119 protein-coding genes, 1 pseudogene and 1 riboswitch are annotated in these 113462 nt (G+C 52.1%); of the genes and pseudogenes, 47 read left to right on the top strand and 73 right to left on the bottom strand.

The window, feature by feature from the left end:
• Positions 1 to 177 precede the first annotated feature (177 nt).
• Both EH198_RS24810 and EH198_RS25380 read right to left on the bottom strand, forming a co-directional pair.
• Complete coding sequence (locus tag EH198_RS24810) at positions 178 to 315, bottom strand: hypothetical protein (protein ID WP_185702992.1); 138 nt, start codon at positions 313 to 315, stop codon at positions 178 to 180.
• A 203-nt stretch (positions 316 to 518) separates the two neighbouring features.
• Positions 519 to 647 carry a hypothetical protein gene (locus EH198_RS25380; RefSeq protein WP_281278025.1) on the bottom strand — a complete coding sequence of 43 codons (129 nt, stop codon included), beginning with the start codon at positions 645 to 647 and terminating at the stop codon, positions 519 to 521.
• Between the two features lie 166 nt (positions 648 to 813).
• Between EH198_RS25380 and EH198_RS20250 the strand changes: the two genes are divergently transcribed.
• Positions 814 to 1896 (top strand): WG repeat-containing protein, encoded by a 1083-nt coding sequence (locus tag EH198_RS20250; protein WP_246014475.1) that lies wholly within the window; start codon positions 814 to 816, stop codon positions 1894 to 1896.
• A gap of 123 nt (positions 1897 to 2019) precedes the next feature.
• On the opposite strand, the gene EH198_RS20245 is transcribed toward EH198_RS20250, so the two are convergent.
• A complete protein-coding gene (locus EH198_RS20245; protein WP_124697337.1) occupies positions 2020 to 2916 on the bottom strand; it encodes a DMT family transporter in 897 nt (298 codons plus the stop codon).
• Positions 2913 to 4151: a multidrug effflux MFS transporter gene (locus EH198_RS20240; protein WP_124697336.1), complete on the bottom strand. Its 1239-nt coding sequence runs from the start codon at positions 4149 to 4151 to the stop codon at positions 2913 to 2915. Before EH198_RS20240 ends, EH198_RS20245 begins: the two co-directional genes overlap by 4 nt.
• Before the next feature lie 205 nt (positions 4152 to 4356).
• Here EH198_RS20240 and EH198_RS20235 point away from each other — a divergent pair, with 205 nt between their 5' ends.
• A complete protein-coding gene (locus EH198_RS20235; RefSeq protein WP_124697335.1) occupies positions 4357 to 6102 on the top strand; it encodes a dolichyl pyrophosphate Man9GlcNAc2 alpha-1,3-glucosyltransferase in 1746 nt (581 codons plus the stop codon).
• 165 nt (positions 6103 to 6267) lie between these two features.
• Here EH198_RS20235 and EH198_RS20230 read toward each other — a convergent pair whose 3' ends face one another.
• The 7 genes from EH198_RS20230 to EH198_RS20200 all read right to left on the bottom strand — a co-directional run bounded on the left by EH198_RS20230 (position 6268) and on the right by EH198_RS20200 (position 11664).
• Positions 6268 to 7011, bottom strand: a complete 744-nt coding sequence (locus tag EH198_RS20230) for an SDR family oxidoreductase (RefSeq protein ID WP_124697334.1) — start codon at positions 7009 to 7011, stop codon at positions 6268 to 6270.
• A 63-nt stretch (positions 7012 to 7074) separates the two neighbouring features.
• Positions 7075 to 7980 carry an SDR family oxidoreductase gene (locus EH198_RS20225; protein WP_124697333.1) on the bottom strand — a complete coding sequence of 302 codons (906 nt, stop codon included), beginning with the start codon at positions 7978 to 7980 and terminating at the stop codon, positions 7075 to 7077.
• 275 nt (positions 7981 to 8255) lie between these two features.
• A complete protein-coding gene (locus tag EH198_RS20220) occupies positions 8256 to 8843 on the bottom strand; it encodes a TetR/AcrR family transcriptional regulator (RefSeq protein ID WP_124697349.1) in 588 nt (195 codons plus the stop codon).
• Positions 8844 to 9105: 262 nt separating this feature from the next.
• Positions 9106 to 9714 (bottom strand): alpha/beta hydrolase, encoded by a 609-nt coding sequence (locus tag EH198_RS20215; RefSeq protein WP_185702991.1) that lies wholly within the window; start codon positions 9712 to 9714, stop codon positions 9106 to 9108.
• A complete protein-coding gene (locus EH198_RS20210; protein ID WP_124697331.1) occupies positions 9711 to 10661 on the bottom strand; it encodes a ring-cleaving dioxygenase in 951 nt (316 codons plus the stop codon). The genes EH198_RS20215 and EH198_RS20210 overlap by 4 nt, the downstream gene beginning before the upstream one ends.
• 46 nt (positions 10662 to 10707) lie before the next feature.
• Positions 10708 to 11103: a DoxX family protein gene (locus EH198_RS20205; protein ID WP_124697330.1), complete on the bottom strand. Its 396-nt coding sequence runs from the start codon at positions 11101 to 11103 to the stop codon at positions 10708 to 10710.
• A gap of 87 nt (positions 11104 to 11190) precedes the next feature.
• Positions 11191 to 11664 (bottom strand): MarR family winged helix-turn-helix transcriptional regulator, encoded by a 474-nt coding sequence (locus EH198_RS20200; RefSeq protein WP_124697329.1) that lies wholly within the window; start codon positions 11662 to 11664, stop codon positions 11191 to 11193.
• A 287-nt stretch (positions 11665 to 11951) separates the two neighbouring features.
• On the opposite strand from EH198_RS20200, the gene EH198_RS20195 reads away from it, so the two are divergent.
• Positions 11952 to 12659: a futalosine hydrolase gene (locus tag EH198_RS20195; RefSeq protein WP_124697328.1), complete on the top strand. Its 708-nt coding sequence runs from the start codon at positions 11952 to 11954 to the stop codon at positions 12657 to 12659.
• Positions 12660 to 12667: 8 nt separating this feature from the next.
• Complete coding sequence (locus EH198_RS20190) at positions 12668 to 13507, top strand: 1,4-dihydroxy-6-naphtoate synthase (protein WP_124697348.1); 840 nt, start codon at positions 12668 to 12670, stop codon at positions 13505 to 13507.
• A gap of 25 nt (positions 13508 to 13532) precedes the next feature.
• On the opposite strand, the gene EH198_RS20185 is transcribed toward EH198_RS20190, so the two are convergent.
• Complete coding sequence (locus EH198_RS20185; RefSeq protein ID WP_185702990.1) at positions 13533 to 13928, bottom strand: putative immunity protein; 396 nt, start codon at positions 13926 to 13928, stop codon at positions 13533 to 13535.
• 727 nt (positions 13929 to 14655) lie between these two features.
• Here EH198_RS20185 and EH198_RS20180 point away from each other — a divergent pair.
• Both EH198_RS20180 and EH198_RS20175 read left to right on the top strand, forming a co-directional pair.
• The gene (locus EH198_RS20180) at positions 14656 to 15477 is read left to right on the top strand and encodes a class I SAM-dependent methyltransferase (RefSeq protein WP_124697327.1); all 822 of its coding nucleotides are present in this window, start codon (positions 14656 to 14658) and stop codon (positions 15475 to 15477) included.
• Positions 15478 to 15685: 208 nt separating this feature from the next.
• Positions 15686 to 16783, top strand: a complete 1098-nt coding sequence (locus EH198_RS20175) for an FUSC family protein (protein ID WP_124697326.1) — start codon at positions 15686 to 15688, stop codon at positions 16781 to 16783.
• Between the two features lie 42 nt (positions 16784 to 16825).
• Here EH198_RS20175 and EH198_RS20170 read toward each other — a convergent pair whose 3' ends face one another.
• Positions 16826 to 17431, bottom strand: a complete 606-nt coding sequence (locus EH198_RS20170) for a flavin reductase family protein (protein WP_124697325.1) — start codon at positions 17429 to 17431, stop codon at positions 16826 to 16828.
• Positions 17421 to 18347: a DMT family transporter gene (locus tag EH198_RS20165; RefSeq protein ID WP_124697324.1), complete on the bottom strand. Its 927-nt coding sequence runs from the start codon at positions 18345 to 18347 to the stop codon at positions 17421 to 17423. The genes EH198_RS20170 and EH198_RS20165 overlap by 11 nt, the downstream gene beginning before the upstream one ends.
• Positions 18348 to 18444: 97 nt before the next feature.
• Here EH198_RS20165 and EH198_RS20160 point away from each other — a divergent pair, with 97 nt between their 5' ends.
• Positions 18445 to 19353, top strand: coding sequence for a LysR family transcriptional regulator (locus EH198_RS20160; protein WP_124697323.1), 909 nt, complete (start codon positions 18445 to 18447; stop codon positions 19351 to 19353).
• Positions 19354 to 19439: 86 nt separating this feature from the next.
• Entirely contained in the window at positions 19440 to 20417 is a 978-nt protein-coding gene (locus tag EH198_RS20155) for an aldo/keto reductase (RefSeq protein WP_124697322.1), read from the top strand.
• A 102-nt stretch (positions 20418 to 20519) separates the two neighbouring features.
• Here the strand turns inward: EH198_RS20155 and hcp are convergent, their stop codons facing one another.
• Positions 20520 to 22175, bottom strand: a complete 1656-nt coding sequence (gene hcp / locus EH198_RS20150) for a hydroxylamine reductase (protein WP_124697321.1) — start codon at positions 22173 to 22175, stop codon at positions 20520 to 20522.
• A gap of 146 nt (positions 22176 to 22321) precedes the next feature.
• On the opposite strand from hcp, the gene EH198_RS20145 reads away from it, so the two are divergent.
• A complete protein-coding gene (locus tag EH198_RS20145) occupies positions 22322 to 23008 on the top strand; it encodes a Crp/Fnr family transcriptional regulator (RefSeq protein ID WP_124697320.1) in 687 nt (228 codons plus the stop codon).
• Positions 23009 to 23077: 69 nt separating this feature from the next.
• Here EH198_RS20145 and EH198_RS20140 read toward each other — a convergent pair whose 3' ends face one another.
• From EH198_RS20140 to EH198_RS20130, 3 genes are all read right to left on the bottom strand, one after another.
• Positions 23078 to 23893, bottom strand: a complete 816-nt coding sequence (locus tag EH198_RS20140; RefSeq protein WP_185702989.1) for an HD domain-containing phosphohydrolase — start codon at positions 23891 to 23893, stop codon at positions 23078 to 23080.
• 120 nt (positions 23894 to 24013) lie between these two features.
• A complete protein-coding gene (locus EH198_RS20135) occupies positions 24014 to 24619 on the bottom strand; it encodes a hypothetical protein (protein WP_124697318.1) in 606 nt (201 codons plus the stop codon).
• A gap of 118 nt (positions 24620 to 24737) precedes the next feature.
• Positions 24738 to 27722, bottom strand: coding sequence for an ABC transporter substrate binding protein (locus EH198_RS20130; RefSeq protein WP_124697317.1), 2985 nt, complete (start codon positions 27720 to 27722; stop codon positions 24738 to 24740).
• A gap of 253 nt (positions 27723 to 27975) precedes the next feature.
• On the opposite strand from EH198_RS20130, the gene gtfA reads away from it, so the two are divergent.
• From gtfA to pepT, 4 genes are all read left to right on the top strand, one after another.
• A complete protein-coding gene (gtfA, locus tag EH198_RS20125) occupies positions 27976 to 29430 on the top strand; it encodes a sucrose phosphorylase (RefSeq protein WP_124697316.1) in 1455 nt (484 codons plus the stop codon).
• A 199-nt stretch (positions 29431 to 29629) separates the two neighbouring features.
• Positions 29630 to 30607: a LacI family DNA-binding transcriptional regulator gene (locus EH198_RS20120; RefSeq protein ID WP_124697315.1), complete on the top strand. Its 978-nt coding sequence runs from the start codon at positions 29630 to 29632 to the stop codon at positions 30605 to 30607.
• 232 nt (positions 30608 to 30839) lie between these two features.
• Positions 30840 to 31850, top strand: coding sequence for an LLM class flavin-dependent oxidoreductase (locus tag EH198_RS20115; RefSeq protein ID WP_124697314.1), 1011 nt, complete (start codon positions 30840 to 30842; stop codon positions 31848 to 31850).
• Between the two features lie 167 nt (positions 31851 to 32017).
• Entirely contained in the window at positions 32018 to 33250 is a 1233-nt protein-coding gene (gene pepT, locus EH198_RS20110) for a peptidase T (RefSeq protein WP_124697313.1), read from the top strand.
• A gap of 111 nt (positions 33251 to 33361) precedes the next feature.
• Here the strand turns inward: pepT and EH198_RS20105 are convergent, their stop codons facing one another.
• The 3 genes from EH198_RS20105 to hxlA all read right to left on the bottom strand — a co-directional run bounded on the left by EH198_RS20105 (position 33362) and on the right by hxlA (position 35099).
• Positions 33362 to 33763 carry a winged helix-turn-helix transcriptional regulator gene (locus tag EH198_RS20105; RefSeq protein WP_124697312.1) on the bottom strand — a complete coding sequence of 134 codons (402 nt, stop codon included), beginning with the start codon at positions 33761 to 33763 and terminating at the stop codon, positions 33362 to 33364.
• Positions 33764 to 33901: 138 nt separating this feature from the next.
• Positions 33902 to 34459, bottom strand: a complete 558-nt coding sequence (hxlB, locus tag EH198_RS20100; protein WP_124697311.1) for a 6-phospho-3-hexuloisomerase — start codon at positions 34457 to 34459, stop codon at positions 33902 to 33904.
• 7 nt (positions 34460 to 34466) lie between these two features.
• Positions 34467 to 35099 (bottom strand): 3-hexulose-6-phosphate synthase, encoded by a 633-nt coding sequence (gene hxlA, locus EH198_RS20095; RefSeq protein ID WP_124697310.1) that lies wholly within the window; start codon positions 35097 to 35099, stop codon positions 34467 to 34469.
• Positions 35100 to 35356: 257 nt separating this feature from the next.
• Between hxlA and EH198_RS20090 the strand changes: the two genes are divergently transcribed.
• Complete coding sequence (locus tag EH198_RS20090) at positions 35357 to 36766, top strand: MATE family efflux transporter (RefSeq protein ID WP_124697309.1); 1410 nt, start codon at positions 35357 to 35359, stop codon at positions 36764 to 36766.
• A 194-nt stretch (positions 36767 to 36960) separates the two neighbouring features.
• Here EH198_RS20090 and EH198_RS20085 read toward each other — a convergent pair whose 3' ends face one another.
• Positions 36961 to 37239, bottom strand: a complete 279-nt coding sequence (locus EH198_RS20085; RefSeq protein ID WP_124697308.1) for a hypothetical protein — start codon at positions 37237 to 37239, stop codon at positions 36961 to 36963.
• Between the two features lie 551 nt (positions 37240 to 37790).
• Here EH198_RS20085 and EH198_RS20080 point away from each other — a divergent pair.
• Both EH198_RS20080 and EH198_RS20075 read left to right on the top strand, forming a co-directional pair.
• The gene (locus tag EH198_RS20080) at positions 37791 to 38747 is read left to right on the top strand and encodes an ATP-binding protein (protein ID WP_124697347.1); all 957 of its coding nucleotides are present in this window, start codon (positions 37791 to 37793) and stop codon (positions 38745 to 38747) included.
• A gap of 16 nt (positions 38748 to 38763) precedes the next feature.
• A complete protein-coding gene (locus EH198_RS20075; protein WP_185702988.1) occupies positions 38764 to 39645 on the top strand; it encodes a tetratricopeptide repeat protein in 882 nt (293 codons plus the stop codon).
• A gap of 89 nt (positions 39646 to 39734) precedes the next feature.
• Here the strand turns inward: EH198_RS20075 and EH198_RS20070 are convergent, their stop codons facing one another.
• From EH198_RS20070 to EH198_RS20035, 8 genes are all read right to left on the bottom strand, one after another.
• Positions 39735 to 39983, bottom strand: coding sequence for a type B 50S ribosomal protein L31 (locus tag EH198_RS20070; RefSeq protein ID WP_124697306.1), 249 nt, complete (start codon positions 39981 to 39983; stop codon positions 39735 to 39737).
• 88 nt (positions 39984 to 40071) lie between these two features.
• The gene (locus tag EH198_RS20065; RefSeq protein WP_185702987.1) at positions 40072 to 40965 is read right to left on the bottom strand and encodes a GNAT family N-acetyltransferase; all 894 of its coding nucleotides are present in this window, start codon (positions 40963 to 40965) and stop codon (positions 40072 to 40074) included.
• Between the two features lie 34 nt (positions 40966 to 40999).
• The gene (locus tag EH198_RS20060; RefSeq protein ID WP_342772044.1) at positions 41000 to 42031 is read right to left on the bottom strand and encodes a potassium channel family protein; all 1032 of its coding nucleotides are present in this window, start codon (positions 42029 to 42031) and stop codon (positions 41000 to 41002) included.
• Between the two features lie 75 nt (positions 42032 to 42106).
• Entirely contained in the window at positions 42107 to 42499 is a 393-nt protein-coding gene (locus EH198_RS20055; protein ID WP_124697304.1) for a DUF350 domain-containing protein, read from the bottom strand.
• Entirely contained in the window at positions 42496 to 43176 is a 681-nt protein-coding gene (locus EH198_RS20050) for a signal peptide protein (RefSeq protein ID WP_379311064.1), read from the bottom strand. The genes EH198_RS20055 and EH198_RS20050 overlap by 4 nt, the downstream gene beginning before the upstream one ends.
• A 1-nt stretch (position 43177) precedes the next feature.
• Entirely contained in the window at positions 43178 to 44374 is a 1197-nt protein-coding gene (locus EH198_RS20045; protein ID WP_124697303.1) for a glutathionylspermidine synthase family protein, read from the bottom strand.
• Positions 44371 to 45090 (bottom strand): hypothetical protein, encoded by a 720-nt coding sequence (locus EH198_RS20040; RefSeq protein ID WP_185702986.1) that lies wholly within the window; start codon positions 45088 to 45090, stop codon positions 44371 to 44373. The genes EH198_RS20045 and EH198_RS20040 overlap by 4 nt, the downstream gene beginning before the upstream one ends.
• A 32-nt stretch (positions 45091 to 45122) precedes the next feature.
• Positions 45123 to 45326 carry a hypothetical protein gene (locus tag EH198_RS20035; RefSeq protein WP_246014473.1) on the bottom strand — a complete coding sequence of 68 codons (204 nt, stop codon included), beginning with the start codon at positions 45324 to 45326 and terminating at the stop codon, positions 45123 to 45125.
• A gap of 276 nt (positions 45327 to 45602) precedes the next feature.
• Here EH198_RS20035 and EH198_RS20030 point away from each other — a divergent pair, with 276 nt between their 5' ends.
• A complete protein-coding gene (locus EH198_RS20030; RefSeq protein WP_246014471.1) occupies positions 45603 to 46238 on the top strand; it encodes an NAD(P)-dependent oxidoreductase in 636 nt (211 codons plus the stop codon).
• Between the two features lie 144 nt (positions 46239 to 46382).
• Here EH198_RS20030 and EH198_RS20025 read toward each other — a convergent pair whose 3' ends face one another.
• The 3 genes from EH198_RS20025 to EH198_RS20015 form a co-directional block, all read right to left on the bottom strand.
• Positions 46383 to 47519 carry a copper amine oxidase N-terminal domain-containing protein gene (locus EH198_RS20025; protein WP_124697300.1) on the bottom strand — a complete coding sequence of 379 codons (1137 nt, stop codon included), beginning with the start codon at positions 47517 to 47519 and terminating at the stop codon, positions 46383 to 46385.
• A 278-nt stretch (positions 47520 to 47797) separates the two neighbouring features.
• Positions 47798 to 49111: a nucleobase:cation symporter-2 family protein gene (locus EH198_RS20020; protein ID WP_124697299.1), complete on the bottom strand. Its 1314-nt coding sequence runs from the start codon at positions 49109 to 49111 to the stop codon at positions 47798 to 47800.
• Positions 49105 to 49710, bottom strand: a complete 606-nt coding sequence (locus EH198_RS20015) for a xanthine phosphoribosyltransferase (RefSeq protein WP_124697298.1) — start codon at positions 49708 to 49710, stop codon at positions 49105 to 49107. Before EH198_RS20015 ends, EH198_RS20020 begins: the two co-directional genes overlap by 7 nt.
• Positions 49711 to 50021: 311 nt before the next feature.
• A riboswitch (purine riboswitch) is annotated at positions 50022 to 50125 on the bottom strand.
• Positions 50126 to 50359: 234 nt separating this feature from the next.
• On the opposite strand from EH198_RS20015, the gene EH198_RS20010 reads away from it, so the two are divergent.
• Positions 50360 to 51325 (top strand): Gfo/Idh/MocA family protein, encoded by a 966-nt coding sequence (locus tag EH198_RS20010; protein WP_124697297.1) that lies wholly within the window; start codon positions 50360 to 50362, stop codon positions 51323 to 51325.
• Between the two features lie 76 nt (positions 51326 to 51401).
• Here EH198_RS20010 and EH198_RS20005 read toward each other — a convergent pair whose 3' ends face one another.
• The 7 genes from EH198_RS20005 to EH198_RS19975 form a co-directional block, all read right to left on the bottom strand.
• A complete protein-coding gene (locus EH198_RS20005) occupies positions 51402 to 51722 on the bottom strand; it encodes an ArsR/SmtB family transcription factor (protein ID WP_124697296.1) in 321 nt (106 codons plus the stop codon).
• A 1-nt stretch (position 51723) separates the two neighbouring features.
• Entirely contained in the window at positions 51724 to 52158 is a 435-nt protein-coding gene (locus EH198_RS20000) for an SRPBCC family protein (RefSeq protein ID WP_124697295.1), read from the bottom strand.
• 130 nt (positions 52159 to 52288) lie between these two features.
• Complete coding sequence (locus tag EH198_RS19995) at positions 52289 to 53215, bottom strand: AEC family transporter (RefSeq protein WP_124697294.1); 927 nt, start codon at positions 53213 to 53215, stop codon at positions 52289 to 52291.
• Positions 53216 to 53360: 145 nt separating this feature from the next.
• The gene (locus EH198_RS19990; protein WP_124697293.1) at positions 53361 to 53651 is read right to left on the bottom strand and encodes a DUF6509 family protein; all 291 of its coding nucleotides are present in this window, start codon (positions 53649 to 53651) and stop codon (positions 53361 to 53363) included.
• A 333-nt stretch (positions 53652 to 53984) separates the two neighbouring features.
• Entirely contained in the window at positions 53985 to 55400 is a 1416-nt protein-coding gene (locus EH198_RS19985) for a hypothetical protein (RefSeq protein ID WP_124697292.1), read from the bottom strand.
• Between the two features lie 76 nt (positions 55401 to 55476).
• Complete coding sequence (locus tag EH198_RS19980; RefSeq protein ID WP_124697291.1) at positions 55477 to 56334, bottom strand: EcsC family protein; 858 nt, start codon at positions 56332 to 56334, stop codon at positions 55477 to 55479.
• 177 nt (positions 56335 to 56511) lie between these two features.
• On the bottom strand, positions 56512 to 56781 hold the full coding sequence (locus tag EH198_RS19975; protein WP_124697290.1) for a hypothetical protein: 270 nt from the start codon (positions 56779 to 56781) through the stop codon (positions 56512 to 56514).
• A gap of 206 nt (positions 56782 to 56987) precedes the next feature.
• On the opposite strand from EH198_RS19975, the gene EH198_RS19970 reads away from it, so the two are divergent.
• Positions 56988 to 57368 carry a hypothetical protein gene (locus EH198_RS19970; protein WP_124697289.1) on the top strand — a complete coding sequence of 127 codons (381 nt, stop codon included), beginning with the start codon at positions 56988 to 56990 and terminating at the stop codon, positions 57366 to 57368.
• A gap of 152 nt (positions 57369 to 57520) precedes the next feature.
• Positions 57521 to 57721: a hypothetical protein gene (locus EH198_RS19965; RefSeq protein ID WP_124697288.1), complete on the top strand. Its 201-nt coding sequence runs from the start codon at positions 57521 to 57523 to the stop codon at positions 57719 to 57721.
• A 166-nt stretch (positions 57722 to 57887) separates the two neighbouring features.
• On the opposite strand, the gene EH198_RS19960 is transcribed toward EH198_RS19965, so the two are convergent.
• The 5 genes from EH198_RS19960 to EH198_RS19940 form a co-directional block, all read right to left on the bottom strand.
• On the bottom strand, positions 57888 to 58406 hold the full coding sequence (locus EH198_RS19960; protein WP_124697287.1) for a DJ-1/PfpI family protein: 519 nt from the start codon (positions 58404 to 58406) through the stop codon (positions 57888 to 57890).
• Between the two features lie 143 nt (positions 58407 to 58549).
• A complete protein-coding gene (locus EH198_RS19955; RefSeq protein ID WP_124697286.1) occupies positions 58550 to 58978 on the bottom strand; it encodes a winged helix-turn-helix transcriptional regulator in 429 nt (142 codons plus the stop codon).
• A gap of 762 nt (positions 58979 to 59740) precedes the next feature.
• Complete coding sequence (locus EH198_RS19950; RefSeq protein ID WP_124697285.1) at positions 59741 to 61168, bottom strand: radical SAM protein; 1428 nt, start codon at positions 61166 to 61168, stop codon at positions 59741 to 59743.
• An 81-nt stretch (positions 61169 to 61249) separates the two neighbouring features.
• Complete coding sequence (locus tag EH198_RS19945) at positions 61250 to 62053, bottom strand: prolipoprotein diacylglyceryl transferase (RefSeq protein WP_124697284.1); 804 nt, start codon at positions 62051 to 62053, stop codon at positions 61250 to 61252.
• A gap of 23 nt (positions 62054 to 62076) precedes the next feature.
• The gene (locus EH198_RS19940) at positions 62077 to 62316 is read right to left on the bottom strand and encodes a hypothetical protein (RefSeq protein WP_246014469.1); all 240 of its coding nucleotides are present in this window, start codon (positions 62314 to 62316) and stop codon (positions 62077 to 62079) included.
• A 132-nt stretch (positions 62317 to 62448) separates the two neighbouring features.
• Between EH198_RS19940 and EH198_RS19935 the strand changes: the two genes are divergently transcribed.
• The 3 genes from EH198_RS19935 (at position 62449) to EH198_RS19925 (ending at position 66054) form a co-directional block, all read left to right on the top strand.
• The gene (locus EH198_RS19935; protein ID WP_124697282.1) at positions 62449 to 64464 is read left to right on the top strand and encodes a glycoside hydrolase family 97 protein; all 2016 of its coding nucleotides are present in this window, start codon (positions 62449 to 62451) and stop codon (positions 64462 to 64464) included.
• 140 nt (positions 64465 to 64604) lie between these two features.
• Positions 64605 to 64802 (top strand): hypothetical protein, encoded by a 198-nt coding sequence (locus tag EH198_RS19930; protein WP_124697281.1) that lies wholly within the window; start codon positions 64605 to 64607, stop codon positions 64800 to 64802.
• 178 nt (positions 64803 to 64980) lie between these two features.
• On the top strand, positions 64981 to 66054 hold the full coding sequence (locus EH198_RS19925) for an SDR family oxidoreductase (protein ID WP_124697280.1): 1074 nt from the start codon (positions 64981 to 64983) through the stop codon (positions 66052 to 66054).
• Between the two features lie 28 nt (positions 66055 to 66082).
• Here EH198_RS19925 and EH198_RS19920 read toward each other — a convergent pair whose 3' ends face one another.
• A complete protein-coding gene (locus EH198_RS19920) occupies positions 66083 to 66463 on the bottom strand; it encodes a winged helix-turn-helix transcriptional regulator (protein ID WP_124697279.1) in 381 nt (126 codons plus the stop codon).
• A gap of 19 nt (positions 66464 to 66482) precedes the next feature.
• The gene (locus EH198_RS19915; protein ID WP_124697278.1) at positions 66483 to 67187 is read right to left on the bottom strand and encodes a FadR/GntR family transcriptional regulator; all 705 of its coding nucleotides are present in this window, start codon (positions 67185 to 67187) and stop codon (positions 66483 to 66485) included.
• Between the two features lie 320 nt (positions 67188 to 67507).
• On the opposite strand from EH198_RS19915, the gene dgoD reads away from it, so the two are divergent.
• The 8 genes from dgoD (at position 67508) to EH198_RS19875 (ending at position 75217) form a co-directional block, all read left to right on the top strand.
• The gene (gene dgoD, locus EH198_RS19910) at positions 67508 to 68656 is read left to right on the top strand and encodes a galactonate dehydratase (RefSeq protein ID WP_124697277.1); all 1149 of its coding nucleotides are present in this window, start codon (positions 67508 to 67510) and stop codon (positions 68654 to 68656) included.
• A gap of 35 nt (positions 68657 to 68691) precedes the next feature.
• Positions 68692 to 69282, top strand: a complete 591-nt coding sequence (locus tag EH198_RS19905) for a fumarylacetoacetate hydrolase family protein (protein ID WP_124697276.1) — start codon at positions 68692 to 68694, stop codon at positions 69280 to 69282.
• Between the two features lie 35 nt (positions 69283 to 69317).
• Complete coding sequence (locus tag EH198_RS19900; RefSeq protein WP_124697275.1) at positions 69318 to 70322, top strand: 2-hydroxyacid dehydrogenase; 1005 nt, start codon at positions 69318 to 69320, stop codon at positions 70320 to 70322.
• Between the two features lie 144 nt (positions 70323 to 70466).
• Positions 70467 to 71477 carry a 2-dehydro-3-deoxygalactonokinase gene (locus tag EH198_RS19895; protein WP_124697274.1) on the top strand — a complete coding sequence of 337 codons (1011 nt, stop codon included), beginning with the start codon at positions 70467 to 70469 and terminating at the stop codon, positions 71475 to 71477.
• A gap of 27 nt (positions 71478 to 71504) precedes the next feature.
• Entirely contained in the window at positions 71505 to 72812 is a 1308-nt protein-coding gene (locus EH198_RS19890; RefSeq protein ID WP_425464157.1) for an MFS transporter, read from the top strand.
• Between the two features lie 28 nt (positions 72813 to 72840).
• Positions 72841 to 73488, top strand: a complete 648-nt coding sequence (locus EH198_RS19885) for a bifunctional 4-hydroxy-2-oxoglutarate aldolase/2-dehydro-3-deoxy-phosphogluconate aldolase (RefSeq protein ID WP_124697273.1) — start codon at positions 72841 to 72843, stop codon at positions 73486 to 73488.
• Between the two features lie 142 nt (positions 73489 to 73630).
• The gene (nudC, locus tag EH198_RS19880; RefSeq protein ID WP_124697272.1) at positions 73631 to 74473 is read left to right on the top strand and encodes an NAD(+) diphosphatase; all 843 of its coding nucleotides are present in this window, start codon (positions 73631 to 73633) and stop codon (positions 74471 to 74473) included.
• Between the two features lie 66 nt (positions 74474 to 74539).
• Complete coding sequence (locus EH198_RS19875; RefSeq protein WP_124697271.1) at positions 74540 to 75217, top strand: cupin domain-containing protein; 678 nt, start codon at positions 74540 to 74542, stop codon at positions 75215 to 75217.
• Between the two features lie 53 nt (positions 75218 to 75270).
• On the opposite strand, the gene EH198_RS19870 is transcribed toward EH198_RS19875, so the two are convergent.
• A complete protein-coding gene (locus tag EH198_RS19870) occupies positions 75271 to 76269 on the bottom strand; it encodes a DUF1835 domain-containing protein (protein ID WP_124697270.1) in 999 nt (332 codons plus the stop codon).
• Between the two features lie 237 nt (positions 76270 to 76506).
• Between EH198_RS19870 and EH198_RS19865 the strand changes: the two genes are divergently transcribed.
• Together EH198_RS19865 and EH198_RS19860 are read left to right on the top strand one after the other, a co-directional pair.
• On the top strand, positions 76507 to 77028 hold the full coding sequence (locus EH198_RS19865; protein WP_124697269.1) for a TetR/AcrR family transcriptional regulator: 522 nt from the start codon (positions 76507 to 76509) through the stop codon (positions 77026 to 77028).
• Positions 77029 to 77174: 146 nt separating this feature from the next.
• A complete protein-coding gene (locus EH198_RS19860) occupies positions 77175 to 78131 on the top strand; it encodes an NAD-dependent epimerase/dehydratase family protein (RefSeq protein ID WP_124697268.1) in 957 nt (318 codons plus the stop codon).
• Between the two features lie 113 nt (positions 78132 to 78244).
• Here EH198_RS19860 and EH198_RS19855 read toward each other — a convergent pair whose 3' ends face one another.
• The 3 genes from EH198_RS19855 to EH198_RS19845 form a co-directional block, all read right to left on the bottom strand.
• On the bottom strand, positions 78245 to 78754 hold the full coding sequence (locus EH198_RS19855) for an SRPBCC domain-containing protein (RefSeq protein WP_124697267.1): 510 nt from the start codon (positions 78752 to 78754) through the stop codon (positions 78245 to 78247).
• A 19-nt stretch (positions 78755 to 78773) separates the two neighbouring features.
• Complete coding sequence (locus EH198_RS19850; RefSeq protein WP_124697266.1) at positions 78774 to 79130, bottom strand: ArsR/SmtB family transcription factor; 357 nt, start codon at positions 79128 to 79130, stop codon at positions 78774 to 78776.
• Between the two features lie 161 nt (positions 79131 to 79291).
• The gene (locus EH198_RS19845; protein WP_124697265.1) at positions 79292 to 80353 is read right to left on the bottom strand and encodes an LLM class flavin-dependent oxidoreductase; all 1062 of its coding nucleotides are present in this window, start codon (positions 80351 to 80353) and stop codon (positions 79292 to 79294) included.
• 239 nt (positions 80354 to 80592) lie between these two features.
• On the opposite strand from EH198_RS19845, the gene EH198_RS19840 reads away from it, so the two are divergent.
• The 3 genes from EH198_RS19840 (at position 80593) to EH198_RS19830 (ending at position 84521) form a co-directional block, all read left to right on the top strand.
• A complete protein-coding gene (locus EH198_RS19840; protein WP_124697264.1) occupies positions 80593 to 81393 on the top strand; it encodes a MurR/RpiR family transcriptional regulator in 801 nt (266 codons plus the stop codon).
• Between the two features lie 160 nt (positions 81394 to 81553).
• Positions 81554 to 83164 (top strand): PTS transporter subunit EIIC, encoded by a 1611-nt coding sequence (locus tag EH198_RS19835; RefSeq protein WP_124697263.1) that lies wholly within the window; start codon positions 81554 to 81556, stop codon positions 83162 to 83164.
• A gap of 1 nt (position 83165) precedes the next feature.
• Positions 83166 to 84521 (top strand): 6-phospho-alpha-glucosidase, encoded by a 1356-nt coding sequence (locus EH198_RS19830; RefSeq protein WP_124697262.1) that lies wholly within the window; start codon positions 83166 to 83168, stop codon positions 84519 to 84521.
• 105 nt (positions 84522 to 84626) lie between these two features.
• On the opposite strand, the gene EH198_RS19825 is transcribed toward EH198_RS19830, so the two are convergent.
• From EH198_RS19825 to EH198_RS19805, 5 genes are all read right to left on the bottom strand, one after another.
• Positions 84627 to 85196, bottom strand: a complete 570-nt coding sequence (locus tag EH198_RS19825) for a dihydrofolate reductase family protein (protein ID WP_124697261.1) — start codon at positions 85194 to 85196, stop codon at positions 84627 to 84629.
• 226 nt (positions 85197 to 85422) lie between these two features.
• Positions 85423 to 85647: a hypothetical protein gene (locus EH198_RS19820; RefSeq protein WP_124697260.1), complete on the bottom strand. Its 225-nt coding sequence runs from the start codon at positions 85645 to 85647 to the stop codon at positions 85423 to 85425.
• 2 nt (positions 85648 to 85649) lie between these two features.
• Positions 85650 to 86855, bottom strand: coding sequence for a Ger(x)C family spore germination protein (locus EH198_RS19815; protein WP_185702984.1), 1206 nt, complete (start codon positions 86853 to 86855; stop codon positions 85650 to 85652).
• 25 nt (positions 86856 to 86880) lie between these two features.
• Positions 86881 to 88416, bottom strand: coding sequence for a spore germination protein (locus EH198_RS19810; RefSeq protein WP_124697258.1), 1536 nt, complete (start codon positions 88414 to 88416; stop codon positions 86881 to 86883).
• 72 nt (positions 88417 to 88488) lie between these two features.
• Positions 88489 to 89595 carry a GerAB/ArcD/ProY family transporter gene (locus EH198_RS19805; protein ID WP_124697257.1) on the bottom strand — a complete coding sequence of 369 codons (1107 nt, stop codon included), beginning with the start codon at positions 89593 to 89595 and terminating at the stop codon, positions 88489 to 88491.
• A gap of 135 nt (positions 89596 to 89730) precedes the next feature.
• Here EH198_RS19805 and EH198_RS19800 point away from each other — a divergent pair, with 135 nt between their 5' ends.
• Positions 89731 to 90825 carry a GerAB/ArcD/ProY family transporter gene (locus EH198_RS19800; RefSeq protein WP_124697256.1) on the top strand — a complete coding sequence of 365 codons (1095 nt, stop codon included), beginning with the start codon at positions 89731 to 89733 and terminating at the stop codon, positions 90823 to 90825.
• 120 nt (positions 90826 to 90945) lie between these two features.
• On the opposite strand, the gene EH198_RS19795 is transcribed toward EH198_RS19800, so the two are convergent.
• A complete protein-coding gene (locus EH198_RS19795) occupies positions 90946 to 91848 on the bottom strand; it encodes an aldo/keto reductase (RefSeq protein ID WP_124697255.1) in 903 nt (300 codons plus the stop codon).
• Between the two features lie 263 nt (positions 91849 to 92111).
• Between EH198_RS19795 and EH198_RS19790 the strand changes: the two genes are divergently transcribed.
• The 3 genes from EH198_RS19790 (at position 92112) to EH198_RS19780 (ending at position 94500) form a co-directional block, all read left to right on the top strand.
• Positions 92112 to 92834: a response regulator transcription factor gene (locus EH198_RS19790; RefSeq protein WP_124697254.1), complete on the top strand. Its 723-nt coding sequence runs from the start codon at positions 92112 to 92114 to the stop codon at positions 92832 to 92834.
• Positions 92831 to 93889 (top strand): sensor histidine kinase, encoded by a 1059-nt coding sequence (locus EH198_RS19785; protein ID WP_124697253.1) that lies wholly within the window; start codon positions 92831 to 92833, stop codon positions 93887 to 93889. The genes EH198_RS19790 and EH198_RS19785 overlap by 4 nt, the downstream gene beginning before the upstream one ends.
• Positions 93890 to 93987: 98 nt before the next feature.
• Entirely contained in the window at positions 93988 to 94500 is a 513-nt protein-coding gene (locus EH198_RS19780) for a copper amine oxidase N-terminal domain-containing protein (protein ID WP_124697252.1), read from the top strand.
• A 43-nt stretch (positions 94501 to 94543) separates the two neighbouring features.
• Here EH198_RS19780 and EH198_RS19775 read toward each other — a convergent pair whose 3' ends face one another.
• The 3 genes from EH198_RS19775 to EH198_RS19765 all read right to left on the bottom strand — a co-directional run bounded on the left by EH198_RS19775 (position 94544) and on the right by EH198_RS19765 (position 96841).
• Entirely contained in the window at positions 94544 to 95719 is a 1176-nt protein-coding gene (locus EH198_RS19775; RefSeq protein ID WP_124697251.1) for an MDR family MFS transporter, read from the bottom strand.
• The gene (locus EH198_RS19770; RefSeq protein ID WP_124697250.1) at positions 95716 to 96108 is read right to left on the bottom strand and encodes a MerR family transcriptional regulator; all 393 of its coding nucleotides are present in this window, start codon (positions 96106 to 96108) and stop codon (positions 95716 to 95718) included. The genes EH198_RS19775 and EH198_RS19770 overlap by 4 nt, the downstream gene beginning before the upstream one ends.
• Positions 96109 to 96325: 217 nt before the next feature.
• Complete coding sequence (locus EH198_RS19765; RefSeq protein WP_124697249.1) at positions 96326 to 96841, bottom strand: hypothetical protein; 516 nt, start codon at positions 96839 to 96841, stop codon at positions 96326 to 96328.
• Positions 96842 to 96992: 151 nt separating this feature from the next.
• Between EH198_RS19765 and EH198_RS25515 the strand changes: the two are divergent.
• Together EH198_RS25515 and EH198_RS19760 are read left to right on the top strand one after the other, a co-directional pair.
• A pseudogene (locus EH198_RS25515) lies at positions 96993 to 97184 on the top strand (transposase); the annotation flags it as partial.
• Positions 97112 to 98146 carry an IS3 family transposase gene (locus tag EH198_RS19760; RefSeq protein ID WP_379311087.1) on the top strand — a complete coding sequence of 345 codons (1035 nt, stop codon included), beginning with the start codon at positions 97112 to 97114 and terminating at the stop codon, positions 98144 to 98146. The pseudogene EH198_RS25515 and the gene EH198_RS19760, both read left to right, overlap by 73 nt.
• 19 nt (positions 98147 to 98165) lie before the next feature.
• On the opposite strand, the gene EH198_RS19755 is transcribed toward EH198_RS19760, so the two are convergent.
• Positions 98166 to 98660, bottom strand: coding sequence for a hypothetical protein (locus EH198_RS19755; RefSeq protein WP_124697248.1), 495 nt, complete (start codon positions 98658 to 98660; stop codon positions 98166 to 98168).
• A 591-nt stretch (positions 98661 to 99251) separates the two neighbouring features.
• Here EH198_RS19755 and EH198_RS19750 point away from each other — a divergent pair.
• Positions 99252 to 100394: a Fic family protein gene (locus EH198_RS19750; RefSeq protein WP_124697247.1), complete on the top strand. Its 1143-nt coding sequence runs from the start codon at positions 99252 to 99254 to the stop codon at positions 100392 to 100394.
• Positions 100395 to 100580: 186 nt separating this feature from the next.
• Here EH198_RS19750 and EH198_RS19745 read toward each other — a convergent pair whose 3' ends face one another.
• Positions 100581 to 101174 carry a histidine phosphatase family protein gene (locus EH198_RS19745; protein WP_246014465.1) on the bottom strand — a complete coding sequence of 198 codons (594 nt, stop codon included), beginning with the start codon at positions 101172 to 101174 and terminating at the stop codon, positions 100581 to 100583.
• Between the two features lie 164 nt (positions 101175 to 101338).
• Positions 101339 to 102553, bottom strand: a complete 1215-nt coding sequence (locus EH198_RS19740) for a chromate transporter (protein ID WP_124697246.1) — start codon at positions 102551 to 102553, stop codon at positions 101339 to 101341.
• Positions 102554 to 102755: 202 nt separating this feature from the next.
• Between EH198_RS19740 and EH198_RS19735 the strand changes: the two genes are divergently transcribed.
• On the top strand, positions 102756 to 103190 hold the full coding sequence (locus EH198_RS19735; protein WP_124697245.1) for a MarR family winged helix-turn-helix transcriptional regulator: 435 nt from the start codon (positions 102756 to 102758) through the stop codon (positions 103188 to 103190).
• Positions 103191 to 103245: 55 nt separating this feature from the next.
• Positions 103246 to 103770 (top strand): NAD(P)H-dependent oxidoreductase, encoded by a 525-nt coding sequence (locus EH198_RS19730; protein ID WP_124697244.1) that lies wholly within the window; start codon positions 103246 to 103248, stop codon positions 103768 to 103770.
• Positions 103771 to 103889: 119 nt separating this feature from the next.
• Here the strand turns inward: EH198_RS19730 and EH198_RS19725 are convergent, their stop codons facing one another.
• Complete coding sequence (locus tag EH198_RS19725) at positions 103890 to 105599, bottom strand: amidase family protein (protein WP_185702982.1); 1710 nt, start codon at positions 105597 to 105599, stop codon at positions 103890 to 103892.
• 322 nt (positions 105600 to 105921) lie between these two features.
• Positions 105922 to 107031: an NAD(P)/FAD-dependent oxidoreductase gene (locus EH198_RS19720; protein ID WP_124697242.1), complete on the bottom strand. Its 1110-nt coding sequence runs from the start codon at positions 107029 to 107031 to the stop codon at positions 105922 to 105924.
• A 115-nt stretch (positions 107032 to 107146) separates the two neighbouring features.
• Here EH198_RS19720 and EH198_RS19715 point away from each other — a divergent pair, with 115 nt between their 5' ends.
• Positions 107147 to 107791 carry a diacylglycerol/lipid kinase family protein gene (locus EH198_RS19715; RefSeq protein ID WP_281278024.1) on the top strand — a complete coding sequence of 215 codons (645 nt, stop codon included), beginning with the start codon at positions 107147 to 107149 and terminating at the stop codon, positions 107789 to 107791.
• Between the two features lie 4 nt (positions 107792 to 107795).
• Here EH198_RS19715 and EH198_RS19710 read toward each other — a convergent pair whose 3' ends face one another.
• From EH198_RS19710 to EH198_RS19685, 6 genes are all read right to left on the bottom strand, one after another.
• Positions 107796 to 108206: a VOC family protein gene (locus EH198_RS19710; protein WP_124697240.1), complete on the bottom strand. Its 411-nt coding sequence runs from the start codon at positions 108204 to 108206 to the stop codon at positions 107796 to 107798.
• Positions 108207 to 108256: 50 nt separating this feature from the next.
• Positions 108257 to 108562 (bottom strand): VOC family protein, encoded by a 306-nt coding sequence (locus tag EH198_RS19705; protein WP_246014463.1) that lies wholly within the window; start codon positions 108560 to 108562, stop codon positions 108257 to 108259.
• Between the two features lie 135 nt (positions 108563 to 108697).
• Entirely contained in the window at positions 108698 to 109405 is a 708-nt protein-coding gene (locus EH198_RS19700; RefSeq protein WP_124697239.1) for a DUF421 domain-containing protein, read from the bottom strand.
• A 150-nt stretch (positions 109406 to 109555) separates the two neighbouring features.
• Positions 109556 to 109996 (bottom strand): DUF6526 family protein, encoded by a 441-nt coding sequence (locus EH198_RS19695; protein ID WP_124697238.1) that lies wholly within the window; start codon positions 109994 to 109996, stop codon positions 109556 to 109558.
• Positions 109997 to 110009: 13 nt separating this feature from the next.
• Positions 110010 to 110351: a zinc ribbon domain-containing protein YjdM gene (locus EH198_RS19690; protein ID WP_124697237.1), complete on the bottom strand. Its 342-nt coding sequence runs from the start codon at positions 110349 to 110351 to the stop codon at positions 110010 to 110012.
• 38 nt (positions 110352 to 110389) lie between these two features.
• The gene (locus EH198_RS19685) at positions 110390 to 111628 is read right to left on the bottom strand and encodes an ATP-binding protein (protein WP_124697236.1); all 1239 of its coding nucleotides are present in this window, start codon (positions 111626 to 111628) and stop codon (positions 110390 to 110392) included.
• Between the two features lie 214 nt (positions 111629 to 111842).
• Between EH198_RS19685 and infC the strand changes: the two genes are divergently transcribed.
• A complete protein-coding gene (infC, locus tag EH198_RS19680; RefSeq protein WP_124697235.1) occupies positions 111843 to 112358 on the top strand; it encodes a translation initiation factor IF-3 in 516 nt (171 codons plus the stop codon).
• Positions 112359 to 112395: 37 nt separating this feature from the next.
• Here the strand turns inward: infC and EH198_RS19675 are convergent, their stop codons facing one another.
• Together EH198_RS19675 and EH198_RS19670 are read right to left on the bottom strand one after the other, a co-directional pair.
• A complete protein-coding gene (locus tag EH198_RS19675; RefSeq protein ID WP_124697234.1) occupies positions 112396 to 112680 on the bottom strand; it encodes an alpha/beta-type small acid-soluble spore protein in 285 nt (94 codons plus the stop codon).
• Positions 112681 to 112819: 139 nt separating this feature from the next.
• Complete coding sequence (locus EH198_RS19670; RefSeq protein ID WP_124697233.1) at positions 112820 to 113155, bottom strand: GNAT family N-acetyltransferase; 336 nt, start codon at positions 113153 to 113155, stop codon at positions 112820 to 112822.
• Between the last annotated feature and the right edge of the window lie 307 nt (positions 113156 to 113462).

Below are 113462 nucleotides of genomic sequence, written 5' to 3'. Positions count from 1 at the left end.
GCCCCTTATGCAACTAACAGTGAAGAATTCCTGTCAAAACACCGCCCCGGCCCTTTTTTGTACCGTTCAATCCTTGTTATAAGGCCCGCCCCTTGTACCATTGCCCGTCATAAGAAAGGTTCAGCGCCTGTCCGAGCACAGTGCCGAATTGTATAAATTCTCTTCCGCTTGCGGTGATCAGATTTCCGTCCCGGACCACAGATTCCTCAGAATAATTCTCCCGTTCAAAAACGCCCGTCTTCTGCCGATTTTGAATGCGACAGTCAGTTCATACTCGCTAAATTGCGGATACAATAATACCGCCGTTTTTTTCATAGACTTCCCCACCCGCCTCGATATAAATTTCAGTAATTATATGGTAAATCAGACTTGTTCAAGTGTATCACATGCCGCCTTCACTGAAACAGAAATCCTCGCCCTCTCACAATCTCTTCAAACGGCATTAAGGCTTTGGACACAAAAATAAAAGCCTCTCGCTTCCCGCCTGTTTAGGGGGATGAAGGGCTTAGCGAAACGAATTATATCCGGACGTCGAACCGTCCTTCGCTGTCCGTCGTTGCCATACTGGCCGCGGCGGCATCAAGCACCGGACCCGCGGCGGCCGCATCGCTGGAAGTTCCGCCGGAACTGGTCGCGGATGTGTACAATGTGCTGGTGGCGCCGGATACAATGTTTCCTGAAAGTAAGCGCCCCGGATAAACATTTATGCCAGACTGCGCGAAACTTTATTTACCGTTCACTCGTCATTATTACTGGATTCATTTTCCATAACAAGGAGTGGTGAGTATGACGAGAACGCGGGCTTTGGGATTAATGGTTCTATGTACTGCAATTCTCATTTCGAGTCCAGGGTTGGCGGCTTCATCTGTTAAGCGGATCGAGTTATCCAAAACGCCAATCGATTATAGCCCAGTGCGGCCCGCTAGTGACGGGCAATTCCATGATGGCTTGCTGTTCGCCGAACAATCGGATGGCACTCTCACCTACTACAACACAAGAGGGCAAGAAGCTTTTACTTTACCTGATGGCATCAAACCATTGAGCGATTTCTTCGAGCAGCGGGCACTGGTGATAAATAAGACAACCAAGCGGATCGGATACATTAACACCAAAGGCGTACTGGCGATTCCTTGCACGTATACGGAAGGAGGATATTTTTCGGAGGGCGTGGCTCATGTGTCCATTCCCGATTCGGATAAACAGCTTATAATCGACCGGTCGGGGAAAATAGTGCATGTGTTCCTAAATAAATACGCCTCCGATTTTTATTTCACCGACGGCTTGGCCGTGGCCTACGCGCCGGAAGGCGGCAAAATGGGCTTTGTCAATACATCCGGTGAGTTGACCATTCCTTATCTGTACACTCATGAACGCGGATTTTCCGAAGGATTAGCCGTTGTTCAAAACAGTAAAGGCAAGTATGGGTATATTGATGCAGCGGGTAAAACGGTCATTCCTTTTCAATACCGGGACGGGGGCGACTTCTCTGAAGGGCTGGCGGCTGTGAAAAACTCCAAGGGGAAATGGGGATATATCAATACGAGCGGGAAGACTGTTATTCCTTTTAAATATAAAGGTGCCGGTAATTTCAGTGAGGGATTAGCCATAGCGTATAATTCGAGTGGAAAGGCCGGTTTTATCGATAAAAATGGCAAATTGATTATTGCTTATCAGCAATACAATAGAGCATTTAATTTCAAAGAAGGCGTCGCTTTGGTCGGAATTGAATCGAGCTCTGGTTCGGACGGCAAATTCGGCTATATGGATCGGCAAGGTCAATTGCTTACCGCTCTTGAATATCGGGTGGAATCATCTTCTTTCCATAACGGAGCCGCGGTCGCCTTTAAGACTTTGGGCAAAGGTTTTATCCTAACCAAGAGTTCAAATCGAAAGTAGAATCTTTACCCGGTTAAACAGAATTAGCTGATTTATAAAAATAGCCGCGGCATAATGCCGCGGCTAAACGCGTTTCATGAACTTCAGCTCTCTATAACCCCGCAATCTTGCTTGTGTATTTCACTAAATTTCAAGCTTAGATCCCCTTTTGTTCCCGGCTCTCCTTGCCCGTCCACTAATCAGCGTGATGCTCAGAAGAATGATTGCCAAACCGGCCACCGTATTCAGATAGACCGATTCATGCAGAAAAATCACTCCCCACAGCAACCCGAACACCGGGACGAGAAAGGTTACGCTCACTGTTTTGACCGCGCCCACGCTGGCGATCAGCCGAAAATAAAGCAGGTAGGCAAAGGCGGTGCATATCAGCGAAAGGCCGAGCACCGACAGCACCGCCGCCATAGTGGGCCGCTCCGGCGGCGGAAATACCGCGGCGAGCGGCAGCAGCAAGACTGCCGCGCCGAGTTGCTGGCCGATGGCGAGCGTCAGCGGCGGCACTCCCTTGCCGACCCGGGCGGCGTACAATCCCCCGAATCCATAAGCTAGGGCGGCCCCAAGCGAGAATAATACGGAGTACAGCATCGTCTTGTCCAGCGGCTCCGGACTCCAGCCGACCAGAATTCCGACGCCGCCCAGCCCCAGAATAAGTCCCGCCGCCCGGGTCAAGCCAGGCCTCTCCCCACCGGTGCCCCAAGCCGCCAGGACTGCAAAGATCGGCGTGGTCGCATTCAGAATGGCGGCCAGGGAAGCGCTCAGATGCAGCTCCGCCGCGCAGATGAGCGAGAACGGCAGCGCGGCGTTCAGCCCGCCCAGCAGGAGAAACGGCTTCCAGTGTCTGCGGAGCCCGATTGTGCTGCGCGTAAGTGCGGCGTACAGCAGCAGGGCGCCGGCCGCGACGGCGACTCTAAGCTCGGTCGTAACGACCGGGCCGAAGATCGGCGAGGCGATGCGCATAAACAGAAAAGAGGCTCCCCAGACGAGGGCCAGAAGCACCAGCGCGGATAAATCTTTTCTGTTCACTCCAAGCGCCCCTTTCTTCTCACCAGCAGGCTGTACGATAGAACGGAGCAGATGCCTGCGCCCGCGATCACCATTCCCATCGGCAGCGCCGTTTCTCCGCCTCCCAAGCCGACAAGCGGGGACACCAGCCCGCCCATCAGCAGCGGAAGCAGTCCAAGCATCGCGGAGGCGCTCCCCGCATTCTCTCCCTGATCCTGCATCGCCAGCGAAAAGGTGGTCGTCCCCACGAGTCCCACGCTGGATACGACAGCGAACAGCGCAATCAGCAGCAGCGCAAGCCCGCCTTCGGTCAATATCGAATACAGCAGGAGCAAGCCGCCCAATGAGCTCTGAAGGAGCCCCCATACAAGCACGCCTCTCTCCCCCAGCTGGCCCGATAAACGTCCGGCGACTTGCCCGGCAATGACGATGCCGAGGCCGTTGACGGCAAAGATCAGACTGTACATTTGCGGAGATACGCCGAAAATATTTTGCAGTACGAAAGATGATCCCGAAATATAGGCGAACATCGCCCCGAAGACAAAGCTTTGCGACAGGACATAACCCATAAACCCAGGATTGCGCAGAAGCTTCCCAAAGGTCGTCAGCGTTTCCTTAAGTCCTCCCTTGGAACGGCGCTCCGGCGGCAGGGTCTCCGGCAGACGCAGCCAGATGGTCAGGCAAAAAATGACGCCCGCTGCGAACAGCACGAAAAAAACGCCCTGCCAAGTCGTAAACCGCAGCAGTTGGCCGCCGATCACCGGCGCCGCGATCGGCCCGAGGCCGTTGACGATCATTAATAGGGCAAAAAAACGGGTCAGCTCGGAACCCGAATAGAGATCACGGACGGCGGCGCGCGAAATGACGACTCCCACCGAGCCGGACAGACCCTGGATCAGGCGCATCACCACCAAAAAGCCGATGGATGGGCTGAATGCGCAGAGCAGCGAGGACAGAGCGTATACGGACATGCCGATCATCAGCGGGGGGCGGCGTCCGTACACATCGCTCAGCGGCCCCGCGAACAGCTGCCCGAGCGCCAGTCCGATCAGGAAGCAGCTCAGGCTGAGCTGAACGAGCGCGGGCGAAGTGTTGAACGATCTTCCCAGCCCGGGAAGTGCGGGCAGATACATGTCAATCGACAGCGGGCCGATGGTGGCGACAGCGCCCAGAATAACGGCCAGCTGAAGTCTCAGCTTCCGTGAAGACCGGATGTCGGCCAGTTCAAGCCTGCTTGCTTTAGAGGTTATATCCATTTTTCTACCTTTCCGTTGCAACCACATGCTGCTGTTTTTTTGTGTCTCTTCATACTAAACGAAGGGGGCCCAAAAGTTCAATGCCAAGTATCATGCCTAAAGCCTGGGCCGCTTCGCATCCGCCGAGATGATCCCCGGCCATTCAGCATATCTTAAGGTCCTGCTTTTATAATGAGTCCAGCATTCGAATGAGAGGAGAGAAGCAATGAATTTGCTCAAAAATCATAAATGGATCGCCGGCCTGACCCTGGCGCTGCTGATATCTCTGGGCGTTTGCATATATTCTCTGGCAAAAGTGAGCGGCAGCGGAGCCTCCGCCGATACCGGCTTTGGCATGCAGTGGCGCGGCGGCGAAGGAGCCTCATTCCGCAGCGGCGAGAGAGGCGCGTTCCCGGGGAGCCGGAACGGATCGCAGGCCGCGGGGCAGCAGAGCGCCACGGACGGAAGCAGCGGGGCCAGTGCGGCCTCCGGCTCCGGGAACGGCCGCCGGAGCGATACGGCGGGCGAGGCACAGAGCGCCGCCGAAGGAAGCGCCCCCGGCTCCGGCCAAGGAGCGGCTGCCGGCTCCGGATTCGCGCGTCCTGCCGGAATGAACGGCGGGGGCCGTTTCAGCGGAGGCGGATTCGGAAGCGACGGCCAGTACGGAACGGCGCTGGCCGTATACGCTGCGATGTTCGCCGGGCTGCTGGCGGCGGCCTTCTATTATGCGAAGGCCGGCAAGCTGCGCATTAACGAGAGCCGCAGAAGGCTCGTCGTCGGCCTGCTGCTTGCCGCGGGCCTGTGCCTGAAGCTTGCCGCCGCCCCCTGGATTTCCGGGTATCGGGGCGACATCCACTTTTTTACAACCTGGGCGCAGGCCGCGGCAAAAAGCCTCGGCACTTTTTACGACACCAGCTCCAGCGATTATCCGCCGCTGTATATGTACATCCTGTACGCCACCGGCAAAATCGTGACGCTGCCGCAGATCGCGCCCTATTTCCTGACGCTGATCAAGCTTCCTTCCATTATCGCGGATGCGGTTACCGCCGGTCTGCTGTATAAGGCGGCAAGCCGCTATCTCCGATTCGAGACGGCCTTCTTGATTGCCGGGTTTTACATGTTCAACCCGGCAGTGCTCATCAACGCCACGTTCTGGGGGCAGGTCGATTCCTTCTTCACGATGATCGTAATCGCGTCCGTGTTGGCGATGACCCGGCAGAAGCTCGGCTGGGCGGCCTTTTTCCTGACCCTCTCGATTCTGATGAAGCCGCAGGGCATCATCTATACGCCGGTGCTGCTGTTCGCGCTTCTCCGGACGGGCAAGCCGTGGCCTTGGCTGAAAGCGGCGGCGATTGCCGCCGTGACAACCATTATTGCCGCGCTGCCCTTCTCTTCAGGCAAGAGTCCGCTGTGGCTCTATCAGCTGTACAGCGGCACGGTGAATGAGTACCCTTACGCTTCGGTGAACGCCTTTAATCTGTTCGGGCTGCTGGGAGCCAATTACGAGGACTCTTCATCCACGTTCCTGCTCTTCAGCTACCATGTTTGGGGCTTAATCTTTATCGTTGCCGCCACGCTCCTGTCGGGCTGGTGCTACTTGCGCAGCCGCAGCGCGGCGTTCGCCTCGCTGTCTGCCCTGCTGCTGATATCGGGCGTATTCACCTTCTCGTCAAGCATGCATGAGCGCTATTTATTCCCGGCGGCGGCGCTGGCGCTGCTTGCCTACGCTTATTTCAAAGACAAGCGTCTCCTGTGGATGGCCTTCGGCTACAGCGCCACAATCTTCCTCAATACGTATGCCGTCTACTTCGGCTACACGAGCCGCGACGGCCATGTCGGCTTCCTGCTGTTCTTCTCGGCGCTGCTTAACATTGCCCTATGCATTATGCTCGTTAAGGTGATGCTAGACCGGTCGCGGCAGCACAATGATGTCCCAAATCTCGAGGCGGCTCTCCTACCGGAGCGGTTGTAACCTTACTTGCAGCAGATCCCACTAACGGAACGCAGCGGCGCCCCCAGGACATTGTTTCACGTCCGGGAGCTGCCGCTGCTTTTTTCTTCCCATTCCATGCTGAATATAAGACCCCGGAATAATTCCTCTCATCCATCCCGCTGGGCGGCCTTAACTTGTTACTGTTTAAATAAATCCGCCATTAACACGAACGGTCTGCCCCGTCACCCACTGGGATTCCGGACTGGCCAGAAACAGGACTACACTCGAAATGTCTTCCGGCTCGGCCAAGCGCCCGAACGAATTAGTACTGCCCACCGCTTTGATCTGCTCCTCCGTCTTTCCTACAGTAAAGAGCTCCGTGTTCACCGGACCGGGCGCAACCGCATTAATGGTAATCCCTTTCGGTCCGAGCTCTTTAGCGAGCTGACGGGTGAACTGCTCCACGGCTCCCTTCGTTCCGGCATAGGAACTGTAAGCCGGGAACATCTGGCCCGTCACCGATGTAGAGAAGTTAATAATGCGTCCATTCTCCTTCATGTGCAGCGCCGCCTGCTGGATAGCAAAGAACGTCCCTTTAACATTAATCGCAAACTGCTTGTCGAAGTCTTCCTCCGTAGTACTCAAGAGAGGTTTGGTAATCATGATGCCCGCGTTGTTAACGAGGATGTCCACCTGCCCGTAGACGTCCAGCGTCTTCTTGAACAAGCTCTCGACCTCGGCAACCTTGCTGATATCGGCTTGAATCGCCACCGCTTCTCCGCCATTACGCTTGATGCCGGCTACCACATCCTCCGCTTTTGCCGGGCTGCTCGCGTAATTGACAACAACCTTCGCGCCGTGCGAAGCCAGCTCCTCCGCGATTTTTTGCCCCATTCCTCTTGATGCACCCGTTACCAAAGCGACTTTGCCTGCAAGATTCTTTTCCATTGTATATCCCATCCTTTTTTTGTTTTGTTTATTGATTTCTCACTTCATTTAAAAAGCAATTGATTACTGCAAAACCGCCGGTTTCAACAGCTCCTCCAAACCAATGCGATGCAAGAATTCAATGCGCAGCTTCTCCGACAGCTCCGTCACTTCGGCCGCGCCGTCATTCACAAAATCGATGACCGAACGTGCCGGACGGCTTCCAGCCGGCAGGCCGACGATTCGGGCCACTTCGTCCGCGACCGCTTGCGGGTCCGCTTCAGGGGGAGTCAAGGCGCTCAAGCGGTCCCCTACCTCGTCAAGCAGGTAGTTAATGCGGTCATACGCTGCCGAGGTCTTCTCGTCCTGAGGATGGCCCGCGCTTGGAAAATGGGACGTCCCTTGCGTAAAAGCGCCGGGTACGACAAATGACGTTTCGATGCCGAACTTAGCAACTTCGTAAGCCATGGTCTGGGCCAGGGAGTCCATAGCGGCTTTGGCGGCTACATAAGGTCCAAGGAACGGCGGGAAGCCGCCGCGTACGGTCGTGCTGCTGATCCAGAGCAGCAGGCCGGATTGCTGCGCCCTCATGTACGGCAGCGCCGCCCGGTTAACCCTCTGCGTACCCAGGACATTCGTATCGAACACCTTGACCATTTCTTCCGGCGAGAACGCTTCGACAACCCCGACGACCAAGTGGCCGGCATTGTGCATCACAACGTCCAGTTGTCCCTGCTCCTTAATGATCGTCTGCACCGCGCGATCCGCGGATTCCTGCGAAAGCACGTCCAGCTCCACGGCCTTAATCTTGTAGCCGTTCACTGCGGCGTATTCCTGAAGGGCTTTCGCTTTCGACGCATTGCGCCCCTCTACGTCGCGCATGCTGGCGTATACAGTATGTCCGGCAGCGGCGAGCGTACGAGCAGATAAATTTCCGATTCCGGTACCTGCGCCCGTTACGAGCACAATGCTCTTTTTGCTTTGATTCATGTTTAACATCTCCTTTTTTTGGGGGGTGGCTTGGGCTGTGCCTTATCGTCCAAAATCTCGTTTGCGTCTTCTTATTGTTCTTGATGACTTGATTATAGAATGACACAAAACAAATGTCAACTAACAAAATCGTTTTTTTGTCATTTATTTATTTGAACGACGTCCGAAGCTCGTCATCCGCTGCCGAATGCCTTTTGCGCGTCCTCACTGACGAAAAAAATACGCCTCTTAGAAACAAACATCAGGAAACCTGACCTGTTTCTAAAAGGCGCATTCTACTTAATCCCGGAAAGAAGCAATTGCCATACCGTATTAAAGTCTTCGTCGATTCTCTCCGATGCCCACTCATGGGCATGGGAAGGATGATGGAATATCAATGTTGCCAGAAACACAGCCCTTGCAATGGCATCAGCCGAGCCCGGCTTGAACTCGCCCATCCGCATGCCGCGTTCGATGATTAATGCAATCTGCTTCATCAGACGATTGATATGCATCGTGATCATGTCGCCTGATGCCAGCGTAACATCTCCATACATGACAAACATTTCGGCATCATCTACCGCATACATCCGCTTTTTCTTTATGAGCGTCTCCAGCCACAATCGCAATTGCTCCTCAGCGCTCCCTTCGGATGTGTTGGCAACCTCCTCCAAAGGCTCGGCAATGCTCTTGTCCAGCCATCTCTCCGTAACGCTCTCCCGCAGAGCGGCTTTGCTCGCGAAATGCCGATACAGCGTCCCGTGACTGACTTGGAGAAATTTGGCTATATCCGTAACGGAGGTTTTATCCGGTCCATACCGACGCAGCACCTGCTCAGCGGCATCCAAAATCATGTCTTTCGTCAATGGCAAATCATTTGTCATAGTGTTTAAAAAGAGCAATCGTTCCTCGTATTCTTTGTTCACTCATTGTTCGACCGCTCATTGTACTCCCCCTTCTATTGCAACATCATAACATAAGGAATAAATAAAACAAATATCAATATCATTATTTTGTCATTAATATCACAAAAGAACGCAGGCCCGGCATTTTAGCCCATGATCCTGCGTTCCTCTATATTATTAACGGGACGGAGCGGCGCCGGATACGTCCCGGAGTTGTCTAGAGCAATTGCCCGGCGCATCCTTAAAAGCTTTGGCGGTCCAGCCAATCCTTCGCCGCTTCCGCTTCGGCGGCGCTCAGCCGGTGTCCCTGGTTGCTCCATTTCACGGTCACATCCGCGCCCGCGCCGGACAGCAGTTCCTCAAGCTCCTCGGTCTCCGCTTTCGAAATGAGCGGATCGTTAACCCCTGCACCGATGAAGACGGAAACGCCTTTTAAGGACGGCGGGGTTAGCCCTCGCAGCGGAACCATCGGATGCAGCAGCGCCGCTGAAGAAAAGACGTTCCCATAATGCAGCAGCAGACTTCCCGCGATATTGGCGCCGTTGGAATAGCCGACGGCTACAAGGCGGGCGGGATCGAAGCCGTATTCTGCCGCCGCCTCATCCAGAAAGGCTTTCACTTCATGCGTACGGGCAATCAGATCGGCTTCGTCGAACACGCCCTCCGACAGGCGGCGGAAGAAACGGGGCATCCCGTTCTCCAGCACGTTGCCACGTATTCCGAGCAGGGAAGAGCCCGGTGAGAGCATTTCGGCGAGCGGCAGCAGATCATGCTCGTCGCCGCCCGTCCCGTGAAACAGTACCAGCGTCGGCTTGTTCGGGTCGGAACCTTGCCGGAAGATATGATTCATTTCGATTTCACCTCAATTTCCCGTACCTGAAATGGAGCCAGATTGCGCTCAATCTCCGCCCGGTGCGGCTCATACCATGCCGGGAGCATCAGCTTTTCGCCCAGATGTTCCGCATCCTCGTCGTTCGCAAAGCCTGGAGGATCAGTCGCAATCTCGAACAGAATGCCGCCCTCTTCACGGAAGTAAATTGCGTTGAAATAATTCCGGTCCTGCACCGGCGTCGGATAGAAGCCCTGGCTTTGGACAAAGTCTTTCCATTCCAGCTGCTCCGCGTCGTCCTTGGCGCGCCAGGCGATATGATGCACCGTACCGCTTCCCCCTGCGCCAAGAGGCAGCGGGTCGGTCTTGATATCGATAATGTTGCCGTACGGGCCCTCCGCTCTAAGGCGTACATAACCGTCTCCTTCAGCTATTCTGTCAAATCCGAGCGTATGGATCAGCGTATTTTCCGTGCTCGCCGGATTTGCGCTGTACAGCACCGCTCCGCCGAATCCCTTAATGGCATGCTCTACCGGAATTCCTCCGAAAGACCAAGCGCTTAAAGGCCCTTCTTCACGCTCCACCAGTTCGACCCGCAGGCCGTCGTAATCAGCCAGGGAAAGATAGGTCTCCCCGATGCGATGAACGGTGGTATAGGAGATGCCGTAGGTGTTCAGCCGTTCTTCCCAGAATCCGAGCGAACCGGCAGGCACGGCATAGGTCGTCACGCCGACTTGGCCGCTGCCAATTCTACCTTTCCGCCCTATAGGCGAAGGAAAGAATGTGATGATCGTTCCCGGCGTGCCGCTTTCGTTGCCAAAGTACAGGTGATAGACCTCTGGGGCGTCGAAATTGATTGTTTTTTTCACGAGCCGCAATCCAAGAATGCCTGCATAAAAGTCCGCGTTCCGCTGAGCGTCCTGAACAAACGCTGTAATATGATGAATACCTGCAGTTTGAAGTGTCATAATAATCATTCTCCTCTCGGTATTAGAAATTAGAAGGTCAATCAGATTAGAACAACAGATGATCCAGCGAAATGGAGCCGGGACCCGCAAACGCTACGCCCGCAGCCACGATAAGCAACGTCAATGGATATTCATAACCGTTTGCGGTGGCCCAGAAACCATTGGACAAATGCACTTTCATCGCTCCGGCCATAGCCAATATCAGCATCACGGCTCCAACCGGCGTGAACAGGCCCGCCGCGAACAGCAATCCGCCTCCAAGTTCAAGAATTCCGGCCAACACCGCCATTGCCACGCCCGGCTTAATGCCGACCGACTCCATCCAGCCGCCCGTTCCCTTCGGGCCGTAGCCTCCGAACCAACCGAACAGCTTCTGCGCTCCATGACCGATAAAAGCAACACCGATAAACAAACGAATCAACAATAATCCTACACTAATCATTTTTAATCCTCTCCACTCTCTTATGTTTAATAATCTTAACCTTAAGATATTAGGCAAAAAAATTGCGGGCCTTCCCGGCAAATCATGCTAGGAACCAGCCCCTTTCCCCAGCAGCTTCAACCATTCGGTCGCCTGCTCCTTCTCCTCCGTGCTCAGTCCGCCCATCATCCCGTGCAGCATGGATACATGCTTAGGAAAAATTTCGTCGAACAGCTTCCGGCCGTCTTCGGTAATCTCCGCGTACGTCACGCGCCGGTCCTCGCTGCAGGGAACGCGCTTCAGCAGCCCCTTCTTCTCCAGCTTGTCGATGTTATAGGTGATGCTCCCGCTCGTGACCAGAATCTTCTCTCCGATCTGCTGCAGCGGAATGCGGGTTCTGTGATAGAGCACCTCAAGCACCATAAACTCGGCGGATGACAGCCCGTAGTTCTTCATATCCTTGACCGCCCGGTCCATCAGACTCCGGTAAGCTTTGGACAGGACTACGAATAACTTCAGCGATGCCGCTTCATCCTTCTCACATGTTGCACCGGTTACAGCTTCCTTTTGCAGTCCGCTCATTTCAATCACCTCCATCTTTGTCAACGTATCTTTAAGTTAATTATCTTTAAGTTAAGATAAATATACATCTTTATTTTTAGTTTGTCAACACTTCTGCAAAAATAAACCTGCGGCATTTTATGCGCTCGCCCTGTGGAAATTGACCTGATCTGCAAAAGGGCGTATCCTGTTCTTTGCAATATAAGAATGTACACGCCGCGGACAAGCCCATTAAGCAAGACATAGCCGTTTCTTCTTGCGAAAAAGTCGTACTTAAAAAAATCTTTATATATAAGGAGGGCTGCGCTATGACTTCCCGCTTGGACCCCGGCAATGCCGAAGATGAATTTCATAAGGAGCAGAAACAGGCATCCCTTGGCGTCCTGATCGTCACGGCCGTGGACGCCGAGGCGGAAGCCGTCCGGCGCGGCCTCGGCGGCGCGGCCGGCTTCACCGTCATTGCCGCGGGCGCGGGCCCGGCGGCGGCAGCGGCCGGCACCGCCGCGGCGCTTGCAGCCGGCTCCTACGGCTGCGTCGTCAGCGCCGGGATCGGCGGCGGCTTCCCCGGCAGGGCGGCGCTCGGCTCGCTGGTCGTTGCCAGCGAGCTGATCTTCGCCGACCTCGGGGCCGAGACGCCGGAGGGCTTCCGCAGCGCGGCCGAGCTCGGCTTCGGCCGCGTCGAATACCCGGCTGACTCAGGCCGGGTACAGCGGCTCGCCGCCGGGCTTGCGGCGGCGGGGCTTGCCGTGAGCACGGGACCGGTGCTCACGGTTTCGACGGCGACCGGCTCCGCGGTGACGGCCGCCGCCCTTGCGGCGCGCGTGCCCGGCGCGGCCGCAGAGGCCATGGAAGGCTGCGGGGTCGCCGCAGCCGCGGTGGCGCGGAATCTCCCGGTGCTGGAGATTCGCGCGATCTCGAACCCGGTCGGTCCCCGCGACCGGGCGGCCTGGCGCATCGGCGAGGCGCTGGAAGCGCTCGCCGCCGCCGGGCCCATACTATCGGAGGTGCTGGAATGACCGCAGAACTGAACATTGCTTATTCACCTTGCCCCAACGATACGTTTGTCTTTCATGCCTGGGCGCATGACCTTATACCCGGCGCCCCGAAGCTGAATGTCACCTACGCCGACATTGACGTTACGAATGGTCTCGCCGCCGAAGGGACAGGCCCCGAAATCCTCAAAATCTCCTACGCCGCCCTACCCTGGGTGCTGGACCGGTACGCACTGCTGCCCTGCGGCGGCGCGCTTGGCCGCGGCTGTGGACCGCTCCTGCTGACCAAGGGGGGGCCGCAGGATGCGAAGAACCCGGCGGCGCTGTCCGGCCGCCGGGTCGCCGTTCCGAGCGAGCGCTCCACCGCCTATCTGCTGTTCCGGTTGTGGGCGGCGAACCATGTCCCCGGAGGCGTCGGCGAAATCGTCGTCATGCCTTTCAACGAAATTATGCCCGCGGTGCAGGCCGGGAAGATCGACGCCGGACTCGTCATCCATGAGGCCCGGTTCACCTACACTTCATATGGGCTGCATATGCTGGTCGACCTCGGGAACTGGTGGGAGGGCGACACGGGACTTCCTATTCCGCTCGGGGCGATCATCGCCCGCCGCGATCTTAACACGGAAGCCATCAGCGGCTGGATTCGCGGCTCGCTCCGCCATGCCTGGGACAACCCGGAGGCTTCGCGGGAATATGTTCTCGGGCATGCCCAGGAGCTGTCGCCGCAGGTGGCCAAATCGCACATCGATCTCTACGTGAACGACTTTACTATGGACCTGGGCGGCAGCGGCTATGCAGCCATTTCTTCCCTGCTTGACAGGGCGGCGGCCGAAGGCCTCGTTCCCCCGACAGATCCCGCGCAGCTGCGTTAATTGTTGCTGCAGCCTTAAACCTAAGTCAATCCCCGGGAATGCTTCCTGTTCGGAGCGCTCCCGGGGATTTTTTGCACAAAATTCTGTAAGAATGACCGGCAACATGGGCGGTTGCTGCAGCGTGACCGGCGGCACGGGCGGCGGCGCAAGCGGCAGCTTCATTGGTATCCCGAGCAGCGGCATGAGCGGCAAATGCGGCAGCCCGAGCCTCGCTCATCGCGATCTCACCACGCACCCAGGCACGCCCCGCCTGGATCCCTTTTTTAGGCCGGCTGTCCTCAGGGTACTTCTCCTCAAAATAGTTGAGTGCATGCTCGGCGCAGTCAGCAGCCCAGCGCACCAAGGTTCTTTGATCCCGCTTGGCCAGAAGCTCTGCTATCGACTTACTTATACTTGCATCCACAAATTTTGCCGGTTCCATTTTCAAGCCTCCATCATGCCTGCTTCGGTAACCATGGTGCCGCAAAGAGCTGTACCACGGCCATTCAATGATATACTTTAAGCGATTATCAACCAATTGGCTTTAGCAATGTTCCAATCTACATTATAAATGATCTGAAAATGTACTAATATTTTTAAAATTAAAAAATTCAATTTATCACAATTCATTTTTCCCGAACTTTCTTTATTTTGTTTTTTTCAATAATAAGAAGCAGAGCAGATACATAAGGTTTGTAACGCCGAACAACAAAAAAATACCAGGGGTTAGCAGCATATACCAACTGTAAGGAAGGCTCCAGATAAAAGATATTAGCAAAATAGCACCGTTTAATAGAAATAGGCAGATCATAAATAGAACTGCCGGCATGGCCAACATCGTCAAGGAAATTAACAAACTTACTTGATTCATTCCATCAAAATATGGATTCATCCATATTAAAATAACCCAGAGCGCAATCGTTACCGTGCTCGCCACATATCCCATTCCTTTTATGAAATTGATGGGAAGGTTCCTCCTCCATTTTTTATTCGGGGTATTTCAGATAACGTTCTCACTTATACTCTGATTTTACGGACTTCTTGAACATCCCGCCAGCCTCCCCCGCAAGGCATGGGTTGCAGTCGCAAAGACCGGTTCACTTACTGCGGACTCCGGCATAAACTGGTATAATATCCATCAAAATACTTGGGAAACGGAGAGTGAACCCATGATTCCCGAAGGAAACCGCCTATCCAATATTGTACGCTTTACGGGCTTTCAGAACGAGTACGACCGTTACCGTCCCGAAGCGCCCAAGCTCGTGACCGAACTGCTTACGGGCTATTTAAAGCGCAGGCCCTCCCTTGTGGTGGATCTCGGCTGCGGCACCGGACTGTCTACCTTTTTGTGGCGGACGGCCGCCAATGCCGTCATCGGTATTGAGCCGGGCGATGATATGCGCGGGAAGGCGCTGGAGAAGTGGGAAGCTCTCGGCAGTCCGGACAGCATTTCGTTCATCCCGGGTTATTCCAATGCGCTTGGTCTGCCGCCCGGGAGCGCCGACATCGTGACCTGCTCTCAGTCGTTCCACTGGATGGAGCCTTCAAGCACGCTGAAGGAAGCTTCGCGGGTGCTGAGACCGGGCGGGATCTTCGCCGCCTACGACTGCGACTGGCCGCCGGTGCTCGAACCGTCGATTGAAACCCGCTACCACGAACTGATCGAACAGTCCGAAGCGATTATCGAGCACCGGATACCGGACGGGGAGCGGGCTGTCAAATGGAACAAGGATGAGCATCTTCGCCGAATTAAGGAAAGCGGGGAATTTGCCTTCGCCCGCGAAATTGTCTTCCATAACATCGAGCGCTGCGACGCAGAGCGGTACGTTGGACTTACGCTCAGCCAAGGTGGCGTCCAGACCGTGCTCAGGCTCGGCGGAGGCGAGCTCGATGAAAAAATTGCTGTCTACCGGGAAGAGGTAGAGCGTTATTTTAACGGCCGCACATTGGAGACGCTATTCTGCTACCGCATGAAACTCGGGATCAAGTAAGAACTTAAGTTGTAGACATAAAGCCTCCAAAACGCGCCATCTGTGTTCCGGAGGCTTTGCTGTGCACACAAGTCGTTATTTCCAGCTGCGTTCATGTTCGTAATGTTGTAAAAACTGCCTCGCTCCCCTCTGTCTCCAAGGTGTTATAATGAAAATATCTGAAAACCTTATATTTTTTCTAAAATTTTTCGAAAAGAGATGACAAAACATGAACGAGGGGCTGCAGGAGCGCCTTGAAAAATACGGTTTTTCGCTTTATATGATACGGGTTACGCTCGCAGCCTCGCTTTCCTGGATGGCTGTTCACGCCATGTATGGCAACGAGTTTTCGTATTTCGCGCCGCTGGCTGCCATTCTGATTACCCAGGGCAGTGTCAAGGCTTCGCTGGAGAAGGGGTTGTGCCGGCTGCTCGGCATTGTTCTTGGCGGAACGGTCAGTCTGATGATCGGCCACTTTTTCAATGTCGGCCCGCTGTCCATCCTGCTGATTCTGCTGATCGGCCTCGGCGTGGCTACCGCCTGCCGGATCAACTTTCAGGCCATTACACAGGTAGGCGTCACTTCGGTACTGGCGCTGACCTTTATCCAGGATCATTATGTCATGTTTAGAGCCACCGAGACGCTGATTGGCGTGGCCTTCGCGCTGCTCTTCAATATGATTATTGTGCCGCCCAAGGGCTTCGTCAACGTTAAGGGTACAGCCTTCGCCGGCACCCTGCTGCTTGCCGACGGACTGAGCGGGCTCGCGCCGGGACGGGATGAGAAAGGCCAGGCCGAAGCTTTGAAGCGGGCCGGACAGCTGCTTAAGGAGAGCGCGCAGAAGCAAAGCGAGCTGCTCTATACTCTGTCCCATGTTCCCTGCCGGAATGATTTGTCCGTAATGAAGCAGTCGATCGCCCATTTACAAACCATGCATCGCTATGTGAAAGAAATCGCAACCGAGCTGCGGCTTCTGCCGCCGCATTACGCCTCCGCCGATTGGATGAAGCAGACGCTGACCGCCACGTCCGACTGCATCGCCATCTTCGGGGCCAAGGCTTTGTCGGATACGGAATGCCACAGCTCGCTTCCTGAAACCCTGCGCCGCGCTCGTGAGCTTCAGCTCGCCAGCTTCGCCGAACTTCAGGGGAGCTGCCCATTGACAGCCATCCGCGATCTCGGCGCCGTCTTCTCGCACCTGAACCGGCTGCTGGATGAAGTGGAGCGAGCCGACCACGCCGTCTGCTCCGCCGCTCCGCAGCGTGCACGGGCTCATGCAAGCCGCGCCGTGCGCTTAGTGAAAAAGGGACTCTCCCACAAGCTTTAAGCTTGGGAGCGTCCCTTTTTCACACCCTGTATACTTCGCCATTCATTGCCCCTCGTAAACCGGCCGCTCCAGGTCGAAGATCCGTCCAACCGCACTGTACGACGATCCGGCCAGGCGGCTGACCGGCTTCAGCTTGCCGATATCAATCCGGCCGTTCTGGATCAGATCATCCCGTACATAGAAGCTTAGCACCTCACCGATAATGACATCAAATTTTCCCAGTTCCACATACTGCGCAAGGCGGCATTCCATCGCAACCGGACATTCCTGCACCCGCGGCACCGCCACCGTGCTGCCGGGAACGGCAGTCAGTCCCGTAAGCTCCAGCTCACTGATATGCGCGGGCGCACTGATGGACGTGTGATTGATCGCCTCAATGTTATCCTCGTCCGTGATATGGACGACAAACTCCTGATTCGCCAGAATATTGCGCGCCGTATCCTTCAGCGTGCCGTCCGAATGCCGTCCGCAGGAGAACATGAGCATCGGCGGATCATTGTTCACAATGTTGAAATAGCTGAATGGAGCCGCGTTGACGACCCCCTCTGCACCCACCGAGGTAACAAACGCAATGGGTCTTGGCACCACGCTGCCGATCAGCAGCTTGTAATTGTCATGGGCCGTCTGTTCGTTCATTTTAAAAATCATATTCTCCCTCCTCCAAGGCTTTGATTTCTGCCACTACAGACGCCGGGCTTCGCCGGAACCGGACATTGACCAGCACAATGCTGATGACGACCAGAATCAGGCCTATCACCAGATTAACCGTAATCTCCTCATTTAAAAAGAGGACGCTCGAACCGATGGACACAAGCGGGACCAGAAAAGTATAAGAACCGACCTTCCCGGCATCCCCCTCGTTGATCAGCTTGAAATAAACAAGCCAGCCTAGCGCAATCACAAAGACAGAAATGAACAGCGTGACGGCAACAAAAGCGGCGTTCCAACTGATGGCTTTCCACGGCTCGGCCGCGCTGCCGGCTGCAAGCAGGATCAACCCGCCGAGCGTGATCTGCATGGCCGTCATCCACAGCATATCCACCCGCTCCGCGTTTCGCTTCATATATACCGTCCCAAGTGCCCAGCACAGGGCGGTAGCCAGTGCGAGAAGGATACCTAACAGCGAAATGCTGCCAGTCAGGCCGCCTGCACTCAAGCAGGCTACGCCTAGGAAGCCGAGCGCGAGCCCCGCCATTTTTTGCCCGTGCATTGCTTCCCCAAGCCACATCCAGGAGAAAATACCGAGCAGCACCGGCTGCAGAAATACGATCGCTGAGAACAGTCCCGCCGGTACGTACTGCAGCCCAATCGTTTGTACGCCGTAATACAGCGCTATGCTTAACAGGGCGGAGCTCACATATACCGGCCACAGCGTCTTAAACCGGAGCAGCCGGGCTTTGGGCAGTGCGATCAGGATCAGCAGCACACCTCCGATTATGGTACGGATACCCGAGAATAGCAGCGGCGGGGCGTAAGCCAGCGCGATTTTGGATAAAGGCCAATTAATGCCCCAGACGAGGACGAGAAAAACTAATAATAGAACAGTAGATTTTTGCCGTGTCATATGGTACTCCCCTTGTTTTTAATTCTTTCCTGATGATACAATACTTTCATGCATTAATAAAATGAATTATTCTTATAAGGAGCATACCAGATTTGTTATGAACAAGGTGCAGATTGAGCTGTTCGTCAAAATTGCGGAAAGCGGCAGTTTCACGCGGGCCGGACAGGAAATGAATATGACCCAGCCTGCGGTCAGCCGGGCGATTTCTACGCTTGAAGCTGAGCTGGATGTGCAGCTGCTGGTTCGGGACCGGCGCGGCATTGCGCTGACGGAGGTAGGCAAGCGGATTCTCGTTGCCTTTCGCGACATTCTCAAGGGGTTCGGCAAGGTGGAGCAGGAAATTGCGGCGGAAAAAGGGCTCGAAAAGGGCCTCATTTCAATCGGCGCTTTTCCCGCGGCCTCGTCCTATTTCATTCCGAAGATTATCGGCGCCATTAACCGACAATATCCCCAGCTTGAATTCCGTCTCCATGAGGGCACGATTGCCGAAGTGAAGGAATGGCTGGAGACGGGGGTGATCGATGTCGGTATATTGATACCGCCCACCGACGAATTCGATTCGTTTCCTTTGTTCCGCGAGAAGCTGTACGCGGTTCTTCATGCCGGGCATCCGCTTGCGGAGAAGTCTGTTGTCAAGGTACGGGATTTCGAGAGGGAATCGATGCTGATCTGCAAATCGGGCTACGAGCCTCCCGTCGTCGAGTTGTTCCAGAGAACGGGAGTGAATCTGAACGTGAAATACGTGATCAACAGCTATCACACCGCCCTGAATATGGTGCGGGAGGGACTGGCCTCCGCCGTTATGTCCCGCCTGTCCCTGCTGTCCCCGCCGGACGGCGTAGCCATCCGGGAGCTTGAGCCTGCGGCATACCGGGACATCCGCCTTGCGGTGAACTCAGCCGAAAGCTGTTCCATTGCGGTCAGGCTCTTTATCGACACGGCGCTGAAGCTGTTTGCCGGGACGGAAACGGAAGGCTTAAACCGGGACGGGCATAGACCGGATTGATCGCGGTGCTGGCCTATTCAGAGCGAATCATCATTTACGCCGCGCTGCACAGCGCGGCAATATTAATATTTGAGGAGGATTGAAGCATGAAATATGAACGTCTTGGAGGAAGCGGGCTTCAAGTATCGCAGCTGGGGCTGGGCACTAACGCTTTCGGCAAGCGGGCGGATCAGGCCGCTTCCACGGCGGTGCTGCATACGGCCCTGGACAACGGGATTAACTTCATCGACACCGCCAATATCTACGCCGGAACGGAGTCGGAGCGGATCATTGGAGAGGCGCTCACGGGCAGAAGGCATGAAGCTGTACTGGCCACTAAGGCAGGGCTGGTAAGAAGCCCTGGTCCCGGGGGCAGCGGTTCGTCCAGATTTCATATCATGCGGGAGCTGGAGGAAAGCCTCCGGCGTCTGAAGACGGATTATGTGGATCTGTACCAGATTCACACCTTCGATCCCCATACGCCGCTGGAGGAAACGCTGCGCACGCTGGATGACATGGTATCCTCCGGCAAGGTGCGCTACATCGGCGCCTCGAATTATGCCGCATGGGAGCTGGTGAAGGCGCTCGGCATCAGCGAACGGATGGGCTATGAGCGCTATGTATCGCTCCAGTGCAGCTATTCGCTGGCCGACCGCACGCCGGAACGGGAACTGGTTCCGGCCTGCCTGGACCAGGGCGTCGGCATTATCCCGTACTTCCCGCTTGCCGGCGGCATCCTGACCGGCAAATACAGCGCGGGGAAGGAAGCCCCCACAGGCTCCAGAGCGGACACCGATCCGAACTTCGCCCGGTTCCTGACCGGTGAACGGATTGCGCTGGGGCATGAGACAGCGGCGGTCGCGGCGGAGCTTGAAACATCGCCTGTCGCTCTGTCCCTGGCCTGGCTCATGAGCCGTCCGGCGGTGTCCACCGTTATCGTCGGCGCCACCCGGGCGGAGCAGCTTGAAGAGAGCCTGAAGGGCGTCTCCCTTGATCTGAGTGCCGAGACGCTCGACAATCTCAACGCCGTAAGCCGTTCTTTCATCCACTGCGAGCCATTTGCGGTGTACCGTCTGCCGGAGTAAACGGCGGCGGTGGAAAGGCAGATTATTTCCTCGGATTCCTCCGCAAAGAGGCCTGCCGGAAGCTTCCGGCAGGCCTCTTATTTATGGATTGGCGGGCTAATCTTACACAGCGGACAGGAAACGCTCCATGTCTTCATTCACGGTCGTGATTCCGCCGATGCCGAACGTCTCGACCAGAACCTTCGCCACATTCGGGGACAGGAAGGCCGGCAGCGTCGGGCCGAGGTGAATGTTTTTGACGCCCAGGTACAGCAGCGCCAGCAGCACGATTACCGCTTTTTGCTCATACCAGGCAATGTTGTAGGAAATCGGCAGATCGTTGATGTCGTCCAGGCCGAATACTTCCTTCAGCTTCAGCGCGATTACGGCCAGCGAGTAGGAATCATTGCATTGCCCCGCGTCCAGTACGCGCGGAATGCCGCCGATGTCGCCAAGGTCGAGCTTGTTGTACTTATACTTGGCACAGCCAGCCGTCAGGATTACCGTATCGCTAGGCAGCGCCTCGGCAAAATCGGTATAGTAGTTCCGGCTCTTCATCCGTCCGTCGCAGCCGGCCATTACGAAGAAGCGCTTGATCGCACCGGTCTTCACGGCATCTACCACCTGATCGGCAACCCCCATCACCGCCGCATGGGCAAAGCCGCCGACAATCTCCCCGCTCTCGATTTCGACCGGAGGCGCGCAGGTCTTGGCCTGCTCGATGATGGCGGAGAAGTCTTTCGGAGCGCCGTCTTTATCGTCCCCGATATGCTTGATGCCGGGATAGCCCGTGTTGCCTGTCGTGTACAACCGGTCCTTATAGCTGTCCTTCGGCGGCACCACGCAGTTGGTTGTCATCAGGATTGGACCGTTGAAGCTATCGAATTCCTCATTTTGCTTCCACCAGGCATTGCCGTAGTTGCCGACAAAATGACTGTATTTTTTGAAAGCCGGGTAGTAGTGGGCAGGCAGCATTTCGCTGTGCGTGTACACGTCGACGCCTGTTCCCTCCGTCTGCTTGAGCAGCTCTTCCATGTCCTTCAGGTCGTGGCCGCTGATGAGAATGCCCGGGCGGTCGCCGACGCCGATGTTCACCTTCGTAATTTCCGGGCTGCCGTACGTCTCCGTATTGGCACGGTCCAGCAGCGCCATCACGTCAACACCGTACTTGCCGCATTCCATAACGAGACCGACCAGTTCGTCCGCGGTCAGCTCATCGTTTAACGTAGCGGCAAGGCCGCGCTCAAGGAAAGCCTGCGAGCCTGCTTCATGGTAGCCGAGCACCGCGGCATGCTCCAAATAAGCGGCCATGCCCTTCAGGCCGTAGGTGAGCAGCTCGCGCAGGGAGCGGACGTCCTCATGCTCGGTTGCAAGCACGCCGACAGCCGCCGCTTTGGCTTCCAGCTCTTCATCCGTACCGGGCGTCCAGAGCGCGGCGTCATGGCCTCCGAGCAGAACGGACGCAAGAGAGCCATCCAGCCGTTTTTTCCAGCCATCACGAATGACAATCCCTTCTCTGACTCTCGCAATAAATCCGTCACGGTCAAAATTGGCGTTGGTAATGGTAGCGAACAGGCTCTTGATTATAAACTGCTCCGATGCGATGTCGGTCACTCCGAGTTCCCGGCCCTTTACCGCATAAATGGAGATGCCCTTCACCGTGTACAGCAGAAGATCCTGCAGATTGGCGACATCGCTCGTCTTGCCGCAGACCCCCTGAATCGTGCACCCCGTTCCTTTGGCCGCCTCCTGGCACTGAAAACAAAACATACTGCTCATTGAATAATCGCTCCTTTTATTCATTTTCATCCGTCTGCCGTCTGTGTCTTTACTTGTTACTATTGATTGTAGTAGACTGACGTCGAACAATCGGTAACGGATGTTACCGATTATCTAAAATTATTGTCAAAAATCGGAGGAATTCCATGAAGCCGGAACCCGGTGTGCTGCAGACCTGTCTGTTTTTCCGCGGGAAGAGTGTAGAGGAGCTTGACGCCATCCTGGAGACGATGCGCTACACCGTCCGGGACTGCCGCAAGTCGGAAATGATTATCAGCGAAGGAGAGACCGCCGACCGGTTGGGGATTGTCCTCTCCGGAGTGGTCGAGGTTCACAAGATTCATCCCGGCGGAGGCGGCGTAACCATCGCCAGGCTGGGAAAGGGGCAGACCTTTGGGGAAGCGGTGCTGTTCCGGAGGGAGAATATATATCCGGCCACCATTATTTCTAAGGGGCCCAGCACCGTAATGTTCATCGGCAAGCAGGAGCTGCTGCGCCTGTTCGCCGCAGATACCGACCTGCTGTCCAGGTACATGGAGAATCTGTCCGAGCGGCTCGTCATGGTCAACCGCAAAATTGAAATTCTGTCGGCCGGTTCGCTGCGCCGCCGGGTGGTGCATTACTTGCTGCATCAAGCGGACAGGCAGGGCACGGATATTATCCGGCTGCCTCTCAGCCGCAAGGAATGGTCCGAGCATCTGAATGCCGCCCGTCCTTCGCTGTCCCGGGAAATGGGCCAGCTGCGTGACAACGGCTGGATAGCGTTCAAAGGAAATACGGTTACGCTGCTGGACCGGAAGAAGCTGGAGGGGATGATGGAGCGGGAGGAATAAGGCTGCAGCCCCAGGAGTTTGCCGAGTATGCAATAGAGATGAAAAAAATGACCTTCCTTATATGGAAGGTCATTTCTCTTCGGGCTTCAGAAGCCCGTCAGCAATTAACGCTTGTTCAAACAACCGGACCAGTTCGCCGTCATAATGGATTCCCGACAGCCGCTTGAGTTCGTCCATCGCGACTTCCGGTGGAAGTCCCTTCCGGTAAGGCCGGTCGGAGGTCATCGCGTCAAAGGTATCGGCAATACCGATAATTTTGGCCTCGAACAGAATCTCTTCCTCCTTGATCCCGTAAGGGTAGCCGGAACCGTCCAACCGCTCATGATGCTGCAGGATGATGATGCAAATATTGTTGTAATATAAATCCTTAACCATAACATAGCCGTCATAAGAATGACGTTTCACAATCTCGAATTCCTCTGCCGTCAATCGCCCCGGATTGTTCAGAATTTCTTCCGGCGTATGGATTTTACCAACATCGTGAAATGCGGCCGCAAAATATAAATCTTCCAGCTTGTCCTTAGGCATTCTTAACATTCTGGCCATCATCAGGCAGTATTTTTGTACTCGGCCGCTGTGCTGGTACGTATAGTTATCTTTTTCTTCTACCTGTTTAAGAACATTCTGCAGCTTTCTAATCCGATGGCTGATGAGATGAAACGCCGGCTTGGTGGTGTACCACAGCAGCTTCATCTCTGTCAGACTGCTGAAATACACCGCTTCCTGCAGATAATGGGTGTAGAAATAATCGCCTTGACCCAGGATGACATTCCCATTATCGCCTTTATAGCTGCACTCGCCTTCCAGTATGTAGAAGAACTCCATCGTATCGGCTTCTTCGCCGGGATAAATATAGAATTGCTTATCTTGCTTAATCGTCTGCAAAATTACTTCAGAGCCGTCACCTCTTGCCAGTAGCAAATGGTCAGTGGATAACTGATGTTCTTGCGCAATGCTGTCTCCTTCCCTTCCCAAGTTCAGGCCCTTCATAATTTCAACCCTTTCTTATAACTCTATAGCGATAGGATCGATCCAAACCTCGCGATCCGCTATTTTCACAAGCTTCCAGAAACGTTCGGCAACCACGCCCAGTTCGGCCGCTTGAGCGATGGCTGTGTCGGCAATTTGCAAGGTTTCGTTGTATAGATCCGTAACCAGCTTGTCCAGGGCGCTGGTGTAAATTTTGGTGCGTTCAGCGATCAAGGTGCCTTCCGAAGATACTTTTTCATTCAATTCGGCAATTTGAACCTGCACGGCCTCCGAGTCGGCTCCTCCGGGGGTGAACAACTGGTCGACCAGCTCATCGGAAGCCGTCTTCACTTCCGCTACATCCGCCGAGATTTGGGCACTATCCGGATTCAGCTCCGCCGCGGCCTGAAGCTGCTTGATCACCTGAATATCTCTCAAGTAATCCTCTTGTAGTTTATCGGCTTCTGCGACAGCTTTTTCAATCTTTTCGTCAATTTCTTTGTTGGCCTTTTCAATAATTGTGAGTGCGTTCTGCTGATCTTGGGTGAGGTTGTCCGCCGCCGGCGATGCAAAGACCGCGCCGCTGACCAGAAACAGCGCCAGCATAAAGATCGAGCCGCTTGCCAATAGCTTCTTTAACATGTCCACTATCCTTCCGCGAATGGGTTGAATTTCAGTTTAATTATAGTATCGAAGATTGCCGTTTGCCAGTTTTATCCGTTAAAAAGTGAGCGGAATCGACAGATTATTAGGCATTTTTTTAACACTTTTCAACATTGATCATTTGGCGGGCATACTGTCGGGTCCAGGCCAGCACCTGACCCTCGGCAATCGGACGGCTGATGAAGTAGCCCTGTACCTTGTCGCAGTTTACCCGTCTCAGGAAATCGAGCTGTTCCTCCGTTTCGACGCCCTCCGCGGTAACGTTCAGCCCCATATCGTGACCGATGGCGACAATGGAGCCGGCCAGCGGCATGCTGCTCCCTTCGCCCGGAAGGCCGTCAATAAACGATTTGTCGATCTTCAGCGTCGTAATCGGCAGCTGTTTTAGATAGCTGAGGGAAGAATAGCCTGTCCCGAAATCATCCAAAGCGATGCCGATGCCCCGCTGCTTCAAATACTCCAACTTGATGCTGATCTCTTCAAAAGACTCCATAATGATGGACTCTGTTATCTCCAGCTCCAGGTACCGGGGGTTCAATTCCGTTTCACGCAAAATCCTCAGCACCGTATCTGTGAAATCGTCCAGCAGCAATTGAATTACCGAAATATTGACTGAAATATGATACGGTCCCAGCCCCTGACGGTGAAGTCCGGCAAGAAAAAGACAAGCCTTGCGCAGCACCCATTCCCCTATTGGGATAATCAGGCGGCAGTCTTCCGCAATCCCTATGAAGGATAAAGGCGAGACAAACCCCAGAACCGGGCTGTTCCAGCGAATCAGCGCCTCGAACCCCCACAGCTCTCCGGTGCGAAGAGTCACCTTTGGCTGGTATTGCAAGGACAACTCGTTGTTATCGATCGCTTCCCGCAAATGCTTCTCTATAATCACCCGTTCGTCAAAATGCTGCTGCATATTTTGTCCATATAGGATGTACGTTCCCTTACCTGCCTGCTTGGCCCTGTACATGGCAATATCGGCGTTCTTGAGCAGCGCCTCGGCGCTATTGCCGTCACGGGGGTACTGGGCGATGCCAATGCTTATAGAGACATGAACGGTGCTGTCGCCCAGCTGAAACGGCTCATTGAAGCTTTGAATCAGCGCCTCGGCGTAAAAAACCGTCTGCTCCGGCTTCTCCGTGTCCTTCAACAGGATAACGAATTCGTCACCGCCGAAACGGTAGTGTCTGCTGCTGCCATTGGCCAGCGCCAGCAACCGCTCTCCAGCCTGCGTAAGCAGCTGATCGCCGAAAGTATGGCCCATCGTATCGTTAATATATTTGAAATTGTCGATATCCAGGAAGAACAATGCCGCCTGGCCGCTCTCATTCTCCTCGATGAACGCCTTTAGTTCTTCCGTCAGCGACAACCGGTTCGGCAGCCCGCTGAGTTCGTCATTGAAAGCAAGAACCCGGTATTTCTCCTCACTGGCCTGAAGCAGCGCCTGGTTCTCGACCACCTTGTTATACTGCTCAAGCAGTTCATCCTGCAGGGCGGTCAGTTCCTCATACGTCGATTCCAACTCCTGATAGCTCATCTGAAGCTTGCTCTCATAACCTTTGCGGTCCGTGATGTCCGTCATCGAGCCGGCAAACCGGACATAGCCGCCCTCCTCGTTCCGCTGCACCTTTCCTCTGGCCTGAAACCACTTGTATTCCCCGGATTTGGCGCGTATCCGGTATTCGCTGTAATAGTATACCGTCCGTCCTGACAGGTGTTCCTTCCGCTGCCGCTCCTCCTGTTCAAGGTCGTCGGGATGAATAATATTGCTCCAGCCGATGTAGTGCTCGTCAATCTCCCCGATTTCATAACCGAGAAGCTCGTACCATCTGTCCGAGAAGTAATAGATCATCGTCGTCATGTCGAGGTCCCAGATGACCGCATCGGCGCCGAACGCCGCCAGGCTGAATCTCTCGTTGCTCTCCATCAGCTGTTTGCGGATTCTTCTGACCACCCCGGCATGGAACAGCAGAACAAAAATAAAGATAAGCAGCACGGCAAACGCCGCGATAAGGGTGATTACAAGGCTTCTGTACGTTTCATAAAAGGAAAACGGCTTATTGACCAATTCGCTGCCTGAGGGAAGATCCTTTAGAGCAATCCCAAAATGATTCAGCTCATTGAAGTCGAATACTTTGCGGCTTGTGCCGGCGTAAGAGACGGGGATTCGGTTCGGACTTTCTCCCCGGAGCACGCGCAGCGCCAAATTCGCCGCCTTCTCCCCCTGCAGTTTCCCGCTGAGCAGGCTTCCGCCGAACGCGCCGTGATTTAGCCCGAAATCATACGTATGATAGACCGGAACGGCGCTGACGGCCGCAAGCTCGCTTGAGAGACGGTCAAATTCGGTAATTCGGCCCGTAGAATCGCTGTAATAGGTCGTCATCAGCAAAATGCTGTCCGGTTTAAGCGATGCCGCCGTCTGTTCCATTTCTTCTTTGGACATCCGGTTCATCGGAAAGATCCGCAGTCCTAGACCAAGCGACTCCAGCTTGTTCATGACCAGTTGGCCGGTGGACAGGCCGCTTTCCGAATTGTCGTAAATGACATAGACGTTGCGGATGGAGGGATTGAGGTAAAGCGCCATTTTCATCGTTTCGGAAGGATCGATATTCTCGATGATGCCGGTCATGTTCCGCCGGTCCTTGATCCGATCGAAACCGACCTGATTCACGCCGCTGAAAATAATGGGGGCGTCGTTTAACAGTTCTTTCCGGTGACGTATGGCAAAATCAAGCGCGATATCGTCCGTCGCCAAGATGGCGTCAAAATGTTTGTCCGCATATTTTCCCTTGATCATCTCGTAGAAACGCTGCAAATTGTCCTCTTCTGGATATCGCTTCCAGTCCAGATACTCCGTATAAATGACGGGCGGCGCCATCGCATTCTTCAGCCGGTCCACAATGCCGTCATTCTGATCATCGGTCCAGGCGAAGCCTTTATGGTAGGAATGGAGAATCAGGACATTTTGCTGGGGAGGTTCCGCTGCTCCTTCGGCCAATGGCGGATAGAGCCCCATCAAGAACAGAACGAGCAGTAATAACCACCCTATCCGCTGCTTTGTTGCATAAGCCATTCCTGATCCCATATGCTCACCCCACTCCTCAATGCCTGTATCCAGCTATCCAAAAGCTGCCGGTAAATTTCGACAATATATTAATTCGGGGCCTAATTCTCCCTTCCTTCTATTGTCGGAAGAAGCCTCGGAAATATTTATAAAAAGGACCGAAATCAGTATATGCTAACCGGTTGACATATATACTTCCCGACTCTTATACTGAATGTATCTTCATTGTCTTACCGATCTGCCCACCATTCCAATTGAACAGGAGCCGATTGAATTGACCATCAAAAATGAGATTATGCTGATTACGTACGCCGACAGCCTAGGCAAGAATTTGCAGGAGACTGCCGAACTGCTCTCCCGGCATTTTAACGGTATTGTGGGAGGCGTGCATATTCTGCCCTTTTACCCCTCCTCGGCCGACCGCGGATTCGCTCCGCTCACTTACGAGGAAGTAGATCCCGAGTTCGGCACATGGGATGACGTCGCCAAAATAGAAAGCGGTTTCTACTTAATGTACGACTTCATGATCAACCATATCTCGCGCAGCTCCGCCTACTTCAAAGATTTTCAGCAGAACAAGGATGCCTCTCCCTACCGCGACCTGTTTATCCGCTACAAAGACTTCTGGCCGGGCGGCGAGCCTACGCAGGAAGATGTGGACGCTATCTACAAGCGCAAGCCGCGCGCGCCTTATATCGATGTAACCTTCGCGGATGGAACAACCGAAAAAATCTGGTGCACGTTCGACGAGGAGCAGATCGACCTCAATTTGTATACGGAAACGACCAAACAGTTCGTGAAGGAACAGCTTCGGGGATTGGCCGAACGGGGCGCTTCGATTATCCGTCTGGACGCTTTTGCATACGCTACCAAAAAGGCGGGCACCAGCTGCTTCTTTATCGAACCGGACACTTGGGAAATGCTTGATGAAGTTAAAGCCATTCTGGAGCCGTACGGAACCGAGCTTCTCCCGGAAATACACGAGCATTACAGCATTCAGCTGAAGCTTGCGGACAAGGGCTATTGGGTATATGACTTCGCGCTGCCGATGCTAGTGCTGCATGCGCTGTACAGCGGAAAGGCGGAACGGCTGACACACTGGCTGAACATTTGCCCGCGCAAGCAGTTCACCACGCTGGACACGCATGACGGCATTGGCGTTGTCGACGCCGCCGATCTGATGACTCCCGAGGAAATCGAGGAAACGAAAAACAATTTGTTCTCCCAGGGCGCCAATGTGAAACGGGTCTACAACACGATGGCTTACAACAATCTGGACATCTACCAGCTCAACTGCACGTACTATTCGGCCCTGGGCGACGATGACGACGCCTATGTGCTGGCCCGCGCCATCCAGTTCTTCGCGCCAGGCATTCCGCAGGTCTATTACGTCGGGCTGCTGGCCGGCAAAAACGACATCGAGCTGCTGGAAGAAACCAAAGTCGGCCGCAACATCAACCGCCATTATTATACGAAGGAAGAAGTCGAAGAGAATCTGGAGCGTCCCGTGCTGAAACGGCTGTTCGCGCTGATGAAGTTCCGCAACAGCTGCCGCGCTTTTGACGGCGATTTGACCGTAATGGACACAGGCGAGGCGTCTACGTTAGAATTGATTTGGACGAACGGCCCGCTTCGGGCTGCGCTGCGCGCCGACCTTGCGGCACGGACATTCACCGTGCATTACACGGATGAGCATACCGGCGAAGAAACGCTGCTTGCCGGCGTATAAACTTTTTAGGCAAGAAGAAACGCCTGATGGCGTCCTTAAGGACGCAAGTACGTTTCTCGTAGAAATATAAGGCCATTTATAAGCGTGTAACTTATAAATTCTTATATTTTAATAAAAAACCAAGTTCCTGCGGGGCGCGTTTCATCTTAAGGGGTGAAGCGCGTCCCTTTCCTAGGAGCCTGCAGGCAGGAGCGATTGCATGCCCACCATTAAAGATGTGGCTTTAAAGGCCGGGGTTTCCGTTACCACCGTATCCCGGGTGCTGAATAACAGGGGATATTTGAGCGAAGAGCTGAAGAAAAAAGTTTACGGCGCCATGGAGGAGTTGAACTATCGGCCCAATGAGCTGGCCCGTTCGCTGAGCCGCTCCAAGTCGAATATTATCGGACTGATTATTCCGCATGCGGCGCATCCTTTCTTCGGAGAATTGGTCAGCCACATCGAGGAGCATGCCTACCTGCACGGGTACAGGCTGCTGCTGTGCAACTCCCATCTGGACAGGCAGAAGGAAGCGGAATACATCGATATGCTGCGCTCCAGCCGCGTCGACGGCATTATTCTGGGCAGCCACACGCTGGAGGTCGAAGACTACCGCCAGATTCATCTGCCCGTGGTCACGTTCGACCGGCGGATCAGCACCGACATCCCCTATATTTGCTCCGATAACTACCGGGGCGGGGAACTGGCAACGGCGCTGCTGGCCGACAAGGGCTGCCGCAAAATCGCTCATATCGGCGGCCATCCCCATCCCGATCTGCTGGCGCTGAAAAGACTTGACGCCTTTAAGGAGATTGCTAAGCAGCGCGGCCTGCAGCATGTCGAGATGCATACCGATTGGGATGGGTTTAATTTCGAGGGTTATGAGCGTCTGGTCAACCGGCTGCTGGAGGAGCATCCCGACGTGGATGGCATTTTTGCCAGCAGCGATGTGATTGCCGCCTATGCGCTTAAAGCTTGCCTGGCCAGGGAACGACGGGTGCCCAAGGATATCAAAATTGTCGGCTACGACGGCATTTCGCTCCGAGGGTTGCTCTCTCCCGTTCTCACAACCGTTGCCCAGCCGATTGCCGGGATGGGCCAAAAGGCGGTCGATCTCATCATGGAGCAGGTGAAGGGCAACACGGTGCCGGTAGAGAATATACTGCCGGTGCATCTGATTGAAGGAGAGACAACATAGGAGAATGATCCCTCAAGTTTATCATTGAGGGATTTTTTATGTTCTATCGCAGATGCCACTCATTTCCGTTAATGTTGAAGACCCACCAAACAGCCTATTCCGGGACAATATCCATCCTTACTTTAAGTATGTAAATGATGTTTCGTTATGGTATAATTCCTGTACTGCGCTGGTTTGCAGCTGTAAATACTGCTTTATGATATATAAACCGTGTTGTATAGGAGGCTCGTACATGAACAAGCTCCAAGATATACCCTTTTCCGTGCTTGATCTGGCTCCGATTGCGGAAGGCCGCACGGCGGCGGACTCATTACGAAATCCGCTGGATCTGGCGCAGCATGCCGAGCGATGGGGATACCGCCGCTATTGGCTGGCGGAGCATCATAATATGCCCGGCATCGCCAGCTCGGCCACCTCGGTCGTGATCGGGCATGTAGCGGCCGGGACAAAGAGCATCCGTGTCGGCTCGGGAGGCATTATGCTGCCCAACCATGCCCCGCTGATGATCGCCGAGCAGTTCGGCACGCTGGAATCCCTGTTCCCGGGCCGCATCGATCTCGGCCTGGGCCGCGCGCCCGGTTCGGACCAGCCGGCTTCCCGGGCGATCCGGCGCGGATTCGGCAGCGACGGAAGCGACTTTCCGGAGCAGCTGGCCGAGCTGCGCGCCTATTTCGATCCCGAAGCGGCGGACTCGCGCCCTCCGGGCGTACGGGCCATTCCCGGCGAGGGCCTGAACGTGCCGATCTGGCTGCTCGGTTCCAGCGGCTTCAGCGCAAGGCTTGCCGGCCAGCTCGGTCTGCCCTTCGCCTTTGCCAGCCATTTCGCGCCCGACTATCTGCTGCCCGCGCTTCACCTGTACCGCAGCAGCTTCCAGCCCTCCGGGGTGTTGGACAAGCCGTATGCCATGGTCGGCCTCAGCGCTGTAGCTGCGGACTCGTCCGAGGAAGCCCGGCGGCTCGCGACTTCCTCACAGCAGCAGGCGCTGAGCCTTATCCGAGGCCGTCCCGGCAAGCTGAAGCCTCCGGTTGACAGCATGGAAGAGCTGTGGAGTCCGCAGGAGCGGGCCCTTGTCCTCGGCAGACAGCAGTATGCCGTTGTCGGCGACAAAGCCGCCGTGCTGGAGCGGATGCAGCAGATTCTGGAGGAGACCGAGGCCGACGAATGGATCATCGCCTCGCAAATTTACGATCATGCCGCCCGTCTGCGCTCCTATGAAATTCTCGCCGAGGTCCTTCAGAAGTAAAGACCGGGCAGCGTTATTACCCCGGCTTAGCCGGTCGAGAACGATTCGGATCAAAGCCACATTTCCACTTCGAAGTTCCTCCTGACGGAAATCGCCGGAAATAGGGTTTGCCTTCCGAACATGATAAAATAAAAGGCAGCTATGAAGATGCAGAGGAGATGAAGAGGTTGAAGCACGAGGTTATAGAGCGTTTTATTTCGTATGCCCGTATGGATACGCAATCCGATGAAGGCAGCGAGACCTGTCCTTCGACGCCGGGACAGCTGGTTCTGGCTCGGAAGCTTGCGGAGGAGCTTGCCGAAATTGGCTTGGAGGAAATTACGGTCGATCAGCATGGATATGTGTTCGCCTCGCTTCCGTCCAACAGCGGCAAAGACGTTCCCGTCATCGGCTTTCTCGCCCATTTGGACACCGCTACCGAGATCACGGGCGCAGGCGTTCAGCCGCAGATTGTGGAAGCCTATGAAGGCGGCGATATCGTGCTGAACAAGGCGCTGAACGTCGTACTTTCGCCTGCCCGCTTTCCGGAGCTTGGCGGATATGTCGGGCAGACGCTGATTACGACCGACGGCACCACTCTGCTCGGCGCGGACGACAAGGCCGGAATCGCCGAAATTATGACGGCCATGCATTACTTAAAGCAGCACCCGGAAATCAAGCACGGCAAAATCCGGGTCGCCTTTACGCCGGACGAGGAAATCGGCCGCGGCGCCCACAAATTCGATGTCGAAGCCTTCGGCGCAAAGTACGCGTACACACTGGACGGAGGGCCGCTGGGAGAGCTGGAGTACGAAAGCTTCAACGCGGCAGCGGCGAAGATTGTTTTCCACGGCGTCAACGTCCACCCCGGCACGGCCAAGGGTAAAATGATCAACTCCGCCAAAATCGCCATGGCTTTCCATGAGCGGCTGCCCGCCGGAGAAGCGCCAGAGTTCACGGAAGGCAAGGAAGGCTTCTATCATCTGAATTCGTTCCAGGGGACCGTAGAGATCAGCCGGCTGAACTATATTATCCGCGACTTTGACCGCGGGCGGTTCGAGGAACGCAAGGCGTACATCCAGGCCCTGGCCGACGAATTCAGACAGACGTACGGAGAGCACAGCGTCGTGCTGGAGCTGAAGGACCAATATTACAATATGCGTGAAAAAATCGAGCCCGTCAGCCACATCGTCGATATCGCCCATACGGCCATGACGAATCTCGGCATTACGCCGATTGTCCGTCCGATTCGCGGAGGCACCGACGGTTCGCAGCTGTCCTATATGGGACTGCCGACGCCGAATATTTTTGCCGGCGGGGAGAACTTCCACGGCAAATTCGAATATATCTCGGCGGATACGATGGTCAAAGCGACCGAAGTGATTATCGAAATTGCGCAGTTGTTCGAGCGGCGGGCCTGATCTCCCGAGCAGCTTATCCCTGCTTTATACAAAAGCCTCCGAAGCCTGGCGTGGATTGCCAAGCCCGGAGGCTTCTTTATGCGTAATGGAGGGTTACTCAGACGGTTTCATTTATAATCTTGCCGAACTGAGCGGTCCTTCATCCTCAGCCGGTCGTCCGTCTTTCCAAATAACATTTTCCCCGTAGTTTTTGCCCCAGTCGTACATCATGCGGAGGACGGGCATCAAACTTTGGCCATATTCCGTCAAAGAATATTCCACTCTCGGAGGGACCTCCGCATACACTTTACGCAGAACAAGCTGATCCTCCTCCAACTCCCGGAGCTGGTTCGTCAGCATCTTTTGCGTGATATGGGGAATGAGCTTTTTCAGCTCGCTGAACCGTTTCGTGCCGTCCAGGCCGAGATGCCATAGAATAATTAGCTTCCACTTTCCGCCGATGACGGCTAGAGTCAGCTCTTTTTCACAGTTAATTTCCATAAGATTGATCCGGTCCTTGATCTCCGTTGCCATGCTTGCAGCCTCCTTTTGTTGATATCATACTACAAAAAAGAAACGCATGCCGCCCCGGACAGGACGGCATGCGTTTCCCATAGAAATGGAAGAGCAAGGCATTTCTTTTCAATGAAAATCAGGCGGCAGTCCGCGCCGCTACTCCAGATTGGCATGCTTGCCGAACATTTGGGTCGTCGTTTGCCCCGTTTTATCCATTAGCCGCAATATAACGGCATCATAGAACAGGAGGAGCGTCTGCTCAAACAACGAGGCCATCGGCTGAATCGTCGATCCGCTTCCTGCAGCCTGATCTTTCGGCGCTCCGGGGAGCTTCACCGTATCATCGGCCAGACGTCCAATCGTCGACTCCGGGTTGATCGTAACCACGGCTACGCCCGCGCCCAATGCCTTGGCTTTATTCGCCATCGCAATCAAGCTCTGCGTCTCTCCCGAGCCGGAGCCGAGGATAAGCAAATCTCCCTCGGCGATACCGGGAGTCACCGTTTCCCCGACTACATAAGCGTCCTTGCCCGCATGCATCAGCCGCATGGCGAACGCCCGTCCCATTAGACCGGATCTGCCGGCTCCCGCCAGAAATATCCGCTTTGCCCGAAGAACCCGCTCGGCGAGTTCCTCCGCTTCCCGTACGGGAAGCCGGGAAACGGAACGCTTCAGTTCGTTGATAATTTCCTCTGCGTATTGTACGGTGTTCATCGGCCGCTTAAGACTGACTGACAAGACGCTTCATTTCAGCAGCAACTGCCTTTTTGTCAACTTGTCCGGTAATGCCTCCGCCTACGATGACAAGGTCCGGTTTCGCCTCGATCACTTCAGGCAGCGTGTCCAGCTTGATGCCGCCCGCGATGGCCGTCTTGGCCTGCTTGACCACACTCTTGATCGCTTGCAGATCCTCAAAGGAGTTCTTGCCTTCGGCCTGATGATCGTAGCCGGAATGCACGCAGATGTAGTCGACGCCAAGAGCGTCCACTTCCGCCGCTCTGCCTTTGATGTCCTTGACGTTAATCAGGTCGACGAGAACTTCCTTCCCGCTCTTCTTGGCTTCTTCAACCGCGCCTCTGATCGTGGAGTCGTCGGAAACGCCGAGTACGGTAATAATATCCGCGCCCGCTTCAGAGGCTTTCATCACTTCGTAACCCCCCGCGTCCATAATCTTCAGGTCGGCTAATACCGTAAGCTGCGGAAAAGCGTCCTTGATCGCTTTTACAGCGTGCAGTCCTTCATTAATCACGATCGGAGTTCCAATTTCAACAATATCTATATAGTCGGCAACTTCCGCCACCACTTCTTTCGCTCCAGGGATGTCTACCAAATCAAGCGCCAATTGCAATTTCACGGGGTCATGTCTCCTTCATAGTTATATAATTTATTGCTACGCCTATTGTAGACAGTACATTTCCATTTAGGAAGTAGGCACTTTGCCGTGGTGTAGTCACCTGGAGGATACTATTGTTCCGTGCCGGGATTTTTCAGGAAAATCATAATCTTTGGGTTACACGGGAAAAAGGGGTGATTTTATCCGGAAGCTGTGCTAATATGGTCCTTTGAAAATCCATTGAAAGAACCTGACTTTATACAAAGAGGGTGACATGTATGGCTGCGGAAATCGCCGCCGGGAACAAGCCGGGTACCAACCCCCAACAAAAAATAAGTCTCGTCAAGCTGACTTGGCCGATCTTTCTCGAGCTGTTCCTGTTCATGCTGATGGGCACGGTTGACACGTTCATGATCAGCTCCGTTTCGGACGACGCCGTATCCGGTGTAGGAGCGGCGAACCAAATTATCCAAATCGGCATTCTCGTGCTCAGCGTGGTCGGAAACGGTGCAGCCGTCGTCGTCTCCCAATATCTCGGCTCCAGAAAGCCGCTCGAAGCGGCGGAGGTGACCGCCAATTCCATTACGCTCAGTATGGCTATAGGCGTGCTGATGAGCTTGATTCTGCTGGTATTCGGGGGAAGCCTGCTGTCGCTGCTTCATGTTCAGGGCGACATTCTTGCCTACGGCCGGGCGTATATGCATATTGTCGGCAGCTTTATTTTTTTTCAGGCGCTGATTAATGCCCTTGCGGCCGCAATCCGCACCTATGGCTTCACCGTACAAACGATGCTGCTGTCGCTGCTGATGAACATCCTGCATGTCGTCGGCAACTATATTTTGATCTTCGGCCACTTCGGCTTCCCGGCGCTCGGCGTGCAGGGTGCAGCCATTTCGACCGTTGTCAGCCGCCTGATCTGCGTGTTCCTGTTCTTCCTGCTGATGTACCGGATTATGGAGATCCGTGTAAAGTGGTCTTATTACATTTCTCTTAGCAAAAACTATGTGCTGAAAATACTGAAAATCGGTATCCCTTCCGCTTTCGAATCGATCATTTATCAGGCCTGCCAATTGGTGTTCACGCTGTATATCACTTATTTGGGTGCGGAAGCGATGGCAACCCGCCAATATGCGCTTAACATTTCGACCTATATTTACCTGTTCAGCATGGCGGTGGCAATGGGCACCTCCATTATCGTCGGCCATCTGGTTGGAGGGCGGAATCCGCAGGAGGCATACAAGCGGGTGTTCCAAAGCGTCAAATGGGCGCTGCTCGCCACGGTAATCATTGACGTGCTCGCCATCATGTTCCGCGTTCCGCTCTTCGGGCTGTTCACGGACAACGAGAACATTATTGTTATGGGCGCTCAGGTCATGCTGCTCAGCTTCTTCCTCGAAACGGGGCGGACCACCAACCTGATCATCATCAATGCCCTGCGGGCCTCGGGGGACGCCAAGTTCCCGGTGTACATGGGGCTGATCTCCATGGTATGCATGAGTCTGCCTTTGGCTTATGTGCTCGTCTTCCAGTTTCATCTCGGGCTTGCCGGGGTCTGGCTGGCGAACGCCGCCGACGAATGGACCCGGGCGGTCATTATGTATTTCCGCTGGCGCAGCCGTGCCTGGGAGAAATACGCCCTGGTCGAGCAGGGCCCTGCCGAGGGCGAAGCGAAGTCCGTGCTGACTTGATAACACCCCGATACCCGGCGGTTTCCCCGGCAAGTGCCGCTTCTTCGTTCCCGGCTGAAACAGAAATAAGGCAGACAATCAAACAAGCGGGACCGGGAAAGGATAACTCCTTCCCCGGTCCCGCTCTTTTCATTGCCACAGCTCATGGGAACGGCGACCCCCACCGGGACAAGGCCTGAAGACTCGCCTCCCGGTTAATCCAGATAACCGGCCAATCCTTTATCCATCAGGTAGTCCATCTCCGCATCCAGGATGCGTTCAACCGTCAGCTCGTCCAGCTTAACGTCGCTGCGGCTGAGCACATAATCAACCAGATCGTCGCTGTCGATGTCGACCTCTCCCTTGGCGTTGGCCTTGGCGCTGTTAATAAACGCCTGTTCATGCTTCAGAATGAGCGTAATCGCTTTAGGGTCGGCTTTCGTTTGGCCTGCGATGAATGCGATCATTTCCTGTTCGTTTATGGCTTGATTCATATATGTTCATCCTTCCCGCTTGGACCTGCAAACCCATTGTAGCATAAGCCCCCGGCTTGCATACAGCGAAGCATTAAGGAATTCCGGACGGAAGAGGATGAAACGAACATTGTCTGTAAAGGCAGCGGTTCGGTACCGCCGGTTTCTATTTCTGCCGCAGGCACAGGATCATCACCGTAAGGTACGCGATATTTACCAGCAAAAACAGCATTAGCGTTTGATTAGACATATCCTCCAATAGAATCCACATTTCCTCACCTTTCGTAAATACCATAATTTTCTTTCTTGTGGAAAATTATACCTCTATAATTAGGAGGGAACAAAGCTTTTTTTTGCAAAAATACGTGGAAAAACCAGGTCTTCCCATTACGCATGAGAAACTCATGGGCATCTTGGAGTTCCGGCATGGATGGCTTAAGACGTAAATTGCGTCTCCTTTTTTGATTGCTTATAATACTAGATAAGCTGCGTCTCCTATACTGTCCCTTGTCCTTAATGGGAGCTTTTCAGTATCAAGAAGAGACGCTTTTTGGTGAAAGGGCGTGAATGCCGTGCCTCATGACGAGCAGGATAAGAACCGGATCAGACCGAAGCTCAAGGTCATTTCGTTCAACGGGGACGAGAGCAGCCTTGTCGAAACAGAGAAATCGCAAGTCACCTTTCAGGATGTCGGCGGGATGGAAGAATTGAAGAAAAAAATCCGCCTGAACTTTATTCTGCCGCTTCAGCAGCCGGAAATGTTCCAGGCCTTCGGGAAGTCGGCTGGAGGCAGTCTGCTGCTGTACGGCCCTCCGGGCTGCGGCAAGACGTTTCTCGCCCGGGCGATTGCCGGAGAGATCAACGCCAACTTCCTGCATGTCGAGCTGCAGGCTATTCTCTCCATGTACATCGGGGAAAGCGAGCATAATCTACATGATTTCTTTGAAAAAGCGCGCCAGGAAAAGCCCTGCGTCATGTTCATCGACGAGCTCGACGCGCTTGGCGGAAGCCGCCACCACATGCAGCAGCATCATAACCGCATGCTGGTCAATCAGCTGCTGATCGAACTGGATGGCCTGCAGTCCTTCAACCATGAGGTGCTCGTCGTCGGCGCGACGAATACCCCCTGGTACCTCGATTCGGCGCTGCGGCGGCCGGGGCGGTTCAACCATCTGTTCTTTGTGCCGCCGCCCGAACCGGCGGAAAGAGAGCTAATCCTCGGCCTGAAGCTTCAAGGCAAGCCGCAGGACGGGCTGCACCTGAAACGCTGGGCCGAGATGACGACGCATTTCTCGGGCGCTGATCTGGAGCAAATCGTAAGGGATGCGGTGGAGCGGGCCATCGAGCGTTCTCTCGAGAGCGGCAGCATCCAGCCGATCACGGACAAAGATATGAAGGCGAGCATCGAGGGACGCAAGCCGACGACGCTGGATTGGTTCTCCACAGCCAAGAACTACGCTACCTTCAGCGATATCAACAAAGATTACGAGCAGGTGCTTGAATACGTGAAGACCCACCGAATCAAATGAACAGGCGGTGATGCCCGTGAGCTTGCGTGGCCCTGATGCCTTCCACTATGAGCGGGCGTTTCAGCTGATGAACTGGCGGCGCTTTGCGGAGGCGATAGAGGAAACCGAGAAGTGGATACTGGAAGATCCGGAGAATGCCGATGCGTACGGAATGCTGGCGCAAATTCATATGAAAGCCGGCAGTTATGACCATGCGATGCATTGGTCGGCCGAGGCGCTAAGATGCGATCCGGAGAACGCGCTTGCCTGGTTCGTGCGGGCCGTGTCGCTGTACTCGCAGGGCAATGAGGCGCTGTTTCTGGAAGCGGCGGCGGAAGGGCAGCGGATTGATCCGCTGGAAAGCTATTATCCTTTTCTCAAATTCAATATTTATCATAAAAAAGGGGATTTCCAAGCAGCCCGGGAGGAAATGGACCGGGCGCTCCGGCTTGCGCCGGACCGCTCCCTGTTCCTCGCGGCGGACAGCTATCTGCGGGCCAACTCGCGGGATTTCGAAGGCTCGCTCTCTTCGGAGAGCATGGCGCTGTTTCACGATCCCGAGGACGACCAGACCTATCTGTACCTCGCCTGGGCGGCGGACAGACGGGGCGATTACGGCAAAGAGATCGAGTTCATGAAGAACGCCATCCGGATCGACCCCACGGACGAGCAAATCCGCAGCGAGTATTTGAACAGCCTGCAAAAGAAATACTGGTTCTATCGCGTGCTGCTCCTGCCGTTTATAGCGAAGAAGCGGCTTGGCAAGTGGCAGTTTTTTCTCGTCTGGGTGGTGCTCTGGATCGTATTCCGCCCCTTCGTGCTGCTGTTTCTCCTTCTGTACGTACTGGCGTACTGGCTGAGCAAGCTGCTCGTCCGGGTGCAGGTGTTCGGCTGGAGATCGCTGTTTCGCAAAATATAAATAAAGATGAACAATACGAGAAAAAGGACCCATTGCAGAAGGCCGAAGCCCGCCGCGATGGGTCCTTTTTGGCGATACGATACGTTGCGTTATTTCTTGTAGTTCAGACGCTGATTGAAGCGGTCGATACGTCCGCCCGTGTCGATATTCTTCTGTCTGCCCGTATAGAAAGGATGGGAAGCCGAGCTGGAATCGACCCGGATGACCGGGTACGTATTGCCGTCCTCCCACTCCATCGTCTCTCCCGAAGACTTGGTGGAAGCGCTCAGGAATTTAAAATCTGCGCTGGCATCATAGAAAATGACTGGCTGGTATTTCGGATGAATGCCTTCTCTCATCGTTAATCCCTCTTTCTGAATAAAATAGACATCTTGTATTAACTTACCCTACTTTCGGGTAAAGCTTTCACCACAATGAACATTTTATTCAAAAAGCTTCCGTCAAAGTCAGCTCCATATACAGCAGCTCATGTGTGGGGACAAGACCGGCCCGCTCCAATGAAGCTGTAAAGAAGCCGCCTGTGGCCGGAATATGAACGGCTCTTACTCCTACGCCTTCCGGGATGCCGGAGAGCAGCCGGGATAACAGCGTATCCGCGATTGCCTCCGCGTCCAAGCGGCCGCCAATAACGCTGCCTGGATAAATCAGCAGCGCGGACAGCTCACCGGTCCCGGAATAAATCCGCCGGAACGGAAGATACCCGGCAGCTTGGCCTTCCTGCCCGGCAATCAGGCAGCGGCCGCCCTTCAGGCTCAGCCAGTGGGTCTGCCACGGCCTGCGGTGGCGATAGAAGGGAAGGGCCGCCGCCTTAGCCACATCGGCCTCCTGAACCTCAATCGCGGGGGCCGCTTCAAGAACAGCGTTCCCTGGCGGCTGAGTTCCGGCGGGCCGCTCGTAAAACCGCGTCATGCCTTTGTTCACATAGCCGCACCGCTCATATAGCGCAATGGCCGGGGTGTTCTGCACGAACACCTCCAGAGTCGCCAGATCGACGCCTTCCTCCCGGTAGCGCCGGATACTCTCCTCCAGCAACAGCCGGCCGCCCCCCTTGCCCCGGTAAAAAGGGGCAACGGCGGTGCCGCCGTTCCAGGCCACCTTGCATCCGTTAACCATACGTATGCCGTTCAGCGTGAGGCCCGCCGGCCGCTCACCGTCAAAGAGCACGATGGACTGGTCCGGCAGCAGATCCTCATTGTACATCCGGGCGATAAATGCCGGTTCTTTCATGAATAAATCGACATAATAGTCCTCAAATCCCGTATTCCATGCTTCCAGCGCCGTCTTAAGCGGTAACTCGTTCAGCGGTTTGATACTGGCCATAACGCTCCTTTCCACAGCAGGATTACCTATCCGGTTATCCCATTTTGCCCGCGATCTTCCGGTAGGTTGTCTCATCGGAGACGATATACAGCCTTGCTTCCGCAGGGATAGGATCATCCAGCCTGCGGTTGATGCCCAGATCGTGGCGGTCGGCGATCAGGGTGGCGCCTTGGCGCAGCAGGCCCTGGAAAGCATCCCCGTAGGTCTTCCATGACCGGTCGACCGGTACCTCGTAAATATCGTCGCCGTGGGAGCGGCTGATAAGCTGCGTAATGACTTCCGGATTTCCCTCCTGCAGCGCGGCTCTTACCGCCAGCCGGGAAACGGCGTCATGCGACAGGACGAAGTCGTTGACCCGGACATGCCGGAAGTTCTGCACGTTCTTCTCCTGCATGATTTCCACTGTTGTATGTACATCCGGCGCGATCCGCTCGATGCTTGAGGCGATCAGCAGCGATTTGCCGTCCACCAGTGCGGCCTCGTCGATCCGTATATCGCCGAAGATAATGGCCGCCCTCGCTTTGGCGAGACCTGCCTTCACCAGAATATCGTCGGAGGAAGGGTCCCCGCTGATGAAATGAACCTGTTTCATCTGCTCCAGCGGATGCTGACCCGATTCGTCGATAATGATGATCTGACAGTCCGGCGTATAGCTGAGGATTTCACCCACCGCCGCCTGCGCCTTTTTGCTCCAGTTGATGAGAATAACATGATTCTCTCCGAAAAATGGCAACTTTCCCGCCCTCCTCTGCCTTCCGATTTCGGCAATGGCATCGATAATCTTTCCGATGACCAAGCTAAGCAGCCCGATGCCGAAAATGTATAGAAAAATCGTAAATATTTTGCCGATGACGGTCTTCGCAAAAAAATCGCCGTATCCGACCGTCGCCATGGTCGTCATGACCCAGTAGAACGAGTTGAACCAGCTGCCGAACGTATCCGGCTCAAGGATGTAGGCGACCGTCGCACTGAGCGTGACAAACAGGAGAATACTCAGACCGATCGTTCTTTTCTTGATATGGTTCATCATGGCCGACAGCTTTAACAAAAAGTGAATGGCAGTCACCCCCCTCGGATGTCCCGCAAAGGCCCGCAAAGCCGCCCGCCGCTTCGAGGACAGCCCTGCGGGCCTTCGAGATAGTTAAATGATCAGACTGCTGACCGCAAACGCCGTTCCGACAAAGACAAAGCACAGCAGCGTCCCCACCGCGACATTGCCCTGCTTAAGATGGTCGGAGATTTTAAAGCCGATCGTGACCAGCTCGAAAATCCAGTACGCCGCCACCAGACAGACATAGCCGACAGCGAACCAGAGCGCCATAAACCAGATCGAGGAATTCGTATAGGCCGCCACACCGAGAATAATCGCCGTCGCCAGAAATTTCCCGCCGAGCGCCAGACCTACGGCGACATTGCCGTTCTTCAGCTCCTCCATATCCTTGAACGGAGTCATCCAGCTGAAGATCAGCATGCCCAGCAATTGAAGCACGATAATGAAAATTACACTAACCAGAATATTGATAACGACCGTCAATTCGCCCACCCCCGAAATTTTGCATAAGCCAAATCGTAATCCGCAAAATCATGAACCTCTTCCAGCACGACCTGCACCGTCTTCTTCTTCTCCATCGCGGTGTAGCGCTTATCGTCGATCGGCTGCTTGATCCGGTTCCCCGAAGGCAGCTCCACTACGGCAAAGTTTCTTGTCTTGTCCTTATACTTCGTCTTGTACACACCGATCAGATCGACGTCCGTCGTCACCGAAATCTTCAGGTTCTTCAGGTCCTCTGTGGCCGATTTCAAATCCTTGTAGGATTTGATCGTGGACCAGGAAGACAGGCGGACCTGGTTCTTCTGATCGGCATCCGTCGTGATTTCGGCGTCCATGTACTGAAGCGTATAGATTTTGTCCCCTGTCGCATAATTGCCGTCATTGGGAAGCATCTCGTTGTTCGGCAGGATGGTCATATCGCTGCCGATCAGGTCACCGACCGTACCCTCGACAACCCGGTAATCCCACGGCACCCGCGCCACATCGCTGGTTGATGTCGCACCGGAATCCGTGGAGAATACGCTGTCCGGATTATCGGAGCAGCCGGCCAGAGCCAGCACCGCCGCGATAATCAGCAGCAGGACGGCCGAGCGAAGTGCCCGCTTTCCCCCAAGCCCGCGGCGGCGTGCTCCCGGCTTCTTATAATAGTTCTCGCGCAATTTATCTCACTCCCATGGCAATAAAATGGCTTGTATTTCCGGTAATGGGGCCTCCGCCCCGCCCCAGCAATCCGCAGGGCCTGCCGTTGATCATGAACATCCCCGTAAGCAGGTGAAGCTCGCCCGCAGAGGTTTGAATCTTCGAGAGCCCCGCTCTCTTCTGATATACGGAAGGAAACAGCACGCTGCTGTCAAAGCCGTCCTCATCTTCAAGCTCCAGGCTTCCGGATTCGTCATAGAGACGCACAGAACCGCCTTCGCGGCCGAACATCGATTTGGACACGAAGTTTCCGGAGAACACAGGCTTGTTGTACGTGGGCAGAACATATTTGGCGATGGTCTCCCGCTCTTCACCGCTGAACAAAAAGCCCAGCTCATACATGCCCCAGACCGCTGCGATCAGCCCTTTGGACTGGAGCAAAATGCTGTGCGGCGGGTTGAACAGCGCGAGCCGGCCGGTCTCCACCGCATAGGCCAAGGCCTCGCCGCCCTCATCCACCGCCATCCACTCTTTCGGGTACAGGGCAAACATCCGGTCCACGACGCGCCCCTGTTCGTCTTTCACCGTTCCTTCGTCAATCGTAAGCTCAAGGCAGTCGACGCACCTGATATCCAGACCGCTGTGCCTTGCCAGCGCTTCGATCGTCCCGGAATCCTCGAGATGGCTTCCGTAGTTCACGCAGGCCGCTGTGTCCGGCCGCTCCTCGCCCCAAGCCGCAGCGACAAGCTCCGGCATGCTGCCGTTAACCGTCGGAATGCCGGCTTGCTCGCATACCCATGGCGTCGCAATGGACGCCTCCACGTAACCGGTCGGCGTATCCGCGTTCAGCTCCAGCAGCTTGATGCTGCCGCCCTCGTCGACGGCGAAGTCAAACCGCGCATACCGGCTGATGAGCCCGGGCGGAGCAAGCGGCGCGGCGTCCAGCATCTCCCACAGGACTTCCGGGATGGCGAGCAGGTCGTAGAGATCGTGCCTGCGGTGGATATAGCGCGCCGCCTTGTCAAGAATGGCCCAAAGCCGGGATGAAGCCTCCTCAAGCTCCCGGTAGATGTCCACTCTCATGACGGCGACTCCGTCCAGCCAATATTCTTCGTCCTCCAGGTCGGCCCAGGCAAAGCCCAGCCGCCCCAGTTCCTCCACCCTGGAGGCCCTGTCTTCGCCGGAATGCTCCTGCCACTGAAATACGGGCTCCGTCATCCGCCGAACCCGCTGCCCTTGCCCGAACTGGACCGTGAGCTTGAGCCGAGGCTCGATTTGGAACTGGATTTCGAGCTGGACGACGAACTGGACGAGCTCAGGCCGCTCGACTTGCCGCCGATACCGCCCGCCTTGGAAGACGTCGACCGTCTCGTAATGGTGCCCGTCGTGGAGGTTGAGGTCTTCGGCTTCACTACGGAGCCGGTCACCGGCTTGTTCTGAAACTTCGTGTTGTCATAAGTACGCGGTTTATAGACCGTCCGTGTACCTCCATAATAGGTTGGACGGTGATCATACCATCTGCTCGGCGAATAGCTGGAGCCGCCGCCGAACAGCATGTGGTACAGCAGCAGATCATCCCAGCCAAAGCCGGAGTTATACCCGCCGTAGTTGTTAATGATCGTCGTCCCGTTCGATGTGGCGACGCCCGGAGCCTGGGTCGGCTGGGCTGTATCTTTCCCCGTCTCCTCCGGATACGGGATGTTCCAGTCCACATTTTTGTCGAAATAGGCTTTAACCTCTTCCGTAGACCAGGACACCAGCGTCGGCTCGTCCGCAGATGAGCTGCCGCTTGCGACCGAGGCGCCCGGAACAAACAGCGCATTGGCCAGCAGGGCGATACCCAGCGAGGTCGACAGCACGCGGACTGGTTTGCCGCTTAAGTCAAACCCTTTTTCCCCCAGCGATTCATTTCCTGTTTCTTTTTCTCTACCCAAAGCGGGTGCCTCCCTTAATAAGAATCTTCTGCCTATTCGGTGCGCATCGGAACGAGCAGCAGTTCAAGCTTGCCCTCATCCACATTCAGCCTGCCCTCCACCGTTTCGAATTCGCGGCCGCCGACCACCAAATAGTTGACATGCTCCAGCGCGGCGATCATATTCGAGCTCCATACGCGTTCTTCGATCGCATTCAATTCGCCGTCCGGCATTTTTTCATATAAAATAACGCTCATCCCATTGTCCAAGAGAATTTCCTTCCCTTCATCATTCGATTGTACCTTTAATACGGGAAATGCCGGCCTAATGTTTCATTTGGGAACTGCCGGGAGAATGTAAAACCTTCCCACAACAGAATAAAGCGTCCGGCCCTTCAGAGGCAATCTTTTTTCTTTGGCAGAAACGGCAAATACCATAAATAGCGGAACTCTTGACCAAGGTAAAGTTGAAGAATGATGCGGATTCGGCATATCATACGGTTACCGGATATTATTTTTCAGGGGGACATGCTTTTGGAAACATTGAATGTTATAGCCATCATCGGAGGAACAGGCAGAGCGGGCCGTTACCTTGCGCAAAAAGCGCTGGAAAGCGGGTATAGTGTTCGTATGCTTGCCAGAAATCCGGATAAAGCAACCATTAAAGACGACAGATTGCAGGTAATTGCCGGAGATGCCCGAAACGAACAAGACATTCGTTCTCTGCTGGAAGGCTGCCATGCCGTTATTAATACCTTTGGGCAGCCCGTAAAAGATACACCGCTGTACAGCAGCGTAACCCATACTGTTCTCACGGTCATGCAGGAGTATGGAATTACAAGGTATATTGGCGTTGCAGGCGGGTCACTCAACGTTCAGGGCGACAAGAAGTCATTTTTAAACCGAATAGCGTCCACCCTGTTCTCCATTCTGCTTAGCAAGATGATCGCAGACAGAAAAAAAGAACTGGATCTGCTTATGAAGAGCGATATCCAATGGACCCTCGTGCGTCTGCCATTTGTAGTCGAGGGTTTGGAAACGAGCCATATCAAGGAAAATTTAAGGGATATCCCGGGAAGAAACATTACGAATTCCGACATAGCGAAATTCCTCGTCGGTCAGGTTAATGAAATGAAATATGTAAAAAGAACGCCTTGTATCTCAAATTGACGCAAAAGGAACCCCGCCTTGAACTGGCGAGGTTCCCTGATTGGCTAAGCCGTTTCAGCCGACAACCCGGTTAAAGAACCGGTGCTCGGGTGGGCGGGCAAACATTTAGGTTATTTTTGAGCAATGGGAACATCCAGATCCAGTTTATTCGGGCGACAAGCTGTACGTCACCGTTCTGCTCTTGTCGTCCGCAAGCGAACGGTACGTCAGCGTCAGATGATTCCCTGAGCGCTTGGTCAGAATGAGCATTCGGGCTAAAACGTAAGGGTCACGGCCGTCGGACTTCTCCCAGTCCTTCCAATCTTCCGGCGTTGCCACTTCCTTGTTCAGATTAACGGCGGCATCCGTGCCGGTATGGATCAAATACAAGTGGGACGTATCGACGAAGCGGATGATTAGTGTGTCGGGAGCGGCATATTCGACGGTGAACGCGCCGCTCTGTCCGGTAAGCGCCTCTATGTCGTACAGCTTGCCGAGACTCCCATCGCCGTTAATATACTGCACGCTGTCGCCACCACTCATGTACAGCTGCGTGGACGCGACCTTCGGATTTTCCGAATAAGCCGGAGCCATGAGATGAAAGTCCATCTGCTTGACGATTTTGCCGTCCCGGATCAGCGCCTGGTATACATTGCTGAAATTATTGAACATGGCGTAGTGGTTGTCGCTTAATACAAGCAGATGCGTGCCCCCAGCCACCGTCTTAATCTCCAAGTTATGCATATACGGCGATTCAATCAGAGGCAGCTTGCCCAGAAGAGCCGGCTTGCCCGAGGCCGAGCGGGAGGCGTAGACTTCGCCTGTATGCTGTGATACCCAATACGTCATGTCCGGAACGGCTGCAGTGGTAAACCGGGTCTCATCGCTGATGCTCAGACTGCCGCTGCCCGGTTCACGCGCAATTTTGCCCCCAAGCGCGCCTGTTCCGCTTACAAGCGGGATTTGGACAGTGCCTGCCGCAATGCGGACCGGCTTCGCGAGCTGAAATGCGGTTCCGTTCACCCTGGCAGCTTTGGAGCCGGCCGTTACCGCAATCTGCCGCCCGGGACGTGTCAGAACGGCCGTTTTGGATGCCTGATTCCATACAACCGAATATCCCATTCCGATCGCCAAGGTTTTGAGGGGCACCCATGTTGTTCCCGCCGAAACGGTTGCCTTGCTTGCAAGATCCAAATTCTTATAATTCAGCAAAATCGGGGAAACCTCCGCTCCAAACGCCGTACTTGCGCCCCAGCCGAGCGCCGCCGCCAGAACAACGGCTGCCAGTCTGCTAGTTCTCATTTTTACCAGCCTCCTCTTCGTGTCTTTTCCTTAATATTTGGACGAAATTACCTGGAAAAAGTTTCATGATCTCTCTTTCAGCTGCGCTTTCGGAGGACCGCGCGTTTCAGCTCCGCCATATTTCCCACACCCACCGATTGCATAATCCGGGGAATCAGCAGCAAATGGATATTTATACGATTTGAATAATACGACAAAAAAACGGATACCGTCCTTAAGGGGACGATATCCGTTGATTTTCAATCGGGCAGCGCAGCTTCTCCATGCTTTGCGGATAATCAGGCCTGCTGCTGCGCTTCCTGCGCGGCGGCAGGAGCCGGCATTTCCCGCGCATCCTTCGTCTTCGACAGGAAAATATTCAGGATAATCGCGGTCAGCGAGCCGGACACGATGCCATTCTGCAGCAGCATTCGGGCGAACTCCGGAAGCTGGTCGAACATTTGCGGAATCGTAGCCGAACCGAGACCGACGGCGATGCTGCAAGCGGCGATCAGCAGATTACCTTCCTTGCGCAGGTCGACCTCGGAGAGAATCGATATGCCGGAAGCCGCCACCGAACCGAACATCACGATCATGGCTCCGCCGAGCACGGCGTTTGGAACGACCGTCGTCAGCGCGGCCAATTTGGGCAGTAGGCCGAGAACGACCATAATGCCGCCGGCCGCGAAAATCACATTGCGCGTCTTCACGCGGGTAAGCGAAATCAGGCCGACATTTTGCGAGAAGGCGGTATACGGAAAAGCGTTAAACAGGCCGCCGAGCATAATCGCCAGACCTTCGGAGCGCAGGCCGTTCACGACCTGCTTCGGCTCCACCTTCTGCTCCGTCACCCGGCCAACGGCAAAGTATACGCCCGTCGATTCCACCATGCTGACGATATTGACGATAATCATCGTAAAGATCGCGGTAAGACTGAATTCCGGACGGCCGAAGTAGAACGGCTGGGCGACGCTGACCCAAGAGGCGCTGCCGACGGACGAGAAATGGACCATGCCAAGAAAATAAGCAACCGCCGTTCCGGCCACAAGGCCCACCAGCACGGAAACGGAACGCAGAAACCCGGTGGCGAAACGGTTCACAAGCAGAATGACCGCAAGCGTAATCAGCGCCAGCAGCAGATTGCGGGGTTGTCCGAAATCGGCGCCGCCTTCGCCGCCCGCTGCGTTCTTCATCGCTACCGGAATCAGCGACAGGCCGATAATCGTGACGACCGAGCCGGTTACGATGGTGGGAAAGAACTTAAGCAGCCGACCGTAAAGCGGCGCGGCCAGCACGACGAACAGGCCGGAGAGAATAATCGCCCCATATGCCGTTGCCAGATTGGAGCTGGAGGCGATGGCGATAATCGGACCGACCGCCGTAAACGTACAGCCAAGGATGACCGGCAGACGGCTGCCGAAATATTTGGTGCCCATAACCTGAAGCAGCGTCGCCAGCCCGCAGGTGAACAGGTCGGCGGCGATCAGATAAGCCATTTGCTCGCCGGTAAGCTTCAGCGCGCCGCCGACAATCAGCGGAACGACGACCGCGCCCGCATACATCGCCAGCACATGCTGGAGTCCCAGGGTAAATACTTTGCGCTTGCTTAACATGATGCACTCTCCTTGATGCTTTCTTCATTGTCTATAAAATGCACTTCTCCCGGCGCCATCGCCGAAATCCGGGCCAGCGAGTGAACCTCCACACCCATATCCTCCAGCAGCCCGCGGCCTTCCTGAAAGCTCTTCTCAATAACGGCGCCGACGCCCAGCAGCTCCGCTCCCGCTTCGCGCACGATATCAACCAGGCCCACCAGGGCCGCGCCCGTGGCGAGAAAATCGTCGACGATAAGCACCTTGTCGCCGGGGCCGAGATATTTTTGCGAAATGCTGATTTGATACGATTCCTGACGCGTAAACGAATGGACCGGAGCCGAATACACCTGCTCGGAGAGGGTTACGACCTTCTTCTTCTTGGCATACAAAAACGGAACGCCCAGTGCGATTGACGCCGCCATGGCAAACTGGATGCCGCTCGCCTCGATTGTCAGTACCTTCGTAATCGGTCTGCCGCCGAATATCCGGCCGAATTCCTTCCCGATTTCGAGCGCCAGGCCGGTATCGACCTGATGATTCAGAAACGAGTCCACCTTCAGCACCGTATCGGACAAGATCTGTCCTTCCCGTCTAATGCGTTCTTCCAACACTTTCATCCTACTTCCACCGCTCCTTCTTCCTTCCGGAAACATAAAATAGCCCCGCAAAGCGCAGCTTGGGCTCGAAGCCGCTCAGAACCTTTGCAAGGACCCTAAAAACCATCAAGAAGAAACGCCTGACGGCGTCCTTAAGGACGCAAGTACGTTTCTCGTAGAAATATAAGGCCATTTATAAGCGTGTAACTTATAAAGTCTTATATTTTAAAAAAGGACAGATTCCTTGAGTGTTTCTCTCAAGTGAATCTGTCCCTCCGGGTTATTATCCCTTATGGTGCAACACGTCAGGCGTGTCCGCGCCGCCTCAAACCCCGGACGCGCTGTTCACTCATAGTCGGACAATTGCGTTGGTCATCCGGTAGAAACTTATGGGCCGTATCCCCATGATTATATGAGTTAAATCATTCTTTTTTTAGTATATTAAAAAAGGCACGCCCTCTATATTACACGGTAGGCCGCATCCTTACAAGGGCTTTTTTCAGGCTAAAACCCGCCCTTTCAACGGCTTCTCATTCAGTCTCCGCCGCGTCCGAAAGGCCTTCCCTGGAATTGACAGATTACCCGGCCGGTTATATACTCTAGGGAAATGTTTAGCACTATTTTTGTCGATATTGCACATATGTGCTACGAATGAAACGGAGGGATTGATTTGAGCACAATCAAATGGGGCATTATCGGACCGGGAGGAATCGCCCGGGAATTCGCCGAGGCCATACAGAAATACGGCGGCACGCTGTATGCTGTGGGATCGCGCAATCTGGATAAAGCGCAGCACTTCGCTGACCAATACGGGGTCACCAAAGCTTACGGCGATTATGATGAAATGCTGCAGGACCCCGAAATTGATGCCGTCTACGTCTCCACCCCGCACAGCAATCACTACGAATATATAATAGAAAGCCTGAAACAAGGCAAGCACGTGCTTGCGGAGAAGGCGATCACCGTCAATATCGGCCAGCTGCGGGAAATTGCGTCATTGGCCGAAGAGAAAGGGCTGGTCGTGGCGGAAGCGATGACGATCTACCACATGCCTTTGTACGCCAAGCTGCGGGAAATTCTGGACAGCGGCAAAATCGGCCCGCTCAAAATGGTTCAAGTGTCCTTCGGAAGCCATAAGGAATACGATGTGAACAACCGTTTCTTCAATAAAGACCTGGCCGGGGGAGCGCTGCTCGATATCGGCACCTATGCCCTGTCGTTCGCCCGTTATTTCCTGTCGGCACAGCCGCATGAAGTTCTAACCACTGTCAAGCCGTTCGAGACCGGCGTCGACGAGCAGTCGGGCATTATTCTGAAGAACAAGGCCGACGAGATGGCAGTCGTCTCATTGACGATGCGCGCCAAAATGCCGAAAAGGGGCGTCGTCGCCGGTGAGAACGGGTTTATTACCGTAGATAACTTCCCCCGCGCCTCCAAAGCCCTCATTCAATACCTGGACGGAACGACGGAAACAGTCGAAGCCGGAGAGACGGATGCGGCCCTCCAGTATGAAATCAAGGACATGGAGCAGGCGATCAAGTCGGGCGGAAGCGCCACGCTTCAGCTGTCTCTGGACGTGATGGAAATCATGAGCAATGTCAGAGGGCAGTGGGGCATAACCTATCCTTTCGAATAAAGGCAATTTCACAATGAGCTGTTCCGCAAAAAATAACCGGTCCATGCACGAAAGCATCGTGGTGGACCGGTTTTGTTTATTTTTCATTTTCGACAATATGCTTAAGAATGGACAGCTTGTTGCTCCAAAACCGTTCGTAATATGACAGCCACTCCTGAAGTTCCTGAAGAGGTTTCGGCTGCAGACGGTACAGCTTCTCCCTGCCGACCTTGCGGCCGCTGACCAGTTCTGCCTCCGACAGAATATGCAGATGCTTGGCAATGGCCGTGCGGCTTACCGGAAAATGAGCGGCAATTTCGGAGATCGGCCTCTCTTTCTCGGAAAGCAGCCTTAGCACCTGCCTGCGGGTCGGATCGGCAATCGCCTGAAACACATCATGCTTCTCCGCCGCCGCCATATTAAACCTCGGCCGCCTTTTTCAGCCGCTCCTGCACAATGGATACCCAGCCGCCCGACATCCGGCCATGAATAACCGAGCTTTTCTCGTTCGCTTTCCCGATGAGCTCGTCCGGCTGCTTCCAGCCGCCGTGAACAAGTGTAAACTCCGTCTTCTCGTCCAGCTCTTTCAACAAGAAAGAAACCGTCCAGCCTTCGGTATCCCAAGTGAAAGTCAGACTGTTCGGCGGATCAAGCTCAGTTACCTTACACGGCGTCGGGCCGAAGGGAGACTGCAGATGAAATTCATGACCGAGCTCAGGCTGAAAGTCATTCGGCATGAACCACTGCGCGATCCCTTCCGATGTCGATACTTTATCCCACACTTTCCCGATCGGCGCATCAATAATGACCGTCTGCACCACGTCCGGCAGATTGTTCACGCGGTTGTCTTCCATTGTTTTATCCCTCTTTCACCTTTTTATAAAATAACACCTTTTGGTTCCATGTCAAAAAGAAACGGCGATCCCATTGAAGGATACACCGTTTCAGCTGAAAATAGGGGACCGAAAGCTCCTTCTCGGAGCTTTATCCGGAAACCGCCGTAATGAGCACGGGCAGCACAAGGAAAGAGGACAGCGTCGTCCAAAGTATGCAGCGTGAAACCACCGAAGGGGACGCGCCGTAGCGTTCCGCCAGAACAACCCCGTTAACGGCTACCGGCATGGAGGCAAGAATGAAGAGCACGGAATGGAGCGTCCCCGTAATTCCGAGCAATGCCAGGATGCCAAGCGCGAGCAGCGGTCCCGCCAGCAACCGGATCATGATTCCCGTCCAGAACACCGAACGTTCTCCTCTGATGCCGGGCATCATGCCCACCTTCATCATCTGCGCGCCCAGAATGGCCAGCACAACAGGGGAATACGCTCCTGCTGCCATCGTTACTCCCTTCTCCACTTCGGCGGGCAGGTGCAACTGGAATGCTCGGAGCAGCAGGGCCAGAATGGCGGCATAGATCGCGGGGAGGGAAAACACCGATTTGAACGCATTTTTCACGTTAAAATGGGACCGGGCCGCAAAATAAATACCCACCGTGTTGACGATAATCATCTGACCTATGACATAAACGGATGCTTTATCAAGCCCCGCTTGTCCAAAGGCAAGCAGAACGAGCGGAAGCCCGTAGTTTACACTGTTGGTAAAGGTGGAGATGAGCGTCAATCCGGCCCGGTCCGGCGAAGAGAATTTCATCGCTTTTCCAATGGTGACCGCTACTCCCCACAGCACCAGCAGATTCAATAAGGAGAACGCCAGCGTCAAATAGATGTCATCGAATGAAATTTCCGCGTGGGACAGCGTATCCAGAATAATGGCAGGGCTTAAAAAATACAGATACAGTGTCAGCAGCGGCTTGGTGTCCAGGCGCTGAAATCGTTCCAGCAGAGCGCCGGAAATAACCGGAATCGACAGGGGGACGATGACTTCGAACAGGGTGGACAGCACGGTTTTGATCACGGACGGGCACCTCGTTATGTAGAATATTACCTTCTACTATACCGCCGGGGTTGTTTGCCGTCCAAGACTTGTAAGCAATATTCCCGATAGATACCGCCTATACACACAGCGCTTTATTGCGGAGGTATCCGGTGCAATCAGGAAGTTACCGCTCCGGCATATGCTCCTTGCAAAAAGCGGCCAGTTCTTCCTCCTCTTCGTCCTCCAGATCGAATTCAAGGAGCTTCTGCGTCGTCGTTTCAATCAGATCGTAGGTTACGACGCTCACTTCTCCATCATTCTCTTTAACAATGACCCGCACGCTGACCCCGTTCTCCGAATAAAGCTCGTCCTCCTCCGGGACCACAAGGTTAATCATAAATTCATAACGGTTTCCCGCAATAATGCCGAACGGGTCCCGGATCTGCTCCGCTGTGTAATTCGATATTTCAAGCATTTTATATCGCTCCTTTTCATCGTTCAGGAGATCATCATAGCACAGGCCCGGCGGCCTCCGCCAGATGAGCCGGGCGTTTCCGGCACAGCGATTCGGACCTCTTCATTTGTATCCTTTCCTCCTGCCGCCGCTTGCAAACCGGTGGACGAAAAAAAGACCAAACCAAGCGGACAGGCGCTTCATCTGGTCATGCTCATTTTATCTTCAGCCGGTATTCTTTGGAGCTATCAAATATTTAGTAGTTCTGTTCAGAACTATCATTTGTAGAAACCCGTCGCCATGCGTCGCTTTGCGGAGAACGCCGCTGTCGTTTGAGGACGAAAAATGATGGAGTTAGACAAGAAACATGGCGACAACAGTGGTGACCGCAAGGCCAATCAGCACGGGCTTGAGATTGCGGCGCGCCAGTTCGAACGGACTGACGCCGCAGATGGCCGCCGCCGGAATCAGCGCCCAGGGGATAAGCGTGCCGCCGCCGACCCAAATGGCAGCGACCTGGCCAAGCGCCGTCAGCGTATCGGCGCCGGAGCCGATGGCGGCGGCGAACAGGTGCGCAATGGAGCCGGCAAGCGAAATGCCGGAGAAGCCGGAGCCGTCAAGACCGGTGATGGCGCCGGTGAGGGTCAGCGTGACCGCGCCGACGATGCCGTTCAGCGGCACGGAGTTCGCCAGCGCAACGCCCAGGTCATTGACGATGCCGTGCGAGGCTTCGGGAAGGACTTTGCCGAACAGCTCGGTGAAAGCCGCGTCGCCGAGGTAGAAGAAGGCGGCGATCGGGATGACGGGGCCGAATACTTTGAAGCCGAAGACGAAGCCGTCGATGAGGTAGGAGGTGATCTGCTCCAGCCCTTGATTGCGGTGCGCAAGCAGAGTGACGAAGATCAAGATGAGGATCGCGGTGCCGCCGATCAGGGCGGTAGCGTCGCCGCCTTGAAGATGCAGCAGGAACATCGCCGCCACATCAGCAAGAAACAGCACCGGAATGAGGATGGCCAGGGCTTTCTTCATCCGCGGATGAAGGGCGACCAGTTGAAGAGAAGGGGGAGAAGACTCCCCGAACATGCCCGTTGTCCGTCCAGCCGATACGAGGCCGTCTCTCCAGGTCCCTTTCTTCTGATCCCTGCGCATCATCCAGAAGGCGGCGGCGGTCGTCACGATGCCCATGACGACGACCAGCGGAACGCTCGCCTCCATAACGCTGGCGACCGGCAGGCCCGCGGCATCCGCCGTCAGTTTCGGCGCCCCCTGAATAATGTAATCGCCGGAGAGGGCGATGCCGTGGCCGAACAGATTCATCGCCATCGCGGCTCCGAGCGCGGGCAAGCCGACCCGGAGCGCAACCGGCAGCAGGACGGCGCCCACCAGAGCCACCGCCGGCGAAGGCCAGAAAAAGAGGGAGGTAAGCAGCATAATAATGCCGATTCCCCAATACGCCATGGCCGGCGTGCGGAGAAACCGGGTCAGCGGAGACACCATCGTCTCGTTGATGCCCGTAATCATCAGCACCCGGCTCATGGCGACAATAATTGAAATGATCATGATCGTTCCCATCAGTTCCTTGGTCGCGTAGACAAAAGAGTTAAACACTCCGGATACCGAACCGCCGAGCGTCTCCGTCGCCAGGATTCCCAGGACAAAGATACCGGCCACGCAAATCATCGTCGTATCGCGCCGCTTGATGAGCAGCGCCATGATGAATACGATAAACGCCAGATAGACGTAATGGATTGCCGTTAACTGGATTCCCATGGAAGAAATCGCTCCCTTAACTTATAGCATTGATTCTATAAGTTATGCAGGAGCCCAGTAGGCGGTTCTTGCGCCTCTATGTAGAGAGGGTGTTCGTTTGACCGTTGTCCGCCAGTCTGGTCAAAATTCTCCGTTTGCGGTACAGCATCATGGCCGCTTCCGCCACCGCCTTCAGCATCTCCCGGTTCGTGTAGGCGCCGAAGAACATTCCGGCGACAGGGATTGTCTGCAGCAGCTTCTTCGAGCTCCAGTTATCCCGGTAGGCGGCAATCACTTCCCGCCATCCCTGAATTTTGGACACCGCCGCGCCCTCGCCGCCCCCAATCCGGCCATCGCTGCCGAGTTCCAGGTCCAGTTCCTCCAGAATCGCCCGTTTGCCGACCGTGTCGGCGGAAGCCAGCTGCATAACTTTTACGGCGAAGATGCGTTCCTCCTTCTCCAGCGGGTTGTACCCATAGCAAAGGCCGATCTCCTGAATCACCTTCAGCGACAGTCCGAGGATGGCGGGAATATCCGCCGCCAGCGTAAACACGCCGCCGAAGCCTGTGGTCGCCCCTTGAGCCGTGGCGAAATTGCTCCGGCTCTTGGACAGGCGGCGCGCCGCTTCGTCCATTACCGCCAGCGGATAGGGACCTTCCCGCTTCCCTGCGGTCTCGGAGCTCACCTCGCCCACAAGCTCGCCCACCTTGCGTCCAGCCACAAGGTAGTTGCCGCCATTTTGGATGTAGCTGCCAAGCTCATCCAGCAGCAGTCCTATTTTTTCATGAACAATTTTAGGGGTAAGCTTGTCCAGCAGCTTAAAGGGCAGCCGGGTCAGCCGCTCCCAAATCATAAGCTGTCTCTGATCCTTCTCCCATCTCCGTACCTCTTCAAGTGCCGCGCGCAGCTCTTCCTGCGTTTCCAGCCCTCCGGAACCAAGCGTGATTTCCGTCATGATCATACCTCCTTTAACTGCATATACGCGTTAATGATTTGCCCGTTTCCTAATATATACCCCGAATCCGATTGCCCTGCTTGAAAAAACTATTCTGGGGCAGCTTAAAAAGACCTCCGCCGATGGCGGAAGTCTTTTTATAACCGTATTCGGTTGGGACTACATCCGCCCGCCGGATCAACCCTTCTGCTTCTGCACCAAGGCAAGCCGTTCCTTCTCCGTTGCCAGCATTTCTTCCGCCAGATCGACGCCATGCCCCTGCACCGATCCTTCCGGCGCGTGGCGGACCGCCTGTTCCGCATGCTTCAGGCTGTTCTCCGCCTGCTCAATTACTTTTTCCGTCGGATGGCTCATCGCTTGGGTAACGGCGTTATGCAGTTTAGCCGCAGCATCCTCCGCCTGATCGACAGTGCTGTTCGTACGCATACTGGACTCATAATGTCTCATAAATGAGGACCACTCCTTCTCAAGCGGACTATTCTTTCCTGTTTAGGATGGCCTGAAGGCGATCGTTTATGTATTCGGGCGGGAGGGAAAATGTGGGGATGAACTCCTCCGTTTAAGCTGAGGTTCAAAGGGTACATAATTAAAAGAATTCCCGGATACCGTCCGCAGCCGGAAGCCGAATCTTTGGCAAAGGAGCGTAACCTTAAATGAACGTCCTGCCCTTCGGATTTGTGATTGTTTTTGCGCTTGCCCATATGTTTTCAAGGTATTTGTCCTTGCTGCCCTACCTTCATCGAAACCGCGCTTTGTCCGCCTCGGGAGGACTCACCATCGCCTATGTCTTCTCGGTAACGCTGCCGGAACTCAGCGAGCATCAGCATAATATTGAGAACTCGGCCGCCGTGCAGAGAGAGCTTTTTATGTATTTGCGAAATCACGCTTATCTCATTGCGATGCTTGGACTGCTCGTATCTTACGGGCTGGAGCACCTGGTCAATGTGTCGAAAAACGGAATATCGACGGAGACACCGCATCCGAGCGGGTATTTTGGATTCATATCTCGTACTTTTTCATTTTTAACGCGGTAACAAGCTACCTGCTCCTGCACAAGGAATACCATTCCACCCGCAGTACCATATTCTATGTCGCCGCCCTGTCCGTCTATCTTCTCGTCAATGATTGGAATCTGCGGCGGCACCATGATGAGGTGTATGACCGTAAAGGACGGTGGCTTCTTTTGTTGGGGATTTTGCTGGGCTGGGGGCTTAGCTTGACCGCCGACTTGCCGGCTGTTGTTACGTCTTCCGTCTACGCATTTCTGTCGGGAGGGATGGTATTCAACACGATCAAGGGTGAGTTTCCGGTCAAAAGAGAGAGCAGCTTTACCGCCTTTGCAGCCGGCTGCGCCGTCTATACGGCCGTATGGCTGCTTGCCGAATAGGACAATTCCCGGCTCTTGTTCGCTGCCGCCCGCCCAGAGCTAAAAAAGCAGCAGATACCCAAGTATCCGCTGCTTTTATGTTGCGGCCCGGCGGCTGTTTTGCCCCGGGGCGGACCCGTCCGCCGGTCAAACCCGGCAGACCGAATCCGCACTCCTGCCCCTATAATCAAGCCAGCGCCGAAACGAGGCTCTTACCGAACTCCCGCGCGCCGTCCGGCCCGTCGCTTGTAATCACATCGTCATGCGCCACCACATGCTGCACCACATATTCGGCGCTGTTGGCTTTCAGCTCATCAATCATGACTTCGACCGGATAGCAGGTCGCTTGGCGCCCGGCGAGCAGGCCCGTCTTCGCAACCACGACGGAGCCAGCGCAAATGCCGGCGACCAGAATTTTTTGCTCATACGCCTGCTTCAAATATTCACCCAGCTTCGCGTCACCCCACAGATAGTCGATCGTGCCGGAGCCGCCAATTACAGCTACCACATCATAGTCCGAAGCGGAAACGTCGGAGAATACCACCTCCGCGTTTGCTTTTCCCTGATTGTCCCCTGTAATCTCCCCCGCCTTCGTACTGGCGACTGTTACAGTGATGCCCGCGTTCTCCAGTTCGGCTTTCGGATGAAACAACTCGTCTTCGTTGAAGCGGTCCGGCGGTATAATCAGCAGTGCTTTTTTACTCATCAGTATTCCCTCCCAAGGTTATCTTCACGCAACAACCATTGTAGCGCCGCCGACATCCCTTGTGAAGAATGCACTTTTTAGTACAGAGGTTACCAAAAGGTTACCTGCTCCCGCCATTCTCCGGTCTCTGTTCCGTGGCTTGTTCAGGCTTTTTTGCAGGCTCCTTCGCAGCTGTCCGCGGTTATTTCCGGCTCGCTTCCGGGCTTCAGTTCCCGTCTGATCCGTTCGATCCGCATTTTTCCCCACTCGTACATCATTTCGACAATCGGCAGAAGCGTCATCCCAAGCTCGGTCATCGAATATTCCACCTTCGGAGGAATGTCGGGATACACCTCCCGGTGAACAATGCCGTCCTCCATCAATTCCCGGAGCTGCTGGGTCAGTATTTTATGCGAAATTTTCGGAAAAAGCTTCTGCAAATCGCTGAACCGGTGCGCGCCTTCCACGCCGAGATGCCAAAGAATGACGACCTTCCATTTCCCGCTGATGATGGACAAGGTAAGTTCCTTTTCGCAGTGAAAATCGCCGTTCACGATTTTTTGTTTGATTTCCTCTCTTAATGGATCGGACATACGGCCGCTCCTCCTTATTCCATTGGTACGCCATGCTCTTGCGCCGGTCTGCAGCCTCCCAGGCGTCTTCCGTTATTATACACCATAACCGCCGTCGCCTTTGGCGGGCGGCCCATCGTTACCTAACCATTCAAAAAAGGGCAGCCCAAGGGATGCCCTCCTTTAACGGAATTCAAATAGTCCGGCAGTTGTATGTCTGTCACACTTTTCTGTAGCTGCTTCAGCGCCGGTTCCCATAATAAGAAACTGAGACTGCTGAAGATGCTTGCGGCGGATGCCAATTAAACGGGACAGCCGTTCACGTTTAAAGTCACGGCGTCCGACAGCGGATAATTAGTTGGTGGGGGGGGCGATGGGTTGGTGGGTTGATGGGTTGGATGGGTGGTTCGATGGGTTTGTTGATGGGGCGGTGGTTAGTTGGTCAGCGGCCCGGGTTGGTCGATGGGTAGGTGGCTTAGTTGGCGGGTTGTCGGGATTCCTGCGTTGATACATCTTTTTTTCGTGGAAATCCTCCTCCCAGTCCCAGTTCCTGCAAAAGTACAGGTATCCCACCTCCCCTCTCCCCATATGGCGGAACATAAGCACAATACCTGCACCATTGCATCCTTTACTTCTTCCCACCCGAAAATCACCTGTCAAACCTGCAGGTTTGCAGGAAAATGCCAGCCACACCATCACCGGAGACAAACTGAACCGAACTAGTTAGTTAAACCGCTTCTTCAGCACGTCACCTTCTTCAGTGGCGTCCCCTTTTGCAGCCAACTACTCCTGCGGGATTTTCCCGTCCCATGCGGTCGCAATCTCACCCCTAATCCCTTCCAGCAGCTGCTCCTTGTCGTCCCGGTAGAACAGATTATAGGTGTCAAAAGGGATGATTCGCCCATCGGGATGGGCAATATGCACACAGGACTTCTTCACCGACCGCACGTCGAAATTATGCGCATCGAGAAACTGCATCACGATGACCCGGAACACATTGTCGTAGCTAATCTGCTCCGGCACGGCGGCAAGCGGCAGACAGCAGAGCAGACTCTTCAGCGACAAGGCGGAGGAGACCGGCGAGTGACCGGTGGAGAGCAGCTCGAACATTTTGCCCCGGATTGCCGGGTCCTGCTCGAACACAATCGTATTGCTGCCTCCTTCAAGCAGAATGTCCGGGTCGATCAATCCGGTCAGCGGCAGCACCTCGCTGCCAAGCTTCAGCGCGTAACCCATCGCAAGGCAGTCCGGATGACAGGGCACCGGCAAAATATCCGCCTCACCGAACACGCCCGACTGGTCAATAATGCTGCGGCGGACCTCGCTTACCGTCAAACGGTCGGACGCTGGATCATAGCCCTCCAGCCTTCCCGCCGCCTGGATCGGCTGAATCGTCACGCCGCGCACGGCTTTTTGCTTCAATCCGTATTGAATGATCGAGCCAATCTCGCCGTCATTCAGACCCTTCTTCAGCGTGACGACAAGCGTTGTCGAAATATTGAATTCGTTCAGATGGCGGATCGCCTCTTCCCGGATATGCCGCAAATCCGCGCTCCGCAGCTCCTTCAGCACGGACGCCTCCAGGCTGTCAAACTGCAGGTAAATCTCGAAGCCCGGCATGTACGAAGCGAGCCGCTTCGCGAACTCCCGGTCCCGGGCGATGCGGACGCCGTTAGTGTTCACCATGATATGTTTGATCGGACGGCTCTTGGCCATATCCAGAATCTCAAAAAAATGCGGATGCGTCGTCGGCTCGCCGCCGCTGATCTGCACGATATCCGGTTCACCCTCGTTCTCGACGATCCGGTCCAGCATGAACTCAATCTGCTCCAGCGATCGGTAGGATGTGCGGTGCGGCGAAGACTCGGCGAAGCAGATCGGGCAGCTCAGGTTGCAGTGATCCGTGATCTCCAGCAGCGTCAGACAGCTGTGCTGCTCATGGTCAGGGCAGAGTCCGCAGTCATACGGGCAGCCGTATTTAATCGGTGTATTCCACTGAAGGGGCATTTCCGAAGGCTTGATAAATTCCCGGGTCTTTTTGTAATATGGAACGTCCGTGGAGATCAGCACCTTTTCCGGGCCGTGCAGCAGGCATCTTTTGACCATGTACATGCGCCCGTCCTCTTCGATGATCTTGGCCTCGACTTTGCGGTAACACACGGAGCAGATGCTGGTGGTCAGCTCATGATAGAGATACGGTCGGTTCGGCATGGTAAGACTCCTTTATGTTGGAATGGTGAATCTATCTGAGCAGCTGCCGGAATTGCCGGAACCGCCGGGCGCCTGCCGCTTTTATTTATAGCTTCGAGCCTCCGCAGCCGCGGACGAGCGGCGGACACGCCCTCTGACCCACAGCAGCCAGGCGTAATAGACAAGACCGGCCAGACAGGCAAGCTGAATATTGTTAAGTCCAAAGTAAGGGTGTGGCGTCGGTTTGATAAAATCAACGATAAAACGGAAGGCCAAATAGCCGAACATAAACCATTGGAACATCCGGCCCGAAAGGTATATCGAACCGGGGCGGCCGCCCACAGGCGCGCGGCTTCTCCGATATAGGGGGATGAGCAGCAGCGCGAGCGCCAGCAGAAAGACGATTTCATAGAGCTGCGTTGGATGCCGCCTTACCCCGTCGCCGAAGTCGATGCCGGCGAACCAGGTCGTCGGCGTGCCATACGTATGGTCGTCAAGGCCGGTCAGAAAACAGCCGATTCGCCCGATGCACAGTCCCAGAATAAGCGGATAGGCAAAATCGTCGCCGGTGGACCTTGTCCAGCCCAACCCTTTCTTGGTCAGCTCCACGCCGATCAATCCTCCAAGCAGACCGCCGACGATCGTTTTGCCGCCCCAGAGGAAGTGAAGCTGCCGAAACTGCTCCCACGCAGCGGCCGGGTCCTCCAGCCAGAACAACAGCTTGGCGCCGAGCGCCGCGCCCAGAATCGTTCCGGCCAGAATTTGCAGGCTCATAAACCGGGACATTTCGCTCGGACGCCGGGTCCACAGATACACGCGGAAGCCGATAAAGTAGGAGAGCGACTCAAACAGCACATGCGGATGAATCCGCCAGGGACCGAGAACGATATACACGGGAAATTCCATCGGCGCGCTCCTTTGACCTGAGTTTACTGAGTGAAGATAAGGGCTCCGCAGATTGTGAGCAGCAGTACCACGAGCGCTCCGATAATCGCCAGTATGGCTACGATGACCCGAAAGGCTGCGCTTCGCCCTTTAGGCTCAGGCTTAACAAGCGACTCCGCACAGTTCTCCCGGCATCTTCCGAAATCGGGATTATAGCATTCCTCACATAATGGCTTGCCGCATCTGGCGCATTGATGAGCTGCTTCGCGTTCGGGGTGGTTCATGCAACGAAAGCCTGCCATATCTTCACCTCAATTGGGATTTACCCCTATTGTAAACGCTTCTCCAGGGATATGCCAAGCTCAGGCCCTCATAAGATGGTGTAATGAGATTGGCACGAGGAGGCGGAGCCCAAAATGACAAGCAGATGGGTTGTGTTTTCACCCGATGGAAATATTGAGACCGAGTTTATTCTTAATAGCGGCATTCCTTATTATAGTGTGCGCTATTGTCACCGGCCCGTGATCAGACCTTCGAGGCTCGGCTTCACATTTGAACATACGGAACCGCTAAATCGGAATTTCAGAGTCGCCGCCAGCAAGTACGACTGTTTTGATGAAACCTGGACACAGCCTTGGGGTGAAGTTAAGAAAATACGCAATCATTACAATGAACTCCGCGTGGAGCTTAAAGAGACTACCCCTTGTGCGCGCCGAATGTCCATCATTTTTCGCGTATATAACGGCGGCCTGGGCTTTCGCTACGAGCTGCCTGAACAGGAACATCTCTCCCATTTGGAAATCCAATGTGAAGAAACCGAATTTGCCCTGACCGATGTGGACGAGGCCTGGTGGATTCCCGCTTATCAGAAGTTATATACCGAGGGCCTCTACAACGTTACCCCCATTCACTCCATTCCTTACCGCTCCGTCCATACCCCTTTAACGATGAAAATGGCTGATGGACTATACCTAAGCATCCACGAAGCCGATTTATCCAACTATTCCTCCATGACTCTAATGCCCTCAGAGAATAACACGCTTTCCACCGACCTGATTCCATGGTCCGACGGCGTTAAAGTTAAAGGCTCCACTCCGTTAAAAACTCCCTGGCGAACGATCCAGATCGCGGAAACGCCGGGAGATTTGATTACCTCCTATTTGATCCTTAATCTCAATGAACCGAACAGGCTTGGAGACGTTTCATGGGTGCGGCCGGGCAAATATATCGGCATTTGGTGGGGCATGCATCTGGGGATTTACACATGGAGCTTTGGCCCCAAGCATGGTGCGACGACCGAAAATGCCAAGCGATACATTGATTTTGCCGCCAAATACGGCATTCCGATGGTGGTGATTGAGGGCTGGAATGTCGGGTGGGAGAACGATTGGACCAAGCATGGCGAAAATTTTAGTTTTACAATCCCTTATCCGGATTATGACCTTGTGGAAGTCACTTCGTATGCCGCAAGCAAAGGCGTGAAAATTATCGGGCACATGGAGACGGCGGGAGCTATTCAGAATTTGGAGAATCAAATGGAAGAGGCGTTTGCTTTATATAAAAGACTCGGGATAGACGTTGTGAAAACGGGCTATGTCTCCCCTGACCCTGCGCTTAAGCGCTTCGATGACCAAGGGAATCTGATCAGCATGGAGTGGCTTGGCGGTCAATATAACGTTGATCATCACCGTAAAGTAATTGAAACCGCGGCCAGATACCAGATTAGTCTGATCGCCCACGAGCCTGTTAAAGATACGGGAGAAAGACGGACCTACCCGAATATGATGACCCGTGAAGGCGCGCGGGGACAGGAGTTCGATGCCTCTGCTGAATATGTCGGGAACCCTCCCGACCATACCACCATCCTGCCTTTCACCCGGATGCTTGCCGGGCCCTTCGACTATACGCCGGGGATTGTAAGGCTGATTTATAAGGAATTCAGACCGGGCAACAGAGTGCGGGGGACGTTAGCCAAACAGCTCGCGCTGTATGTCGTTCTGTACAGTCCTCTGCAAATGGCTGCCGACTTGCCGGAAAATTACGAACAGCAGTGCGCGGCTTTTCAATTTATTCTCGATGTTCCAACCGATTGGCAGGATACCAAGGTATTGAATGGAGAAATCGGAGAGTATGTAACGATTGCCCGCAAAGACAGAAACAGTGAAGAATGGTATCTGGGCAGCATTACCGATGAGCACGGACGTACGCTTGAAGCGCCGCTCGCTTTTCTCGATCCAGGCAAACCTTATGTGGCCGAAATCTATGCCGATGGCCCCTATGCCGACTGGAGGATCAATCCTTATCCCATGACCATTTCCAAGGTATGGGTTGACAGAAGCACGACCTTGCCATTGAAGCTTGCCCCGGGAGGCGGGCAGGCCGTTCGGATACGTCCGGCTGCCGTAGACGAAATCAAGCCCTCCTCCAAATGAAGTCTAATCCCCTTGGCTCAACAACGTAAGTTCATCTAAACAGATGGCCGCATCGACCCAGGGACACCTAAGAGAAATGTCAGCCGCCTTTGCTGGTCTTGCGGTCACCTCCCTGAAAAATACCGCTCCAGAAGAAGCTGGTGACCAAACGGGCCGATCTCAAGGATAAAAGAGTTCATTTCGTCGAGCTTTCCCCATCCGGAATCGAGTTGATGGACGAGTCCTCGGCAAGACTGGAACAGCTGATCGCCGGGCGGTTCGCGCATTTGAATCCGGAGGAGACTGCTGAAGTGACGCAGGCACTGGACCTGTTGTCGGAGATGCTGCTGGGAGAATGAGACGAGCCTATACACAAAAAGGCCGGGATTTCTTTCGAGAGATCCCGGCCTTTCCTATATTCTGCACCGCCTTATGTAACTCTCAAGTAACTATATGACTTCAAAGTGCGTACTTTTCACCAGAGCCCCCGGACCGCACAATCAAGGTGTAAGCATTATAGGGAAGGAGAGAATTTGAATGCTAAACACTAAAGATTCAGCGCCGCGCAAAACGGCTCTAGTCGTCGGAGCCAATGGGGTGATCGGGCGCAATTTGATTGATTATCTTGCCACACTTCCCGATTGGGACATCATCGGTGTGTCGCGCCGCGGCGGAGAATCATCCGGCCGGGTCCGCTATATCGCCGCGGATTTGCTGGATCCCATGGAAAGCCGCGAGAAATTAAGCGGACTTTCGGAAGTGACCCATATTTTCTATGCCGCCTACCAGGAGCGGCCGACATGGGCAGAGCTCGTTCCCCCAAACCTCGCTATGCTCGTTAACGTAGTCGAGGCCATCGAGCCGGTTGCCGGAGGACTCCGGCATATCAGTCTTATGCAGGGCTATAAAGTTTACGGAGCGCATCTTGGACCTTTCAAGACGCCGGCTCGCGAGAGCGACGCCGATCATATGCCGCCGGAATTCAATATCGACCAACAGAAGTTTCTGGAGAATCGTCAGCAGGGAAAAAGCTGGACTTGGTCGGCGCTCCGTCCTTCCGTCGTGTGCGGCTTCGCTCTCGGCAATCCAATGAATCTGGCTATGGTCATAGCCGTCTACGCCTCGATGTCAAAAGAGCTGGGAATTCCCCTTCGCTTTCCCGGCAAACCGGGTGCCTACCACAGTTTATTGGAGATGACCGATGCCGGGCTGCTTGCGAAAGCCACGGTGTGGGCGGCGACCGACGAGCGCTGCGCCAATCAGGCCTTCAATATTACGAACGGAGATTTGTTCCGTTGGAACGAGCTTTGGCCCAAGATCGCCGCGTACTTTGAACTTGAGACGGCGCCTCCGCTTCCGATGTCGCTGGATGTGGTTATGCAGGACAAAGAAGCGTTGTGGGACGCCATGGTAGAGAAATACGGCCTGGAGAACAACAGCTATAGCAGCGTTTCCTCGTGGCGGTTCGGCGACTTTGTGTTTTCTTGGGATTACGACTTCTTCGCCGACGGCACCAAGGCGCGCCGGGCCGGCTTTCATGAGTTTATAGATACGGAGTCCATGTTCCTGAGCATTTTTGAAGACTTCCGCAGGCGCAAGGTAATTCCGTGAGATTACACACAGAAACCGGTCTTGCATTTCATAGACCGGTTTCTTTCTCTGCTGTCGCTTCGGACAAGATCATCGCTTGATCCCCATATTTCCGCTCAATATGGGTATCCCCCCAACGGCACATCAGATGGAGAATTTCCCTGAGACTCCAGCCGTAGTCGGTCAGCTCATATTCGACTTTAGGCGGAACCATATTGTAAGTTGTCCGCTTAACGACTTCATCCCTCTCCAGTTCCCTCAATTGCTGCGTCAGCACTTTCTGTGTGACAGCAGGCATTAGGCTTATGAACTCGCCGTTGCGCTTCTTACCGAACGTTAGATGGAATAAGATCAGCGGTTTCCACTTGCCTCCGATTACTTCGAGCGTTGCTTCCACCGCGGTATTGTAAGTTTTGACCGGCTCCATCATAAGCTCAAACACCTCCGCCCTAACCTTGATTCCTGTCAGTCTCTCCTTGGGCCTCTCTGGCTTTCTTTAACGGTTCGAGCATCTGCTCAATATGATTTTGCATCAACAGATAGGCCTGCTCACTGTTGCGCTCCTCAATGGCAATGGCAATCAGCACATGGTAATTGGACGACTTCGTTCTCATATTGGGCAGCGTATTCGTCTGCCTCCGCCCCTCCTGAAGGAGAGGAAGAATGGCCTCATTCATTCGCGACAGCACAGGCTCCCGGGCACCGGCCACGATCGTCTGATGAAACTCCAGATCGGTCTCCAGAAAAGAACCTCCCTTTTCCATCTGCACGATCATAAGATCGGCCTGCTGCCGCAGCCTTTTCACCTCGAGGTCGGTCGCCCTTTCCGCACACAAAGCCGCAAGTCTAGGTTCAATAAGCAGCCTGGCTTCCAGCAGCGAGATTAAAGAGATATCCCCAAGCTCTTTCAATTCGGCGGTCGGGTCCTTCAGCAGCAAAGGATCATTCCTCACATACATTCCCCGGCCATGCTCGATGCTGATAATGCCCTCATTCTCCAGGATCCGCAGCGCTTCGCGAACCGTGGTAATGCTTACGGACAGCTCTTTGGAGAGCTGCTGAAGCGTCGGAATCCTTTCGCCCGCGGCCCAAGTTCCATCAATGATCATTTGTTTAAATTTGTCTATCGTACTCTGGAAGGCGGTTTTTTTCATTGGGTCAGGCCTTTCTTGTGGACAAAAATAGTCTATACCAGCTTAATTCTATCACAATTAGAAAAGCCGATCATGTCCGAAAAGAAGCTATCCAGCGAAAAAAAGAGTTGACCAGACTAAAAATAGATCATATGATACTAACAAAAGAACAGATGTATTTCTTGGAATTTTAGCTAATTTGTAAAATAAGGGGCTGCTTTCGCTAAAATCTGCTTTATTTCCGACGATTGAAAGCGATTAAATTAACGGTTCATCTTATTTTTCAAATTAGACTTGGATAAAGATATGATCTGTTCAAAACAAAGGAAGGGACTTACGCTATGAAAATTACCAAGTTCGAGACGTTTGTCGTACCGCCGCGCTGGCTGTTTCTGAAGATTGAAACCGATGAGGGCATTGTCGGCTGGGGAGAGCCCGTGATTGAAGGGAAAGCGCTCACCGTTCAGGCAGCCGTGGACGAATTGATGGATTATTTGATCGGTCAGGACCCGCTGCGGATTGAAGACCACTGGCAGGTGATGTACCGCGCAGGCTTTTACCGAGGCGGCCCGGTTCTGATGAGCGCGATCGCGGGCATCGATCAGGCGCTTTGGGACATCAAGGGCAAATTTTACAACGCTCCGGTCTATCAGCTTCTTGGAGGCGCTTGCCGGGATTCTATCCGGGTCTATTCCTGGGTCGGAGGCGACCGGCCGAGCGATGTGGGGCGGGCGGCGCTGGAGAAGAAGAACGCCGGCTTTACCGCCATCAAGATGAACGCGACGGAAGAGCTGCAATTTATCGATACCTACGCCAAGATCGATGAAGTGGTCGCAAGAGTTGCCGCCATTAGGGAAGCGGCGGGGCCTTACTTTGGCATTGGCGTGGATTTTCACGGCCGGGTACATAAACCGATGGCCAAAATTTTGGCCAAGGAGCTTGAGCCGTACCGGCTGATGTTCATCGAGGAGCCTGTGCTGGCCGAGAACAATGAGGCGCTTCGCGATATTGCGGGCAGCACCTCTACTCCCATCGCAACGGGAGAGCGGATGTTCTCACGGTGGGACTTCAAATCGCTGCTGGAGTCGGGCTATGCGGATATCATCCAGCCTGACCTTTCTCATGCGGGCGGCATCACGGAATGCAAGAAGATCGCAGCCATGGCCGAAGCGTATGATGTTGCCGTAGCGCCGCACTGTCCGCTTGGACCGATTGCGCTGGCTGCCTGCCTGCAATTGGATGCAACGGCTTACAATGCGGTGATTCAGGAGCAAAGCCTCGGCATTCATTACAACCAGGGCAATGATCTGCTCGACTATATTACGGATTCGTCGGTATTTGCCTACGAGGACGGCCATGTCCGCATTCCGGATGGTCCGGGACTTGGCATTACGATCAACGAGGAGTATGTCCGCAGTATGGCGCAGGCGGGACATCGCTGGAGAAATCCTGTTTGGCGTCATAAAGACGGAACCGTAGCCGAATGGTAGTCGGCAGAAAATTACGATAAAAGGGGGTATCCAGTATGGCAAAAATCATAGGAATCGGACCCCATTATCCCGCCTTTTTGCAGAGTAAGGGGCTTTCCGCCGATTTTGTTCCGCATTTATTCCTTAAACCGCTCTCGGGCGTGATCGGAGACGGGCAGACCATCCGTCTTCCCGAACATGCCGAGAGGGTGATGGCCGAAGTAGAGATTGCGGTGCTTATCAACCGGCCCCTGCGGAACGCAAGGGAAGAGGAACTGGCCGATTTAAGCGCAATCGGCGGTTATGCAATCGCCAACGATTTGACGGCGTTTGGTCCGCATGTTATGGGCGAAGGTAAAATATACGACACCTTTACACCGCTCGGTCCATTCCAAAAGGTGAAGGACCCTAGTTCCATCCGCATTGAAAGCTACCTGAACGGTGAACGGAAGCAGTCGGCGGGGGTAGAAGATATGGGCTACACCTTTGCCCGCATCCTCGCCTATTTCTCCACGATTCTTACGCTTGAAGCGGGAGACATCGTGCTGACGGGAACTCCCGTCGGTCCGTTCGAGATTAATCCGGGGGACCGCGTGGAAATCCGCAGCGAACAGCTTGGAACAGTCAGTAACATGGTGGAAGCGTAATCATTACAATCTTATTCGAAAGGATGAATGAACAAATGGCCAAACCCGTTGTGTTTATACCGAGCAAAATCCCCGAGGAAGAGAAGGTCCTGCGCTTTTTGGAGGAGTTCGCCGAGGTGGACTACAGAGACGAAGAAGAAATGCTCGATGAGGAAGTCTTCTATGAAGGATTGCAGCGCGCATCGGGCCTGATGATCTATTCCCGCAATAAAATCCGCAGTCATGTTCTGGATCGCGCTCCTCTGCTAAAGGCGGTATGCAATATTGCGGTCGGCTACGACAATCTCGACCTGAACGAACTGACGCGCCGGGGAATTGCAGCCACCAACACGCCGGATGTCCTGACCGAAACAACGGCCGATCTGGCTTTCAGTCTGGTGCTCGCTTCCGGAAGACGGCTCGCCGAAGCCGATCATTTCGTCAAAAGCGGCGGATGGAACGGCTGGCTGCCCAGCCTGATGCTGGGCAAGGACGTGCATGGCGCTACGCTGGGCATCATCGGCTACGGCCGGATCGGCAGCGCCATTGCCCGGCGCGCCAAAGGCTTCAATATGAACATTCTGTACAACAATCTGGTCCGCGAGGAGAGGGACGAACAGGAGCTTGGCATTCAGTTCGTTCCGGTTGAGGAGCTGCTTCAGCGCTCCGACTTCGTTCTCGTGCAGGTGCCTCTCACACCGCAAACCGAAAAAATGATCAGCGATAAGCAGTTCGGGTTGATGAAAAAAGATGCGTATTTCATCAACGCCTCCCGCGGCGGCGTTGTCGATGAAGCGGCGCTGATCCGGGCGCTGCAAGAGAAGCAGATTGCCGGAGCGGGTCTTGATGTATTCGAGCATGAGCCCATCGACAAGACGCATCCGTTCCTGTCGATGCCGAATGTGGTTACGCTTCCTCATATCGGAAGCGCTACCTGGCAGACGAGAGCCAAGATGGCCATGAAAGCAGCCGAGAATATGGCGGCCATCCTGCAGGGCCGGCGCCCGGTCAACCTGGTCAACCCGAATGTCTGGACCGTAAAAGACGGCACCGTTCAATAGACCGTAAACAACAAGCCCTCAATTATGGAGCGCGGCATGCACCTGAAGACGGGTTGGCGGGATACCACCGACCCGTCAGCTTATCATGCGAAAGGCACGGCGGCCGCTTTGCAAGCGGCCTAAGAATAAAGGAGGAGCGGCAACATGTATGCGATTACAATTGATACGGGCACAACGAATACGCGGGTGAACGTATGGCGCGGCAACGAGGTCGTTGCGGAAGCTTTCCAACCTGTCGGCGTCAGAGACACGGCGATCACCGGCAGCAGACAAAAGCTCACCCAGGGAGTAAAGACGGCGATTGAGGAGGCTATGCGGACAGCGAATGTGAAGACCGGGGACTCCGTCGTCATTCTGGCTTCCGGAATGATCACCTCAAACGTCGGCCTATATGAAATTCCACATGTGCCGGCGCCCGCCGGAATACAGGAACTCGCGGCGGCAATGGTTAAGGCCGAACTGCCGGAGATCATCGACCAGCCCATCTGGTTCGTTCCGGGCGTTAAGAACAACGTGCCAGATCTTAATCTAGACACCTGCGAAACGATGGATATCATGCGCGGAGAAGAGGTCGAGGTTGTAGGAATTACGCAAAAGCTGCAGCTTGAAGGCCCTGCCGTGCTGATCCTTCCGGGCTCGCATTCCAAGATCGTCCGGATCGACGGCGACAACCGGATTACCGGATGCATGACCACGATAGCGGGCGAACTGCTGGATGTGATTACGAAGCAGACCATTCTGGCAAACGCGCTGCAAAGCTCTTTTGCCGGCGAATTGGAGGAAGCCGTACTGCTTAAGGGGGCAGCCTATGCCGAGAAAGTCGGACTTGGAAGAACCTGCTTTACCGTGCGGATTCTGGATATGTTCAGCGATTTATCCATAAATGAGAAAGCGAACTTCCTGCTCGGCGCTGTGCTTCAGGCGGATATTCTGGCCGTAAAAAACAGCGGAGCCCTGAATGTAACTCCCCTGCTGCCGGTAGTCGTATTCGGCAAGGAGCTGCTTCGGGAGGCCCTCATCGCATTAATCAAACACGATCCTTTCTTCACCGGTCCGGTTCATTCGGTCGGAAACGAGCATAAGGCGCTGGCCGGCTTCGGAGCGCTGGCTATTGCCCGCGAACGGGGAATTTTGCACAACGCTCAAATGGCTTAAATCTAAAAATCAGAATGGTTGGAGGTAATGGTTTTGGAGACGAATGTGAGCAGCGCTGTTCCCGCCATGAAGACCAAGACGGCGACAAGAGTGCGCTGGACGGTTGTCATTTGGCTTTTGGTGGGCGGCATCATCAATTTTTTGGACCGGACCAATCTGTCGATTGCGGCGCCGGATATGATGAAAGATCTGAATTTGTCGAATACGGATATTGGCCTCATGGGCTCAGTCTTCGCGTGGAGTTACGCGTTCATGCAGCTGCCCGCGGGATGGCTTCTTGACCGCCTGGGGGCCAAGAAAGTATATGCCTGGGCCGTAGCCCTTTGGAGCGGAGCAACGGCTTTTACCGGAGTCTGCACCGGCCTGACCAGTTTACTCTTCGGACGCGCACTTCTGGGAGTGACTGAATCACCTTGCTGGCCCGGCGGAGCCAAAATTACGGCTTCCTGGTTCCCGAAGCAGGAACGGGCTCTAGCTACCGGCTTCTGGGATGCGGCTTCCAAATGGGGGCCGACGATTGCTCCACCCATTCTTGTGGCATTAATCGTGCCGTTCGGCTGGAGAGCGCTATTCTTCATTACGGGAGCCATCGGCCTGATCTTTGTCGTAATCTTTGCACTTTTTTACCGCCAGCCGGAGAAGCATCCGAGAATCAGCCAAGAGGAGCTTGATTATATCAAGGCCGGCGGCGGAGGTACTGCGCAGGAGATCGGCGATTCCAAGGTATCCTGGGGCGCGCTGTTCAAGCATAAGAGCGTATGGGGCATGATTCTCGGCTTCTTCTGCTATATCTGGATATTCAATATTTTTGTCACCTTCCTGCCGCTCTACTTGATGAAGACCCAGAACGTTTCGATGAAGTCGCTGGGTATTTATGCGAGCATTCCTTGGTTCGGCGGCGTTATCGGCGCGATTCTCGGCGGTTATATCAGCAAGCTTCTGGTCGATAAAAGGGGCGCCAAGCCGCTTGTCGCCAAACGGGCCGTCATCAGTGTATGCGCGGTTCTGGCAGGGATTACCGTCATTATAATCCCGCATGCGGGCAGCCTGCCGGCGACGCTGGCCTGCATGACGGTCGCGCTTGCCCTGATGTCCGCCTTGTCCAGCTGCGCGTGGGCACTGCCGGGAGATGTGGCCCCGCCTTCAATGGTCGCTTCCGTAGGCAGCATCCAGAACTTCGGCGGTTACTTCGGCGGAGCGCTGTCTCCGGTCGTGGTCGGCATGATCGCCGACAAGACCGGTTCGTATACGATGGCCTTTACGAGCGGCGGCATTATCGCCGCCTGTGCGGCCCTGTGTTACTGGCTTCTCGTTAGAAAGCCGATTGCAGAATAGACAAATAAGGATTCGGGAGGAATCATACATGGAAAAGTGGAAGGTTATTCGCACAATCGAAGAGACGGGGATTATTGCCATTGTCCGGGGCACCAGGCCGCAGGAAATGATGCGCATCGCCTCCGCTCTCTATAATGGCGGAATTAGGGTCATTGAGGTCACATGCAACACGCCGGGCTATCTCGGCATGATCGAGCAATTGTCCGGCGAAATGGGAGAGAAAATGATTATCGGAGCCGGAACGGTCCTGAATACGGCGACGGCGCAGTCGGTCATCGACGCGGGAGCGACGTTCGCTCTTGCGCCCGATCTCAATCCCGAAGTCATTAAAGCGCTGCATGAGAAGAACAGACTGATTATTCCCGGCGTAGCCACTCCTACGGAGATGGTTCAGGCGCAGCGGCTTGGTGTCGATCTGATGAAGCTGTTCCCTGCAGGCGCGCTGGGCGCCCGCTTCCTCAAGGAAGTGCGCGGACCGCTGTCCGGTATTCGTTTTATTCCGGTAGGAGGCATCAATCTCGGCAATATCGGGGAGTTTGCCGAAGCGGGCGCGGTTGCATTCGGCATCGGCGGCGAATTGGTGAATAAGTCCGTGATCGATTCGGGCAGCTATGATCAATTGACCAAGCGGGCCGAGGATTTCATCGAAGCCGTTCGCCAGCATAGACACCGATAGGCAACAGGCAATAGGCAATATAATAGAAAATAGGAACTTATCAACTGCCGATTCGGTCCGAGTCGGCAGTTGTCGCGTTTGTCACATTTTCTCTTTTTTGCTATTCTTAATAGAAAATTCAAGAATGAAAGGTTCCCGCGCCATGCCTAAACCAAGAGAAAGCATTTATAAACGGTATATTCCGGCGGTTGCCGCCAAGCCCGATTTCGGCGGACCAGCCTATTGGTTCATCTTTAGCTCCGGCAGGCTGCTCGTTTCGGAATCTTCCGGCATGATCGGCATTCCGCTTGCGCAATCGATCGAGCAGCTTCATATTGCTCCGGTACGCACCTTGTATCTCGGGACTTTCGAAGAAATCCCATGCTTCGCCGTAGAAGCCCCTTCGGACGCGGCCGAGCCGGAAGGACTGGTGTTCCGCCCACTCCGGCCTCTGTACGACGTAATGGACGAAGACCTGTTCCATCTGGCGGGCAAGGCGATCCAGATGATCGCCTGGGACGACACGCATCAGTTCTGCAGCCGGTGCGGCACGCCGACGGTCCTGTCGCAAATCGAGAGATCGCGGGAATGTCCGGAATGCGGACTGGTCAGCTATCCGCGCCTGGCGCCTGCCGTAATTACCGCCATTCTGAAGGACAAGCAGATCCTGCTCGCCCATGCCCGGAATTTTCAAAATAATATGTACGGGCTGATTGCCGGCTTCGTCGAACCCGGTGAGACGCTGGAGGACTGCGTTAAGCGGGAGATTATGGAGGAGGTCGGAATCAAGGTCCATAATATTCGCTATTTTTCCAGCCAGCAGTGGCCGTTTCCCCATTCCTTGATGGTCGGTTTCGTTGCTGACTATGAGAGCGGAGAAATTACAGTGGACGGAGAGGAAATTGTCCATGCCGCCTGGTTCGATCCGGATAGCCTGCCGGGCATCCCGCCGAAGGTCAGTATTGCCCGCAAGATCATCGACTGGTACGTAGAGAACTATTCCTGACGGTAACCCCCTCCCTCCGCCATGCATATGCTGGATAGACAAATGCCCAGGATGGAGGAACACCTCATGAACTCTCTGTTCAGCTCTCCGGCGCTGACGCTTGCAGCAGATTCCAACAAGCATATCAATTATCGGCGGGATGCGGATAACTACCTCACCCAAGTGTTCGGAGCCCAGCTTCCTGCTATAGAAACGGGTTTTTTCAACGCCCATATGACCAAAGAATGCATCGTTCAGCCGCATTGGCATACGAACGCGGAGGAGCTTGTCTTTGTCATCAGCGGGGAAATCCTAACTTCCGTATTTAATCCTTGTACGCAGCAGCTCATGTCCTACAAGCTGACGCCAGGCCAGGTTTCCGTATTTCCAAAAGGATGGTTCCACTGGATTATCGTCTTATCGGAGCAGGCTCACTTTTTGGCCATTTTTGATGTCCCTACTCCCGATGTCGTCTACGGCTCCGATTTTCTGAAAGCCATCCCTCCGGAAGTCCTGAACCGGGCCTACTGTGTAGACGAGCAGAAATACAAGCAAGCGGTCGCTCCGCTGCAAGAATCCGTCATTTTAGGGCCTCCTCCGGGCTGCGTCTGCGGGAATAACCCACCGTCGGTTCAGGGAATCCAGAAGCATCCGTACCATAGCGGCCACCAAGCCGCAGCTTCTCACCCGTGTCCTCCCCACGGTCAAGTATATCTGCACGGTTATGCCGGGCAGCTTCATAACCGTTATCCTTATTCGAACTAAACGGAGCCCCGGTTTAGCGTTCGGTTCTGAGGGGTGGATTTTTCCTGAAAATATCAGAAAATGGACCGGGACAGCTCATTGCGGCTCGTATCCCAGCGCCACGGAATGGACCGGCCCTCCAGGTGCAGCCCGCCATACCACTCGTCTATGCCTTTTAGTGGAAGATAGTCCTCTTCTCCGGCCAGAACCTTTCGGCCCAGCGCGGTTAGAGTAATTCTGCAATGGGCAAAAGACGGTACCGCGCTGCTAAAGTCGGGAAAATCCTCCAAACCCTGAATATGCAGCAGCGGGTAAGGCTCCGTCGACATGTTCTTCAGGTGCTGCCAAAATTCCAGATCGCCCATGCCCAGCATATGCAGCTTATTCCCTACCTGCCCGAATAAAGCGTGAGGCCCATATTCCCCGTCCCGGACGGTCTCCAGCGTTGTCTGCTCAATGATCCCAAGTCCGTTATGCACAGAGGGGATACGGGATAAATGGGCCTCAAACGCCTTTTTCACAAAAGGCAGCGCAGAGGTATCTTCCTGAAGGAATCGGATATGCTGTTCGGGCAGGGGTGATGTATAGGCCTCCCACATTCGGCTTGCTAACTCCAGCTCCCGCGCTCCGACAGACTGCCAGGTACCGGATAATGCCATTAGCTGCTCGGCCGTCAGCTGCCCCAATCCGCGAAAACGTTCGACCCCCGGGTAATCTCCGATACACAGCAAGCTCAGCTTCGTCTCTCCAAGCGCCAGCGCAGCAAGGCAATGAAGCAAATAACACAGCATCGTCTGATCGAACAGATCGTATTCGAACCATAAGACGATTTCATTGTATTTTTTCAAGTCACGCAGAATTTGCTCCTGCTCTTCAATCTTCAAATACTCCTCCTGCGGAATCCCGAGCTTCCTTTCCAGATACCGCGCCCGCAGCTCCCGGTTATGCCTCTCCGCCATATCGCGGAATACAGGCCCTACCGAATAGATTTCCCTCCAGGCCACAACCTCGCCTTGAACGCCTCCCTGCCTGAGCTTATCCGCAACAGAATCTCCGTTTGTAATGTGCAGCATCTGATTTCCTCCTTCTAATTCTTAGGATAATTGAACACCCGAACAACTGAAAGAATACTCATAATTGCAAGTAAGTATAATGAAATTGTGATAAAAACAAAAGCAGCATTCGTTCAGACAGGCGCAAAGCTGCCAGTTCACTTGCTGTCTTCATTGCATAGCCATTTCTTTTCATTTATACTGATCAGGAATTGATTAATCACTAAATACCGACCATCATCGAAAGGCGGAAATCTCATGGCTAAAGACACGACGACATCCGTTAACCGCAAATCGGACATTATCTCGGCTGCAATCGAAGTGTTTGCGGAAATCGGCTACTACAGGGCAACTACGGCTCAGGTCGCTGAACGGGCGAAAATATCGCAGCCTTACATTTTTCGCTTTTTTCCCACTAAAGAAGTGTTACTGTTGACTGCTTTGGAGGTTTCTTGGGCCAGAATTATCGAGTCCTTCCATCAAGTTGTGCAATCTGCATCTCCCGATCGGCTTGAAACCGACCTGATCATCGCATACGAACAAATTCTGGGAGAATATCGGAATGAGGTGCTGCTTCAAATGCAGGCTCAGACCATTCAAGAACATTCGATTCGGGAAGCCATGCAGGGTGGCTTCAGGGAAGTCCGCCAAATCGTGCTTGACGCTTTCCGTCAGGCTGATATCGCGGATCCCGAAGAACGGACGATGCTGTTCCTGGCAAGGGGAATGTTATGCAATATTTCCGTAGCCATCAACCTGCCTGAATTAATGGAAACGTGAGAAGGTGGAAATCCTTCTCCTATTTGCGGGAATTCCCTAAGCGTTTTTTCTCATTTAGTTATTGACTGATCACTAACCTCGTGCTACGATCAAGATAAGTTAGTGATTGATCAATTACTTCATTGTCGAAAAGAGGCGGATGAAATATGATAAAAGCAATCGTCATTGGAGCAACAGGCGGAAGCGGCGCAGCCATTACAGCAGAGCTTGTTAAACGGGGGATTCGAACCATCGCCTTTGGACGTTCGCGTCAGAAGCTGGAGCAGTTCGCGGCCAGTCTCGGCAACCCGGTGAATTTGTCACTTGCCATAGGAGATGCTTTCCAGCCGGATGACATTGTATCGCAAGCGGACGGGGCAGACGTCTTGTTCCATTGCGCGAACGTCCCGTATCATGAGATGGTGGATAAGCTGATTCCGCTAGGGGAATCGGTCATGGAGGCAGCCAATCGGTTTGGCATTAAAGTGGTCGCGATAGATGGGATCTATCCATACGGAAGAAAGCAGATGGACCTTGTGACCGAAGATCATCCGAAACAGCCTCATACGAAAAAGGGGAAGATCAGGCTTGCCTATGAGCAAATGCTGTTCAGCAATCGGTGGAGCCATGCCAAGGTGATGATTGTCCGCTTGCCGGATTATTACGGCCCTACGGCTAATGAAGCCTCGTATTTGGGCTCAACCCTCCAAGCGATCGCAGCTGGAAAAATGGCTTTTTTCATCGGCAACATGCATGTTCCGCGTGAATACGTCTATTTGCCTGATGCCGCCGCCATGATTGCCGAATTAGCCGGCAAAGAATTTGCTTACGGACAGAATTGGCATATCCCGGGCTCCGGCGTGATTTCCGGCAAAGAAATCGTACGAATCGCCCAAGCCTCGACCGGCAGCGCCAAACCGGTCATTTCGCTTAAAAAAGCGGGGTTATCTCTGCTGGGCCTGGCCGTACCGGTCATGAAGGAGGTTGTCGAAATGCTGTATTTAACCGATGAACCCCTCACCTTAAGCGGAGAGAAATACGAACGGTTTATCGGACCGGTTCCGGCTACACCGTTTGAAGAGGGGATATCCTTTACCATCCGCACGTTACAGGAGCGGAAGTAATTCTTTTGCCGAAGTGGTAATTGATTGATCACTCAACAGAAGAGACCGCCATCTAAAACTTAAGCTCCCATAAAAAAGACCATCCCTTAAGCAGGATGGCCTTCTCTTTGCGGTTATTTGATTGACGGCAGGTATTCTTCCAGACGGTCCCACGTTTCGGTGATGCCCTGCTCCATTCCCATATCCATGACGGTCTTGAGCGCTTCGGCGGATTCAAAGCGTCCGCGGCTGATGACCTTCGTCTTTCCCTCATGCTCTACAAAAGTCATCGTAATGTGAGAGGAGGGCATCCCTTCCGTTACATTGCCTTCCGCATCCGAGAAGTAATCGGTATAGACGATGGTTTCGGGCTCCGAGATTTCCTGGTACACCGCTTTGCCCCAAGATTCCATTCCGTAGAAATCACCCTGCTTCTCATCGACACATTTCATACAGTAATGCCATACGCCGCCCGGACGAAAATCGACGTTGCAAACCGGAAGTGTCCAGCCGCGGGGTCCCCACCAATGCTTCAAATGCTCGGCTTCCGAAAACGCCTTAAATACCAGCTCGCGCGGCGCATCGAACACACGCTCCAGAACAAGTTCCTGACCTTCTACCCGGGTAACCATTTTGTTCGTCATTGAAAACTCCTCCTTAAGATTAGGTTTCCTTTGGTTCACTTTCCCCAGCCTGCAGCTTGTTCTCTTCGGCTTGGAGCTTCTGCAGATAAATGTTCAGATTGTCGAACCGTTCATTCCAGATCCTGCGGTAAGCATCAAGCCAGGAATCCAGCGCCCGAAACGGCTCGGCACGGAGCCTGTAGTTCCGGCGATTGGCCACGGCCTCCACTTCTACCAATCCGGCCTCCAGCAGAACCCGCAGATGCTTCGAGGCCTGGGGCTGGCGGAGCCCCAAATGATCGGCGATTTCCCCAACAGTCAAGGGACCGCCGCGCAAAAGCTCAACCATGCCTAACCGGTTAGGTTCGGCCAATGCGCTGAATGTCGTAATATTCATGGGATACGGCGCGGCCTATGCTTCCAATACGGGTCATTTCAGGCCACCTCATTTCATTTATTAAGTATCGGCTGCTTGATACACAAAGTATACCCCGTATTGAATATTCCTGTAAAGGAATATTTTAAAATTTGATATATCTTTCTCGGGCAGCGCCTGCTCTACTCCTTCGGCTCGCCCGCCGCCTCCCAGTGGGAGATTTCCTCCCGCACCCGCGGCGCGACCTCCGTCCCCAGCAGCTCAATGGCGCGCATCACGTCCTCATGCGGCATCGTGCCAAGCGGGGTATGCAGGAAAAAGCGGTTAATGCCTACGTTTTTGCGCAGGTGGATGATTTTGTTCGCCACTGTATCCGGATCGCCGACATACAGGGCTCCTTCAAAGCTGCGGGCGGCATCGAAGCTGGAACGGTCATAATGCCCCCAACCCCGTTCCCGTCCAATGACATTCATGCTTGCCTGAGTCGACGGAAAAAACTTATCGGCCGCTGTTTCGGTATCCTCCGCAATAAAGCCATGCGAGTGCGAGGCCACAGGCAGACGCGAGACGTCATGTCCCGCCTTCGCCGCCGCTCTCTTATATAGCTCAACAAGCGGCGCGAAATGAAGCGGACGGCCTCCAATGATCGCCAGCACCAGCGGCAGTCCGAGCAGCCCGGCGCGGATCACGGATTGCTGATTGCCCCCGCTGCCAATCCACACCGGCAAAGGATTCTGTACCGGACGCGGATACACGCCCAAATCCGGAATGGCTGGGCGATGCCCGCCTTCCCAGGTGACTTTTTCCGACTCCCGGATCTTGAGCAAGAGCTCCAGCTTCTCATCGAACAGCTCATCATAGTCATCCAAGTCATATCCGAACAGCGGAAAGGATTCGATAAAAGAACCCCGGCCCGCCATGATCTCCGCGCGTCCGCCCGATATGCCGTCCAGCGTGGCAAAATCCTGAAACACCCGCACCGGATCATCGGACGACAGCACCGTAACCGCGCTGGTCAGCCGGATTCGCTTCGTCTGCGCCGCCGCCGCGGCCAGCACAACCGCAGGCGAGGACGCCGCATAATCCTTGCGGTGATGCTCGCCCACGCCGTACACATCCAGCCCCACCCGGTCGGCCAGCACAATCTCCTCCACCACCTCGCGCAGCCGCTGCGCGTGACTCCTCACTTCTCCGGTATGCACATCCGGCGATGTCTCCACAAATGTGCTGATGCCTATCTCCATTGGCAGCGCCCCCTTCTTGTATCAAAATCAAGTAACTTTATTTTGAACGTTTCAGAAAGTGATATCAAGCATCCGTCCGGGCGGGGCATCGGCGCAGTTTTGTAAACGTGCGTTCCCCTGGTATGAAAAACAGCCGTTTCTACGTGTAACGTCTTCCCTTTGCATGAAAGAATCGAGTACATTAGGAATAGTTGACCGAACTTCAATTGAAAATCCATACCCCAAAGAAGGCTGGAACCATGAACCGTATAGAAATTGTTTATCAGGATTATGCCAATGAGAGAAATTTGAACAAGGCGGAGAGCGATATTTTGCATTTTCTAATTCAAAAAAAGTTTGACGGGCAGCAATTAAGTATTCGAAGTGCCGCCAATGATCTCTTCGTTTCCACGACCACGATTATCCGGCTTTGCAAAAAAATCGGTTTCAGCGGGTACAGTGAATTTGTGTACAACCTGAATTTAAAAGTGTCAAAAATGCTGGCCGGAAACGTCCAATCCGTAGAGGATATTCACCAGTCTTTAGCAGAATCCATCTTAATGTTCAGGAAGAATTTCGACCAAACCTTTGAATCGCTGAATCAATCCGCTATTCTGCATTTTCTGGACGAGATTAAAGAGCATAAAATGATTTATTTCTATGGTGCGGGCTTCTCCACGCTATTCTCCAATTACCTTGCCAAGAAACTTGAGCTGTTCGGCTATTACGTTTCCAATACGACAACCAATGACAGCAGAGGGATCTTTCTGAATAATATTCAAAAATACAAATTACTCGTTGTTTTTTCCCGTTCGGGCAACACAGGCAAGGTCATAGAAAAGGTGAAACTCGCCAAAGAGAATGGGCTCACGACCATCCTTTTCACTGGCAACGGCGGCAGCTCTACCGCTCAAATCGCGGATATCGTATTCACGGTGCTCGACCCGACTATTGAATCCCAGAATGAGTTCGAGGTGACCTCCTACGAATCCAACATGTTTATGCTTATTGATCTAATCCTGCTCCTGGCCATTAAGAAGGGGGTTATCAGAAAGGTTTAGACGGTATGACAAAGGGGTTCAGGATGTAACATGTTACTTGATCGGAACACAAGATACACAATGCTTGTAACCCCTTTCACAAAATAAAAAACGACGCTATACTCAGTTCATCAAATATTTGATAGCAACTACCTGAGACAAACGAAAGGAAGGGTTCTATGTGAGAAAGGCTTTAGTCAATAATCTTCAGCTATTCGGCAAATCCCTGTTTGCACCCATTCTGCTCTTGCCGATCATTGGCCTGTTCATTGCCTTTGGTAATGTTTTTGGCAATGGAAACTTGGCGCAATATGTTTCCTTCTTAGATTTCCCGCTGATCCAGAATACAGGAAAATTCATCTCATCCTCCGCCGTATCTATCCTGCAGAATCTGGCCCTGGTTTTTGCGGTGGGGATTCCGATCGGCCTGGCCAAAAAAGATAAAGGCTACGCTGCGCTAACCGGTTTGGTGACCTTCGTTATTTTTATCAACGCCATGCATCAGATTCTTGATTTAACCCATCGCCTGGTGCCGACGGAAACGATGAAATCGGCAGGGCAGGCCATGGTACTGAATGTGCAAGTGTTGGAAATGGGCGTATTCTCCGGTCTGTTCATCGGGGCGCTGGTGGGTGTGCTGCACAATAAATTTTGCAACACGGAATTCAAAGGCGTTCTGTCGATCTACTCCGGACACCGTTTTGTTGCCATTCTGGCTATTCCAAGCGCCATGATTCTCGGAGCGCTGGCTGCACAATTTTGGCCATATGCACAAACGGGCATTACTACAGTAGCTAACGGTATTCGGGGCATGGGAGTGTTCGGCTTCCTGGTGTACGGTTTCCTTGAACGGATTCTTGTCCCGACAGGGCTCCACCACCTTGTGTATACACCATTTCTTTATACGGAGCTCGGCGGTGTTGCCCATATCGGAAGTGAAACCGTTTACGGAGCGAGAAATATTTATTTTGCCGAGATGGCCGATCCAACGGTTTCCGTTCTGAGCAGTACAGTAAATTGGGATGCCCGCGGACTCAGCAAGATGTTTGGTTTAATGGGAGCGGCGCTTGCGATGTACGTCACTGCAAGTAAAGATAAAAAATCCTTAGCCAAAGCCATACTTCTGCCGGCAGCCGTGACCTCCTTTCTGCTCGGAGTGACGGAGCCGCTCGAATTCGCCTTCTTATTTACAGCTCCAATTCTGTTTGGGATCCATGCCGTTCTTACAGGAATAGGAATGATGCTGCTGAGCGTATTCCACGTTCATGCTATCGGCGCGAACGGTATTATTGATTTCCTTCTTTATAACCTGCCGCTGGGAACGACCAAATCGAATTGGCCGATGTTTATCCTGACCGGGCTTATGATGGCAACGATCTATTTCCTTGTCTTCCGATTCCTTATTCTCAAAATGAATCTAAAAACTCCTGGACGTGAAGATGATGCGGAAACCGCGGCGGCACCAAGTCCAGTTAAAGCGCCGGCATCCGGAGCCGCGGGCAAATTGCCTGTTCCATCGCTGATAGCCGCCGGCAATCAGTCCGCTCCCGCACCCACTCTCGGCGCGACAATTATTGCCGCTTTGGGTGGAAGCGATAACATTGAGAATATCGACAATTGCTATACCCGGCTGCGGCTTATTTTGAAAGATCCCGATGCGGTGAACGAAGGTGTGCTGAAAGAAACCGGCTCCAAAGGCATCATTAAATCGGGAAACAATGTGCAGGTTGTTTACGGTCTTCATGTCAAAACGGTTCGTGACCAAGTCGATCAACAATTAGGAGGAATATAAGATGACAACTTATAAATTGGCAGTAGCGGGCGGCGGCAGTACGTATACACCGGGGATTATCAGAAGCTTGATGGATCGACTGGAAGATTTGCCGTTATCGGAAATCCGCTTCTATGATATTGACGGGGAAAGACAATCCAAAGTGGTGGTTGCCGCAAAAGCGGTGATTGCCGAATATACGGATACCATTCAGGTCGTGGAAACAACCGATCCAAAGACCGCTTTTGAAGATGTGGATTTCGTCTTTGCCCAAATGCGGGTTGGAAAATACGCCATGCGGGAGCTGGACGAGAAAATCCCGCTTTCCCATAATGTTGTCGGCCAGGAAACCTGCGGTCCCGGCGGACTCGCCTACGGACTAAGAACCATTTTCCCTATGGTTGAACTCGTTGATTATGTAGATCAATATGCGAAAAAAAATGCTTGGATCGTAAACTATTCCAATCCGGCCTCTATTGTGGCGGAAGGTGTCCGCAAGCTAAGACCCCATGCCAGAATCATTAACATTTGCGATATGCCCGTTGCCACGATGCGCAATATGGCTGCTATTCTTGGGGTTAACCGGGAAGATTTGGTCGTCGATTACTTCGGGCTAAATCATTTCGGCTGGTTTACGAAAGTGGAAGTAGACGGTGTTGACCGTCTTCCGGAGCTGCGGGAACATGTCTACCAGCATGGTCTGCTGACCGAAGATGTTTCCAAAATCGATTACCGCCATGCCGATTCGTCCTGGATCAAGACCTTTAAAAATATCAAACTCATTATGGATCATTTCCCTGAGTACTTGCCTAATCCCTACTTGCAATATTACTTGTTCCCGGATTACATTGTGCAAACGTCGAATAAAGAGTACACACGCGCCAACGAGGTCATGGACGGCCGGGAGAAGACCCTGTTTGAAACGGTAAGAAAATATGAAGAAACCGGCATTCTCGAAGATGCCTTTGCCGTCGGCGTTCACGGCACGTTTATTGTGGATGTCACGATCTCCCTCGCTCAAAACCTGGGAAGAAGATATCTGGTCATGGTCGAGAACAATGGAACGATTCCAAACCTGCCGGCGGACGCTATGATTGAGGTTCCCGCGCTCATTACGAGCAGCGGACCGATTCCCGAACATGTGGGAGAGATTCCTTACTTCTACAAAGCTATGATCGACCAGCAATTAGCTTCGGAAAAAATCCTGGTGGAGGCGATTACGGAAGGCTCCTATATCAAAGCCCTGCAAGCCTTTACCTTGAACAAAACCATTCCTTCTGCGAAAGTGGCCAAGTCCGTACTCGATGACTTGATCAAAGCCAATAAAGATTACTGGCCCACGCTTTCGCAGGCCTACAAGGAAGGCGTACTCGTATAAGGCGCCTGAATAGAAAGATATCTGCCCTGAAAGATTCGGCAGTCCAACCCAAAGACCGGACAAGGACTTTCTTGTTCGGTCTTTTTTCATATGAGCCGCATGAATTTACCGTATATCTGTAACCGTGTAATGAAGCAGAACAATACCCGAACTGAAGCTCCTAGTTTCCAGCAGTTCAAGCTTCATTTGGGTGGCTTCTTTAAACAGCAGCTTGCCGTTCCCGATAACAACCGGAGTCAGCACCAGCAAATACTCGTCGATCAACCCTTCTTCGGCAAGCTGCTGCACAATGGAGCCGCTGCCAAATATCGTGATATCAGCGCCTTCGCCTTCTTTTAACCTTCTTACTTCCTCTGCAAGATTGCCGCTGAGCAACTTGGAATTCTCCCAGTTCACTTCCTGCAAAGTTGTGGAGAACACCACTTTGGTCATCTGGTTTAATTCATTGGCCATCATCCGGGCTCCTTCGGGAGCATTCGGATTGTTTGCCACATGCGGCCAGTAGCTTTCGAACATCTGGTAGGTCGCCCTGCCGAACAAGACCGTGTCGGGATTCATCATCTCATGCGCGGCTTTGTCGACCTCGGGATCATGGATAAACCAACCGATGTCTCCGCCGGGACCCGCATAATGACCATCGATAGAGATATTGTTGAACACAACAACTTTTCTCATAGGGCACCTCTTTCATAGTTAAATCAACATGCCGGCCGAAAACATCCTATTCGCGCAGATTACATACCAATCTTTAGCAGATTCCATCTCGTTATTCAATAAGTATTTCGGCGCAGTAGAAGAGACGCTTATATGCCGGCGTCGACATAAGGAAGGCCCCTCCAAGACTGCTTTGCCGGGGCCTTCCGTTCTCCTTATGAATTGTGCAAACCAGCTGTCCGATCCGTTAATCGGTTTGCAATAATGAACCGAGCGGTTCCAGAACCGTTTCGATCCCCTTTGTCGGATTGGGCAGATGGACGTGAAATGACGCTAAGATGCTTAACGTCAAGCCTGTCAGGATAAGCACGGAGTAAACGATTAGATCTTTGCTCCGTTTCTTTTTAATTAAATCGGGAATATCCCAGCCCGCCAGCATAATAAACAGGATGATAATCGCCAAGATCTTCATGCTTACTCAGACTCCTCTTCCACCATTATCATCGACTTGTTCGTCAGACCTGTGCGGACCAATTTCGCGTGAGGCTTAATGTCCACTTCCAGTTCGGGGAAAACATCATCCCAGCTGTCTTTAAACTGCCGATTCCACGCTTTCGGGTAAGTTCGGTATACAGCGGTTCCAAACCCGAATATGTCCGAATTGAACGTTTTTTGCGCCTTGTCGAGGGTTAATTGTATTCTTTTCTTAATGTCTTGTTCCAATTCCCGTTCGACAAATTGAATGACCCTCGGGTCACTCATATCCAGTTTGGAGTTATTCTCATATAAAGTGTTCTCCATAAAGATTTCCGCTTTGATTTTAAGCTTGCCATTTCTGAGAATCGGCTTGATCTCCGTCGTTTCCCTAACTGCCGCGGCACTGATCTTTCCCCCTCCTTTGTCCTCCGGAATGTCCACCGTCACAATGCTGGTCTTCAACTCATTGCGCAGCCACAGCACACCTCGTGTCTCCGCATCATTCAGCCAACCGACCAGCTTATCTTTACGGAAAACAGCTGAACCTGAAATGGCGGCGTTCATCTCCTGTCCGGAAGAGCTCTCTTCACTGTCAATCTCTGTGCTCATTAAAGCCACCTGAGCCGCGACCGGCTCGATCCCGTCTGCAAGCAGCATATGGAAAAAGTCTTTTAAGTAGATCTGAAGCCCAATATGGCGCTGCTCCTCTTCCCTGATTTCCTCAGCGGAAATCTTCTCCCATTTGGCGTTAAGCTTCAAAATATCCGCAGCTTTCCCTTGGGTGAATAATATAAAACTGCGCAGCCGGGATTCCCGGTAACGGACAAAAAAATCAAGCACGGGCGAAACGCCCTCCCGGGCCTGTTTCTCCCCGATGACAATAATCCGGCTATGGGAGAAAAACAATCTGCGGGGGAGCTTTTTCTGCAGCTTGCGGCAAGCGTCCATTATCGTCTCTCCCTTCTCCGATACGATGGCGGTAGGTTTTTCTCCCCCGGAGCCGGTTCCGCTACTGCTGGAATTCCCGACCGGTCCGAGCATCGTCGGAACCGCAATCTGCAGCGTGAGCAGGTACTTCCCGTCGTCCATCTTGTCAATGGCGGCAGCGGTCACAATTGAAAGATCATTTAGTTCAGTCCGGCTCCAGCAGCCGGTCATCGGCAGCATAACGAGGATTAGCAGCAGAATCCCTAGCTTTCTCATCATCCTCCTCCTTCCATGAACAGAGCTACCCGCCGCGCTTCGGGGGACGCGGCCGTAGTGTTCCTTTCATTCGCCGGGGATTGTTCTTGGCGGTCTCCGTTGAACGCCGGACCATTCCCCACCAAGGCACGCGTATAAGAACATCTTTCAGATCACTGGCATGCAGAGGAGCCAGCGGTGACAAATAAGGAACACCGAACGAACGCAAGCGCGACATATGGATCAGAATGAACAGAACACCGAGCAGCACGCCATACAGTCCGAGTGTTCCGGCCATAATCATCATTGGAAACCGAAGCAGCCGGATGGTAATGGCCTGGGAGTAGCTCGGAACGATGAAAGAAGCAATCCCTGTGATGGAAACGATAATAACCATGGGCGCGGACACGATCCCGGCGCTTACGGCAGCCTCGCCAATGACGAGCGCCCCGACGATGCTTACCGCTTGTCCGACCGGCCGCGGCAGACGCACCCCTGCTTCCCGGAGCGCCTCGAACGATATTTCCATCAGCAGCGCTTCGACAATAGCCGGGAACGGAACCGCTTCACGGGATGCGGCAGCGCTGAGCAGCAGGGATGTCGGCAGCATCTCCTGATGGAACGTCAGCAGAGCGATGTACAGCGATGGCAGCAGCAGAGCAATGACCAGGAACATATAGCGGAGCAGCCGGATCAACGTTGAGACGATATACCTTTGGTAATAATCTTCGCTGGCCTGCATCATTTCAAAGAAAGTGACCGGCAGGATCAGGGCAAAGGGAGTATTGTCAATCAGTATCCCGACCTTCCCTTCCAGCAGATTGCCAACGATTCGGTCGGGGCGCTCCGTATAATTAATCTGGGGGAAAATGGAAAATGGACTGTCCTCAATCAGTTCCTCCACATAGCCGCTCTCCAGAATGGCATCGATATCGATCCGGTTCATTCGCTTCCGGACTTCTTCGATGACGGCTTCGTCCGCGATCCCTTCCAGATATGTAATCGCAACATCGGTCTTCGATAATCGCCCCAGCTGCATTCCTTCTATTTTCAACTGCGGCGTTCTCAATCTGCGGCGAATGAGAGTGATGTTGGTAAGCAGATCTTCCGTGAATCCTTCCCTTGGACCGCGAATGACGGCTTCTGTAGCCGGCTCCTCAACCGCCCGCTTCCCCCAACCCCTCGCGCTGATGAACAGGGCCTTGTTCACGCCGTCAATGAGCAGCACCGTATCTCCGACCAGAATATGGTCTATGACATCCTGAATCTGCCCGCCGGTGTTTACTTGCGATGCCGTAATGACCTGGTTCTTGAGAAGACTCTCCAGTCCGGTCAGCGAAACTCCGGATTTCTGCTGCATTTGTTCGCCGTACTTGAGCAGAGGCTGCATGATGTCGGAATCGACAATGAGGGGATCAACCATCCCGTCCAGGAAAATCATCACCGCAGCTTGTGTATCGCCTAATTGAAATTCCCGGAATACGACGTCGGAGGACCGTTCAAAAGTCGTCCTCAGCATTCCTAAGTCCAGCGCAATCTCCCCACTGACGAGTTCGTTATTCGGCGGTGTCCGGTACTCCATTTCTAGTTCACCCTTTCAAGAGGTCATTACTTCTAATACAGTCACAAACTGGAAAACACTTATTTTGCTCCCTCATTCTCCCGCTCTCTTCCCGCCCAGCCGCCTGATTTTAGCAATAATTAACATCAAGAGAGGGAGTAGGATGACGAAAGGGAAGGAGAAAAACGGCCAAATTGTCCCAAGGAACACAGCATCCTCGATAAGATTTCCATATGCGGCGATAGAGAAAATAAAAATCAGAACACCTATGGGAATAACGACGGACCGGTAATCGGAAAGCCTGCACCACTGAGCTAACCCGACTGCAGCACAATAATAAAAGATGGCTATCTTCATAAATCCTGACGATATCCAAAGCGTCATGCCGAGAGTATCCATGTCGGTCAAGAAGCCCATCTTTTCGATGTACTTGATAATCTCGTGAGCCGGATAATTCAGTCTGGCAACGACTGATGGGCCAAGCACAAGAATAGCCGATAGCACGCTCATCGTAAGCATCAACCCGCCCAATAATACGGCAAAGATATAGGATCTTCTCACCTTCCGGATATTGCTGATATTGGGCAGCAGCATCGCAAATACAATGGTTTCGCCAAATGGAATTGAGGCTGCAGAGATCGAACCTTTCATGACAGGAACGATTCCATCGCCCAGAATAGGGAGCAGGTGATTCCATTTGAAGTCCGTTATCAGCAGTACGATGATGAGCAGGACGATCAGTTGACGAAAAGGCAAAATGAGCTCATTGACTCGCCCAAGCGTTTCAATCCCTCCCCGAATGGCATACGCGACTACGGCCAGCATCGATCCGCTTACGATAATGGCGGGAGTACCCGGCAGCGCGGTCACCGTCACATAATCGCGAAAAATCCCAATAACGAGCGCTCCCGAATAAAAAGGGTACAGCACGTACAGAAAGCCGACTATTTTTCCAATCCATTTTCCCAATATGATTTCGCTGTACTGGATAATGCTCTGCTCCGGAAACAAAAGCCCCAAGTTGGTAAATATAAGAACAACCGCTATTCCAATCAAGGCGGCAAAAATAATGGTGAGCCAACCGTCTTGTTTAGCAAAGGAAGCTGCACTGGACGGAACGATTACAGAGGCGCTTCCCAATAAGAACGTAAACATCAAAAAACCTGCCTGCCTTGCATTAATTTTTCCGCGATCCAGCATTGTTGTCCCTCCAAAATCCAAGCCTACTTAGAATATTTTCCTAATGGAGGTTTAAATAACCGCTCGGCGCAATGTTTATTTTTACCTTGATTGCAAATACTGGTGTTTATTATTTCCCACGGGAAAGGACATGACATGGCTCAGGAAAAAATTAGCGGGTGGCAGCTTATTTCCATCATCATCCTGTTTGAAATCGGGACTACGGTTCTCTTTGGATTGCGTATGCAGGCCAAGCAAGATGAGTGGCTGGCTATATTAGCCGCGATGCTCGGCGGACTAGCGTTAATGTGGGTCTACACAAAGCTATGCGAATATTATCCGAGCCGAACACTTGTACAAATGATTCCCGAGATCGTTGGAAAATGGCTCGGATATCCGCTATCGCTTATTTATATAGTGAATTTTGCTTATGAGTCTTCACGGGTATTGCGAGACTTTGGGGAACTCATAGCGCAGACGATCTTGACGGAGACACCGACATTAGTGGTGATGGCAGGGTTCATGCTCAGCATCGTCTATTGTTTGCGCGGCGGGCTGGAAGTGCTCGGACGTTTGGGGGAAATATTGTTTCCGGTTGCCTTTGTGGCCTTTGTCCTAGGGTGGATTCTGATCTTCAGTTCTCAAATTCATCATTTTGAGTATACAGAACCGGTTTTAGCTAAAGGGCTTAAACCCATATGGGACGCGGTATTTCCCTTCCTTATCGTATTTCCGTTCGGACAATCGCTGCTGTTCATGATGTTTGCCACAGACTTGAATGACCGCAGCGGCATCAGAAAAGCCGGGATGATTGCGATACTTGCGTCAGGCATCATCTTGGCATTAAATATGCTGGGGCTTATTTCTGTATTTGGTCCTCTCGTTCTTAAAGAAACGGAATTTCCGCTATACACCGCCATTGGCATGGTCAATCTGGGAGATTTTATTATGAACCTGGATGCGCTCGCAATCCTGATGATGGTGCTGGGCGGATTCTTCAAGCTGGGGGCATTCATGTACGGTACCGTACTCGGAACCGCGCAGCTGTTCAAATTGAAATCTTACTATCCCCTCCTTATTCCATGGGGCACGATTATTCTGGCATTGTCTTTTATCATTGCGTCAACTTACTCGCAACATATTTATATTGGCTGGAACATCTCCATACCTTATATATTTTTCCCGCTCTATGTGGTGATCCCCATTCTATTATTGATCATTGCCGCTATTCGTAAAATGGTGAGCAAATGAATAAGGTCGAAAAAGGGCCGCTCCGCATGTAGAGTTCTCTACCGCAGGGCGGCCCTTCTATAGCTTTTTCTGATCCACCTTCGCCTGTTCGTTCCGCCGGTTAGGTTTGAATCCTGTCATTTACCACAGCGTATACCCTGCTTCGACAAGGATTTTATACCATTGCTCTTTGGTCAACTCCACGCCGGCCGCCGATTTTATGGCCCGCTCAATCCGCTCCTTGTTTCCGGTGCCCAGTACGATGGCGGGATTGGACGAGTGCTTGAAGACCCATTTGTAGATGACCTCGTCGAGATGTTTCAGCCCCAGTTCCTGCCGAATATTTTCCAGGACGTTATGCATGTTCTCCTCAAACGCACTAGTCGGTTTAAAAATTCGTCCGCCCGCCAGAGGCGACCAAATCATCGGGGATATCCCCTCTTTTAGGCAGTGGGTCATTGTGCCGTTAGTATAGTTCTGGATGCCCAGCGGATTCAGCATAAATTGGTGAGTGACAAAATGAATGTCCGAATATTTTTGCAAAGTGTCAAATTCAAGTGGGCTGTGATTGGACAATCCGAAATACTTGACCTTTCCCTCGCTTTGAAGCTGAAGGAGAGTTTCATTAAGCTCGCGCGGATCGATCAAAAGGTCAAACATATGAATCAACAGGATATCAATGTAACCGCAATGAAGCTTGTCCAAGGAATCGTTGACCTGCGCCAAAATATACTCTTTATCCGTGTTGAAAAAACGGGTTTTAATATGGGGATTTCGGGCATTCGGCACACTGATCGCGCATTTCGTGACGATCTCGATTTTCTCCCGCAGGGACGGCTTCAGTTGCAGAGATTCGCCAAAAAGCGCCTCGTTTCGATGATCGCCGCCGTATATATCGGCATGGTCAAAAGTTGTGATTCCCCGCTCAATGCACCATTCGATAAATTCCACCGCTTGTTCGGCACTTAAATTCCAGTCATTCATTCTCATGCATCCAATGACCAGTTTGGAAATGGAAAGCTGCTCATTTAATTGAATTTTCAACACTGTCACCCACCTTGTACCTTAGAATATAACAAGCTAAACCCGCTCTCATTATACATTTTTAGGAAAGCGATTACTTTAGATGTTTTCGGATGTTTCTTTATAAAACTCTTGGATTTCATTTCCGACTGCCTATCCCAAATCGCCTTTGGAATAAGGGCTTTCACAGGTTTGATTTAATCCTTTTGTAAGGATTCGAGTCGGCGGGATACGGTATAATCGCTACAAGGCGATTGCATTCAGGAAGAAAGGGGGAATGCTGTATGACCATTAAAATTTTAATTGTAGACGATGAGTCGAATATACGGGACGTGTGCACGCGTTATTTGGAGCGGGAAGGGTATCAGGTGCTGGTGGCAGCGGACGGTGAGGAATCGTTGCGGGTATGGCGGGAAACCACGCCGGATTTGATCATTCTCGATGTTATGATGCCGAAAAAAAGCGGCTTCCAGGTATGCGAGGAGATCCGCAATGAGCATGATGTTCCGGTCATTATGCTGACGGCGCGCGGGGAGGAGGGCGACCGCATTATCGGGCTGACGATGGGCGCCGACGATTATATAACGAAGCCCTTCAGCCCGAGAGAGCTTGTCCTGCGGGTTAAGGCGATTCTTCGCAGGCTGCATTTCTCAGGCCAGCCGCAGCAGCCCTCCTCACCTTCGCTCGCAGCAAAGGAATTGATCCGCTTCCCGGGTCTTGCCATCCATCTGCCGAGCAGGGGTGTGGAGGTGGACGGCGTCCGGATCGAGTTGACGGTCAAAGAGTTTGAGCTGCTGACGCTGCTCGCCGCTCATCCGGAGCAGGTATTTTCCCGGAGCCAGCTGCTTAATAAAGTGTGGGATGTCGATTATTACGGAGATACAACGACGGTTACCGTTCATATCCGGCGTCTTCGGGAAAAGATAGAAGCCAACCCCTCGGAGCCGGATTACATCAAAACGGTCTGGGGGATCGGCTATAAATTTGAGGGGCAGGAAGTTCCATGAAGCTAAGACTGGGTTTGCGTTCTTATTTGCTGCTGCTGAATGGGGTCAGCATCGCCGTCATTCTAGTAAGCGTGTCGGTCACTTACCGGTATATGCTGCTGTCCTGGAACGAATATGTGCTCATTACGTGCATCACAGTGGGAGCGGGTTTCGTTTCGCTGCTCGTCCATGCTCTTCTGACCCGTCCGCTTGCGAGGTGGATTCGTGTGCTTGCCGGCGAAACGCAGCGGGTCGCAAGCGGGGACTTCAACACCGATGTTCCGCGCATAGGGCCGCTGGAATTTCAGCGGCTGGCTGCCCAATTTAATCAAATGTCAGGCACACTGCGCGAGCTGTTCGACCGGCTCCATGCGTCGGAAGAGGCAAGGTCGGAGCTGATCGCGAACGTTTCGCATGATCTGCGGACGCCGATGGCATCCATCCAATCGTTCGTAGAGGCGCTGCAGGATGATGTGATTCAGGACCGTGAGACGTTTGACCGTTACTTGCAGACGATTCGGCTCGAAACCCGGAGGCTGAACGGGCTTATCGACGATTTGTTTGAGTTGTCGCGGCTCGATGCCGGCGCTTTGGAGCTTCGGCAGCAGCCCGCCGCGGTGGACAGTCTGATTGTGGAGGTGCTGCAGAGTTACTATCTGCACCTGAGCGAGAAGCAGATCGAAGTGGACGTGCGGTTGCCGGAGGATTTAGGCCCGGTATGGATCGATGCCTTTGAGATCAAGCGGGCGCTCGGCAATTTGCTGCAGAATGCCATTCGTTTCTCTCCGGCCTCCGGAGCCATTGTCATTGAAGCCAGGGAATGCGCCGATGCTTACGTGGAGCTGTCCGTGACAGATCAAGGGCCGGGGATTGCGGAGCCGTACCAAGACCGGGTGTTTGAGCGGTTTTACCGGACGGACCCGTCACGCGGGCGGGAAGGCGGCGGCGGAGCCGGGCTTGGACTGGCGATTGTGAAATCGATTGTCCAGCGGCACGGCGGAGAGGTCGGGGTGCAGAGCCGGGAAGGGAAGGGGAGCCGCTTTTGGCTCACGGTGCCGCAAACGAGAATGTTTTGAATTTGTTAATCCTTTTGTAAGGATTCCGTTAGTCTTTCTTAAGAGCCCTTCGGTATCGTTAAGACCGTAGAACAAACCATCTTAAGGAGGAAACACCTATGAATCCAATGAAAAAAGCCGCTGCCGTATCCACTCTTTCCATCGTCCTTCTTCTCCCGGGAATCGCCCAAGCGGATACGATGAAACCGATGGACTCAGGAAGAAACTCCTCGAAGGCGCCTAACATGATGATGGAGCAGAACAAGATGATGGGGACCGGAAACCAGACCGATATGATGATGATGAACGGGATAGCCTACGTGCCGCTTCGGCTGCTGGCCGAGACGCTGGGCTACATGATCATGTGGAACGGCGACGACCAGTCGATCACCCTAACCTATATGGGTATGGATATGGGAATGGGCATGGATATGGATATGTCGGACAACCCGGACCAAGCGATGAAGGACATGTATACGGTAAAGGTGATGCTGGATTCGAAGGACATCATGGTCGGAATGGATAAAAAAATGCTCGCTCATGCTCCGATTCGCATGAATGGCAAAACCTATGTAACGAAGGATTTTATCTCCATGTACCTGCTTGCACCCTTTATGATGAAGTCTATGTAGGCGGCAGTGAAGGCCGATGCCCGAAAGGGGCGTCGGCTTTTTTTCAAATTGATCGGACCTCATCTTGTTTTAACTTATAATGAAAAATCAACACGGCTATAACCATTAGAACAATCGCCGCTAAATAGAGATAAACGTAGGATAGTTGTTCAACAACAACTCCGCCAAGCATGGGTCCGATCGCTCTGCCTAAGGTAGACGACATATTTACAAAACTTTGATAGGAACCTTTTGCATGAGATGGTGAAATCGCATTAATCATTGCAGGTATAGCAGGAAACACAAACATTTCTCCTAAGGTAAGCAAGACAATAGCAGCCATGAACCCTATATACTGCTGACTAAATATGAGGACAATGAAAGAAAAAATAAACAGCGTAACGCCCATATAAATCTGTATTTTATAAGTATGAGCCACTTTTTTAATAATTAACGAAATCAGCGGCTGGCCTAAAATAATAAGTATGGCATTGATCGTCCATAAGAAGCTATATTGTTTAATTGAAATATTGTATTTTGGCAAATAGGCCGAAATGTTGCTTTGCCATTGGACATAACCCATCCACACCACGAAGTAAACAAAACAGATGATAAATACATGGACTAATAGTTTACCCTTGCGGCTATCTCCTGCTTCATTTAACTCTTTAGAATCACTTTGTGGAGGAATGGCTCCTATATCTTTATAAAACAATAAAACGATGATTAGAAAGGCGATGTATAATAACAAGTTCGCTATAAATATAAGAGAAATATTGATATCCGCAATGAAACCGGCAATCGATGTTCCGGCAGCTACTCCGATATTAAGCCCTAAGTAAATGGAATTAAATACATAACGATGATCATAGCCTGATACACGGGTCGCCAGCGAATTAACGGATGTAAAAATAATGCCTGTACCCAAACCCAGGATCACTAAAAATACGGCGTAAAGAGGCCAGTCATGATTAATAACTAAACCAATAAGCGAAATAATCGAGATAAACAGTCCGAGTAGAACCGTTTTATAGCCACCTATCCTATCAGATAACCGCCCGCCGAAAAAATTGCCGATTAACGTTGTAATAGAATCCATGAATAACACAAAACCAGCAACAGCCAGTGATTTTCCCAGGTGATCGTGCATGTAAATCGTATTTAACGGCCAAATAAAACTGATTCCCGCATTGTTCAAAATTGATCCTGTGACTAACCATTTTAACTTTGAATTTTTCATTTGTTTAACATATCCTTATAAAAGCTCATTCGATCAATTATTTTTGCCCTATTGTTCTCTATGACTTTTCTTTTTTCATCGAGTTCCCGTAAATGACTTTCCAGTACAGCTAAACGTTTCATTAATATGCTTATTAGTTGAGCATTCACAGTTAATGTGCTATTTTCACTCACACAACCCTCTTTTCCAAAATGGATAATCTCTTCTAACGACAGTCCCATTTCCTTTAAATCCTTAACAAACTCGATAAAGGCAATGTCTTCGTCACTATACTCTCTTATACCGGAACAATTCTTATTAACTGCAGGAAGCAGACCTATTTCTTCATAATAGCGTAGTGTGTGCGTAGACAACCCCGTTAACTGCGAAACATCACTTATTTTATACATATCATTTATCCCCCTTTTTCAGAGTAGCAGTTAGAGTTAGCTTTAAGTCAAGAACAATATTCGCATCAACGTCCAGTTACAGCTTCGAGCCGCAAGCAAGGCCCGGAGAACATCATATCGCACAAATCGCTTCACTTATAGAAAAAAGAAACCCATCTTGTGCGATGCGTTTCTAATTCTAAAAAGACCTATTCCATTTAATTTTAAAATCTTTGTTTTATGATCCTTTTACAACCTGGATGTTATTAATGAACCCAGCTTCAGGAGTAAATATAGCAGTAAATTTATTACTCTTCACATCATACTCGAATAACCCACGTTTGTTATTAACGACAGCTATCGCATATATTTTATTGCCATCGTTCGAGTAATTGGCCTCTCCTCTTTGTAATCTTACAGTTCCCCACTTACTCACACTGGATGTTTTCTTGGCAGTATCATAGTCAACAACCGTAGAGGGCACTTGTCCCTTATTATATTCCTTGTCACAAAATGCAATAACATGACCACCCTTATTCATCAGCATACGAATCCAGTAATTCTTGCTAAAAAGTTTGGTTTTCTCCTTCAAATCGAAATCTGTTTCATATACGGTATAAGTTGGCATTTTAAAATTGTTCTGCCCCGCAGGTCCATCTTGATGGGCCAGACTATAATTCCTTTGCTTCACAGAATAAGCAGAAGCATAGATTTTTTTGTTTTTGTGATCTAATGTGATTGTTTCTACTAGCATGTCATTATCGCCCCAGAGCGTCATCTCATGGGTGGTGAGATCAACTGCTCCTAATCGTATACCTTGCTCTCCTTTGCTGTTAGACTAAAAAGTAGACACCGAGAACCGAGAATGCGATAGAATAAACTCATCAAAATTCGAGGTGTCAATCATGAATAAAAAGTATGACAAAGACTTCAAACTGCAGACGGTTCAGATGATTCAGGAAGAGGGCAAGCCGGTGGCGCAGGTCGCCCGGGAATTGGGAATCAGCAACAACACCCTGTACCGTTGGATGGCCGAGTACAAGAAGGACGGTCAGCAAGCCTTTCCCGGCAGCGGTCAGTTGAAGTCGGAGGACAAGGCTACACGAGACTTGCAGAAACGAATCCGCGATCTGGAAGAGGAGAACGAGATTTTAAAAAAGGCGATGCACTACTTCGCCAAAGACCGGCGCTGATCTATACCTTTATTCATGATCACCGCTTCAAGTGCCGGGTCTCGAAGATGTGCGATGCGTTTCAAGTTTCACGAAGCGGCTACTATAAATGGACACGACGTAAACCGAGTAAACGGGAACACCGCCGGAAGCATTTAGAACGGCGCATTCGCCGAATCTTCCTAGATTCACGCCGTTTATACGGGAGCCCCAAAATTACGGAAGTGCTCCGAAAAGAGGGGGTTCCAGTGTCCGAAAAAACCGTGATGCGAATCATGCAGGCACTCGGACTCAAGTCGCGTACGGTCCGAAAACACAAGGCAACGACGAATTCCAACCATAATCTGCCTGTATTTGACAACGTACTAGACCGAAAATTCAAGCCAGCAGCACCGAACCAGACCTGGGTTTCGGATATTACCTATATCGCCACCGATGAGGGCTGGCTCTATTTGGCAAACGTCATGGACCTGTACAGCCGCAAAATTGTCGGCTTCTATATGGACAGCCGGATGACCAAGGAACTTGTCATTCAGGCGCTTGACCGCGCGGTTCAGCAGCGGCGTCCACCTAAAGGCCAGGTACTTCACCACTCGGACCGCGGCAGCCAATATGCTTCGCATGACTACCAAGCCCGCCTCGACACGTACGGGATGAAGGGAAGCATGAGCCGCAAAGGGAACTGTTACGATAACGCCTGCATCGAGTCCTTTCATAGTGTTTTAAAGAAAGAACTCATTTATCTGAATAAATTTAAGACGCGAGAACAGGCCCGAAAAGCGATTTTCGAGTACATCACATGCTTCTACAATGGAAAACGAATCCATTCAGCTGTGGGCTTCTGCTCGCCCAATGAGTACGAGCGTGTTCTCCTCAAGGCAGCGTAATTTTCTCGATTCTAAGTGTCTACTTTATTGACAGAGGTACACCTTTTACATTAGCCACAAAAAATAGTTGATCTCCTGAAGGAATAATATAGTTGACTGCATATAAGTTATTAGTTAGTTGATTGCTTTTATTACTCGATAAATCCCTAACAAAAATCTGGTCTCCATAATCCTTGTCTGTATTTACCCTTTGAGTATAGTACAACAATTGATTGGGCTTATCATAGAAGCCCAACGGATATTGAGCTGTATAATCGAATTCAAAGACCTTTTTCATTTCTTTTGTAGCTGTATCATAGCTCAATATTTGTGTCTTTATGGCTCCGTTTTCATCTGTAGTTGAATATTCTGAATAAGTCATCGTGATATAATCAGCTGTAGGTGCTGTTGATTTCACCTCTCCACTAGGAATTGCTGTGCTTGTTGGTTCCAAACCAGCATCCTTAGATGAGCATGATATCAGTAATATTGCCAACATTAACAAACATATTAAAGACTTTAATTCTTTTTTCACATCACTCTCTCCTCGTATCCGGTTCTATAATTAATTATGCCTATGGCTATAAGCCATAGGCATAATCTCTATAATTTAAAACTGATAGTAGTATCTACCCAATGATGTAATTATATAGTAAAAACAGAAACACTATCAATATTTTAAGTGGGAGCAATTCACCGTAACCCATGAGCTTTTCCCATCCATTCCCTAAAAAAAGCCTGGACGAAGGAGCAACGACAGCAGCAAGCGGATTTACTCCATCTGGAACAGCGGGGGGATGAGTTAGCCAAGAGAATCTTAGCAACTGGACAAAATTAACAATACATAACCATGGAGGACGGACTTTCCGTTCTCCTTTTTTTCTAACTAGATTTTTAACCGCCGTACAGTACAAAACAGCCGCTCCACCTTTTTCGTTATATTACGAGTTATTTTCATTGAAACTGAAAGCAACTTGAACTCAGTCAGTTGTTTAGGCAATTTAAATAAATCGGGCTGGTTTAATAGCAAAAAAGATGTACATAATAAGTGTAATTGAATATACTCTAAATAAGCAAAAAGTATTGATATAATCAGGTTTTTAAGTGTAAAAAGGTGGTGTAAAGGATGACATACTTATTTGCCTATGAGCACTTTGATACTACTGAAGGACGTCTAGTCTATAAACCTAATCTCAATCCCTTTGACTATGAAATATACCAGCTTATCCTAGAAGCAGAGCGAAATATAGGGGCATTAGCTAGACTTGGATTAAAAGGCCATCCATTAAAACCTACAATCCTGCGTAACTCTTTAGTTAGAACAGCCCATTTCACAACTAAAATTGAACAGAATAAACTGGAATACAAAGAGGTAGAGCAACTCTATCAAAATTACAAGAGAAATCCACTTACTATAAAACAAAAAGCACAATTGGAAGTAAAGAACGTCTTTGAAACCTATGAGTTTATATACAGTTTAGATCCAAACAAAGATTTTTCGGACATGGATGAACCTGTATTAAAAAAAATCCAACACACTTTAATGAACGACTTAACCGGTTATCCAGAAGGTTATAGAAATATACCGGTTGCACTGCAAGATGGTGATGGGCATGTTAGTTATCAACCTCCTGCATTTAATGAAGTCCCACGACTCATGCAAGCCTACTTTTCCTGGCTATACACTAGTGTTACCGGATTTATGAACCCCTATGAAACGGAAAAAGTAAATCCTGAAAAGAAAGTGCATCCTCTGATCATCTCTGGGGTCACCCATCATTTAATAGGCTATATCCACCCGTTTCCTGACGGTAATGGAAGAACAGCTCGGGCATTCTCAACTTTGGTTGGCTTAATTCATACCGACCTTGCTACAATCAAGGATGCATTTAGTGTTGAAGAATTCTTTGATAAAAGAATCGAGGATTATTACGACACGCTTATGACTGCAACCCAAGGTGACTTACAACCTTTCATTGTATTTTATCTTGAATGTGTTAATGCGTCTCTTACCAAAGTTCTCAAAGAACTCCAACGTTACGATAGAATAAAACATATTCGTGAATTATTGGGAAAAGGACATGCTAAAACTATGTTCGAGTTGATTAGCAGGATGGAAGACGGAGAAATATTTCATAGACAACTGTTTGATGATATCCTTGAGGCCTCACCCTCAAGTATTGCAAAAAACATTTCAAAACTTAAAGATTTGGGGGTTATAAAGTCAGGGCATAGCCGAGGAGAATATATCGTTTGCATCGTGGATTAAGCCAATGTGTGGCTACATCAACTTTTTTTTCGTACCACATGGACTTACCTAGTAACTACATCAATCAGAGTAAACTTCGAACCTCCTCTATAAATTTTCGAGGAGGTTCTTTAAATTAAATTTTCCGCAATATGCTTTGTCCTACACGTTATAAGGTTCACCGCGCTGGCAGTAACACCAAGTTTCTCACCGTACACTTAACAACTCGGGTAAAGAAATACGGTCTATAATTTCGTAGCCGCGGCCCTGCCCTTTCGGTTTCACAACAACGGTCCCTAGGTTAGGTATCTCGCCTAAACCCGTCCCTTTAGGGAAACCGTGAGCAACGATAACTTGGTTCGTCCCGGAAGGCGGCGCTTTCTCTAATACCGAAGTCAGGGCAGCTAATGCAGCTTCCTGCTCCGAAGGGGTTACGTTACCGCTCAAACGATAGATTCTAATCCAGAACGGATCGGTTTGAACATTTCCTTCCCCAAAAGCCAGCTCCGCCGTTTCCCTTGTACGGCAAAAAGGACTTGCCAGAACCGGAGTTTGAACGGGAATTTGCAGCCTGCGCAATGCCTCCCCCAAAGCGGCAGCTTGTCTTCTGCCTTCCTCTGAAAGATTTCTTTGGGTTGAACAATCACTGAAGTCAAGATTGGGCCTGTCTTCTCCCGCGGTTGCTTCTCCATGCCTGACATATAAAATATATCCACCTTGGCGAAGCGAATCCAGCAATGACGGGTTCACTGGCCCGGGTGTCGCCGCACCTGCCGCCCCCGCCATTTGCGCCGGAATCATAAGGAGTAAACAGAGCATGCCTATACAAACTAACCTTTTACAAACTAACCTTTTCATCTTCAACTCCCCTCTCGCTGATACGCGCACTCTAAGGTGTAGTATGCACAAGGAAAAAAAATAAAACGGGTGATGAACGATGTACGTTCATTCACCCGCTCTTTCGACTACATAAACCCCAGCAGCATTCCTCCCGCAGCGCCGGCAAGTACAACCGTCCAGGGCGGCAGCTTCCAAAAGACCAGCATAATGAACAAAATAACTGCCAGAGCGAAATCCATTGGTTCTAAGATAGCTGTAGTCCACAACGGATCGTACAGAGCGGCCAGCAAAATGCCGACCACAGCCGCATTGACCCCTACCAATACTCCTTGGATTTTCGGACTGTTTCTTATCCCATTCCAAAATGGGAGCGCGCCGACAACAAGCAGAAATGCGGGTAAGAAAATGCCGAGCGTCGCAACCACCGCGCCTGTTATCCCCCCGGCCATGGCTCCAAGGTAGCCTGCAAAGGTAAATAGCGGTCCCGGCACCGCCTGAGCCACCCCATAACCCGCCAGGAAATCCGATTGGCTAACCCACCCAGTCGGAACAACTTCCCGTTCCAGAAGAGGGAGCACGACATGCCCTCCGCCGAACACCAAAGAACCGGAACGATAAAAGCTGTCAAACATTGCGAGCCAGCCAAACTCCTCAGATGATCTGAGAAGCGGGAGCGCCACAAGCAGACCAAAAAATAAAGCCAAGCAGCAGACTGCAAAGGTTCGGCTAATTCCAATTTGAAGATCTGCCACTCCCGCCGCGGCATTCTTGCGATACAGACACAAGCCGACAGCCCCCGCAGCAATAATAATAAGCACTTGACTGTAAGCTGTATGCCAAGACAACGCAACCGCAGAAGCAGCAACGGCGATGGTCACTCTATTCCGGTCGGGCGTGAGCTTCTGCCCCATTCCGAGAATGGCTTGGGCTACAATCGCAACAGCTACGATCTTCAATCCATGAATCCACCCTGCGCCCGCAATATCATAACCTTGAAGCAAGAAGGCAAACGCAACTAGCGCAATGACAGACGGCAGTGTGAAACCCAGCCATGCAACGAAACCTCCAAGCAACCCTGCTCTTAATATTCCGATGCCAATTCCAACCTGGCTGCTGGCGGGACCGGGGAGAAACTGGCACAGGGCTACAAGATCGGCGTAGCTTCGCTCATCCATCCATTTTCGGCGGCGTATGTACTCATTATGAAAGTAACCAAGATGTGCGATAGGTCCCCCAAATGAGGTGAGTCCGAGTTTTGTAGAAACACTCAGCACTTCCAGAAGAGTCGAAACCCTCCCTTTTCGAGCATATTTCGGCGCTTCTTGCTGTTTGGTATCCATAAAACGGATTGCTCCTTTTCCTATCAAAAAATTGATTCTATTCTATGCTATGCTATATGCCCATCCTAATCCAGAGCTTTTACAGAAATTTTACAAACCGTTTCCAGTCAAATTTTCTTAAGCCTTTATTTCCGGATAAAGTTGACAGTTCGTTGCACCCATGTTAATTTGTATATGCAAATGAAAAAGAGGACTGAATCTAATGAACGAAGAAGAACAAGTATTAATTCATTGTCTATATTTTACAGCCAGCCGGTTTGCCCGCAACATCACAAAATTAGCTGAACGAACGTTTGATTTCGGGAACCTGGCTCCTTCTTATTTTTACATGATCATGATCGTTAAGTTCCATCCGGGAATCACGCAAAAAGAGCTATGCCACAAGCTGTCAATTGCTCCCTCCACAAGTACGAGGTTCATTGATAAGCTCGAAGGCTTAAAGTTGGTGACAAGGAAAACAAGCGGCAAACAAACCTGCATCTCTTTAACGGAAGATGGAGAGAAAGTATACGTTCAGTTTCGGAGTTCTTTAAAAGAATTATTTGCAGGCTATTCTGAAATTTTAGGACACGAATTTAGCCTCGATTTAAGTAAAATGCTGCATGAAGCGAGCAATAAACTGGAGAAAGAATTATAATTTTTTTACCCCTTCATTTGCATATACAAATTAAAAGTCCAAAGGAGCAATGAGCATGAAGACATTGGTTATTGTAGCGCATCCGAATTTAACAAATTCCGTAGTGAACAAAATGTGGGTGGATCGATTGCACCAGGAGGAAGAGATAACTGTACATGATTTATACGCGGAATACCCGGACAAACAAATTAACGTGGAACGTGAACAGCAGTTATTGCTGGAGCATGACCGGATTGTTTTTCAATTCCCGCTTTACTGGTACAGCAGTCCCTCCTTGTTAAAAGAATGGCAGGATGTGGTTCTGACCTACGGATGGGCCTATGGATCTGAAGGAACCAAATTACATGGAAAAGAGTTTATTCTGGCCATTTCCTCAGGCGGACCGGAAGCTGCTTATCAAGCGGGCGGGTACAATCATTACAGCATGAGTGAGTTAACTAAACCATTCCAGGCGACAGCCAACCTGACGGGGATGCGTTTTCTGCCAACCTTCGCCACTCAGGGCGTCCGGATGTTGAGCAATGAACAGCTTCGGGAAAGCGCGGAAAGCTTGGTCCGTTATCTCAAATCATCATTCTAGAATTGAAGGCCCGATCAAAAATACAAACGGAATGCATTGCAAAGACCCCGTCACTACTTAAAGTAGAGGACGAGGTCTTTTTGGAACATGCCGCTAATCAGCCGTTTTATATAATATGGCTATGGAGCAGTTGTGATTGCCGGCAGTGGCGGAGCTACTCTTTTCTTCGTAGATTGTTCATATGCGCTAGCAATGCGAATGATTCCAGATTCGTCAAAAGCCCGGCCGAGAAATTCGATATTCGCTGGCATGGATGTCCCCGTCTTGGAAGCGGCATAGCCCATCGGAACGCTGATCGCCGGGAATCCTGTATTCTCACTCCATCTGCTGAACAGGCCGGCCTGTTCTTTACCGATCAGGTCAGCCAACTGAGCCGACGAAGGATAGGCGATCGCTGCAAATCCGTTTTTAGCCATGGTATCAAGCGTCCAGTCCTGGAGCTTCGTCCGTATGGCGAGTGAACGCTGATAGCCTACATTATCGGAGAGGGCCGCAGGATCAACCTTAATCTCACGGTCGTAAGATTCTTTGGCGTACTTGCTATATTGACCCGAATCGTATAATTCTTTGAATGACTTCACAGGAACGCTGCTGCCTTGTTCCGAGAGGAACTGGTTCACATCCCGGGCCGATTCGAAAGTGATCACGGATGACGAGCCGAGCAGATCTTTGCCGGGTCCGGTGATTTCAACGACATGGCCGCCTAAGGCTCGGATATCATTGGCGGCTTGACGCAGCAGAGCAACAACTGGCCCATTGGGTTGGTCACCCCATATTGCCAAGCCACCGGTTACAAGGCCGATCTTGACTCCGTCCAGACGACCGCCCTTGGCGAAAGAGGCGTAACCTTCTTCAGGAGTCTCTCCAACGCTGCGGGCAGTCATAGGGTCTGCCGGGTCATAGCCGGCGATGAGGTCCAGCCCGATTGCGGCATCTTTAACACTCGCGGCGAGCGGTCCGGCTGCATCCTGCGTAATCGCCCGCGGGAATATGCCATATTGGCTTACCAAACCCATAGTGGGCCGAATGGTGACAACCCCGGTCAAAGCTGCAGGTATGCGGAGCGACCCTCCCGTATCCGTGCCGATCGCAAGTGGAGCGTATTGCGCGGCAATCGCCACTGCGCTGCCTCCAGATGAGCCTCCGACGGTACGCTCAAGATCATAAGGGTTCTTCATGGGGCCCTGAAGGCTGGATATGCCGTAGACTGCAGCGGCAAAATCATCCAAATTGCTCTTTGCAAGGATGATCGCTCCTTGCTCCTCCAATCGGTCAATGACGGTAGCGTTGCTATCCGGTACCCAGTCCTTAAAAAGGACGGACCCGTTAGTCGTAGGCATTTCCTTCGTATTGATGACATCTTTGACCACTACCGGAACGCATTGGGCCGCACGCATCGGCAGACCCGAACTCTGTTCCATGTCAAGTGCGGCCGCCTGAGCCATTGCCTGCGGATTCATATTAATAATGGCATTAAGCTTAGGCCCTTGTTGATCATAGGCTTCAATCCGGGTCGTATAAGCGCTTATTAGTTGTTGACAGGTGAATGCGCCTGTTTTGATGCCTTTTTGGATTTGAGAAATCGATAATCCCTGAACCGAATTCGCCGTGACGGAAGAGAGCTGAAGATACTGGGTTAAGCGTTGGTTCAGCACCTCTGCATCTGCTTTGGTCAGCTTGCTGCCAAAGCCAAACTTCCCATTCCCCGGACCATTCATAATCCCAGCTTTGGTTAATGCTCCGACAGCACCTGCATACGGACTGTCAGCCGGTACATCCGAGTAATTTGCAGGTGAATTGCTTAGGTGAACAAGAGTTTGAATGATCATGGCCGCATCTTCTCTTGTAATAGGTGCATTTCCGCCATTAATTCCCGTTGCAGATCCATTTGGCGCGGTTTGCTTAAGCAATTCTAGCAGTTCCGTTCTTGTCAGAACTTCCATAGAGTTGGATTGTGCAACAGACAAGCTCGGCAACTGAAACAGCAAGCATCCAACAAGCAAAATTTGTACCATTCGACGATAAAAATAATTCATTTGAACCCTCCAATCACCTATTTTTTCACAATACATCTCATACTTTAATAGTTAAAATTTTTAATGTCAATTTATATGACATTTAAAAGATTTTATGTAAATATATATTACATGTTTAGTTTTTTGGAGGTTTACAGGAAGTTACTTTCAAGTATGGCCGCAGCAAATAACCCGCAATTTTTAACGGGTCGATGTGTTTGGTTTGGGACAGTTTTTTTCCCCAATAACCGCCCAGCAAATGAATGATCCGATCCAGGTCATTATTCTTAAGCTGTTCCATGGCTCTGCGCAGGACAAGAGAATTCTCATAGCTTTGACGCAAAGGCTTGGTCAACTCCTCGTAACTGCCCTGTCCACACAAATCATAGGCGGCGTATACCCCTGTAAGTAATGACGTATATTGTCCAAATCCCATAAAGGGCATCATGCTTCCAAAACAATTTCCAACGTAAAAGGTATTGCCTAATCTTGCGCTTTGGCATATCCCTATCGGATATTGAGTGATCTGAAATTGATCTGTAATCGGTAAGTCTTGTCCGAGCAAGGATTGTACCTTTTTATAAAATGGTTCCCATAACTGATCGGTACTTGTATTTTTGTTCTTGGGTATATCAGGAATCGCCACGACGATATTCGCTTCTTTTTCCGAAAATGGGATCAGATATCCGTATCCAAATGGAGCCAGATCATAATCCATCCATGTCATGACCGTATAGAGATCGAAGTTTCCCTCCACTGTCGCTCCTTTAATCGATACTGTCAGATCCTCCCGAAAATTTCTTGTTTGTTTGGCATAGCTTGCGTCTCCGGTGGCCACAACGACATGCGTATAGTCTTGAAGTAAATCCTCATAGGTCCTCATCGAATGAAAATGAATGGGCGATTTTAACTGTCTTGCCAACTGTGCTTCAAACGAACGGTCATTTCTCCCTCTTACGTTTGAATAGCCAAGCTGTCCCTCCAGTACCGCTGCTTTGTCTTTGGAGTAGACATTCATTGTCCGTATGTTCGAAGTAGGTTGAAGAAATATACCGAACTGGTCCGAAAGTGAAGCAATGCTGTCATGAACGGGCCGCGTCATTATGGAAAGGAGAATCTCTCCGTTAACAAATCGGTCCCCGACCCTACTGCGTTTTTCAAATAGGCTTGGCTGAATCCCGTGTTTCTCCAGAGTCAACGCACATGCTAATCCGGAAAGTCCCGCACCCATAATTGCAATTTTCATGGCTGTCCCCTCAGATCGAATATTTATAGAAACTCAACGCTTACTATCTGCAAAATGAGCCATTCGTATTCTCAGGTAAGTCACCAAGTAATCGCTGGTTAGCTACAAATTCATTTTGGGTAAAGGGTATGTACACCGACACCAAGAAGCGCTTGAGCATGTTAGAAACGTAGAGGGGATTCTCCGGGATAAAGGATACGAGGTTATGATCAATGAAACTGCAAAAGAACGGGATGCCACCCTTTTTTGTATCACTGCGTACGAGGAAGGTTATGACCTGGTCGTTTCCATCGGCGGGGATGGCACGCTTCACGAAACGATTAACGGGCTCAGCGGTCAGGGCCACCTCCCGAAGCTTGGCATCGTTCCTCTTGGGACGGTCAATGATTTTGCCCGGGCCTTGCAAATTCCGCAGGGCCCGGAACAGGCGATCCGGACACTCACTTCTTCCAGAGTAAAAACCGTAGATATCGGCCGATTGAACGACCGGTTGTTCGTTAATGTGGTTGCCGCTGGCTCACTCGCTGAATCGGTGTCTTCCGTATCATCAGAGGATAAATCAAGACTTGGCGCTTTTGCCTACATTAAGGAAGGCATTAAGGAACTTACGGGCCATTCAGCCCACCCCCTCTTCATTCGTCATAATGGAAAGGTATGGGAAGGTGACTCCCAAGTTGACGGCGAAGAAGGGCCTCCTCTGCCGATCGATCTCGGGATTATTCCCCGTCATATCCGGGTCATTGTGCCGGAAGAGGAATAGAGAATCACTCCCCGCAAATCATCAATTTGTTGCCATCCGGGTCTTTCACGACGAACCAATGGCCATGTTCGATTTCTGTAACAAGCTCCGCGCCGAGCTCTTTCATATAGTCAAATGAACCCTGCAGATTATCCGTCAACAACATAAAGGCAGGGGTCTCGATGGACGGAGCTCCGCCCGGTTCGTCTCCTCCCCACTTCGGCATCGTATCAAGAATGATCCCGGTACCTTCCATCGGCAGCGGGCATAAGTGGCCTGAAAGGATTTCACAGTCTGCTTCATTCAACCCCAAAACCCGGCAGTACCAGCTGCGGGACCTCCCGATATCCCGAACCGGAACAAAAATACTTCCGACCTTATTCTTGATCGGGCTGTTAGCCTTTGAAACTTCTATGGACTGCTGATGTTCGCTCATAGGTTTCCCTCCATTAATCAAATTAAAACGCTTTCGCAAACGCAATCGGATTATTTAATCAGACCTGAGCCAAAACCAATAACATATCCATCAGGGTCTTTAATCGAAAACTCTTTCCATAACCCCCAATCATGTTCGCTGATCTGCGGTTCGTTGACAATAAATGCTCCATTCGCCCTGAATTCTTCATACAAGGCATCTAAAATATCATGTGTCTTGGCATATGCATAAGTATTCCAAGTGTCTTTATTCGGCCGAACATCGCTAGCGAAATCATCTCTAACTGCCCACCATTCCGTAACTTCACAACCTAATGCATTTTGATAATATGACTTTGATTGTTCCAGGTCAGACACTAATAGAACAGTCAGGCTGTTTTCGATTTTCCCTTTGGCTTGTTGGTTCAGCTTTACACACCGCCATTTCACAAGGTATTTTTCACCATAATACCAAACTAATGTTCCCTTTTCGATTAAAATTTTAATTATTCTTCACTCTTTATCAATCGGTTTCGCGACGCCATCTTCGTAGAAATCAAAGACGAGCTGCTGCCGGGTTCCCCTTACCCCGTAGAATACGTCCGCTAACTGCTTTCCTCTGCGTTTCAACTCCGAATCCAGCCATTCCCTGGTCAATCCGTTATTCCTCAAATTTTCTTCGATGAGTATTCCGTCCATGATCAATTCCACCGGAAAAGCTTGCTTGTGCGAACGAAGCTTCATATCCTTTTTGGTTACATATTGGTGCTCGTCCTTCTTTAATACCGACACCGTCCCGTTATCTTCGAGAACGGCATACTCCACTTCCTCAATGTTAAAAATCCCTTTTCCCCTCAAGGCTTGATCCAAAGAATCCATAGAATATCTTAATTTTCTCATATTATCTTCCAAAATTTTCCCGCCCTCAATCAGTATGGTGGGAGAACCGGATATCAGCCTTCTCATTTTACGGCTCTTCAGGGCGATGATCGATAATACAATGGATGTAACGGTAATGACAAAGAGCGATAGCAGCAGATGGGTCCATTGCTGGGTTTCATTGAACGCCAAGTTGGCCGCAATGGTTCCAATGGTAATGCCGGTCACAAAATCACGCAGCGTCATGTTCGAAATTGTCTGTTTACCGAGGATTTGGGCTACCAATAAAAGCAGCAGAATCGCTGAAAAGGTCCGAATAATAATTCCTATATATGCTTCCATCTTTATACTCACTCCTTAAACTCCCATTATTCCCATATCGAATGGAAAGAAAACCTGTTGCAAATTTTAAAGGGCACCCTTGTCGGGTGCCCTTCTATTTGGGAAAGGAGTCTGGAAAAGCAAGAAGTGGCGTACCTATTCCTTAGCTCCCTAGATTCTGTAGTCGTCGGCTCTCCACTTCTGGATGGACTTCTTAATGGCGTCGGGTGACAACTGATCTGCTGCTGCTTTCTGGCAAAGTGAAGGGAATTCGTCATCGGAGGCAAAACGCAAAGCTACGATTTGTTTTACGCTAAGCCTCGGATCCAGCAGCTTTTGAGTCAGGACATAGTGCCGAAGATTTTCTTCGGCTCGTATCGCTCGATCCTGTGCCTTTAAAGGATAAGAGCGAACGACTAGAAAAATAACGATGAACATTATAGAAATAATTAGAAAAAGGACGGCAGGAAACACTTGATTTCCCGCCTTTAATGATCTAACCAGCTCTACTACAGCAGAAATGAACAAGCCTGCGGTCAAAAGGGTAAGCAAAACGTGAAAAAGTGGATGTATTCTTCGGTGATTCTGATAGTTTTGAGATTGCTGGCTCATTTCTCTCCCCCATTTATACCTTTTTTACAAATTCAGATTTCAGACTCATAGCTCCAAACCCGTCAATTTTGCAATCAATATCATGATCCCCGTCAACTAAACGTATATTTTTCACTTTTGTGCCTACTTTTAAGACGGATGAACTTCCTTTTACTTTAAGGTCTTTGATTACGGTCACCGTGTCGCCATCGTTTAAGATATTCCCGTTCGCATCTTTGATAATTCTTTGATCTTGAGCAGGCTCGGGTTCGGACTCTAAAGTCCACTCATGAGCACATTCCGGACAAACATAAAGACTTCTATCTTCATACGTATATTCGGAATTACATTTTGGGCAATTTGGCAAATTAGACAACACTACATTCCTCCATTCGTTACAACCATACTAACATATTAAGTAGGGATGGTTATAACAAATGTCGTGCCTTTGCCTTTTTCACTGTCGACTTCAATCATCCCTTTAACTTTATTGATTGTACTGTAGGCCATGAGCATACCAAGACCCGTTCCTTCTTCTTTTGTAGAATAATAGGGCTTGCCCAGACGTGATATTTCTTCCTTTGTCATTCCAATTCCTGTGTCCTGGATACTGATAATAATATTTTGCTTTCTTTCCGATATATCAATGACCAGAGTACCGCCGCCCTTGTCTTTCATTGCTTCAATACCGTTTTTATAGAGATTAATTAAACATTGCTGGATTTGGTTCCTATCATAGCTTTTATTTAGCGAGTTATTGAAACTAAATTGGACCTCTACTTGATGGATGGTGGCATAAGGTAAAATGAGATTTTTTGTATACTCTGACTCGGCCTTCATGTTGGAATAAACCATATTTTCTGATTGTGGCTTGGCAAATGAAAGATAATCACTCACTATTTTTTCAGCTCGATTTAGTTCTTGTAAAGATAATTCTATATATCCTTTTTCCGTCGGTGTTATGGTATTTGATTTATTTAAAAGTTGTAAAAACCCACTGGTAACCGTAAGAGGATTCCTAATTTCATGTGAAACACTGGCCGCGAGCTCACTAACGACATTTAATCTTTCCGATTGTAAGATCCGGTCACGGTTTTTAATATTGGTAATGATCTTCTCTATTAAGAGCATAATGATCCCCATCACACCAACATGAGTCGTTAATGCATCCAAGGTGAGAATCCAGAATTGTCTATCCAATGTCCCCATTATCATACTTAAAATGATCAGGTAAAATCCCATGGTAAGAAAAGAAATAACGGTTGCACATAGTATTCGACCTTTAGAATCCAGTTTCAAAAACTTTTTACTGAATAAGGGTACCAAAATTAATACAGCCGTTGAATAGAGAAACGAATGAACAGTTCCGGCGCCGCCTACATAGAACCGGCAGATATTTAATATTAAATATAACGGGAGAACATTCTTGTACCCTCCAAAAAGGGCCACTATAATAAACGGGATGTATCTTAAATCAAAAATAAATCCCATTTCCAGCTTAATCGGTTTGGCAATACAAAGAATCATCGTTACTGCCGATAGTATAATGAGCATTTTTCTATTATAGGATTGCGGTCTGTTTTCAAAAAAAATTAGAACGATTACAACCGGAAAGAGTAGAAACAAGAAATTCAACAGTAAGGTTTCAAACAAGACAAAACTTCCTTTCGGCCTCTCTTGCTAAACAAATGAATATCTATTTTAATATTATAAGCAAAGTCAAACCTGGTCACTATTGAATTTTAGACACTTTATGTAAAAACACTTTGCTCACTGATTTACATCGGTCACTTGTGGGCATAATTGAACCGCCGGCGGGTTCCTTATATGATAATCTCATCATATTTTCTTGGGAGGCTTCGTTAACGTGGCAGTATTCATCAATGAACAAATTAAAGCATCCGAGGTGGTGCTGACTGGACTCAGAGGCGAGAATTTAGGCATTATCTCCAGAGAGGAGGCGCTGGCTATGGCCCGGTCTGAAAAAGCGGACTTGGTCTGCACCTCGCTAATGAGCAGTCCCCCGCCCTGCAGCCTTGTTGCGAAGGGAACAGGAAAAACGGCCGCTAAGAAGAACGCGGCAGCGCATAAGGCGGACGCAGGACGGGGAACAGGAGGCAGCGGCAAGGAGAAGGTCAAAGAGCTTCGCTTCACCGCTCATATTGAGGAGCATGATTACGACACGAAGCTCCGCCAGGCGGACAAGCATTTACGCTCCGGCAAACCGGTACAGTTGGTCGTAAAAGCATCCGGCGCCAAAGAAGGACTCGCCGCCAAGGCAGTGCTGGAACGGCTTTTGGCCGATCTAAAGGAGGTCGGAGTGAAGGACACCGGCATCCAGACGGGCGGCAAAGGCTCGCAGGTGAAATTAAATCCGCGCTGAATGGAAGATAGGGCGAAATGGCATTTACAAAAGTCTGTTATCGTTGCTCCCTGCCCGCTAATTGCTCTTGGGCGAGACGGATCATTTCCCGAACCATGGAGCCGCCAATTTTGCCGCCGACATGACCCACCGCTTCTGTAGTCAGGCCCCCATTTTCACCTGGCTGCAGAGGTACACCAAGCTCCTTAGCCACTTCGTATTTCACGTCATCCGGCCGATTCGGATCAACAGCATATCCTTCGCGCTTCATTACATTGGCTTTGAATGTCTGCATATCCTGCTCCACCCCTGGCACCGCATATTTCCTCTTTCTTCTCGCCATCCTGATACACTCCCTTGATGTCTTTCCCCTAACATGCCCTGAGGCACAAATCTTCATCCCGTTTCCGCCGAACAAAACTTCACGCTGCTTATGTATGATACGGTGGATACGGTTCACTGCGCTGGCTGAATCCGCAAGTTTACTTTTTTATCCAAAATGTATTGAGGAATGCGGTCTTAAATCCCACCTTCTCCATATTTCCGTGGCTGACCGAACCGAACATCACATCGGTATAAACCGTCTTAACGCCAAGTTTAACGGCATCAGCAAGCCGATGGTTAAGCAGAGCCAATTGGCATCCTCTGCCCCGATACGCTGGGAACGTAAAGTCATTTGCAATGTATCCCTCTTCCCCATTCAGAAAAAGCGATCCCATAGCCGCAGGGTTTCCATCTATCCTAAGCATATAATTTATAAAATCAGTTCTGTGAAAATATCCCTTAGACCGCGCAATCATTTCCTCATTGATCTCCATACTACCCCCTGATTGCCCAATCCATCGTATAAATTCTTCCGCATTATTCTCCGTTACCCGGTGAACTCTCCCCCACTTAGCTTACGCATGAAGTGGGGGCTTCTGTTGGCATCGATACAGGGTTGCACACGCTTGCGAGCTTCATGATTGAAGGCTCAACGCCTGTTGCACCCGAATGAGGGAAGCCAACGTCCAATACGTTCGTTTTGCCAGTGAAGGGTCTTTGGCCTCCAAGGACAACCACATCTTTTCAGATATGGCTTTGTGTATACTGCGCAACACGTACCGTGCGCCGATGTTATACGAA

It is taken from the genome of Paenibacillus rhizophilus (assembly GCF_003854965.1).
Classification (GTDB): Bacteria; Bacillota; Bacilli; order Paenibacillales; family Paenibacillaceae; genus Paenibacillus_AQ; species Paenibacillus_AQ rhizophilus.
The sequence above is the reverse complement of the archived record's forward strand: the minus strand, read 5'-3'. Positions and strand labels throughout refer to the sequence as shown.

Bases quoted from the DNA above. Each gene is read 5' to 3' on its own strand.
- EH198_RS20120 (WP_124697315.1), top strand. From the start codon at position 29,630: ATGCCCACCATTAAAGATGTGGCTTTAAAGGCCGGGGTTTCCGTTACC.
- EH198_RS20090 (WP_124697309.1), top strand. From the start codon at position 35,357: ATGGCTGCGGAAATCGCCGCCGGGAACAAGCCGGGTACCAACCCCCAA.
- EH198_RS20115 (WP_124697314.1), top strand. From the start codon at position 30,840: ATGAACAAGCTCCAAGATATACCCTTTTCCGTGCTTGATCTGGCTCCG.
- EH198_RS19945 (WP_124697284.1), bottom strand. From the start codon at position 62,053: ATGGAATTTCCCGTGTATATCGTTCTCGGTCCCTGGCGGATTCATCCG.
- EH198_RS19905 (WP_124697276.1), top strand. From the start codon at position 68,692: ATGGCAAAAATCATAGGAATCGGACCCCATTATCCCGCCTTTTTGCAG.
- hxlB (WP_124697311.1), bottom strand. From the start codon at position 34,459: ATGAACACCGTACAATACGCAGAGGAAATTATCAACGAACTGAAGCGT.
- EH198_RS19915 (WP_124697278.1), bottom strand. From the start codon at position 67,187: ATGAAAAAAACCGCCTTCCAGAGTACGATAGACAAATTTAAACAAATG.
- EH198_RS19790 (WP_124697254.1), top strand. From the start codon at position 92,112: ATGACCATTAAAATTTTAATTGTAGACGATGAGTCGAATATACGGGAC.
- EH198_RS19900 (WP_124697275.1), top strand. From the start codon at position 69,318: ATGGCCAAACCCGTTGTGTTTATACCGAGCAAAATCCCCGAGGAAGAG.
- EH198_RS19750 (WP_124697247.1), top strand. From the start codon at position 99,252: ATGACATACTTATTTGCCTATGAGCACTTTGATACTACTGAAGGACGT.
- EH198_RS20085 (WP_124697308.1), bottom strand. From the start codon at position 37,239: ATGAATCAAGCCATAAACGAACAGGAAATGATCGCATTCATCGCAGGC.
- EH198_RS19870 (WP_124697270.1), bottom strand. From the start codon at position 76,269: ATGCTGCACATTACAAACGGAGATTCTGTTGCGGATAAGCTCAGGCAG.
- EH198_RS19670 (WP_124697233.1), bottom strand. From the start codon at position 113,155: ATGGAGATCAATGAGGAAATGATTGCGCGGTCTAAGGGATATTTTCAC.
- EH198_RS20020 (WP_124697299.1), bottom strand. From the start codon at position 49,111: ATGTTAAGCAAGCGCAAAGTATTTACCCTGGGACTCCAGCATGTGCTG.
- EH198_RS20160 (WP_124697323.1), top strand. From the start codon at position 18,445: ATGAACAAGGTGCAGATTGAGCTGTTCGTCAAAATTGCGGAAAGCGGC.
- EH198_RS19845 (WP_124697265.1), bottom strand. From the start codon at position 80,353: ATGGAGATAGGCATCAGCACATTTGTGGAGACATCGCCGGATGTGCAT.
- EH198_RS19895 (WP_124697274.1), top strand. From the start codon at position 70,467: ATGTATGCGATTACAATTGATACGGGCACAACGAATACGCGGGTGAAC.
- EH198_RS19855 (WP_124697267.1), bottom strand. From the start codon at position 78,754: ATGACGAACAAAATGGTTACCCGGGTAGAAGGTCAGGAACTTGTTCTG.
- EH198_RS19700 (WP_124697239.1), bottom strand. From the start codon at position 109,405: ATGGAAGCATATATAGGAATTATTATTCGGACCTTTTCAGCGATTCTG.
- EH198_RS20015 (WP_124697298.1), bottom strand. From the start codon at position 49,710: ATGAAAGTGTTGGAAGAACGCATTAGACGGGAAGGACAGATCTTGTCC.
- EH198_RS20130 (WP_124697317.1), bottom strand. From the start codon at position 27,722: ATGGGATCAGGAATGGCTTATGCAACAAAGCAGCGGATAGGGTGGTTA.
- EH198_RS19950 (WP_124697285.1), bottom strand. From the start codon at position 61,168: ATGCCGAACCGACCGTATCTCTATCATGAGCTGACCACCAGCATCTGC.
- EH198_RS19780 (WP_124697252.1), top strand. From the start codon at position 93,988: ATGAATCCAATGAAAAAAGCCGCTGCCGTATCCACTCTTTCCATCGTC.
- EH198_RS20235 (WP_124697335.1), top strand. From the start codon at position 4,357: ATGAATTTGCTCAAAAATCATAAATGGATCGCCGGCCTGACCCTGGCG.
- EH198_RS19955 (WP_124697286.1), bottom strand. From the start codon at position 58,978: ATGTCCGATCCATTAAGAGAGGAAATCAAACAAAAAATCGTGAACGGC.
- EH198_RS19730 (WP_124697244.1), top strand. From the start codon at position 103,246: ATGAAGACATTGGTTATTGTAGCGCATCCGAATTTAACAAATTCCGTA.
- EH198_RS20210 (WP_124697331.1), bottom strand. From the start codon at position 10,661: ATGACACTTCAAACTGCAGGTATTCATCATATTACAGCGTTTGTTCAG.
- EH198_RS19940 (WP_246014469.1), bottom strand. From the start codon at position 62,316: ATGAACCACCCCGAACGCGAAGCAGCTCATCAATGCGCCAGATGCGGC.
- EH198_RS24810 (WP_185702992.1), bottom strand. From the start codon at position 315: ATGAAAAAAACGGCGGTATTATTGTATCCGCAATTTAGCGAGTATGAA.
- EH198_RS19785 (WP_124697253.1), top strand. From the start codon at position 92,831: ATGAAGCTAAGACTGGGTTTGCGTTCTTATTTGCTGCTGCTGAATGGG.
- EH198_RS19765 (WP_124697249.1), bottom strand. From the start codon at position 96,841: ATGCTAGTAGAAACAATCACATTAGATCACAAAAACAAAAAAATCTAT.
- EH198_RS19890 (WP_425464157.1), top strand. From the start codon at position 71,505: ATGGTTTTGGAGACGAATGTGAGCAGCGCTGTTCCCGCCATGAAGACC.
- EH198_RS19985 (WP_124697292.1), bottom strand. From the start codon at position 55,400: ATGGGAATCCAGTTAACGGCAATCCATTACGTCTATCTGGCGTTTATC.
- EH198_RS20135 (WP_124697318.1), bottom strand. From the start codon at position 24,619: ATGTTAAAGAAGCTATTGGCAAGCGGCTCGATCTTTATGCTGGCGCTG.
- EH198_RS19990 (WP_124697293.1), bottom strand. From the start codon at position 53,651: ATGCTTGAAATATCGAATTACACAGCGGAGCAGATCCGGGACCCGTTC.
- EH198_RS20165 (WP_124697324.1), bottom strand. From the start codon at position 18,347: ATGACACGGCAAAAATCTACTGTTCTATTATTAGTTTTTCTCGTCCTC.
- EH198_RS19735 (WP_124697245.1), top strand. From the start codon at position 102,756: ATGAACGAAGAAGAACAAGTATTAATTCATTGTCTATATTTTACAGCC.
- EH198_RS19745 (WP_246014465.1), bottom strand. From the start codon at position 101,174: ATGATTCCGGCGCAAATGGCGGGGGCGGCAGGTGCGGCGACACCCGGG.
- EH198_RS20200 (WP_124697329.1), bottom strand. From the start codon at position 11,664: ATGAGCGGACTGCAAAAGGAAGCTGTAACCGGTGCAACATGTGAGAAG.
- EH198_RS19935 (WP_124697282.1), top strand. From the start codon at position 62,449: ATGACAAGCAGATGGGTTGTGTTTTCACCCGATGGAAATATTGAGACC.
- EH198_RS20005 (WP_124697296.1), bottom strand. From the start codon at position 51,722: ATGGCGGCGGCGGAGAAGCATGATGTGTTTCAGGCGATTGCCGATCCG.
- EH198_RS20195 (WP_124697328.1), top strand. From the start codon at position 11,952: ATGACTTCCCGCTTGGACCCCGGCAATGCCGAAGATGAATTTCATAAG.
- EH198_RS19710 (WP_124697240.1), bottom strand. From the start codon at position 108,206: ATGAGCGAACATCAGCAGTCCATAGAAGTTTCAAAGGCTAACAGCCCG.
- EH198_RS20000 (WP_124697295.1), bottom strand. From the start codon at position 52,158: ATGGAAGACAACCGCGTGAACAATCTGCCGGACGTGGTGCAGACGGTC.
- EH198_RS19975 (WP_124697290.1), bottom strand. From the start codon at position 56,781: ATGAGACATTATGAGTCCAGTATGCGTACGAACAGCACTGTCGATCAG.
- EH198_RS19825 (WP_124697261.1), bottom strand. From the start codon at position 85,196: ATGAGAAAAGTTGTTGTGTTCAACAATATCTCTATCGATGGTCATTAT.
- EH198_RS19820 (WP_124697260.1), bottom strand. From the start codon at position 85,647: ATGAAGATCTTGGCGATTATCATCCTGTTTATTATGCTGGCGGGCTGG.
- EH198_RS19675 (WP_124697234.1), bottom strand. From the start codon at position 112,680: ATGGCGAGAAGAAAGAGGAAATATGCGGTGCCAGGGGTGGAGCAGGAT.
- EH198_RS20070 (WP_124697306.1), bottom strand. From the start codon at position 39,983: ATGAGAGAAGGCATTCATCCGAAATACCAGCCAGTCATTTTCTATGAT.
- EH198_RS19860 (WP_124697268.1), top strand. From the start codon at position 77,175: ATGATAAAAGCAATCGTCATTGGAGCAACAGGCGGAAGCGGCGCAGCC.
- EH198_RS19695 (WP_124697238.1), bottom strand. From the start codon at position 109,996: ATGAGCCAGCAATCTCAAAACTATCAGAATCACCGAAGAATACATCCA.
- EH198_RS19840 (WP_124697264.1), top strand. From the start codon at position 80,593: ATGAACCGTATAGAAATTGTTTATCAGGATTATGCCAATGAGAGAAAT.
- EH198_RS19920 (WP_124697279.1), bottom strand. From the start codon at position 66,463: ATGATGGAGCCGGTCAAAACTTACAATACCGCGGTGGAAGCAACGCTC.
- EH198_RS19815 (WP_185702984.1), bottom strand. From the start codon at position 86,855: ATGAGAAAGCTAGGGATTCTGCTGCTAATCCTCGTTATGCTGCCGATG.
- EH198_RS19770 (WP_124697250.1), bottom strand. From the start codon at position 96,108: ATGTATAAAATAAGTGATGTTTCGCAGTTAACGGGGTTGTCTACGCAC.
- EH198_RS19720 (WP_124697242.1), bottom strand. From the start codon at position 107,031: ATGAAAATTGCAATTATGGGTGCGGGACTTTCCGGATTAGCATGTGCG.
- EH198_RS20175 (WP_124697326.1), top strand. From the start codon at position 15,686: ATGAACGAGGGGCTGCAGGAGCGCCTTGAAAAATACGGTTTTTCGCTT.
- EH198_RS20145 (WP_124697320.1), top strand. From the start codon at position 22,322: ATGAAGCCGGAACCCGGTGTGCTGCAGACCTGTCTGTTTTTCCGCGGG.
- EH198_RS20185 (WP_185702990.1), bottom strand. From the start codon at position 13,928: ATGGAACCGGCAAAATTTGTGGATGCAAGTATAAGTAAGTCGATAGCA.
- EH198_RS20170 (WP_124697325.1), bottom strand. From the start codon at position 17,431: ATGATTTTTAAAATGAACGAACAGACGGCCCATGACAATTACAAGCTG.
- EH198_RS19810 (WP_124697258.1), bottom strand. From the start codon at position 88,416: ATGGAGTACCGGACACCGCCGAATAACGAACTCGTCAGTGGGGAGATT.
- EH198_RS19775 (WP_124697251.1), bottom strand. From the start codon at position 95,719: ATGAAAAATTCAAAGTTAAAATGGTTAGTCACAGGATCAATTTTGAAC.
- EH198_RS20230 (WP_124697334.1), bottom strand. From the start codon at position 7,011: ATGGAAAAGAATCTTGCAGGCAAAGTCGCTTTGGTAACGGGTGCATCA.
- EH198_RS19740 (WP_124697246.1), bottom strand. From the start codon at position 102,553: ATGGATACCAAACAGCAAGAAGCGCCGAAATATGCTCGAAAAGGGAGG.
- EH198_RS19980 (WP_124697291.1), bottom strand. From the start codon at position 56,334: ATGACGGAAATCACGCTTGGTTCCGGAGGGCTGGAAACGCAGGAAGAG.
- EH198_RS20025 (WP_124697300.1), bottom strand. From the start codon at position 47,519: ATGAGAACTAGCAGACTGGCAGCCGTTGTTCTGGCGGCGGCGCTCGGC.
- EH198_RS19875 (WP_124697271.1), top strand. From the start codon at position 74,540: ATGAACTCTCTGTTCAGCTCTCCGGCGCTGACGCTTGCAGCAGATTCC.
- EH198_RS19885 (WP_124697273.1), top strand. From the start codon at position 72,841: ATGGAAAAGTGGAAGGTTATTCGCACAATCGAAGAGACGGGGATTATT.
- EH198_RS19960 (WP_124697287.1), bottom strand. From the start codon at position 58,406: ATGAGTAAAAAAGCACTGCTGATTATACCGCCGGACCGCTTCAACGAA.
- EH198_RS20240 (WP_124697336.1), bottom strand. From the start codon at position 4,151: ATGGATATAACCTCTAAAGCAAGCAGGCTTGAACTGGCCGACATCCGG.
- EH198_RS20225 (WP_124697333.1), bottom strand. From the start codon at position 7,980: ATGAATCAAAGCAAAAAGAGCATTGTGCTCGTAACGGGCGCAGGTACC.
- EH198_RS19970 (WP_124697289.1), top strand. From the start codon at position 56,988: ATGAACGTCCTGCCCTTCGGATTTGTGATTGTTTTTGCGCTTGCCCAT.
- EH198_RS19830 (WP_124697262.1), top strand. From the start codon at position 83,166: ATGACAACTTATAAATTGGCAGTAGCGGGCGGCGGCAGTACGTATACA.
- EH198_RS20155 (WP_124697322.1), top strand. From the start codon at position 19,440: ATGAAATATGAACGTCTTGGAGGAAGCGGGCTTCAAGTATCGCAGCTG.
- EH198_RS19805 (WP_124697257.1), bottom strand. From the start codon at position 89,595: ATGCTGGATCGCGGAAAAATTAATGCAAGGCAGGCAGGTTTTTTGATG.
- EH198_RS20220 (WP_124697349.1), bottom strand. From the start codon at position 8,843: ATGACAAATGATTTGCCATTGACGAAAGACATGATTTTGGATGCCGCT.
- EH198_RS19800 (WP_124697256.1), top strand. From the start codon at position 89,731: ATGGCTCAGGAAAAAATTAGCGGGTGGCAGCTTATTTCCATCATCATC.
- EH198_RS20215 (WP_185702991.1), bottom strand. From the start codon at position 9,714: ATGAATCATATCTTCCGGCAAGGTTCCGACCCGAACAAGCCGACGCTG.
- EH198_RS20205 (WP_124697330.1), bottom strand. From the start codon at position 11,103: ATGATTAGTGTAGGATTATTGTTGATTCGTTTGTTTATCGGTGTTGCT.
- EH198_RS20180 (WP_124697327.1), top strand. From the start codon at position 14,656: ATGATTCCCGAAGGAAACCGCCTATCCAATATTGTACGCTTTACGGGC.
- EH198_RS20045 (WP_124697303.1), bottom strand. From the start codon at position 44,374: ATGACGGAGCCCGTATTTCAGTGGCAGGAGCATTCCGGCGAAGACAGG.
- hcp (WP_124697321.1), bottom strand. From the start codon at position 22,175: ATGAGCAGTATGTTTTGTTTTCAGTGCCAGGAGGCGGCCAAAGGAACG.
- EH198_RS19925 (WP_124697280.1), top strand. From the start codon at position 64,981: ATGCTAAACACTAAAGATTCAGCGCCGCGCAAAACGGCTCTAGTCGTC.
- dgoD (WP_124697277.1), top strand. From the start codon at position 67,508: ATGAAAATTACCAAGTTCGAGACGTTTGTCGTACCGCCGCGCTGGCTG.
- EH198_RS19865 (WP_124697269.1), top strand. From the start codon at position 76,507: ATGGCTAAAGACACGACGACATCCGTTAACCGCAAATCGGACATTATC.
- nudC (WP_124697272.1), top strand. From the start codon at position 73,631: ATGCCTAAACCAAGAGAAAGCATTTATAAACGGTATATTCCGGCGGTT.
- EH198_RS20105 (WP_124697312.1), bottom strand. From the start codon at position 33,763: ATGGCAACGGAGATCAAGGACCGGATCAATCTTATGGAAATTAACTGT.
- EH198_RS20250 (WP_246014475.1), top strand. From the start codon at position 814: ATGGTTCTATGTACTGCAATTCTCATTTCGAGTCCAGGGTTGGCGGCT.
- EH198_RS20035 (WP_246014473.1), bottom strand. From the start codon at position 45,326: ATGAGCGTTATTTTATATGAAAAAATGCCGGACGGCGAATTGAATGCG.
- EH198_RS19725 (WP_185702982.1), bottom strand. From the start codon at position 105,599: ATGATCATTCAAACTCTTGTTCACCTAAGCAATTCACCTGCAAATTAC.
- EH198_RS20065 (WP_185702987.1), bottom strand. From the start codon at position 40,965: ATGGCCAGTATCAAACCGCTGAACGAGTTACCGCTTAAGACGGCGCTG.
- EH198_RS19850 (WP_124697266.1), bottom strand. From the start codon at position 79,130: ATGAATATTACGACATTCAGCGCATTGGCCGAACCTAACCGGTTAGGC.